Source organism: Mumia spirodelae (assembly GCF_050632745.1).
In the GTDB taxonomy this organism is placed as follows: domain Bacteria; phylum Actinomycetota; class Actinomycetes; order Propionibacteriales; family Nocardioidaceae; genus Mumia.
This window is the reverse complement of record NZ_JBODSD010000006.1, coordinates 1-112,541: the sequence shown is the minus strand read 5'-3', so window position 1 is coordinate 112,541 and position 112,541 is coordinate 1. Positions and strand designations below refer to the sequence as shown.

100 protein-coding genes and 1 riboswitch (1 of these 101 running past the window's edge) are annotated in these 112,541 nt (G+C 72.2%); of the genes, 46 read left to right on the top strand and 54 right to left on the bottom strand.

What is annotated here, in order from left to right; translation table 11 throughout:
- Positions 1-2,579, bottom strand: the 5' portion of a protein-coding gene (gene uvrA / locus ACQSSQ_RS22895) for an excinuclease ABC subunit UvrA (protein WP_431329464.1). The gene continues 520 nt to the left of window position 1, outside the view; only the first 2,579 of its 3,099 coding nucleotides appear in the window; it begins with the start codon at positions 2,577-2,579; its stop codon lies off the left edge, out of view.
- Between the two features lie 186 nt (positions 2,580-2,765).
- On the opposite strand from uvrA, the gene ACQSSQ_RS22890 reads away from it, so the two are divergent.
- Positions 2,766-3,464, top strand: a complete 699-nt coding sequence (locus ACQSSQ_RS22890; RefSeq protein ID WP_431329463.1) for a maleylpyruvate isomerase family mycothiol-dependent enzyme — start codon at positions 2,766-2,768, stop codon at positions 3,462-3,464.
- A gap of 31 nt (positions 3,465-3,495) precedes the next feature.
- Positions 3,496-4,155, top strand: coding sequence for an MBL fold metallo-hydrolase (locus ACQSSQ_RS22885; RefSeq protein ID WP_431329462.1), 660 nt, complete (start codon positions 3,496-3,498; stop codon positions 4,153-4,155).
- A 10-nt stretch (positions 4,156-4,165) separates the two neighbouring features.
- Here ACQSSQ_RS22885 and ACQSSQ_RS22880 read toward each other — a convergent pair whose 3' ends face one another.
- Together ACQSSQ_RS22880 and ACQSSQ_RS22875 are read right to left on the bottom strand one after the other, a co-directional pair.
- Positions 4,166-5,368: an NAD(P)-binding domain-containing protein gene (locus ACQSSQ_RS22880; protein ID WP_431329461.1), complete on the bottom strand. Its 1,203-nt coding sequence runs from the start codon at positions 5,366-5,368 to the stop codon at positions 4,166-4,168.
- A gap of 74 nt (positions 5,369-5,442) precedes the next feature.
- Entirely contained in the window at positions 5,443-5,916 is a 474-nt protein-coding gene (locus ACQSSQ_RS22875; protein ID WP_431329460.1) for a CBU_0592 family membrane protein, read from the bottom strand.
- 143 nt (positions 5,917-6,059) lie between these two features.
- Here ACQSSQ_RS22875 and ACQSSQ_RS22870 point away from each other — a divergent pair, with 143 nt between their 5' ends.
- Positions 6,060-6,968, top strand: a complete 909-nt coding sequence (locus ACQSSQ_RS22870; protein ID WP_431329459.1) for a LysR family transcriptional regulator — start codon at positions 6,060-6,062, stop codon at positions 6,966-6,968.
- 20 nt (positions 6,969-6,988) lie between these two features.
- On the opposite strand, the gene ACQSSQ_RS22865 is transcribed toward ACQSSQ_RS22870, so the two are convergent.
- Positions 6,989-7,264: a hypothetical protein gene (locus ACQSSQ_RS22865; RefSeq protein ID WP_431329458.1), complete on the bottom strand. Its 276-nt coding sequence runs from the start codon at positions 7,262-7,264 to the stop codon at positions 6,989-6,991.
- Positions 7,265-7,386: 122 nt separating this feature from the next.
- Between ACQSSQ_RS22865 and ACQSSQ_RS22860 the strand changes: the two genes are divergently transcribed.
- Positions 7,387-8,808 carry an APC family permease gene (locus ACQSSQ_RS22860; protein ID WP_431329457.1) on the top strand — a complete coding sequence of 474 codons (1,422 nt, stop codon included), beginning with the start codon at positions 7,387-7,389 and terminating at the stop codon, positions 8,806-8,808.
- Between the two features lie 36 nt (positions 8,809-8,844).
- Here ACQSSQ_RS22860 and ACQSSQ_RS22855 read toward each other — a convergent pair whose 3' ends face one another.
- Positions 8,845-9,306 (bottom strand): transglycosylase family protein, encoded by a 462-nt coding sequence (locus ACQSSQ_RS22855; protein WP_431329456.1) that lies wholly within the window; start codon positions 9,304-9,306, stop codon positions 8,845-8,847.
- A 1-nt stretch (position 9,307) separates the two neighbouring features.
- Positions 9,308-9,456, bottom strand: a riboswitch (cyclic di-AMP (ydaO/yuaA leader).
- Positions 9,457-9,847: 391 nt separating this feature from the next.
- Here ACQSSQ_RS22855 and ACQSSQ_RS22850 point away from each other — a divergent pair.
- Positions 9,848-10,642 (top strand): hypothetical protein, encoded by a 795-nt coding sequence (locus tag ACQSSQ_RS22850; RefSeq protein ID WP_431329455.1) that lies wholly within the window; start codon positions 9,848-9,850, stop codon positions 10,640-10,642.
- 73 nt (positions 10,643-10,715) lie between these two features.
- Here ACQSSQ_RS22850 and ACQSSQ_RS22845 read toward each other — a convergent pair whose 3' ends face one another.
- Entirely contained in the window at positions 10,716-11,729 is a 1,014-nt protein-coding gene (locus ACQSSQ_RS22845; RefSeq protein ID WP_431329454.1) for a TerC family protein, read from the bottom strand.
- A 201-nt stretch (positions 11,730-11,930) separates the two neighbouring features.
- On the opposite strand from ACQSSQ_RS22845, the gene ACQSSQ_RS22840 reads away from it, so the two are divergent.
- Entirely contained in the window at positions 11,931-13,037 is a 1,107-nt protein-coding gene (locus ACQSSQ_RS22840; RefSeq protein WP_431329453.1) for a hypothetical protein, read from the top strand.
- Between the two features lie 86 nt (positions 13,038-13,123).
- Here ACQSSQ_RS22840 and uvrB read toward each other — a convergent pair whose 3' ends face one another.
- A complete protein-coding gene (uvrB, locus tag ACQSSQ_RS22835; RefSeq protein WP_431329452.1) occupies positions 13,124-15,232 on the bottom strand; it encodes an excinuclease ABC subunit UvrB in 2,109 nt (702 codons plus the stop codon).
- A 9-nt stretch (positions 15,233-15,241) separates the two neighbouring features.
- Positions 15,242-15,877 carry a hypothetical protein gene (locus tag ACQSSQ_RS22830; protein ID WP_431329451.1) on the bottom strand — a complete coding sequence of 212 codons (636 nt, stop codon included), beginning with the start codon at positions 15,875-15,877 and terminating at the stop codon, positions 15,242-15,244.
- A 162-nt stretch (positions 15,878-16,039) separates the two neighbouring features.
- On the opposite strand from ACQSSQ_RS22830, the gene ACQSSQ_RS22825 reads away from it, so the two are divergent.
- Positions 16,040-16,753: a TetR/AcrR family transcriptional regulator gene (locus ACQSSQ_RS22825; RefSeq protein WP_431329450.1), complete on the top strand. Its 714-nt coding sequence runs from the start codon at positions 16,040-16,042 to the stop codon at positions 16,751-16,753.
- Between the two features lie 67 nt (positions 16,754-16,820).
- Here the strand turns inward: ACQSSQ_RS22825 and ACQSSQ_RS22820 are convergent, their stop codons facing one another.
- Positions 16,821-18,146 (bottom strand): acetyl-CoA C-acetyltransferase, encoded by a 1,326-nt coding sequence (locus tag ACQSSQ_RS22820; RefSeq protein WP_431329449.1) that lies wholly within the window; start codon positions 18,144-18,146, stop codon positions 16,821-16,823.
- Positions 18,147-18,287: 141 nt separating this feature from the next.
- Between ACQSSQ_RS22820 and ACQSSQ_RS22815 the strand changes: the two genes are divergently transcribed.
- Positions 18,288-19,631, top strand: a complete 1,344-nt coding sequence (locus ACQSSQ_RS22815; RefSeq protein WP_431329448.1) for a 3-oxoacyl-ACP reductase — start codon at positions 18,288-18,290, stop codon at positions 19,629-19,631.
- 1 nt (position 19,632) lies between these two features.
- Entirely contained in the window at positions 19,633-20,523 is an 891-nt protein-coding gene (locus tag ACQSSQ_RS22810) for a MaoC family dehydratase (RefSeq protein WP_431329447.1), read from the top strand.
- Between the two features lie 123 nt (positions 20,524-20,646).
- Here the strand turns inward: ACQSSQ_RS22810 and ACQSSQ_RS22805 are convergent, their stop codons facing one another.
- The 6 genes from ACQSSQ_RS22805 to ACQSSQ_RS22780 all read right to left on the bottom strand — a co-directional run bounded on the left by ACQSSQ_RS22805 (position 20,647) and on the right by ACQSSQ_RS22780 (position 29,804).
- Positions 20,647-21,525: an acyl-CoA thioesterase gene (locus tag ACQSSQ_RS22805; protein ID WP_431329446.1), complete on the bottom strand. Its 879-nt coding sequence runs from the start codon at positions 21,523-21,525 to the stop codon at positions 20,647-20,649.
- A gap of 72 nt (positions 21,526-21,597) precedes the next feature.
- A complete protein-coding gene (locus ACQSSQ_RS22800; RefSeq protein ID WP_431329445.1) occupies positions 21,598-22,530 on the bottom strand; it encodes a PAC2 family protein in 933 nt (310 codons plus the stop codon).
- A gap of 93 nt (positions 22,531-22,623) precedes the next feature.
- A complete protein-coding gene (locus tag ACQSSQ_RS22795) occupies positions 22,624-24,147 on the bottom strand; it encodes an amino acid permease (protein ID WP_431329444.1) in 1,524 nt (507 codons plus the stop codon).
- Positions 24,148-24,225: 78 nt separating this feature from the next.
- Positions 24,226-26,088 carry a 1-deoxy-D-xylulose-5-phosphate synthase gene (dxs, locus tag ACQSSQ_RS22790; RefSeq protein WP_431329443.1) on the bottom strand — a complete coding sequence of 621 codons (1,863 nt, stop codon included), beginning with the start codon at positions 26,086-26,088 and terminating at the stop codon, positions 24,226-24,228.
- A 90-nt stretch (positions 26,089-26,178) separates the two neighbouring features.
- Entirely contained in the window at positions 26,179-28,551 is a 2,373-nt protein-coding gene (locus ACQSSQ_RS22785; RefSeq protein ID WP_431329442.1) for an esterase-like activity of phytase family protein, read from the bottom strand.
- Between the two features lie 110 nt (positions 28,552-28,661).
- Positions 28,662-29,804 (bottom strand): DNA glycosylase AlkZ-like family protein, encoded by a 1,143-nt coding sequence (locus ACQSSQ_RS22780; protein ID WP_431329441.1) that lies wholly within the window; start codon positions 29,802-29,804, stop codon positions 28,662-28,664.
- Between the two features lie 14 nt (positions 29,805-29,818).
- On the opposite strand from ACQSSQ_RS22780, the gene ACQSSQ_RS22775 reads away from it, so the two are divergent.
- Together ACQSSQ_RS22775 and ACQSSQ_RS22770 are read left to right on the top strand one after the other, a co-directional pair.
- Positions 29,819-30,271, top strand: a complete 453-nt coding sequence (locus ACQSSQ_RS22775; protein ID WP_431329440.1) for an HIT family protein — start codon at positions 29,819-29,821, stop codon at positions 30,269-30,271.
- A gap of 60 nt (positions 30,272-30,331) precedes the next feature.
- Positions 30,332-31,570 carry a Fic family protein gene (locus tag ACQSSQ_RS22770; RefSeq protein WP_431329439.1) on the top strand — a complete coding sequence of 413 codons (1,239 nt, stop codon included), beginning with the start codon at positions 30,332-30,334 and terminating at the stop codon, positions 31,568-31,570.
- On the opposite strand, the gene ACQSSQ_RS22765 is transcribed toward ACQSSQ_RS22770, so the two are convergent.
- The 3 genes from ACQSSQ_RS22765 to ACQSSQ_RS22755 are packed head-to-tail and all read right to left on the bottom strand — an operon-like array spanning position 31,512 to position 33,844.
- The gene (locus tag ACQSSQ_RS22765) at positions 31,512-32,801 is read right to left on the bottom strand and encodes an MFS transporter (RefSeq protein WP_431329438.1); all 1,290 of its coding nucleotides are present in this window, start codon (positions 32,799-32,801) and stop codon (positions 31,512-31,514) included. The two genes, ACQSSQ_RS22770 and ACQSSQ_RS22765, sit on opposite strands and share 59 nt — an antisense overlap.
- Positions 32,798-33,283: a MarR family winged helix-turn-helix transcriptional regulator gene (locus ACQSSQ_RS22760; RefSeq protein WP_431329437.1), complete on the bottom strand. Its 486-nt coding sequence runs from the start codon at positions 33,281-33,283 to the stop codon at positions 32,798-32,800. Before ACQSSQ_RS22760 ends, ACQSSQ_RS22765 begins: the two co-directional genes overlap by 4 nt.
- Positions 33,284-33,328: 45 nt before the next feature.
- Positions 33,329-33,844, bottom strand: a complete 516-nt coding sequence (locus tag ACQSSQ_RS22755; protein ID WP_431329436.1) for a flavin reductase family protein — start codon at positions 33,842-33,844, stop codon at positions 33,329-33,331.
- 71 nt (positions 33,845-33,915) lie between these two features.
- On the opposite strand from ACQSSQ_RS22755, the gene ACQSSQ_RS22750 reads away from it, so the two are divergent.
- Positions 33,916-35,100 carry a winged helix DNA-binding domain-containing protein gene (locus ACQSSQ_RS22750; protein ID WP_431329435.1) on the top strand — a complete coding sequence of 395 codons (1,185 nt, stop codon included), beginning with the start codon at positions 33,916-33,918 and terminating at the stop codon, positions 35,098-35,100.
- Between the two features lie 3 nt (positions 35,101-35,103).
- Here ACQSSQ_RS22750 and ACQSSQ_RS22745 read toward each other — a convergent pair whose 3' ends face one another.
- The 6 genes from ACQSSQ_RS22745 to ACQSSQ_RS22720 form a co-directional block, all read right to left on the bottom strand.
- The gene (locus tag ACQSSQ_RS22745) at positions 35,104-36,345 is read right to left on the bottom strand and encodes an ROK family protein (protein ID WP_431329434.1); all 1,242 of its coding nucleotides are present in this window, start codon (positions 36,343-36,345) and stop codon (positions 35,104-35,106) included.
- A 181-nt stretch (positions 36,346-36,526) separates the two neighbouring features.
- Positions 36,527-39,376: an aconitate hydratase gene (locus ACQSSQ_RS22740; RefSeq protein ID WP_431329433.1), complete on the bottom strand. Its 2,850-nt coding sequence runs from the start codon at positions 39,374-39,376 to the stop codon at positions 36,527-36,529.
- Positions 39,377-39,603: 227 nt separating this feature from the next.
- Positions 39,604-40,062 carry a GNAT family N-acetyltransferase gene (locus ACQSSQ_RS22735; protein WP_431329432.1) on the bottom strand — a complete coding sequence of 153 codons (459 nt, stop codon included), beginning with the start codon at positions 40,060-40,062 and terminating at the stop codon, positions 39,604-39,606.
- A gap of 193 nt (positions 40,063-40,255) precedes the next feature.
- A complete protein-coding gene (locus ACQSSQ_RS22730; RefSeq protein WP_431329431.1) occupies positions 40,256-42,877 on the bottom strand; it encodes an SCO7613 C-terminal domain-containing membrane protein in 2,622 nt (873 codons plus the stop codon).
- Between the two features lie 77 nt (positions 42,878-42,954).
- Positions 42,955-44,217, bottom strand: coding sequence for a class I SAM-dependent RNA methyltransferase (locus tag ACQSSQ_RS22725; RefSeq protein WP_431329430.1), 1,263 nt, complete (start codon positions 44,215-44,217; stop codon positions 42,955-42,957).
- 28 nt (positions 44,218-44,245) lie between these two features.
- Positions 44,246-46,264, bottom strand: a complete 2,019-nt coding sequence (locus ACQSSQ_RS22720; protein WP_431329429.1) for an APC family permease — start codon at positions 46,262-46,264, stop codon at positions 44,246-44,248.
- Between the two features lie 83 nt (positions 46,265-46,347).
- Between ACQSSQ_RS22720 and ACQSSQ_RS22715 the strand changes: the two genes are divergently transcribed.
- On the top strand, positions 46,348-47,001 hold the full coding sequence (locus ACQSSQ_RS22715) for a potassium channel family protein (RefSeq protein WP_431329545.1): 654 nt from the start codon (positions 46,348-46,350) through the stop codon (positions 46,999-47,001).
- A complete protein-coding gene (locus ACQSSQ_RS22710) occupies positions 46,998-47,684 on the top strand; it encodes a potassium channel family protein (RefSeq protein ID WP_431329428.1) in 687 nt (228 codons plus the stop codon). Before ACQSSQ_RS22715 ends, ACQSSQ_RS22710 begins: the two co-directional genes overlap by 4 nt.
- 4 nt (positions 47,685-47,688) lie before the next feature.
- On the opposite strand, the gene ACQSSQ_RS22705 is transcribed toward ACQSSQ_RS22710, so the two are convergent.
- From ACQSSQ_RS22705 to dut, 4 genes are read right to left on the bottom strand one after another with little or no spacing between them, the layout of a single operon-like run.
- Positions 47,689-48,456, bottom strand: coding sequence for a DUF3159 domain-containing protein (locus ACQSSQ_RS22705; RefSeq protein ID WP_431329427.1), 768 nt, complete (start codon positions 48,454-48,456; stop codon positions 47,689-47,691).
- Entirely contained in the window at positions 48,453-48,824 is a 372-nt protein-coding gene (locus ACQSSQ_RS22700; RefSeq protein WP_431329426.1) for an OB-fold nucleic acid binding domain-containing protein, read from the bottom strand. Before ACQSSQ_RS22700 ends, ACQSSQ_RS22705 begins: the two co-directional genes overlap by 4 nt.
- Positions 48,825-48,864: 40 nt before the next feature.
- Positions 48,865-49,578 (bottom strand): DUF3710 domain-containing protein, encoded by a 714-nt coding sequence (locus ACQSSQ_RS22695; RefSeq protein WP_431329425.1) that lies wholly within the window; start codon positions 49,576-49,578, stop codon positions 48,865-48,867.
- Positions 49,579-49,634: 56 nt separating this feature from the next.
- Complete coding sequence (gene dut / locus ACQSSQ_RS22690) at positions 49,635-50,090, bottom strand: dUTP diphosphatase (RefSeq protein ID WP_431329424.1); 456 nt, start codon at positions 50,088-50,090, stop codon at positions 49,635-49,637.
- A gap of 53 nt (positions 50,091-50,143) precedes the next feature.
- Between dut and ACQSSQ_RS22685 the strand changes: the two genes are divergently transcribed.
- Both ACQSSQ_RS22685 and ACQSSQ_RS22680 read left to right on the top strand, forming a co-directional pair.
- The gene (locus ACQSSQ_RS22685) at positions 50,144-50,614 is read left to right on the top strand and encodes a DUF3093 domain-containing protein (RefSeq protein ID WP_431329423.1); all 471 of its coding nucleotides are present in this window, start codon (positions 50,144-50,146) and stop codon (positions 50,612-50,614) included.
- Between the two features lie 57 nt (positions 50,615-50,671).
- Complete coding sequence (locus ACQSSQ_RS22680; RefSeq protein WP_431329422.1) at positions 50,672-51,016, top strand: DUF4235 domain-containing protein; 345 nt, start codon at positions 50,672-50,674, stop codon at positions 51,014-51,016.
- Between the two features lie 117 nt (positions 51,017-51,133).
- Here the strand turns inward: ACQSSQ_RS22680 and ACQSSQ_RS22675 are convergent, their stop codons facing one another.
- The 3 genes from ACQSSQ_RS22675 to ACQSSQ_RS22665 all read right to left on the bottom strand — a co-directional run bounded on the left by ACQSSQ_RS22675 (position 51,134) and on the right by ACQSSQ_RS22665 (position 53,489).
- A complete protein-coding gene (locus ACQSSQ_RS22675) occupies positions 51,134-51,430 on the bottom strand; it encodes a DUF4193 domain-containing protein (RefSeq protein ID WP_149771276.1) in 297 nt (98 codons plus the stop codon).
- A gap of 107 nt (positions 51,431-51,537) precedes the next feature.
- On the bottom strand, positions 51,538-52,359 hold the full coding sequence (locus ACQSSQ_RS22670) for an inositol monophosphatase family protein (RefSeq protein ID WP_431329421.1): 822 nt from the start codon (positions 52,357-52,359) through the stop codon (positions 51,538-51,540).
- A complete protein-coding gene (locus ACQSSQ_RS22665; RefSeq protein WP_431329420.1) occupies positions 52,356-53,489 on the bottom strand; it encodes a ferrochelatase in 1,134 nt (377 codons plus the stop codon). The genes ACQSSQ_RS22670 and ACQSSQ_RS22665 overlap by 4 nt, the downstream gene beginning before the upstream one ends.
- A 111-nt stretch (positions 53,490-53,600) precedes the next feature.
- On the opposite strand from ACQSSQ_RS22665, the gene ACQSSQ_RS22660 reads away from it, so the two are divergent.
- The gene (locus ACQSSQ_RS22660; RefSeq protein ID WP_431329419.1) at positions 53,601-54,824 is read left to right on the top strand and encodes an MFS transporter; all 1,224 of its coding nucleotides are present in this window, start codon (positions 53,601-53,603) and stop codon (positions 54,822-54,824) included.
- Between the two features lie 13 nt (positions 54,825-54,837).
- Here the strand turns inward: ACQSSQ_RS22660 and ACQSSQ_RS22655 are convergent, their stop codons facing one another.
- The gene (locus tag ACQSSQ_RS22655; RefSeq protein WP_431329418.1) at positions 54,838-55,458 is read right to left on the bottom strand and encodes a trimeric intracellular cation channel family protein; all 621 of its coding nucleotides are present in this window, start codon (positions 55,456-55,458) and stop codon (positions 54,838-54,840) included.
- 178 nt (positions 55,459-55,636) lie between these two features.
- On the opposite strand from ACQSSQ_RS22655, the gene sepH reads away from it, so the two are divergent.
- Complete coding sequence (gene sepH, locus ACQSSQ_RS22650) at positions 55,637-56,656, top strand: septation protein SepH (protein WP_431329417.1); 1,020 nt, start codon at positions 55,637-55,639, stop codon at positions 56,654-56,656.
- Positions 56,657-56,739: 83 nt separating this feature from the next.
- Here the strand turns inward: sepH and ACQSSQ_RS22645 are convergent, their stop codons facing one another.
- Together ACQSSQ_RS22645 and ACQSSQ_RS22640 are read right to left on the bottom strand one after the other, a co-directional pair.
- Positions 56,740-57,117, bottom strand: a complete 378-nt coding sequence (locus tag ACQSSQ_RS22645) for a hypothetical protein (protein WP_431329416.1) — start codon at positions 57,115-57,117, stop codon at positions 56,740-56,742.
- Positions 57,117-57,788 carry a TM2 domain-containing protein gene (locus tag ACQSSQ_RS22640; RefSeq protein ID WP_431329415.1) on the bottom strand — a complete coding sequence of 224 codons (672 nt, stop codon included), beginning with the start codon at positions 57,786-57,788 and terminating at the stop codon, positions 57,117-57,119. The genes ACQSSQ_RS22645 and ACQSSQ_RS22640 overlap by 1 nt, the downstream gene beginning before the upstream one ends.
- Before the next feature lie 97 nt (positions 57,789-57,885).
- Here ACQSSQ_RS22640 and ACQSSQ_RS22635 point away from each other — a divergent pair, with 97 nt between their 5' ends.
- Positions 57,886-58,134, top strand: coding sequence for a DUF2630 family protein (locus ACQSSQ_RS22635; RefSeq protein ID WP_431329414.1), 249 nt, complete (start codon positions 57,886-57,888; stop codon positions 58,132-58,134).
- Positions 58,135-58,173: 39 nt separating this feature from the next.
- Here the strand turns inward: ACQSSQ_RS22635 and ACQSSQ_RS22630 are convergent, their stop codons facing one another.
- Positions 58,174-59,298: a hypothetical protein gene (locus ACQSSQ_RS22630; protein WP_431329413.1), complete on the bottom strand. Its 1,125-nt coding sequence runs from the start codon at positions 59,296-59,298 to the stop codon at positions 58,174-58,176.
- Between the two features lie 101 nt (positions 59,299-59,399).
- On the opposite strand from ACQSSQ_RS22630, the gene ACQSSQ_RS22625 reads away from it, so the two are divergent.
- A complete protein-coding gene (locus tag ACQSSQ_RS22625) occupies positions 59,400-60,434 on the top strand; it encodes an NYN domain-containing protein (RefSeq protein WP_431329412.1) in 1,035 nt (344 codons plus the stop codon).
- A gap of 15 nt (positions 60,435-60,449) precedes the next feature.
- Here the strand turns inward: ACQSSQ_RS22625 and ACQSSQ_RS22620 are convergent, their stop codons facing one another.
- Positions 60,450-61,073 carry a TetR/AcrR family transcriptional regulator gene (locus ACQSSQ_RS22620; protein ID WP_431329411.1) on the bottom strand — a complete coding sequence of 208 codons (624 nt, stop codon included), beginning with the start codon at positions 61,071-61,073 and terminating at the stop codon, positions 60,450-60,452.
- Positions 61,074-61,157: 84 nt separating this feature from the next.
- On the opposite strand from ACQSSQ_RS22620, the gene ACQSSQ_RS22615 reads away from it, so the two are divergent.
- The gene (locus tag ACQSSQ_RS22615) at positions 61,158-61,880 is read left to right on the top strand and encodes a hypothetical protein (RefSeq protein ID WP_431329410.1); all 723 of its coding nucleotides are present in this window, start codon (positions 61,158-61,160) and stop codon (positions 61,878-61,880) included.
- A gap of 3 nt (positions 61,881-61,883) precedes the next feature.
- On the opposite strand, the gene ACQSSQ_RS22610 is transcribed toward ACQSSQ_RS22615, so the two are convergent.
- The 3 genes from ACQSSQ_RS22610 to ACQSSQ_RS22600 all read right to left on the bottom strand — a co-directional run bounded on the left by ACQSSQ_RS22610 (position 61,884) and on the right by ACQSSQ_RS22600 (position 64,578).
- Positions 61,884-62,030 (bottom strand): hypothetical protein, encoded by a 147-nt coding sequence (locus ACQSSQ_RS22610; RefSeq protein WP_431329409.1) that lies wholly within the window; start codon positions 62,028-62,030, stop codon positions 61,884-61,886.
- On the bottom strand, positions 62,027-62,692 hold the full coding sequence (locus tag ACQSSQ_RS22605) for a DsbA family oxidoreductase (protein ID WP_431329408.1): 666 nt from the start codon (positions 62,690-62,692) through the stop codon (positions 62,027-62,029). The genes ACQSSQ_RS22610 and ACQSSQ_RS22605 overlap by 4 nt, the downstream gene beginning before the upstream one ends.
- Positions 62,693-62,775: 83 nt before the next feature.
- Complete coding sequence (locus ACQSSQ_RS22600) at positions 62,776-64,578, bottom strand: BCCT family transporter (protein ID WP_431329407.1); 1,803 nt, start codon at positions 64,576-64,578, stop codon at positions 62,776-62,778.
- A gap of 334 nt (positions 64,579-64,912) precedes the next feature.
- Between ACQSSQ_RS22600 and ACQSSQ_RS22595 the strand changes: the two genes are divergently transcribed.
- The 3 genes from ACQSSQ_RS22595 (at position 64,913) to ACQSSQ_RS22585 (ending at position 67,992) form a co-directional block, all read left to right on the top strand.
- Complete coding sequence (locus ACQSSQ_RS22595) at positions 64,913-65,116, top strand: cold-shock protein (protein ID WP_262852810.1); 204 nt, start codon at positions 64,913-64,915, stop codon at positions 65,114-65,116.
- Between the two features lie 111 nt (positions 65,117-65,227).
- Complete coding sequence (locus tag ACQSSQ_RS22590; RefSeq protein ID WP_431329406.1) at positions 65,228-66,343, top strand: VanZ family protein; 1,116 nt, start codon at positions 65,228-65,230, stop codon at positions 66,341-66,343.
- Positions 66,344-66,684: 341 nt separating this feature from the next.
- The gene (locus ACQSSQ_RS22585; protein ID WP_431329405.1) at positions 66,685-67,992 is read left to right on the top strand and encodes a helix-turn-helix domain-containing protein; all 1,308 of its coding nucleotides are present in this window, start codon (positions 66,685-66,687) and stop codon (positions 67,990-67,992) included.
- A 70-nt stretch (positions 67,993-68,062) separates the two neighbouring features.
- On the opposite strand, the gene ACQSSQ_RS22580 is transcribed toward ACQSSQ_RS22585, so the two are convergent.
- The 9 genes from ACQSSQ_RS22580 to ACQSSQ_RS22540 form a co-directional block, all read right to left on the bottom strand.
- On the bottom strand, positions 68,063-69,511 hold the full coding sequence (locus ACQSSQ_RS22580) for a pyridoxal phosphate-dependent decarboxylase family protein (protein WP_431329404.1): 1,449 nt from the start codon (positions 69,509-69,511) through the stop codon (positions 68,063-68,065).
- Positions 69,508-70,902, bottom strand: coding sequence for an MFS transporter (locus ACQSSQ_RS22575; RefSeq protein WP_431329403.1), 1,395 nt, complete (start codon positions 70,900-70,902; stop codon positions 69,508-69,510). The genes ACQSSQ_RS22580 and ACQSSQ_RS22575 overlap by 4 nt, the downstream gene beginning before the upstream one ends.
- Before the next feature lie 9 nt (positions 70,903-70,911).
- Positions 70,912-71,445: a hypothetical protein gene (locus tag ACQSSQ_RS22570; RefSeq protein WP_431329402.1), complete on the bottom strand. Its 534-nt coding sequence runs from the start codon at positions 71,443-71,445 to the stop codon at positions 70,912-70,914.
- 103 nt (positions 71,446-71,548) lie between these two features.
- A complete protein-coding gene (locus ACQSSQ_RS22565) occupies positions 71,549-73,012 on the bottom strand; it encodes an aminobutyraldehyde dehydrogenase (RefSeq protein WP_431329401.1) in 1,464 nt (487 codons plus the stop codon).
- A gap of 11 nt (positions 73,013-73,023) precedes the next feature.
- A complete protein-coding gene (locus ACQSSQ_RS22560) occupies positions 73,024-74,418 on the bottom strand; it encodes an NAD(P)/FAD-dependent oxidoreductase (RefSeq protein ID WP_431329400.1) in 1,395 nt (464 codons plus the stop codon).
- Positions 74,415-75,527 carry an ABC transporter ATP-binding protein gene (locus tag ACQSSQ_RS22555; RefSeq protein ID WP_431329399.1) on the bottom strand — a complete coding sequence of 371 codons (1,113 nt, stop codon included), beginning with the start codon at positions 75,525-75,527 and terminating at the stop codon, positions 74,415-74,417. Before ACQSSQ_RS22555 ends, ACQSSQ_RS22560 begins: the two co-directional genes overlap by 4 nt.
- Positions 75,520-76,296: an ABC transporter permease gene (locus ACQSSQ_RS22550; protein WP_431329398.1), complete on the bottom strand. Its 777-nt coding sequence runs from the start codon at positions 76,294-76,296 to the stop codon at positions 75,520-75,522. Before ACQSSQ_RS22550 ends, ACQSSQ_RS22555 begins: the two co-directional genes overlap by 8 nt.
- Positions 76,293-77,192: an ABC transporter permease gene (locus ACQSSQ_RS22545; RefSeq protein WP_431329397.1), complete on the bottom strand. Its 900-nt coding sequence runs from the start codon at positions 77,190-77,192 to the stop codon at positions 76,293-76,295. Before ACQSSQ_RS22545 ends, ACQSSQ_RS22550 begins: the two co-directional genes overlap by 4 nt.
- Positions 77,189-78,307: a polyamine ABC transporter substrate-binding protein gene (locus ACQSSQ_RS22540; RefSeq protein WP_431329396.1), complete on the bottom strand. Its 1,119-nt coding sequence runs from the start codon at positions 78,305-78,307 to the stop codon at positions 77,189-77,191. The genes ACQSSQ_RS22545 and ACQSSQ_RS22540 overlap by 4 nt, the downstream gene beginning before the upstream one ends.
- Before the next feature lie 200 nt (positions 78,308-78,507).
- On the opposite strand from ACQSSQ_RS22540, the gene ACQSSQ_RS22535 reads away from it, so the two are divergent.
- The 6 genes from ACQSSQ_RS22535 to ACQSSQ_RS22510 all read left to right on the top strand — a co-directional run bounded on the left by ACQSSQ_RS22535 (position 78,508) and on the right by ACQSSQ_RS22510 (position 84,470).
- Positions 78,508-79,149 carry a TetR/AcrR family transcriptional regulator gene (locus ACQSSQ_RS22535; protein ID WP_431329395.1) on the top strand — a complete coding sequence of 214 codons (642 nt, stop codon included), beginning with the start codon at positions 78,508-78,510 and terminating at the stop codon, positions 79,147-79,149.
- Positions 79,142-80,506, top strand: a complete 1,365-nt coding sequence (locus ACQSSQ_RS22530; protein ID WP_431329394.1) for a glycosyltransferase — start codon at positions 79,142-79,144, stop codon at positions 80,504-80,506. The genes ACQSSQ_RS22535 and ACQSSQ_RS22530 overlap by 8 nt, the downstream gene beginning before the upstream one ends.
- Positions 80,507-80,687: 181 nt before the next feature.
- The gene (locus tag ACQSSQ_RS22525; protein WP_431329393.1) at positions 80,688-81,815 is read left to right on the top strand and encodes a hypothetical protein; all 1,128 of its coding nucleotides are present in this window, start codon (positions 80,688-80,690) and stop codon (positions 81,813-81,815) included.
- Complete coding sequence (locus tag ACQSSQ_RS22520; protein WP_431329392.1) at positions 81,812-82,783, top strand: SIS domain-containing protein; 972 nt, start codon at positions 81,812-81,814, stop codon at positions 82,781-82,783. The genes ACQSSQ_RS22525 and ACQSSQ_RS22520 overlap by 4 nt, the downstream gene beginning before the upstream one ends.
- Positions 82,784-82,905: 122 nt before the next feature.
- Positions 82,906-83,841: a S66 peptidase family protein gene (locus tag ACQSSQ_RS22515; protein WP_431329391.1), complete on the top strand. Its 936-nt coding sequence runs from the start codon at positions 82,906-82,908 to the stop codon at positions 83,839-83,841.
- Between the two features lie 20 nt (positions 83,842-83,861).
- On the top strand, positions 83,862-84,470 hold the full coding sequence (locus ACQSSQ_RS22510; RefSeq protein WP_431329390.1) for a MurR/RpiR family transcriptional regulator: 609 nt from the start codon (positions 83,862-83,864) through the stop codon (positions 84,468-84,470).
- A gap of 185 nt (positions 84,471-84,655) precedes the next feature.
- Here the strand turns inward: ACQSSQ_RS22510 and ACQSSQ_RS22505 are convergent, their stop codons facing one another.
- Positions 84,656-86,122 carry an MFS transporter gene (locus tag ACQSSQ_RS22505; protein WP_431329389.1) on the bottom strand — a complete coding sequence of 489 codons (1,467 nt, stop codon included), beginning with the start codon at positions 86,120-86,122 and terminating at the stop codon, positions 84,656-84,658.
- A gap of 184 nt (positions 86,123-86,306) precedes the next feature.
- On the opposite strand from ACQSSQ_RS22505, the gene ACQSSQ_RS22500 reads away from it, so the two are divergent.
- From ACQSSQ_RS22500 to ACQSSQ_RS22490, 3 genes are read left to right on the top strand one after another with little or no spacing between them, the layout of a single operon-like run.
- Positions 86,307-86,636 carry a hypothetical protein gene (locus tag ACQSSQ_RS22500; RefSeq protein WP_431329388.1) on the top strand — a complete coding sequence of 110 codons (330 nt, stop codon included), beginning with the start codon at positions 86,307-86,309 and terminating at the stop codon, positions 86,634-86,636.
- 37 nt (positions 86,637-86,673) lie between these two features.
- Complete coding sequence (locus tag ACQSSQ_RS22495; protein WP_431329387.1) at positions 86,674-87,105, top strand: NfeD family protein; 432 nt, start codon at positions 86,674-86,676, stop codon at positions 87,103-87,105.
- Positions 87,105-88,166, top strand: a complete 1,062-nt coding sequence (locus ACQSSQ_RS22490; protein WP_431329386.1) for an SPFH domain-containing protein — start codon at positions 87,105-87,107, stop codon at positions 88,164-88,166. Before ACQSSQ_RS22495 ends, ACQSSQ_RS22490 begins: the two co-directional genes overlap by 1 nt.
- An 11-nt stretch (positions 88,167-88,177) precedes the next feature.
- Here ACQSSQ_RS22490 and ACQSSQ_RS22485 read toward each other — a convergent pair whose 3' ends face one another.
- Positions 88,178-88,618, bottom strand: a complete 441-nt coding sequence (locus tag ACQSSQ_RS22485) for a MarR family winged helix-turn-helix transcriptional regulator (protein WP_431329385.1) — start codon at positions 88,616-88,618, stop codon at positions 88,178-88,180.
- Between the two features lie 100 nt (positions 88,619-88,718).
- Here ACQSSQ_RS22485 and ACQSSQ_RS22480 point away from each other — a divergent pair, with 100 nt between their 5' ends.
- From ACQSSQ_RS22480 to ACQSSQ_RS22465, 4 genes are all read left to right on the top strand, one after another.
- Positions 88,719-90,644 (top strand): ABC transporter ATP-binding protein, encoded by a 1,926-nt coding sequence (locus ACQSSQ_RS22480; RefSeq protein ID WP_431329384.1) that lies wholly within the window; start codon positions 88,719-88,721, stop codon positions 90,642-90,644.
- A gap of 94 nt (positions 90,645-90,738) precedes the next feature.
- Positions 90,739-92,871 carry an elongation factor G-like protein EF-G2 gene (locus ACQSSQ_RS22475; RefSeq protein ID WP_431329383.1) on the top strand — a complete coding sequence of 711 codons (2,133 nt, stop codon included), beginning with the start codon at positions 90,739-90,741 and terminating at the stop codon, positions 92,869-92,871.
- 40 nt (positions 92,872-92,911) lie between these two features.
- On the top strand, positions 92,912-93,604 hold the full coding sequence (locus tag ACQSSQ_RS22470; RefSeq protein ID WP_431329382.1) for a hypothetical protein: 693 nt from the start codon (positions 92,912-92,914) through the stop codon (positions 93,602-93,604).
- 272 nt (positions 93,605-93,876) lie between these two features.
- On the top strand, positions 93,877-94,278 hold the full coding sequence (locus ACQSSQ_RS22465; protein ID WP_431329381.1) for a hypothetical protein: 402 nt from the start codon (positions 93,877-93,879) through the stop codon (positions 94,276-94,278).
- Between the two features lie 19 nt (positions 94,279-94,297).
- Here ACQSSQ_RS22465 and ACQSSQ_RS22460 read toward each other — a convergent pair whose 3' ends face one another.
- On the bottom strand, positions 94,298-99,067 hold the full coding sequence (locus ACQSSQ_RS22460; protein ID WP_431329380.1) for a family 78 glycoside hydrolase catalytic domain: 4,770 nt from the start codon (positions 99,065-99,067) through the stop codon (positions 94,298-94,300).
- Positions 99,068-99,277: 210 nt separating this feature from the next.
- Between ACQSSQ_RS22460 and ACQSSQ_RS22455 the strand changes: the two genes are divergently transcribed.
- Positions 99,278-100,696, top strand: coding sequence for a glycerophosphodiester phosphodiesterase family protein (locus ACQSSQ_RS22455; protein WP_431329379.1), 1,419 nt, complete (start codon positions 99,278-99,280; stop codon positions 100,694-100,696).
- A gap of 91 nt (positions 100,697-100,787) precedes the next feature.
- Here the strand turns inward: ACQSSQ_RS22455 and ACQSSQ_RS22450 are convergent, their stop codons facing one another.
- From ACQSSQ_RS22450 to ACQSSQ_RS22440, 3 genes are all read right to left on the bottom strand, one after another.
- Positions 100,788-102,707 carry a CocE/NonD family hydrolase gene (locus ACQSSQ_RS22450; protein WP_431329378.1) on the bottom strand — a complete coding sequence of 640 codons (1,920 nt, stop codon included), beginning with the start codon at positions 102,705-102,707 and terminating at the stop codon, positions 100,788-100,790.
- A 136-nt stretch (positions 102,708-102,843) separates the two neighbouring features.
- Entirely contained in the window at positions 102,844-104,208 is a 1,365-nt protein-coding gene (locus ACQSSQ_RS22445) for a collagen-binding domain-containing protein (protein WP_431329377.1), read from the bottom strand.
- A 102-nt stretch (positions 104,209-104,310) separates the two neighbouring features.
- Positions 104,311-104,826 carry an NADPH-dependent FMN reductase gene (locus ACQSSQ_RS22440; protein WP_431329376.1) on the bottom strand — a complete coding sequence of 172 codons (516 nt, stop codon included), beginning with the start codon at positions 104,824-104,826 and terminating at the stop codon, positions 104,311-104,313.
- A 128-nt stretch (positions 104,827-104,954) separates the two neighbouring features.
- On the opposite strand from ACQSSQ_RS22440, the gene ACQSSQ_RS22435 reads away from it, so the two are divergent.
- The 8 genes from ACQSSQ_RS22435 (at position 104,955) to ACQSSQ_RS22400 (ending at position 112,492) form a co-directional block, all read left to right on the top strand.
- A complete protein-coding gene (locus tag ACQSSQ_RS22435; protein ID WP_431329375.1) occupies positions 104,955-105,446 on the top strand; it encodes a MarR family winged helix-turn-helix transcriptional regulator in 492 nt (163 codons plus the stop codon).
- Between the two features lie 167 nt (positions 105,447-105,613).
- Entirely contained in the window at positions 105,614-106,642 is a 1,029-nt protein-coding gene (locus tag ACQSSQ_RS22430) for an ABC transporter substrate-binding protein (RefSeq protein WP_431329374.1), read from the top strand.
- Positions 106,639-107,502 carry an ABC transporter permease gene (locus ACQSSQ_RS22425; protein ID WP_431329373.1) on the top strand — a complete coding sequence of 288 codons (864 nt, stop codon included), beginning with the start codon at positions 106,639-106,641 and terminating at the stop codon, positions 107,500-107,502. The genes ACQSSQ_RS22430 and ACQSSQ_RS22425 overlap by 4 nt, the downstream gene beginning before the upstream one ends.
- A complete protein-coding gene (locus ACQSSQ_RS22420) occupies positions 107,499-108,272 on the top strand; it encodes an ABC transporter ATP-binding protein (protein ID WP_431329372.1) in 774 nt (257 codons plus the stop codon). Before ACQSSQ_RS22425 ends, ACQSSQ_RS22420 begins: the two co-directional genes overlap by 4 nt.
- Positions 108,269-109,315, top strand: coding sequence for an ABC transporter substrate-binding protein (locus tag ACQSSQ_RS22415; protein ID WP_431329371.1), 1,047 nt, complete (start codon positions 108,269-108,271; stop codon positions 109,313-109,315). Before ACQSSQ_RS22420 ends, ACQSSQ_RS22415 begins: the two co-directional genes overlap by 4 nt.
- Positions 109,312-110,337, top strand: coding sequence for an LLM class flavin-dependent oxidoreductase (locus ACQSSQ_RS22410; RefSeq protein WP_431329370.1), 1,026 nt, complete (start codon positions 109,312-109,314; stop codon positions 110,335-110,337). Before ACQSSQ_RS22415 ends, ACQSSQ_RS22410 begins: the two co-directional genes overlap by 4 nt.
- Positions 110,337-111,548 (top strand): LLM class flavin-dependent oxidoreductase, encoded by a 1,212-nt coding sequence (locus tag ACQSSQ_RS22405; protein WP_431329369.1) that lies wholly within the window; start codon positions 110,337-110,339, stop codon positions 111,546-111,548. The genes ACQSSQ_RS22410 and ACQSSQ_RS22405 overlap by 1 nt, the downstream gene beginning before the upstream one ends.
- Positions 111,545-112,492, top strand: coding sequence for an ABC transporter substrate-binding protein (locus ACQSSQ_RS22400; RefSeq protein ID WP_431329368.1), 948 nt, complete (start codon positions 111,545-111,547; stop codon positions 112,490-112,492). The genes ACQSSQ_RS22405 and ACQSSQ_RS22400 overlap by 4 nt, the downstream gene beginning before the upstream one ends.
- Positions 112,493-112,541 lie beyond the last annotated feature (49 nt).

Genomic DNA, 112,541 nt, shown 5'->3' with positions numbered 1-112,541 from the left:
GTCTGCCGCTTCTGCAGCTCGGCCGCGAGCTTCACGCGCTGGGCCTCGCCGCCGGACAGCGTCGGAGCCGGCTGCCCGAGGCGGACGTAGCCCAGACCGACGTCGACCAGCGTGTTGAGGTGGCGCGCGATCGCCGGGATCGCCTCGAAGAACGTCTTGGCCTCCTCGATCGGCATGTCGAGCACGTCGGCGACCGTCTTGCCCTTGTAGTGCACCTCGAGCGTCTCGCGGTTGTAGCGCGCCCCGTGGCACACCTCGCACGGCACGTACACGTCCGGGAGGAAGTTCATCTCGATCTTGATCGTGCCGTCGCCCGAGCACGCCTCGCAGCGCCCACCCTTGACGTTGAACGAGAAGCGGCCCTGCTGGTAGCCGCGCACCTTCGCCTCCGGGGTGGCCGCGAACAGCTTGCGCACGTGGTCCCAGACCCCGGTGTAGGTGGCCGGGTTGGAGCGCGGGGTGCGCCCGATCGGCGACTGGTCGACGTGGATGATCTTGTCGACCAGGTCGATGCCGGTGATGTCCTTGTGCCGGCCCGGGAGGGCCCGCGCGTTGTGGATCGTGCGCGCGAGGGAGGTGTAGAGGATGTCGTTGACCAGCGTCGACTTGCCCGACCCCGACACGCCGGTCACCGCGACCAGCTGTCCGAGCGGGAACGCGACGTCGATGCCCTTGAGGTTGTGCTCGCGGGCTCCGCGCACGACCAGCTCGTGCCCCTCGCGACGCGGACGCCGCTCCGCCGGCACCGCGATCTCCTTGCGGCCGGACAGGTAAGCGCCGGTGATCGAGTCCTCCGACGCGAACAGCTCCTCCACGGTGCCGGAGACGATGACCTGACCGCCGTGCTCGCCGGCGCCCGGGCCGATGTCCACCGCCCAGTCCGACGCGCGGATCGTGTCCTCGTCGTGCTCCACGACGATCAGCGTGTTGCCGAGGTCGCGGAGGCGGACCAGCGTCTCGATGAGCCGGTGGTTGTCGCGCTGGTGGAGACCGATCGACGGCTCGTCGAGGACGTAGAGCACGCCGACGAGCCCCGCCCCGATCTGCGTCGCCAGCCGGATGCGCTGCGCCTCGCCACCCGACAGCGACCCCGCCGCGCGGTCGAGGCTCAGGTAGTCGAGCCCGACGTCGAGCAGGAACCGCAGCCGCTCGTGGATCTCCTTGAGCACGTGCTGGCCGATCTGGCTCTCGCGCTCGGACATCTCGAGGTCGCTGAGGTAGCGCGCCGCCTCCTCGATGGAGAGCGCGGAGACCTCGGCGATGTTCTTCTCGCCGTGGGTGGCCGAGCGCACCGTCACCCCGAGGATGACCGGCTTGAGGCGGGTGCCGCCGCAGGTCGGGCACGGCACCTCGCGCATGTAGTCCTCGAAGCGCTCGCGGGTCGTGTCCGACTCGGCCTCGGCGTGGCGGCGTACGACGTAGGGGATGACGCCCTCGAACGAGCTCCAGTAGGAGCGCTCGCGCCCGTAGCGGTTGCGGTAGTGCACGTGAACCTGCGTCGGGTGGCCCTCGAGCAGCGCCTTGCGCGCCGACGACGGCAGGTCCTCGAACGGCGTCGCGGTGGTGAAGCCGAGCTCCTCGGCGAGCGCGTCGATCAGGCGACCGAAGTAGTCCGCGACGTGCGCCGCCGACCACGGGGCGATCGCGCCGTCGTCGAGGGACAGCGACGGGTCCGGCACGACCAGCTCGGGATCGACCTCCATCCGGGTGCCCAGGCCCGAGCAGTCCGGGCAGGCGCCGAACGGCGCGTTGAACGAGAACGACCGCGGCTCCAGCTCGTCCACGGCTAGCGGGTGGTCGTTGGGGCAGGCGAGCTTCTCGGAGAAGCGGCGCACCCGGTGGGCGTCGTCCTCGGGCAGGTCCACGAAGTCGAGGAGCACGAGCCCGTCGGCGAGGTTGAGCGCGGTCTCGACCGAGTCGGTGATGCGCTGCTGGGCCGTCGGCTTGACCGCGAGCCGGTCCACGACGACCTCGATGTCGTGCTTCTTCTGCTTGGCGAGCGTCGGCGGCTCGTCGGCGAGGTTGTGGGTCTGCCCGTCGACCCGGACACGGCTGTAGCCCTGCGACTGCAGCTGGCGGAAGAGGTCGAGGTATTCGCCCTTGCGCCCGCGGATGACCGGCGCGAGGACCTGGAAGCGGGTGCCCTCCTCGAGCTCCATGATCCGGTCGACGATCTGCTGCGGGGTCTGCTTGGTGATCGCCTCGCCGCAGACCGGGCAGTGCGGGTGCCCGATGCGCGCGTAGAGGAGCCGCAGGTAGTCGTAGACCTCGGTGATCGTCCCGACGGTCGAGCGCGGGTTGCGCGAGGTCGACTTCTGGTCGATCGACACCGCCGGCGACAGGCCCTCGATGAAGTCGACGTCGGGCTTGTCCATCTGGCCGAGGAACTGCCGCGCGTATGCGGAGAGGCTCTCGACGTAGCGGCGCTGCCCCTCGGCGAAGATCGTGTCGAACGCGAGCGAGGACTTGCCGGAGCCCGACAGTCCCGTGAAGACGATCATCGCGTCCCGCGGGAGCTCGAGGGAGACGTCCTTCAGATTGTGCTCGCGAGCGCCGCGGATGAGCAGTTGATCTGCCACGTGAACAGCCTTCCTGGGGGTCGCGCCGGTCGGGAGAAAAAGGGCGTGGATCAACGCCCGGGCAGGACTCGACCCACCTTGTCAAGGGTACCGAGGGGGCCTGACAAAACCGGTCGGCGGAACCCGGCGCCTCGGCGACGGCATCCCCGATGACCCGTGCGGCCCCGCGCCTGGCAGGGTGGCCCCATGGCGACCCCCTACGACGTGATCGACCTCGTGGACTCGCGGACGCGCGATCTCCTGCTCGCCCTCGACGCTCTGGACGACGCCGACATGCGGGCGCCGAGCCTCCTGCCGGGCTGGACCCGCGGACATGTCGTGACCCACCTCGCACGCAACGCCGACGCGCTCGTGAACCTCTTCACGTGGGCCGAGACGGGCGAGAAGAAGCCGATGTACGCCTCCCCCGAGGCGCGCGACGCCGACATCGAGGCCGGGGCGCACCGCAGCGCGGACGCACTCCTGGACGACCTCACGGAGTCCTCGGTCCGCTGGATCGTCACCGCCCGCCGGCTCCCGGACGACGCGTGGGGCCGCACGGTCGTCGCCCGCGGGGGCAAGGAGGTCCCCGGCTCGTGGATCCCGATGCTGAGGGCGGGCGAGGTCATCGTGCACCACTACGACCTCGACCTCGGCTACACGCCGGACCAGTGGCCGCAGGGCTGGGTGTCGCTCGCCCTGCACGACGCCACCGCCAACCTGAGCGAGCGCGCCGGTGAGCCCGTGGCGCTGCGGGCCACCGACTCCGGCTTCGGCGTGGGCGACGGCGGAGGGCGTACGGTGTCGGGCACGCAGGCCGACCTGCTGGCCTGGGTGACCCGAGGCGTCGTCGGTCCGTCCCTGACCACCACCGGCGACCTGCCCGAGCTCGGACCGTGGCGCTGAGCCGGCGCCGTACCCGACCCCAGGAGGAACGATGACCAGGACCTACACCGGCAAGGTGACCGTCGGGGGCACGCCGGACTTCCGTGAGCTCCCCCACCTGATCATCACCAAGGTCGCGGTCGGGCCGATGAGCAACAACGCGTACGTCCTGCGCTGCCGCCACACCGACGAGCAGGTCCTGGTCGACGCCGCGAACGACGCCGCGACGCTGATCGAGGTGGTCGGGGCCGCGGGCCTCGCCGCCGTCGTCACGACCCACCGCCACGGCGACCACTGGCAGGCGCTGGCCGACGTCGTCGCCGCGACCGGCGCCCGGACGATCGCGGGCGCCGAGGACGCCGAGGAGATCGGGGTCCCGATCGACACCGTGGTCACCGACGGCGAGGAGATCGCGGTCGGACGGTCGCGGCTCCAGGTCATCCACCTCGTCGGCCACACGCCGGGCTCGATCGCCCTCCTGTACGACGATCCCGACGGCATGCCGCACCTCTTCACGGGCGACTCGCTGTTCCCCGGCGGCGTCGGCAAGACCTGGTCGCACGACGACTTCGCGTCGCTCATCGACGACGTGGAGCGCAAGATCTTCGACCGCCTCCCGGACGAGACCTGGTTCTACCCCGGTCACGGGGACGACTCCACGCTCGGCGACGAGCGCCCGCACCTCGCGGAGTGGCGCGCGCGGGGCTGGTGAAGTCCGCGGGTCACGCGGCGGACTGCTCCTCGGCGAGCGTGCGCGCCACGACGTGCGCGTCGTCGCCGACGCCCCACTGGAGCGACGACCGGCGGTTGCGGAGGAAGTGGACCCCGCAGAAGTAGAGCCCCGGTACGGCGGTGGACAGGTCGTCGGCGACCAGCGGGAAACCGTCGGCGTCGAACACCGGGAACTGCACCCATCGGGCGTAGTCCGGCCGGAACCCGGCCGTGAGCACGACGGCACCGATCCCGGCGACGTCCGCGCGCAGCGGCGGGTCGGCGACGAAGGGCTTCGGCTCGGGCACGTCCGGCGCCTCGTCACCGAAGCGGCCGTCGAGAAGCCCGCGCATGTCGGCGAGCCGGGCGTCCCCGAAGGCGACCGACTCCGCGAGGTCGTCGGCGAACGCGACCGTCCCGTCCGCGACACCCAGGAGACGTCCGGTCAGCACCACACCCAGCTCCTGGAGCACCCGGTAGTGCAGGTCGTGGCCGCCCCGGGCGCCGGTCGCCTGAGGATTCGCCAGGAGCCTCGCCGCCGGTCCAGGCAGCGCGGACCGCGGCTGGTCGAAGTAGCCGGCCCGCTCCAGCCACGTCACGACGTCGACGCCGTCGAGCCGTCGTGGGGTCCACGGCGCACGTCCGCAGGCGAGCAGCACGTCCCGTCCTGCGAGGTGGAGCTCCTCGGCGAGCTGCACGCCCGTCTGGCCCGACCCCACCACGAGCACCCGCCCGTCGGGGAGGTCGGACGGGCGGCGGTACGCCGTCACGTCGAGGACCGCGACCGACGACGGGAAGGCCGTCGCCGCGGGCGGAAGGTGCGGCCGCTGGTAGGCGCCCGTGCAGACGACCACGGCGTCGGCGTCGATGTCCCCCTGGTCGGTACGGAGGAGGAAGCGCGCCCCGCGGCCCGTCTCCACGCTCGCCACCGTCGTACCCTCCTCGACCGGGCCGGCCTGGCGTTCGGCGTAGTCCTGCAGGAACGCCACGATCGCGTCCCTCGGGACGTGCCCCTCCGGCTCGTCGCCGTCGTACGCGCTGCCGGGGAGTCGCAGGCTCCAGTTGGGCGTCACGAGGGTGAAGCTGTCCCACCGGCCGCGCCAGGTCTGCGCCACGCGTCCGCGCTCGAGGACCCGGTGCTCGACGCCCAGCGCGGCCAGCTCATGGCTGACGGCCAGACCGGCCTGCCCTCCGCCCACGACGATCGTCGACATCGCGACCTCCTCCCCTCACGACGATGCCCTCTCCCGGACCGATCCGGGAGAGGGCATGCAACGTCGTACGACGATCAGGCGGCGGCCGCGACCCCCCGACCGGTGAGCGCCTTGAGCTCGTCCACGCTCATCCGCAGCGTCGGGTCGCGCTCCTCGAGCAGCAGGTCGTACGAGGCCTCGGCACGCTCGACCGCGGGCGACGTCGCCGCGACGAGCGGGGTCGCCTCGACGAGGGGGTTCTCGCGCGGCTCGAGGTCGGCGGCCGAGACCGACGCCGCGGCAGCCTGACGGTCCGCGTGCTTCTTGGCGACGATGGCCCACAGGGCCTGGCCGCCGATCACGATCCAGATGAGGTTCGCCGCGGCGGACGGCCAGACGCCGTTGAACGCCGCGACCCCACCCATGAGGCCGGCGCCGAGGAGGTTGGCGGACTGGTAGCGCGCCGAGGCGGCCTTCCAGCGTCCGCGGCTGACGAGAAGGTACGCGGCTGCGCCCGCGACAGCGCCGACCCACCCGAGGGTGGTGACGAAGTCGGCGACCGAGAACATGTGCGGCTCCGAGAAGGTCGTGCGTGGATGAGGGGGAAGTGCCGGCGTCCGGAGGGCCTCACGGGCGGCGACCAGTCCAGTGTGCGCCGCACTCGGGTTAAGCACAATCGAGCCTTTCTTGATGAGCCGTTTAGCATTGCTGAATGGCATCGATCGACCCGCGCCGACTCGCGTATCTGCTGGCCGTATACCGGACGGGCGGCATCCTCGCGGCCGCGGATGAGTTGAACGTCACACCCTCGGCGGTCTCCCAGCAGATAGCGCGCCTGGAGTCCGAGGAGGGTCTCGACGTGCTCGCGCGAGGTCCGCGCGGCGTCACGCTCACCCCGGCCGGACGCGTCCTGGCCGAGACGGCCGAGCGCATCGAGGCGGAGCTGGTGGAGGCACGCAAGACCCTGGCGACGATGGGCGACGAGGTCTCCGGCCGGGTGGCCGTCGGGGCGTTCCAGACGTCGATCCAGGCGATCGTCGGTCCGTCGCTCGGTCAGGTGCGCGAGGACTACCCCGGCATCGAGGTCACCGTCGCCGAGCACGAGCCGGACGAGGCTGTCCGCCTCCTCCGCGCCGGCGAGCTCGACCTCGTCCTCGTCGAGCAGGACGAGGACGCCGTCACCAGCGCCCCGCGCGGCATGCACGACGTGATCCTGCTCGACGAGCCGTGGCGGGTCGTCATCCCGTCGACGTTCCCGACGCCCACCCAGGTCGCCGACCTGACGGACGCGCCCTGGCTCGCCGCCGAGCGGCAGACCGCCGCCGCCCGCGCGCTCGAGCGTCTCGCCGGCACGCTCGGAGGGCGCCTGCGCGTCGTCCACCAGTTCACGAGCTTCGAGGCCGCGTACGCCCTGGTGGCCGCCGGCGAGGGCGTGGCCATGGTCGCCGCCCTCGCGCTGCAGCAGGAGCTGCCTGCAGGGGTGGAGGTGGTCCCGCTGCCCGGCCTCGGCTCCCGCCGGGTCATCGCACGGCACCGGCAGAACCGGCGCGAGCCCGGCCCGGCCGTCACCGCGGTCCTGGACGCCCTGCTCGCGGCGGCGGGGCGGGTGGAGCTGGGGTGAGCCTGCAGCCTCCTGGCCGGTCAGCCGGCAGAACCGGCGGGGGCGTCCGGACTGGCGGGACGGAGGCGCTTGGCGGGGACCCACTGCTCGACCAGCGTCCCCTCCCCCTCCTTGCCGGGGACGAACGCGACCCGCGCGACCCAGCCCTGCGACTCGCGGCGCCACTCGATCACCAGACCGGGATAGGCGTCCGACTCGTACCGGCTGAGCGAGACCCAGACGTGACGGACTCCGCGGCCCTCGCGAGGCGGGGCGACGGAACGCTCCTCCTGGCCGTACCGCCTGTTGGTTCCCACGCGGAAAGGATACGCCTGCTTCGAACACGTGTTCGATCAACCTCCACCCTCTGCCGGATTGCGGCCAGCGCGGCCCGGCACGACAGTGAGGGGTGCGCGACCGGCGTACGAGGAGGGGTGCCATGAGCGACGCAAGGCCTGGTTCCACGACATCGGAGCAGGACCGCCCACCGGAGCTGAGGCGCTTCCTGACACCGAAGCTGCTCCTGCTCTTCATCGTCGGAGACATCCTCGGCACCGGCGTCTACGCCCTCACGGGCCAGGTCGCCGCCGAGGTCGGCGGTGCAGCATGGCTGCCGTTCATCATCGCCTTCGTCATCGCGACGCTGACCGCGTTCTCCTACCTCGAGCTCGTCACGAAGTATCCGCAGGCCGCCGGCGCCGCCCTCTACACGCACAAGGCCTTCGGGATCCACTTCCTGACGTTCCTGGTCGCGTTCGCCGTCCTGTCCTCGGGCATCACGTCGGCCTCGACCGCCTCGCGCGTCTTCGCGCGCAGCCTGGACCAGGGCTTCGGGCTGGACCTCGGCAACTCCGGGATCCTCGTGGTGGCCCTGCTCTTCATGATCGTCCTCGCGCTGGTGAACCTGCGCGGTGTGGCGCACGGGATCATGACGAACGTCGTCCTCACCCTCGTCGAGCTGACCGGTCTCCTGCTCGTCCTCCTCGTCGGGGTGTGGGCGATCGTGCAGGGCGACGCCGACTTCTCCCGGGTGGTGGCCTTCGACACCCCGGAGGACAAGAACGTCTTCCTGGCGGTGACGACGGCGACCTCGCTGGCGTTCTTCGCGATGGTCGGCTTCGAGGACTCCGTCAACATGGCCGAGGAGACGAAGGACCCGGTCTCGACGTTCCCGCGGATCATGCTGACCGGCCTGTCGATCACCGGCCTGATCTACGTCCTCGTCTCGATCACCGCGGTCGCGCTGGTCCCCATCGGCAAGCTCGCCGCGACCGAGACGCCGCTCCTCACCGTCGTGGAGACCGGGGCGCCCAACCTCCCGATCGACGAGATCTATCCGTTCATCACGATGTTCGCGGTCGCCAACACCGCGCTGATCAACATGCTGATGGCCAGCCGGCTGCTGTACGGGATGGCCAGGCAGCACGTCCTTCCGCCACCGCTGGCCCACGTCGGACGCAAGCGGCAGACGCCATGGGTCGCGATCCTCTTCACGACGCTGCTGGCCCTCGGGCTCATCACCTACGTCTTCAACGCCAGCGAGGACGCCGTCGCCACGCTGGGCGGCACGACGGCGCTGCTGCTGCTCGCGGTCTTCACGGTCGTCAACGTCGCCGTCCTGGTCCTGCGTCGCGACCACGTCGACAGCCGGCACTTCGTCGCCCCCACGATCCTGCCGGTGATCGGCGCCGTCACGTGCCTCTACCTCGTGACGCCGCTGTCGGGCCGGGACGGGGAGCAGTACGTCGTCGCGGGGATCATGATCGGCGTCGGCGTCGTCCTGTGGGTGATCACGTGGTTCATCAACCGCGCCTTCTACGCCGAGCGCACCTACGTGAAGGACCCCGCCGAGCTCGAGTGAGCCGACGGGGTCCGTCACGGTGCCCTCAGCGAGGGATCACCAGAACCGCTTGCGCCACCAACGCGGGAAGTGCCCGATGGCGCCCTTCTTGGCGTAGCGATCGCTCTTCGCGAAGCCCTGCCACTTCTCGCGCTTGTGCTTGGTCGTCAGCCCGAGCTTGCGGGTGCAGCCGGGCCACGCGCCCCAGCCCTGACTCTTGAGGACCTTCTCCGCGACCGCGATCTGCTCGCGGCGCTTGGCCTTGTAGGCGGTCGACGCATACTTCTTGCCGCCGTACGCGCGCCACGTGCCGGGATTGAACTGCAGACCACCGTGGTAGCCGTTACCGGTGTTGATGTGCCACCGACCCCCGGCCTCGCACCGAGCGAGGCGTTCCCAGGTCTTGTCCTTGGCTGCGTTGGCGGGGGTGCTGGTGAAGACCAGCAGACCCGCCACCAGGCCGACGAGAGCGAGCGTGGTGGCGGCGCCGCGCTTGGCGACGCTCAGGGCGTTGTTCATGTTGTTCCTTCACAACGCCTGTGGGGTTAGCTGTCGGGTTCGGGCCGAAGGTGCCCGGCCGTCACGGACGGTGTCCGTGTGCGGCTTCACCCCAAGGAGCCGAGGCTCCAGAATTGGGTTCCCCACTCCCGCCCGTGGTGCTCGTGGTTCGCCGGCCCCCGTGACCGACCTTCCGGGGTAGGCCTTGCTCGTGGGCGGGACTCGGCGTCGAGCAAGACCTCCGACAGACTAACCCAGAGAATCAAGACATCAAGGACACCGCGGCCGGGATCGGACGTTTCGGGACGCCTCTCCCCTGCAACGACGGGGATGCGCCCCCGCCGAAAAGCCCCGGCGGTGAGCCTGGTCCCACCGCGGGGTGCACGGGTGGGACCCAGCTCACCGCTCCCGAGTGCGGAACGCGGGGCGACCGTCGATCGTCCACAGGCGCGGCCGGGTCACCCGCGAGCGGGCCAAGAGCGTGGGCCTCCCGCCGAAGGCGCTGCTCGGCCGGCGGTTCACCCGAATTCACCCCCGCGTGTGGGTCCACGTCGACCACCCGATGTCGGACCTTGACCACATCCGCGCCGCCGCTCTCGCTGCACCGGCGTACGCGAAGGTCACCGACTCCTCGAGGCTCCGGATGCTGGGGTACGACGACCTACCCTTGCGACCGATCTGCTTCGTGGTCCCTGACGATCACCACGCGTCGCTCGAGGGAATCCTGGTCCACCGGACCAAGATCGTGCCTCCCTTGGACGCGGTCGGGGTCACGCCGGCGGCGGCGTTCGTCGGATGCTGCGCCGAGGAGCGGTCGATCGACCTCATCGCTGCCGGCGACTGGCTCGTCCGCCACGATCACGCTACGGTCACCGAGATCGTCGACCTCGCCGAGCGAGACGACTGGCGTCCGGGTGCGACACGGGCACTCGAGATCGTCCCTCATCTGAACCCGCGATCGCGTTCGCCCCGCGAGTCGAAGGTCCGCGCCTATCTCGTGGCAGCCGGACTTCCCGTTCCGGAGGTCAACGTCGACCTCGAGGTCGGCGGGAAGATGCTCGGCTGCGTCGACCTCCTCTACCGTCGCTGGCTGCTCGTCATCGAGTACGAAGGGCGACAACATTCCGAGGACGACCACCAGTTCAACGTCGACATCGGCCGGTACGAGCGCTTTCGGGACCATCACGTGGCCTACGTCCAGATCACCAACGCTCGGTTCGCGAGCCCACGAGCGCTCGTGATGCTCGTCCACCAGAAGCTCGTGGCTCGCGGCTACGACGGGCCAGCGCCGGTGTTCGGTCGGCGATGGCGCGACCTCATCGCGCCTGTGGAGGGGGCACATGCACGACGGCGGTGAGCCTGGTCCCACCGCGGAGTTCACGGGTGGGACCCAGCTCACCGCCGGGCCGTGAGAGCGGTACGCCGCCGCGTCAGGTCTGCGGGATGTCCTCACGCTCGTCCGGGCGCTGCGGCGGCGGCTGGTTGCGCGTCTTCCACAGGCTCGCCACCGCCGTGACCGCGAGGACGACGATGATGACGCCGAGGCTGGCCAGCGTCGGGATCTCCGGCACGTCGAGGTGCTCACCGTTGTTGATGAACGGCAGCTCGTTGGTGTGCAGGGCGTGCAGGACCAGCTTGACGCCGATGAACGCGAGGATCACCGACAGACCGAGCGACAGGTAGACCAGGCGCTGCAGCAGGCCGCCGAGCAGGAAGTAGAGCTGGCGCAGACCCATGAGGGCGAAGATGTTCGCGGTCAGGACCAGGTACGGCTCCTTCGTGATGCCGTAGATCGCGGGGATCGAGTCCAGCGCGAACAGCAGGTCGGTCGTGCCCAGCGCCAGGATCACGAGGAACATCGGCGTCAGGAACCGCTTGCCGTCGATCCGGATCGCCATCTTCATGCCGTGGAACTCGTCGGTGACGCTGAAGTGGCGCTCGGCGAAGCGGACCACGGCGTTGTCGCCGGCCTCCTCGTCGTCGTGGTTGCGGTAGCTCTTGACCAGGCCGTACGCCGTGTAGACGAGGAACAGGCCGAAGATGTAGAAGACCCAGCTGAAGTTGTTGATCGCAGCGGCGCCGAGCCCGATGAAGATCGCACGGAAGATCAGCGCCAGGATGATGCCGATCATCAGCGCCTCTTGCTGATAGACCCTCGGCACCTTGAAGCTCGCCATGATGATGATGAAGATGAACAGGTTGTCCACCGAGAGGCTGTACTCGGTGAGCCATCCGGTGAAGAACTCCAGGCCGTACTGGCCGCCGTGGAAGCTCGACACCCAGATGCCGAACGCGACGGCGAGGCCGACGTACACCGAGAGCGCGAGCCCGGCTTCCTTCATCGACGGCTCGTGGGGTCGGCGAGCGATCACGACGACGTCGAAGAGGAGCACGGCGACGGTGACGCCGATCGTGATCCACCACTCGAGGGGGGTGACGTTCATGCGGTTAGGTTCCTCCGGTCGGATACGTGTCTGGCCGGAGGTCTCTTCCGCCGCGCCGGCGCGCTGGGCACCTGACACGACTCGACCCGCCGGGCCAGAAGAACGGCCGTGATGACGACGGGTCGACGAAAGGAATACTCCCCTCCCTGCGCCATTGTGCCAGAGGGTGCACGAGAGCCCGACTCGCGAGATGCTCGCGACGTGGCGGTGAGACACGTGGGGCTGGTCGGAGCGCTGACGAGTCCCGGTGCGCACCGGGCCCTCCTGCGCCACGGGACCCGGACCAGCGTGCCTGCGATGCTGGACGCCGCCGACCAGCAGGCGCGTGAGGTCGACGTGCCCGGGCGCGCCGCGGCGTACGGGTTCGCCTGGGAGCCCGACGACGTGGACACCGAGCTCTGGTATCCCCAGGGCATCACCACCTCCGCGGACGCCGACGCGGGCACGACCCCCGGGGGCACCGGTGGTCGGGACGTCGTCGTCGTCAGCTGGTACGCCCACCACGACGCTCGGCGCAACGGCTCCCGCCTCACGTTCGTCGACCTCGCGACGCTGCGCTACCGCCACGTGCTCCTGGTCCGGCCGCGCAGGATGCCGTGGGGGGTCCGGGCGCACCCGCTCCCGATCCACGCGGGCGGCATCGCCTGGTACGGGCCGTACCTGTACGTCGCCGCGACCCGCGCGGGCATCTACCTGGTCCGCATCGACGACCTGCTCCGTCTGGACCCGGACGCGCGGCGGGGGCCGTCGGAGCGGCTCGGGTACGACCTCGTGCTCCCCGTCTTCGCCCGGCTGCGCGCCTGGAGCCGCGACGACGGCAGCCGACTTCGCTACTCGTTCCTGTCGGTCGAGCACGGCAGCCCCGCCGACGGGGACCCCGCCTCCCTCGTCGTCGGGGAGTACGGCGGGGTGGGCAAGACGCAGCGGCTCTGGCGGTTCCCTCTCGATCCGCGGACCCACCTGCCGGTGCGCGACGAGCACACCGGGCGCGTCACGCCCGCCGAGCTGCACGCCGACGTGTCCCCTCGGATGCAGGGCGCGACGGCGCTCGACGGCACCTGGTACCTGACGACGAGCCAGGGCCGCGGCAACAACGGCGATCTGCTCGTCGGGAGGCCGGGGGCGTTTCGACGGCACAAGAAGGTCCTCCCGACCGGCTGCGAGGACATCGCCGCGTGGCCGCAGCAGCGCCGGCTCTGGTCCGTGACGGAGTGGCCGGGGATGCGGTGGGTGTACGCCGTCGACGCGGACGCGTGGGAGGGGCCTGCCGAGGTGGCGGGCGACGGTCTCGATACGCCCCTCGCGTAGCGGCTCGGAGCTACTCGACCACCTGGTGAGGGCTGCTCGACCACCGGGTGAGGCCTACTCGACCACCTGGCGGGGCCGGCTGGGGCTCAGCCGGCGCCGGCGGCCTGCATCTGGCGGAGCTCCTTCTTGAGCTCGCCGATCTCGTCGCGCAGCCGCGCCGCCACCTCGAACTGCAGCTCCTCGGCCGCCGCGTGCATCTGCGTGTTGAGGCCCTGGATCAGCTCGGCGAGCTCCGAGGCCGCCATCGACGACGGATCCACGTGGGTCCCGTCGCCGGACGCGCCCACCAGCGGCACCGGGGACTTGCCGCGCGACTGCGCCCGGCCGGAGCCGACGAGCTGCTCGATGTCGGCGTCCTCGCGGGCCAGCATGTCGGTGATGTCGGCGATCTTCTTGCGCAGCGGGGTCGGGTTGATGCCGTGCTCAGTGTTGTACGCGATCTGGATCGCGCGGCGCCGGTTGGTCTCGTCGATCGCCTGCTCCATCGACGGCGTCACCGAGTCGGCGTACATCACGACCTGGCCCGACACGTTGCGCGCCGCGCGACCGATCGTCTGGATCAGCGAGCGACCCGAGCGCAGGAAGCCCTCCTTGTCGGCGTCGAGGATCGCGACCAGGCTCACCTCAGGCAGGTCGAGACCCTCACGCAGCAGGTTGATGCCGACGAGGACGTCGTACTCCCCCATCCGCAGCTCGCTGAGCAGCTCGACGCGCCGCAGCGTGTCGACCTCGCTGTGCAGGTAGCGCGTCCGGATGCCGGCCTCGAGCAGGTAGTCGGTCAGGTCCTCGGCCATCTTCTTGGTGAGGGTGGTGACGAGGACGCGCTCGTTGCGCTCGACGCGGCCGCGGATCAGGTCGATGAGGTCGTCGATCTGGCCCTTGGTCGGCTTGACGATGACCTCGGGGTCGACCAGGCCGGTCGGCCGGATGATCTGCTCGACGACGTCGTCCTCATCCTTGACCTTGGACATCTCGTAGGGGCCGGGCGTCGCCGAGAGGTAGACCGTCTGACCGATCCGCTCGAGGAACTCCTCCCACTTGAGCGGACGGTTGTCCATCGCGCTCGGCAGACGGAACCCGTGCTCGACCAGCGTGCGCTTGCGGGACATGTCTCCCTCGTACATCCCGCCGATCTGTGGGACCGTCACGTGCGACTCGTCCACGACCAGCACGAAGTCCTCGGGAAAGTAGTCGAGGAGGCAGTTGGGCGCGGAGCCCGGGAGCCGGCCGTCCATGTGCAGCGAGTAGTTCTCGATGCCGGAGCAGGTGCCGACCTGGCGGATCATCTCCACGTCGTACGTCGTGCGCATCCGCAGCCGCTGCGCCTCCAGGAGCTTGCCCTGGCTCTCGAGCTCGGCGAGCCGGTGCTCGAGCTCGTTCTCGATCCCGCGCACCGCGGTCTCGAGGCGCTCCGGCCCGACCGTGTAGTGCGTGGCGGCACCGACGTACAGCTCGCGCTCGTCGCTGAGCACCTCGCCCGTCAGCGGGTGCAGCGTCATCAGCCGCTCGATCTCGTCGCCGAAGAACTCGACCCGGACGGCGAGCTCCTGGTAGACCGGGAAGATCTCGAGCGTGTCGCCGCGCACGCGGAAGGTGCCGCGCGTCGCCGCCAGGTCGTTGCGGGAGTACTGGGCCGTCACGAGCGTCCGCAGGAGCTTGTCGCGGTCCATCTCCGAGCCGACCTGGAGATGGATCATGCGGTTCATGTACTCCTCGGCGGAACCGAGGCCGTAGATGCACGAGACGGTCGCGACCACGATCACGTCACGTCGGGTCAGGAGGTTCCACGTCGCCGAGTGCCGCAGCCTCTCGACCTCCTCGTTGATCGAGGAGTCCTTCTCGATGTAGGTGTCGGTCTGCGGGACGTACGCCTCGGGCTGGTAGTAGTCGTAGTACGAGACGAAGTACTCGATGGCGTTGTCGGGGAACAGCTGACGCAGCTCGTTGGCGAACTGCGCCGCGAGGGTCTTGTTGGGCTGCATCACGAGCATCGGGCGCTGCAGCTGCTCGGCCAGCCACGCCACGGTCGCCGTCTTGCCGGTGCCGGTCGCACCGAGCAGGATCGTGTCGCTGTCGCCGCGCTCGACGCGCTCGGTGAGCTCCTTGATCGCCTGGGGCTGGTCGCCGCTCGGCTCGTAGTCGGACACCACGCGCAGGGGCGCGACCTGCCGCTGGAGGTCCTTGACGGAACGCATGCGTCGAGCCTACGTCGTGGGACCGACACCTTCGCGACGCGAGCGACGGCGGACGTAGAGCGGTCCCACCACGACCACGAGGACGACCGCCGCGACGATCAGCCCCACCACGACGGGCGACGGGGAGTCGACCTGCTGGGACTCGGCGTCGATGCTCGCGGCGTCGGTGCCGCCGGTGCCCTCGCCGGCCGCGCTCGCCGTCGGCGCCGCCGGCTCCGGCGCGGCCGCCGAGGGCGTCGGAGCGACCGGCGCAGGCCGGTACGCCGCGCGGTCGGAGGTCGCGGCCTCCAGGTCCGAGAGCACGGCGTCGTCCACAGGCCCGGTGCCGCTGCAGACCCCGGACACCAGCGCGCCGTCCTCGTCCTGGACGAAGAACACGTACTGCTGGTCGCTCGCGAACACCTGCGGCTGACCCATGTCCGGCTCGGCCACCACGGGCGCCGTCCGCGGGACGTCCCCCTTGTAGACGTCGCTGACCTCCACGAGCACGGCGTCCTCGTCGGCCCCGCTCGGGCTGGTCGTGCCGACGAACACGGCGTCCGCGCGGCCGACCTGCTCCGCCACGGTGCTCTGCGCGCAGCTCGTCGCTCCGGCGGGGGCGACACCCACCACGGCCGCCAGCACCACGCCGACGCCCACGAGCACCGCTGATCCTCGCCGCATCCCGTACCTCCGAGCCGTCTCGGACGACGGTTGCACGCCGTCGTACGACGGAAACCGCCGCCGTACGACCACGCTACCGCGCGGAAGGCGCATCGCCAGGTGTCGCTCGCCCCTGAAACCGTGCTTCACCACTAGACTTCCGGTGTGGGAGAAGAGAACGCCGAAGCACCTGAGCCGAGGACGCTGCGTGGGGCACGGGCGACCGCGGCGCGGCGCCGGGCGCGCGAGGACGACATCATCCGGGCGACGCGCAACCTGTTCGACACGGTCGGAGTGCGCGACGCGCAGATCGAGGACATCGCCCAGGCCGTCGGGATCAACCGCGCGATCATCTACCGGCACTTCTCCGGCAAGGAGGAGCTCTTCGCGCTGACGCTCATCGGCTATCTCGACGAGCTCGCCGAGGTGATGCGCGAGGCCGACGACGATAACCTCGCGCCGTCCGAGCGCCTGGAGGCCGTCGCGAGCGCCTTCCTCGACCGCGGCCACGACTACCCGGCGTTCGTCGACTGCGCCCTGGACCTGCTCAGCAAGTCGGGCGAGGAGCTGTTCGAGAGCGTCTCCGAGGGCGCGATGATCCGCCTCGGCCGCGGCATGCTCGGCCCTCTCGGCGCCCTGGCCGAGGTCCTGGAGGCCGGCAACAAGACCGGCGACTTCCACGTCGACGACCCGTTCATGCTGGCCAACATGCTCTACACCCAGTCGCTCGGCGCGCTGCAGTTCGCCCGCAACCAGCTGCTGGTGAGCGAGGGCGCTCCGGGCGTCCCGACGGTACGCCGGGTGGCGTGGGAGTCCGTCAAGCGCCACACCATCCGCGCCGCGCACGCGATGGCGGTCGCCGACGACCCGGTCGGCTGAGCCGCGGCGCACCTTCATGACTGCGAGAGCCCCCCGCGCACCAGCGCGGGGGGCTCTCGCGTACGGGTCAGCGCTCCAGGATCGCGGTGACGCCCTGGCCGCCCGCGGCGCAGATCGAGATCACGCCACGCCCCGACCCCTTCTCGGCGAGCAGCTTGGCCAGCGTCGCCACGATGCGCCCGCCGGTCGCCGCGAACGGGTGCCCGGCCGCCAGCGAGGACCCGACCACGTTGAGCTTGCTGCGGTCGATCGAGCCCAGCGGTGCGTCGAGGCCGAGACGCTCCTTGCAGAAGATCGGGTCCTCCCACGCCTTGAGCGTGCTGAGCACCTGCGACGCGAACGCCTCGTGGATCTCGTAGAAGTCGAAGTCCTGCAGCGTCAGGCCAGCGCGCGCGAGCATCCGCGGCATCGCGTACGCCGGAGCCATCAGCAGGCCCTCGCCGCCGTCGACGTAGTCGACCGCCGCGGTCTCGTACTCCGTGAGGTACGCGAGCGGCTCCCACCCCTTCTTCTTCGCGTAGTCCTCCGACGCGAGGAGGACGGTGGACGCCCCGTCGGTCAGCGGGGTCGAGTTGGCCGCCGTCATGGTGGCGGCCTCCCCCTTGCCGAAGACCGGCTTGAGCTTCGCGAGCTTCTCCAGCGACGAGTCGGCGCGGAGGTTCTGGTCGCGCTCGAGCCCGAGGTAGGGGGTCAGGAGGTCGTCGAGGAACCCCCGGTTGTACGCCGCGGCGAGCTTGTGGTGCGACTCGACGGCGAGCTGGTCCTGGTCCTCGCGGCTGATGCCCCACTCGAGGGTCGTCAGCGCCTGGCTCTCCCCCATCGACAGACCCGTGCGGGGCTCGGAGTTCTGCGGGATCGACGGGGCGAGGTCGGAGGGCCGGACCTTGGCGAGGGCGGCGACGCGACCCTTGAGGGTCTTGGCGCGGTTGGCCTCGAGCAGCGCCTTGCGCAGACCCTCGCCGACGGCGATCGGGGCGTCGGAGGTCGTGTCGGAGCCTCCGGCGATGCCGACGTCGATCTTGCCGAGCGCGATCTTGTTGGCGACGAGGATCGCGGCCTGGATGCCGGTGTCGCAGGCCTGCTGGACGTCGTACGCCGGTGTCGACGGGTCGAGCTTCGAGCCGAGGACCGTCTCGCGTGCGAGGTTGAAGTCGCGGCTGTGCTTGAGGACGGCTCCCGCGGCGAACTCGCCGACGCGTTCCCCCGCCAGGTCGTAGCGCTCCACCAGGCCGTCGAGCGCTGCGGTGAGCATGTCCTGGTTGGACGCGTGAGAGTAGACGGTGTTGGAGCGGGCGAACGGGATCCGGTTGCCGCCGATGACGGCGACCCGCCGCGGACCGGTCGAGCCGCGTCCTGCGGACGTCGATGCCGAGCGCTTGGAGGTGGGTGCCATGAGGTCTCCTTGGGAGGACGTGGTTGCGTTGGCCACACTCGTACGAGGAACCGGCGAGAGCCTGGTCCAGCCTGTAACTCTAGGTTACAGTAGGACTCCAGTTCCAGATACCAAGGGTATTCGAGAGGCAGGACACACGACATGAGCGACCGCTACCAAGACCTCGTCCACACCACGGTCGGGAAGTTCTTGGTGAAGAACCTGGGTCTGCCCAACCCGCCCCGGCTGGAGCGCTACCGCGCAGGGGACCCGCTCGTGTCCGGCACCGTCCTCGTCGGAGCCGCTCCCGGCAGCACCCTCGGGACCGCCGTGCCCGACGCGTTCTCCGCCCTGGGGATCGCCTCCACCGACACGCTCGCCGAGGGCGAGAAGATCAAGGGCATCGTGTTCGACGCCACCGGGCTCGCGACGGCCGCCGATCTCGACCTCCTGCAGGAGTTCCTGACGCCGGTGCTCCGCAACCTCGCGGGCTGCGGACGCGTGGTCCTTGTCGGCACCCCGCCCGAGGACGCCGAGACGCCGGGCCGTGCGATCGCGCAGCGCGCGCTCGAGGGCGTCTCCCGCTCGCTCGGCAAGGAGCTGGGCAAGGGCTCGACCGCCCAGACCGTGTACGTCGGTGCCGGTGCCGAGCGCGCGATCGCCTCGACGCTCGGGTTCCTCCTCTCCCCCAAGTCCGCGTACGTCAGCGGCCAGGTCGTGCGGATCGGCACCGCCGGCACCACCGAGGCGCCCGCCTTCGACGTCGCCGCACCGCTCGCCGGCAAGGTCGCCCTGGTCACCGGCGCCTCGCGCGGCCTCGGCCTCGCGATGGCCCAGACCCTGCACCGCGACGGCGCGACCGTGGTCGGGCTCGACGTCGCCCCGCTCGCCGACGACCTCCAGCGCGAGATGGCGGCGATCGACGGCGAGTCCCTCGTCCTCGACATCACCGCCCCCGACGCGGCGCAGCGGATCGCGTCGTACCTCTCCGAGCGCCACGGCGGGGTCGACGTGGTCGTCCACAACGCCGGCATCACGCGCGACAAGCGCCTGCGCAACATGAAGACGGAGAACTGGCACAAGGTCGTCGAGATCAACGTCGACGCGCCGCAGCGGATCACCTCCGAGCTGCTCGACCAGAAGCTGGTCCGGCCCGGCGGCACGATCCTCGGGGTGTCGTCGATCGCCGGGATCGCGGGCAACAACGGCCAGACCAACTACGCCGCATCCAAGGCCGGCGTGATCGGCTGGGTGAACGAGCTCGCGCCGCGGATCGCGCCGTACGGGCTCACCATCAACGCCGTGGCGCCGGGGTTCATCGAGACCGACATGGTCAAGACGATCCCGCTCACGATCCGCGAGGCGGGCCGGCGGATGAACTCGATGTCGCAGGGCGGCCTGCCGATCGACGTCGCCGAGACCATCGCGTGGTACGCGAACCCCGGCTCTGCCGCCCTCTCCGGCAACGTGGTCCGGGTCTGCGGCCAGAGCCTGCTGGGAGCCTGAGGTGACGGTCCGCCACTTCGAGGACGCGCCGGCGATCCTCCCGCTCTACCTGCGCGCGGCGCTCCCGGCGCTCCCGGTGGTCGGGGGGCTCCCCGGCGTCCGCCACACCCCCGGGTCGGTCCCTGAGGTGACGCTCGAGCGCACCGGCGTCTCGACCGACCTCGACCACCTCGCCGCGTACGCCGACGTGTGCGGCTTCGCGCTCCGCGACACGCTTCCGGTGACGTACCCGCACATGGCGGCGTTCGGGCTCCAGATGTCGCTCATGGTCGACACGACGTTCCCGTTCGCGCCCATGGGCCTGGTCCACCTGCGCAACCGGATCACCCAGCACCGCCCCATCACGGTCACGGAGGCGTACGACGTCTCCGTGACCGCGTCCGACCTGCGCGAGCACCCCAAGGGCCGGCTCGTGGACGTCGTCAGCACGGTCCGCGTGGCCGGCGAGGTGGTGTGGGAGGAGACGATGACGCTCTTCCGGCGCGGCGGCGGGGGCGGTGAGGAGACGCAGCGCGCTCCGCTCGACGGCGTGGAGCCCCCGGCCGGTGCGGCCACCTGGCGGCTGGACGCGGGGCTCGGCCGCCGGTACGCCGCGGTGTCGGGCGACCGCAACCCGATCCACATGTCCAAGCTGTCCGCGAAGGCGTTCGGGTTCCCGCGCCAGATCGCGCACGGCATGTGGAGCAAGGCCCGCGCGCTCGCCGCGGTCGAGAACCGCCTGCCCGACGCGTACGCGGTCGACGCCGAGTTCCGGCGGCCGATCCTGCTCCCGGCGACGGTGTCGTTCGGCACCGCGGCCGACGGCGACCGGCTCCTGCTGGGGATCACCGGGCGCGCGAAGGACGGCAAGCCCGCTCCGACGCACCTGGTCGCCCGCGTCGAGCCACGCTGACGCACCACACCGCACCGCCCGCGCGCGTTGGTGCGCCCGTGGTCACCCGTACGACGCAGGTGACCACTGGCGCACCAACGCGCCGACGGCGGGGCGGCGTACGCGCGGGCGCGAGGCGGCTTCTCAGGCCTTCGGACGGGGCTTGACCGGACGGATCAGGCCCTCCTGCGCCACCGACGCCACGAGGGCGCCGTCCTCGGCGAAGATGTTGGCGGTCGCGAAGCCGCGCGCACCGATCGCCGACGGGGACACCTGGTCGTACAGCATCCAGTGGTCCGCGCGCACCGGCCGGTGGAACCATACCGCGTGGTCGAGCGAGGCCGGCTGGATCCGCGGTGACCCGATCGTGAGCCCGTGGACGACCAGCGAGCTGCCCAGCAGCGTCAGGTCGCTCATGTACGTCAGCACGCACGCATTGAGGACCGGGTCGTCCGGCAGGTCGCCGGCGCCGCGCAGCCACAGGCGCTGGATCGACGGCACGAGCTTGCGAGCCGGGTCGTCGGCGTCGCGGTTGTCGCCCACGTAGCGGACGTCGAGCGCGGACCACTCCGTGCGCCAGTGCTCCGCCGCCCGCTCGTCGACGAAGCCGAGCACCTCCGACAGCGCGGGGGTCGACTCGACCGGCGGCACCTCGGGGATCGCGTTCTGGTGCTCGTAGCCGTCCTCGTGGCGGTGGAACGACGCCGTCATGTAGAAGATGACCTTGCCGTGCTGACGCGCCGACACCCGCCGGGTGGAGAACGAGCCGCCGTCGCGGATGCGCTCCACGTCGTAGATGATCGGGACGCTCGGGTCGCCGCCGAGCAGGAAGTAGACGTGGAGCGAGTGGACCGCGCGGTCCTCTGGCACGCTGTGCGAGGCCGCCATCAGCGCCTGGGCGGCCACCTGGCCGCCGAAGACCCGGGTCAACGTGCTCCCGGCGGGGTGGGTCCCCCGGTAGAGGTCCTCCTCCAGCCTCTCGAGGTCGAGGAGGTCCACGAGCTGTTCGATGGTTGCGGGCACGGAGGTCATCGTCTCACGACGGCCTCCCGTGCACCGCGACGCCGGGCGGCGGGGGTGACGAAGTGTGAGCGACTACTCGCCGGCGTTGGGCTCGCGCCGGTCGAGGTTGGCGAGGAACTCCTCGAACTGCTCCCCCAGCTCGTCGCCGGTAGGCAGGTCGGCCTCGTCGGTGACGATCGGCTCGACGGCCGACCGCGTCATCTGGTCGTACTGGCGCTCCAGGCCGGCCAGCACGTCGCCGCCGTCCTGCTCCTCCACCTGCTTGTGGATGTCGGCGACGGCCTCGGCCTGCTGCAGCCGGAGCTCCTCGAGGTCGAACTGCAGCCCCGTACGGCCGGCGACGGCCTCGAGCAGCGCGACCGAGGCGCTCGGGTACTCCACCTGGGCGACGTACTGGGGCACGTGCGCGACGTAGCCCAGAGCATCGTGGCCCCACTCGCCGAGCCGCAGCTCCAGCACCGACTGGATGCTTGCCGGGACGACCACCTGGGCGCGGAACATGTTGGTCCGGTCGAGGAGGTCGCGGCGGCTCGCGTGGTTCGTGATCACCGACGGCCGGGTGTGCGGGACGCCCATCGGGACCGCACCGAGGCCGACGACGAGCTCCACGCCGTACTCCTCGACGAGCTCGTGCACCTCCTCGGTGAACTGCTCCCACCGGAAGTCGGGCTCGGGCCCGGTCAGGACGAGGAAGGCCGCCCCGTGGTCGTCGTGGTGGAGCCGCAGCTCGATCGACGGACGCTCGTAGTCGGCGTAGCGGTCGCGGTCGAACACCATGGGAGGACGCCGCGCCCGGTAGTCGAAGTAGTCGTCGAGGTCGAACTCGTGCAGGACCTCGCCCTCGTCGCGCGACTCCAGGTGCTCGAGCGCGATCCTCGGGGCCGAGCCCGCGTTGAGGAACCCGTCGAACGCGTAGATCATGGTCGGCTTGACGCCGTCAGGCAGGCCGTCGAACACGTCCGAGCCCGGGCTGGTCCGCCTCCACCCGCTGAAGAACCTCCGCATCACGACACCTCCCAACGTCGACCGGACGTGCCGCATTCCCCGGGTCGGGGCCGACCGACCTCGCCTGCGGGGGTCGGGGGCACGCCCTCAAGCCTACGTCGGAGGCGTCTGCGCTCCTTCGGCGGCCGTCCGGCCCGCGGGCCTCCCGATCCGGCTGTGCCGGCGCCCGTAGGCGAAGTAGACGACGAACCCGAGCGCCATCCACACCAGGAACCGGACCCAGGTCTCGCCGACGAGGTTCAGCATCAGGTAGACGCAGGCGATGACGGCCAGCACCGCGACCAGCGTCGCCGCCGGGACCCGGAAGCCGCGTGGCAGGTCGGGCCGGGTCCGGCGCAGGATCACGATCCCGACGCTGACCAGGACGAACGCGAAGAGGGTCCCGATGTTGACCAGGTCCGCGAGCGTCGAGAGGTCCACGAAGCCCGAGATCGCCGCCACCGCGATGCCGGTGATGTAGGTGATCCGGTACGGCGTCCGGTGGGTCGGGTGCGTCCGCGCCAGCCAGCGCGGGAGCAGGCCGTCGCGGGCCATCGCGAACGCGACCCGGGTCTGCCCGAGCATCAGGATCATCACCACGACGACGAGCCCGATGCAGGCACCGACGGAGATCACGTCGCCCATCCACGTGACGCCGACCGCGTCGAAGGCGGTCGCGAGCGGCGCGCCGTCGTTCGGGTCGATGTCGCGGAAGTTCTGCATGCCGGTGATCACGAGGCTGACGGCCATGTAGAGCACCGTCACGATCGCGAGCGAGCCGAAGATGCCGATGGGGACGTTGCGCTGAGGGTTCTCGGTCTCCTCGGCCGTGGTGGCGACCACGTCGAAGCCGATGAAGGCGAAGAAGACGATCGCGGCACCGGCGAAGATCCCGGCGACGCCGAAGACCGCGGGCTCCAGCCCGAGGAGCGTCTGGATCAGCGGCACCTTCAGCCAACCGCCCTCGCCGCCGGCGGGCGGCTCGGCCGGCGGCACGAACGGCGACCAGTTCTGCGCGTCGATGTACTTGATGCCCGCGATGATCACGAGCAGCACCACGGCGAGCTTGATGGCGACGACGACCTGGTTGATCCGGCTGGAGAACTTGATGCCGACGACCAGCACCCACATCACGAGCAGCGAGATCACGATCGCCGGGATGTCCACGACGCCCGTGCCCGCGGCGGAGCGCAGCTGCTCCGGCAGCTCCAGGAACGTGCCTTCGACGAGGTTGTTCCAGTACGACGAGAACCCGGACGCGAGCGCGGCCGAGCCGACGGTGAACTCGAGGACGAGGTCCCAGCCGATCGTCCACGCGATCAGCTCGCCGAACGTCGCGTACGAGAACGTGTACGCGCTCCCGGCCACCGGCACCGTGGACGCGAACTCGGCGTAGCACAGCGCCGCGAGGCCGCACGCCAGCGCGGCCACCAGGAACGAGATCGCGATCGCAGGACCGGCGGTCGTCGCCGCCGCCTGCCCGGTCAGGACGAAGATGCCGGCGCCGATGATGACGCCGACCCCGAACACGATCAGGTCGATCGCGCCCAGGTTGCGGTTGAGCTTGGTGTCGGGATCGTCGGTGTCCTGGATGGACTGCTCGACGGACTTCGTGCGGAACAGCTCGCTCTTGGCCATCGTGGTCCCCCTCCCTCGGGGCCACTATGCCGCGTGACGACGGAGGCGGCAGTTCGGAGAGCCGGCCCCGCCGTCAGCTCAGAGCCGCGCCAGCGCGTCGGCTGCGATCGCCTCGCCGGTCAGGCCCATCCGCTCGAGGAGGACGTCCCGCTTGGCGTGGTCGAAGAACTCCTGGGTCACGCCGTGGACCCGCACCGGGGTGCGGACGTCGGCGTCGGCGAGCATCTGCGTGAGGACCGAGCCCATCCCGCCGACGCGGCCGCTGTCCTCGACGGTCACGAGGAGCCGGTGGCGCGCCGCGAGGTCGACGAGCGCAGGGTCGAGCGGCTTGACCCACCGCGGGTCGACGACGGTGACACCGATCCCCTGTGCGCGCAGCAGCGCGGCGGCGTCGAGCGCCTGGCGGACCATCGGGCCGGCAGCGACCACGAGGACGTCCTCGGCACCGTCGCGCAGCAGCACGTCGCAGCGGCCGACCTGGCCGATCGCGTCGACGTCGGCGGTGACGCCGCCCTTGGGGAAGCGGACGACGGTCGGGGCGTCCTCGACGGTGACGGCCTCGCGGAGCAGCTCCCTCAGCCGGGAGCCGTCGCGCGGTGCGGCCAGCCGCAGCGTCGGCACGACCTGGAGGATCGACATGTCCCACATGCCGTTGTGGCTCGGGCCGTCGTCGCCGGTCACGCCGGCGCGGTCGAGCACGAAGGTGACACCGCACTTGTGCAGGGCGACGTCGAGCAGCACCTGGTCGAAGGCGCGGTTGAGGAAGGTCGAGTAGACCGCCACGACGGGGTGGAGCCCGCCGAGCGCGAGACCCGCGGCGCTGGTGACCGCGTGCTGCTCGGCGATGCCGACGTCGTAGGTGCGCTCGGGGAACTTGTCGGCGAACGCGTCCAGGCCGGTCGGCGAGAGCATCGCCGCGGTGATCGCGACGACGTCGTGGCGCTCGTCGCCGATGCGGACCAGCTCGTCGCGGAAGACCGACGTCCACGAGGTCGGCTCGACGGCCAGCGCCTCCCCGGTCAGGCGGTCGAACGCCTTGGCCTGGTGCATCTGGTCCTCTTCGTTGGCCACGGCGATGTCGTAGCCCTGGCCCTTGGTCGTGATGACGTGCACGATCGCGGGGCCGCCGAAGGTCCGGGCCTGGGTGAGGGCCTTCTCGACCGCGGGACGGTCGTGGCCGTCGATGGGCCCGATGTACTTGAGGCCGAGGTCCTCGAACATCCCCTGCGGGTAGAGGGCGTCCTTGAGGCCCTTCTTGATCGCGTGCAGGGCCTCGTACGTCGCCTGGCCGACGGCGTTGTTGGTGTTGGTGAGGCGCTCGCGCACCGCCCGGAGCGCCGGCTCGTAGCGGGGGTTGGTGCGCAGCCGCGCGAGGTGGTTGGCGAGGCCGCCGACCGTCGGCCGGTAGGAGCGGCCGTTGTCGTTGACGACGATCACGAGGCGCCGGTCGGCGTCGGCCGCGATGTTGTTGAGCGCCTCCCACGCCATGCCGCCGGTGAGGGCGCCGTCGCCGATCACCGCGACCACGTGGTCCGGACGTCCGGTGACCATGTTGGCCTTCGCGAGGCCGTCGGCGTACGAGAGGCTGGTCGACGCGTGGGAGTTCTCCACGACGTCGTGGTCGGACTCGGCCTGGCTCGGGTAGCCCGAGAGGCCACCCTCCATCCGGAGCTGGTCGAAGGCGGAGGCCCGCCCCGTCAGCATCTTGTGCACGTAGGCCTGGTGGCCGGTGTCGAACACGACCCGGTCGCGCGGGGAGTCGAACACGCGGTGGATCGCCATCGTCAGCTCGACGACCCCCAGGTTGGGGCCGAGGTGGCCCCCGTGGGCGGCGACGGCGACGATCAGGCGCTCGCGGATCTCCTCGGCGAGCTCGTCCAGCTCGGCGTCGCTGAGATCCCTCAGATCGCTCGGCTGGCTGATCCGATCGAGCGTGCTCATGGTCCTCCGCGGGTGTGGGTGGGCGTCATTGAATCTTAGGCCATGACACCCACCCACCCACGGAGCCTCAAGAGGCAGGGCGCTGGAGGCTCACCGCCCGCCGCGACCCGCGCCGGCCCCGCGGAAGACCGCCTGGGACTTCCCGAGCCGCAGGAACACCGTCTCGCCCGTGGCGTCCGCGAGCCCGTCGTTGTCGGTGACGGCGTAGACCTGCCCGTCGCCGCCGATCGTCAGACCCTCGAGCTTCTCCTGCGTCCAGCCGCGGGTCGCGCGGAGGTCGGGCAGGACGTCGTACGCCAGCCGCTTGCGCAGCATCGTGATCCCGTCGCGGGACTCCCGCGCGGGGATGTCGACGGTGTAGACGCGCTTGACCTTCGCCGCGGGACCGTTGAGCTTGTCGCGCTCGATCACGGCGAGCGTGTCTCCGTCGACCGCGGTGATCTCCGACAGGCCGATCCAGTCGGCCGCGGATCTGGGAGCCTCGAGGCGGTAGCCGTACCAGTGCCAGGACCGGTCGCGGACGTCGTACCGTCCGATCCGGGCCACGTCGGCGCCGTCGACCGTGCTCGCGGTGCTGGCCGGATCGGTCCAGAGCGGACGCTGGAGCGCGACCCACACGTGCTCGCCGCCGCGGTCGTTGGTCGCCGTGACGCCTTCGAGACCCCACTTGCCGACGTGTGCGGAGACGTCGGCCGGGAGCGCCACGCGCTCCTGGACGGCGCCCGCTCCGTCGGTCCTCACCAGGGCGTTCTGCGGTCCGGTCGCACCCTCGGCGGCCAGCCAGAAGCCACCTTGCGGGCGGGCGAACACGCCTTCGACGTCGAGCGCCGCGGGCTTGCCGCCGTCGGTCACCGTGAGCGCGCGGGTGATGCGGGCCTGCGTGGCGGACGTGTCGACGGAGTAGAGCCGCGCCGTCTTCAGGGCGGCGTCGGAGGCGGTCCAGAGCCGCTTCGGGCTCGCGGGGTCGGCGGACAGCGCGCCGAGTGCCGTCCAGCCGATCGGCGCTCCGTCGGCGTCCCCGGAGACGATCGACGGGAACTCCGCCGCGCCCTTGCCCAGTCGGTAGAGGCCCACCGAGGCGCGGACCCCGACGCTCGCGTCGTCGGTCTCGCTGGAGACGGCGAGCAGTCCGCGCTCGGGGACGGGGAGCAGGCCCTCGGGGCCGTTCGTGGTCGGGATCATCTGGCGCAGCACCGGGTGGGCCGGGTCGGCGACGTCGTACGCGGCGACGACGTTGCTGCGCTCCGAGCCGACGAACGCGTAGCGCGTCCCGCCGATCGTCGCGACCGCGATGCCCTCCGGCTCGGTGCCCTTCTTGGCGGCGCGGTCCTCGTTGTGCAGGCCGTGGCGGACCACCGCCCGCTCGAGGGTGTTGCCGGCGTCCCAGACGACCTCGCCGTCGATGTCGAACACCGTCCAGCCGCGCGACCCGCCCTTCCAGTCGCCCTCGTTGGCGGTGGCCAGGTGGTCGTCGTCGACCCACGCGATCGCGTCGGGCTCACGGCGTACGCCGGTGAGGCTGTCGTCGGGAGCGATCACGCCGTCCTTGGTGGCGTCGATCCCGTCGAGGTCGACCGTCCCCGCGGAGAAGACGGAGGTGAGCCGGCGGCTGCGCAGGTCGATCAGAGCGACGCCGTTGTTCTCCTGCAGCGTGACGGCCAGCTCGTCGCGGCCGTTGATCGCGACGTACTCCGGCTCGGGGTCGGTCGGCTCGGCGAGCCCGGCCTCCACCAGCTCCGGCAGCGCGCTGCCGTCCGGGGCGACGAGGTCGACACGGTCGGCGGACCACGTCGCCGGCGCGCCGTCGAGGTCGAGGACCTGGACGAAGCCGGCCGGCGCCTGGGGCAGGTCGCCCTCCTTCCCACCGGGCGGGGTGGCCTCTTCGTCGCGCTGGTTCTCGATCGCGACCGCCGCAAGGGTCTCGTCGGCGTTGACCGCGATCGAGTCGGGCTGACCCTCGAGGTCGATGCTGCGCACGCGCGAGCGGTCCGACAGGCGGATGACGTCGAGCCGGCCGGAGGGGTCGGTGAACGACGTGCTCGTGTCGACCACGACGAGGACGTACCGGCCGACGACCGCGACGGAGGTGGGCTGGTCGTCGGCATCGCCGAGCTCGACGAGCGAGAGCGTCCCGAGGCCGCGGGGTCGCGACGCGTCGGAGATGTCGAGGAAGCCGATCCGCTTCCCCGGCGCGTCGGTGTAGACGAGGGTCCGCCCGTCCGGGGAGACGTCGGAGATCTCGGCGACGGTCTCGTCGGTGCTCGCGACGTCGGCGGGGAGGTTGCGGTAGACCGGGTACGTCGCCGTGCGGTGGAAGGCCGTGGCCTTCGCGGCGGACTTCCCGGGGCCGTGACGGTCGTGGTCGGCACGGGTGCCGGGTTCGGCGAAGGCGGCGGGGACGAACGCCGCGATCAGCGCGACGGCGGCGACGCCTCCGGCACTGCGGCGGAGCAGGCGGGACACAGGGGCTCCTCGGTCGGGGGGATGGTCGCCTCACCCTCTCCGAGCGCGGGCAACGCCTGAGGAACGCAGGATGAACGGCGCGGGACCGGTCTCCGAACGCTCGCCGCGGCTCACGCGGTCGTCCGCAGGTCCGCCACCGTCGTCGCCAGGACCGCCTCCACCGCAGGCAGGGCCTTCGCGACCGCCGCCTCGTCGGGGGCCCGCTCCCCGGGCAGCGGGATCACCTCGACGTCGACGCGGCTCCCCCGCGGGACGATCCGCCACTGCGCGACGATGCGGGTCCCGTCGAGGACCATCGGCGTCGTCGTGCCGTTGACCCGGTTGAAGATCCGCTCGTGGTTGTCGGGCGTGGTGAACCGGGCCCGCTCCGGCCCCGTGCCCTCGAAGCCGAGCAGCAGCCCGTCGAACTCCGGCAGCAGCCGGAGCCCTCCGTCGTACGTGCTCCCGTCGGGGGCGTCGGCGAGGTCCAGGTAGACCCGGCCGTCGGGCCCCTCGAAGCGCACGACCTCGTCGCCGAGCGCGTCGATCGCGGCGTCCACGGGGCGAAGGGTGTCGCCGAGCCACCACGCGACGTCGCGCCGGGTCACCGGGCCGTACGACGCGAGGTGGACGCGCACCAGCTCCCGCCGCGCCACCTCCGGGTCGTGGTCGGCGGCGTCGACGGCGTAGACCTCGGTGGCGAGCCGGTGCTGCGTGTCCGTGCGGGTGTGCCAGCGACGGTCGGGGGGTCGTCGGACCAGCTGCGGGGAGCCCCAGAGCAGGTTGCGCGCGTGCGAGTCCGCCACGACGCCGTGGCCGTCGGACTCCCGCTCGGCGAGCCAGCGCGCCACGTGCTCGACGAGCGCGTCGCGGTCGCGCCAGTCGTCGCGGGCGTACGACGCCGTCTCCGCGCGGACGTCGTCGGTCGTGAGGCGGTCGAGCCGCAGCGCCTTCGGGAGCGCCATCCCCAGGCGCGGGCCGGCCACAGCGGCCGACCAGGCGTGGTGGCGCGCCGTCGAGCTGTGGACGGTGCCGCGCAGCGTCGTGCCCTTGACCAGCGCGTACGACTCGAACGCCTCGACGACGGTCTCGTGGGTGATGCCGGGCAGGCGCGAGGAGGCGAAGAGGAACGCCGCGCGCGGGACCTGGGTCTGCACCGGCCCGAGCGCGGCGTACAGCGCGACGAGGTCGGCGACGCCCGTGCCGCTCGGCTCGGGCAGCTGACGCGCCAGCGTGCGACGCGCCAGGTCGTCGGGTGACAGCCGTGCCGTCATGGTTCGATGCCTCCATGTCTGCGTGGACCGGACCGGTGAAGGACCCGTCGTACGACCCGTCGTGCACGTTCTGCCGGGTGGTGGCAGGCGAGCTCGACGCCCCCATCGTGTACGACGACGCCGACACGATCGGGTTCCTCGACCATCGTCCCGTGTTCAAGGGCCACGTCCTCGTCGTCCCGCGCGCCCACGTGGTGACGCTGCCCGATCTCGCGTCCGACCGGCTCGGGCCGTACTTCGCGGTCGTCCAGCGTGTCGCCCGGGCGCTGCCCGAGGTCCTCGGCGCGCAGGGGACGTGGGTCGCGGAGAACAACGTGGTCTCGCAGTCGGTGCCGCACCTGCACGTCCACGTCGTCCCCCGGACCAAGGGGGACGGGTTGCGCGGGTTCTTCTGGCCGCGCACGAAGTACGCCGCGGGCGAGGCGGACGCGTACGCCGGGCGCATCCGGGCCGCGCTCGCGTCGTGAGCGAGCGGGCGCACGTCAGCTACCGAAGGTAAAATGCGAAACCTTCGGTAAGATGCCCCCATGGAGAAGGTTCCGTGGCCGGCTCTGGGGTGGGAGGACCACCCGTGGACCCGCCTGCCCGACTCCGGCATCTCGCGCACGCAGCGGCGCCGGCACGCCGGTCCGTACCAGGCGGCCGTGGTCCCGCCCATCGCCGCTCTCGCGGTCGACCTCGACTCCTCCCTGGTCGCGGAGGCGGAGGAGGCCGCGGTCGAGGTCGCCCGCTTCGACGCGTCGGTGTCGCGCGCGTTCAGCGACGTCCACGAGCCCGAGTCCGCGGGCGACGTCACCGAGCTCGGGCCGATGAGCACGATCCTGCTCCGCAGCGAGTCCGCCTCGTCGTCCCAGATCGAGAACCTCACCGCGGGCGCCCGCCAGCTGGCCCTGGCCGAGATCGGGGCCACCGCCGGCCCGAACGCACGCCTGGTCGCACGCAACGTGGCGACGATGCGCGCCGCTCTCGCCCTGGCCGACCATCTCGACCTGGACTCCGTCCTGGCCCTGCACCGCACGCTGCTCGCCGACAGCGACCCCGGGCACGCCGGACGCTGGCGCGAGGAGCAGGTGTGGGTCGGCGGCACCTCGTACGGGCCGCACGCCGCCGAGTTCGTGCCGCCTCACCACAGCCGGGTCCCGGAGGCGATGGCGGACCTGCTCGCCTTCGTCGCCCGCGACGACCTGCCGGTGCTGGTCCAGGCCGCGCTCGCGCACGCGCAGTTCGAGACGATCCACCCGTTCACCGACGGCAACGGCCGCACCGGACGGGCGCTCGTGCACGCCATGCTGCGCGGGAAGGGCGTCTCCCAGCGGGTCACGGTGCCGATCTCGGCGGGGCTGCTGACCGACACGTCGCGCTACTTCTCCGCACTGGGTGCCTACCGGGCCGGCGACCCGGGTCCGATCGTGTCCGAGATGGCCGGCGCGACGCTGCGCGCGATCGCCAACGGCAACCTGCTGGTCGCCGAGCTCCTCGCCCTGCGCGACGACTGGACGGCCCGCGTCGTCGCCCGCCGGCATGCCGCCGTGCACCGGATGCCGGCGCTGCTGGTCCGCCACCCGGCGGTCGACAACCCGCTGGTCGCGCGCGAGCTCGGCATCAGCGACGTCGCCGCCCAGGGTGCGATCGACCGTCTCGTCGAGGCGGGCATCCTGGTCCAGGTCGGCACCGGCGCCCGCAACCGCGTGTGGCAGTGCCCCGAGGTCATCGACGCGCTGGACGCCTTCGCGGCGCGTGCGGGACGGCGGGCGACGCGCGGCTGAAGGCGCGCAGCGCGGGGTGCGTCGCCGCCACCGCGAGCACGCCGGCCGCACCGACGAGGCCGCCGGAGACCAGGGCGACCTCGGGCGAGGTGAGACCGGAGACCACTCCCCCGCGGGCGTTGCCCAGGTCCGGTCCGGCGACCCCGACGACGTGCTCCACCGACGAGACGCGGCCGCGGTAGCCGTCGGTCGCGGCGAGCTGCGTCACCACGCCGCGCGCGATCACCGCCAGGGTGTCGGCCGCTCCCGCGACGGCGAGGGCCGCCAGCGCCGGCAGGAGCCACGGTGAGGCGCCGAACGCGGCGACCCCGGCGCACCAGGTCGTCGCCGCCACGACCATCACGCGGCCCGGGTGCTCGGCCCGCGACGCGACGCCGGACGCGAGCCCGCCGAGGATGCCCCCTGCCCCGACCGCGGACAGGAGCAGACCGGTGACCGCCGGGTCGCCGCCGAAGCGCGCGTCCACGACCACGGGGAAGAGCGACACCGGCATCACGAGCACGGTCGCGAGCACGTCGGTGAGCACGGCACCGCGCAGCGCGGGCGACCGCACCACGTACGCGAGGCCGCGCCGGACGGCGGCGCGCTGCCGCGGCACCCGATCCTGCACCCCTCCCCCGTCCCCTCGAGCAGGGACGGCCGGGAGCCCGCGGGTCGTCCCCCACGCCACGACCAGGAGCACGGCCTGGCCGGCGAAGCAGGAGGCGGTCCCGCCGACGGCGACCAGCACGCCGCCCAGCGCGGGTCCGACCAGCATCGCCACCTGGAACCCGACGTGGGTGACCGCGACGCCGGCGGCCACCTGGTCCCCGGGCAGCAGCCGGGCGATCAGGGCACGGCGCGCCGGCGCCCCGAGCGCCCCGCACCCGGCCTGGACGGCGACCAGGGCGAGCACGACGGCGAGAGCCTCGACCCGGGCCGCGGCCTGCAGGGCGAGCGCCACCGCGACCACGGAGGCGCCTCCGGTGGTCGCGAGCACGACGCGACGGCGGTCGTAGGAGTCGGCCAGCGCACCGCCGTACAGGCCGAGCACGACCATCGGCACGGCGTGGGCGAGCCCGAGCGTGCCCATGAGTGCGGCACTGCCCGTCAGGTCCCACACCTGCTGGAGGAGGGCGACCATGCTCATCTGCCCGCCCAGCGCCGCCAGCAAGCTTCCTAGCCAGAGCCGGCGGAACGCCCGCCCGGTGCGCAGCGGCGCGACGTCGATCAGGCGGCCTCGCGCACTCACTCCGCGCCCGCGCCCGGGAGCAGGTCCGCGACCCGCTCCTTGAACGAGCGTCGCCGCAGCGCCCGCTCGAAGTCGGCGACCACGGCGAGCAACGAGTACGGGACCTCCCCGTCCAGCTCGGCGATCGCCCGCTCGGTCGCACGCCACTCGGCCTCGAGCAGCGGCACCAGGTCGTGCCCCCGCTCCGTGAGGCTCACGACCCGCGTCCGGGCGTCACGGCCCGCCGACGACGCGACGAGGCCGTCCTCGCGCAGCACGGCCACCGTCTGGCTCGCCGCCGAGTGGGTGACACCCAGGGCGTCGGCGAGCTCCCGGATGGTCATCGGACCACCGCGGGCGAGCTTGATCAGCGGCTTCGTCAGCCGCGGGCGTACGGCGAGGCCCCGGTCTCGGTAGAGCGCGGCGAGATCCGCGTCCATGGCGTCCTGCAGGTCGCGCAGGGGGCGCCAGAAGTTCTCGTCGGTCGGGTCGGGCGTGGTCATCGCGACAATCTAACAGCACTTGTACAAGCACTGTTAGATCCCGCGTCAGCCGAGGTCCACGTACCGCCCGCGCAGGTGCGTGAGCGCCGCCGCGTCGTCCCCGATCTCGACGTGCTCGACCGCGGCGTCGACGAGCAGCGGCCAGCCGACCTGGCGCGGCTCCGAGGCGACCCGAGCGCCCAGCCACGCGGTCGCCGTCTCGAGCACCGGGCCGTACGCCGTCGCGCGCCAGCGACCCAGGGTGAAGGGCCCGCCGGGTGCGGGCGCCGTCCCGGCGAACGGGTCCGCGAGGGCCCGGTCACGCGCTCCCAGCACGTTGACCACGAGCGGCTCCCCTGGCGCCAGCCCGTCGGCGAGGTCGCTGTCCTCGTCGACCAGCAGCAGCACGTGCGCCGGGTCCCCGTCGGCCAGGACCAGCGACGAGACGGTCAGTCCGACGCGGCCCTCCCCCGTGCCTGCGGTGCACACCGTGACCGCCTGTGCGAGCCGGCCGCGGAAGCGGCGTACGGGGTCGCGCTCGCCCTCGGGCGGCAGGAACGGGTGCTCGGAGTGGATGGTCACGCCGTCAGCGTACGAGTCGTACCGAGCTGCGGCCGACCGGAACCGTCGGCGCCGTACGCCAGGATGGGCAGGTGCGCATCACCGACGAGCAACGCCGCCACCGCCTGGTCGTCCGGCACCGGGTCGGGGCCTCCCCCGGCGACACGCCGCCGACGGTCGAGGACGTGGTGCGCGGCGTGCTCGTCCTGCACGCCACCGACCCGGCGACCGTCTACCTGTCGGCGCTCGCGCGGTCCGCGGCCCTGACGCTCGAGGACGTGCGCGCGGCGATGTACGAGCGCAGGACGCTGGTCCGCGTCCTCGCGATGCGGCGCACCCTCTTCGTCGCCGACCGCGACGACGTGCCGATCATCCACAGCGGCGCGAGCCTGGGCGTCGCCCGGACGCTGCGCACGCGTCTGCTCAAACAGCTCGTCACGCTTCCCACGGATCCCCCCGTCCCCGACCCGGACGCCTGGCTGGCGGAGGTGGAGAAGGGCGTGGACGCGGCGCTGCGCGACGCGGGCACGGCGACAGGGGCGCAGCTCGGCGAGGCCGTGCCGGGGCTCCGGACGGCGATCCTCCCCACGACCGACAAGGCCTGGGACGTCCGGCGGACGGTGACCTCTCCGACGTTGGCCCTGCTCTCCGCCGAGGGCCGGATGGTCCGGACCGAGCCGCGCGGGTCGTGGACGTCGCGCCACCACACCTGGGCCCCGATCGAGGCATGGTTCCCGGGCGGCATACCCGAGATCGCCGAGCCCGAGGCGCGGACGCGGCTGGCCGAGCGCTGGCTCGACGCCTTCGGCCCGGCGACCGCCGACGACCTCCAGTGGTGGACCGGATGGAACAAGTCGCAGACCCGGGCCGCCCTCGCGGGCCTCGACCTCGTCGACGTCACCCTCGACGACGGTCCGGGCCTCGCGCTCGCCGGCACCGAGATCCCGCCGGCACCCGAGCCCGGCGCGGCGCTCCTGCCGGCGCTCGACCCGACGCCGATGGGCTGGAAGCACCGTTCCTGGTATCTCGGAGAGCACCGCGAGCGGCTGTTCGACCGGATGGGCAACATCGGGCCGACCGTGTGGTGGGACGGACGGATCGTCGGCGGCTGGGCGGTCCGCCCCGACGGCGAGGTCGTGCACCGGCTCCTCGAGGACGTCGGGTCTGCGGCACGGACGGCGATCGAGCACCAGGCGGAGCGGCTCCATGCGCGGCTCGGCGGCGCCACGATCAGCGCGAGCTTCCCCACACCGCTCGAGAAGGAGCTGCGGGCATGAGCGTCAGGCCGTCGTCGCGACGCGGACCCGCTGCAGGGCCCGCTCAGCCTCGGCGACCACGAGCAGCGGGTCCGCCATCATCGCGGTGAATGCGAGCTCTCCCGCACCGACCAGCACCGAGTCACGGCCGAGCCCGGGGAGCAGGACCTCGGTGCGCCGGTCGGCGGAGTCGAGCGTGCCCTGACGCACCTCCGCGTCGACGTCGGGCCGCACGGCGGGATACAGCGCGCTGAGGAGGCCGCCGAGGATGACGACCTGCGGGTCGAAGATGTTGATGAGGTTGGTGATCCCGACGCCGAGCTTGTAGCCGACCTCGCGCAGCGGCAGCGAGGGCGTCCGGACCTCCTCAAGAAGTGACACGAGGTGCGCGATGTCGTGCGACGGCGTCCCGAGGGCGTCCGCCACCGCGACCGCGCCGATCTCCGTCTCCCAGCACCCTCGGTTGCCGCAGCGGCAGCGCCGTCCCTCCGACGAGATGCGCATGTGGCCGACCTCGCCGGCGTAGCCGACCGTGCCGAGCAGGCTGCGCCCCCGCGTGATGAGGCCGCCGCCGACCCCGACGTCGCCGGACAGGTAGACGACGTCGGACATCCCGCGGGCGACGCCCCGCGCATGCTCGGCGAGGACACCGAGGTTGGCGTCGTTCCCGATCACGACGGGCACCTGCCCCCCGACGCGCTCCTGGAGCAGGTCGCTGAACGCCACGTCGGTCCACGACAGGTTGGGGGCGTAGTGGATCCGGCCGTCCTCGGTCGACACGATGCCCGGCATGCCGACACCGATGCCGACGAGCAGCGCGTCGTCCGGCACGTCGACGAGGAGCTCGGAGGCGGTCCGCGCCACCTGGTCGGCCACGACTTCCGGCGTCGCTCCGGATGCGACCGGCGACGACGCGCGCCCGAGCACCTCACCGCCGAGACCGACCCGCGCGAGCTCGACGCTCTCGACCCGCAGCTCGACCGCGATCACGCAGACCTGGCGCTCGCCCGGGCGTACGTGCAGGGACGGCCGGCCCGCACCCTGGCGGTCACCTCGAGGTGCCGCCTGGGCGACGACGCCGAGCCGCTCGAGCTCGCCGACGAGCGCGGCGATCGTCGAGCGGTTGAGGCCCATGCGGGTGGTGAGGTCGGCTCGCGAGACGTCGCCGTCGCGGTGGACGTGACCGAGGAGGGTGCCCAGGTTGTGACGGCGTACCGCCTCCTGGTTCGCACCCTTGCCTGTCGGTCGCTGCTGCTGCAGTGGCACGCGTCCGCTCCCTTGCGCTCTCGTGCGGGCGACGCGAACGTAGCACGCCCGGACCCGATTTTGTCACTGACGCAACAAAATCGAGACCCGGGCGTGAGAAGCGCCTTCGGCGGTGAGCCGGGTCCCTCCGTCGTACGGACGGGTGGGACCGGACTCACCGCCGAAGCGGGGTGGCGTGCGCTCAGCCGATGAGCGAGCGCAGCACGTACGGCATGATGCCGCCGTTGCGGTAGTAGTTCGCCTCCCCCGGCGTGTCGATGCGCACGACCGCGTCGAACTCGACGGCCTGCCCGTCGGTGCCGGTCGCCGTGACCTTCACCGTCCGGGGCGTACGGCCCTCGTTGAGCTCGGTGACGCCGGTGAAGGAGAAGGTCTCCTCGCCGGTGAGACCGAGCGACTCGGCGTTCTGGCCCTCCGGGAACTGCAGCGGCAGGACGCCCATGCCGATGAGGTTCGAACGGTGGATGCGCTCGTACGACTCGGCGATGACGGCCTTGACGCCGAGGAGCGCGGTGCCCTTCGCCGCCCAGTCGCGCGAGCTGCCCGAGCCGTACTCCTTGCCGGCCAGCACGACCAGCGGGATGCCCGCCGCGATGTACTTCTCCGACGCCTCGAAGACGGTCGTGACAGCCGCTTGTCCTGAGCCTGTCGAAGGGTCCTCGTTGAGCTGACGGGTGAAGCCGCCCTCCGTGCCCGGCGCGAGCTGGTTGCGCAGGCGGATGTTGGCGAACGTGCCGCGGATCATCACCTCGTGGTTGCCGCGACGCGAGCCGTACGAGTTGAAGTCGCGCGGCTGGACACCGTGGTCGGCGAGGTACTTGCCGGCCGGGCTGTCCTTCTTGATCGCACCGGCGGGCGAGATGTGGTCGGTCGTGACCGAGTCGCCGAGCTTGAGCAGGACGCGAGCACCCTCGATGTCGGTGACCGGCGACGGCTCGTGCTGCATGCCGTCGAAGTACGGCGCCTTGCGGACGTAGGTCGAGTCCTGGTCCCACTCGAAGACGTCGCCCTCGGGCGTCGGCAGCGACTGCCAGCGCTCGTCGCCGGCGAAGACGTCGGCGTACTCGCTCTTGAAGGTGTCGGCCGACATCGCACCGGCGACGACCTCCTCGACCTCCGACGGCGACGGCCAGATGTCCTTGAGGAAGACGTCGTTGCCGTCCTGGTCCTTGCCCAGCGAGTCGTTGAACAGGTCGGTGTCCATCGTGCCGGCCAGCGCGTACGCGACGACCAGCGGCGGGGACGCCAGGTAGTTCATCTTCACGTCGGGGTTGATGCGGCCTTCGAAGTTGCGGTTGCCCGACAGGACCGAGGTGACGGCGAGGTCGCCGTCGTTGACCGCCTGCGAGACCTCGGGGATGAGCGGGCCCGAGTTGCCGATGCAGGTGGTGCAGCCGTAGCCGACGAGGTTGAAGCCGAGCTTGTCGAGGTACGGCGTGAGGCCGGCACGCTCGTAGTAGTCGGAGACGACCTTCGACCCGGGGGCGAGGGTGGTCTTGACCCACGGCCTGCGGGACAGGCCCTTCTCGACGGCGTTCTTCGCCAGCAGCGCGGCGCCGATCATGACCGACGGGTTCGACGTGTTGGTGCACGACGTGATCGCCGCGATCGTGACCGCGCCGTGGTCGAGCTCGTACGTCGTGCCGTCCTCGGTCGTGACGCGCTGCGGGTTGCTGGCGCGCCCGTTGTCCTTCGGAGCGAGCGACAGGTAGTCCGTCGCCGGCGTCTGGCCGTGGACGTCCTCGTGGGCCGCAGGTGCGTCGGACGCGGGGAAGGACTCCTCGAGCGCCTCGTCGTACGCGCCGATCGGCGGCTCCTCCGCGTGCTCGACGTAGTTGCGCAGCGCGCCGCGGAAGGCCTGCTTGGCGTCGGAGACGACGATGCGGTCCTGGGGACGCTTCGGGCCGGCGATCGACGGGACGATCGTGGCGAGGTCGAGCTCGAGGTACTCGGAGTAGCGCGGCTCGTGGTCGGGGTCGTGCCAGAGGCCCTGGGCCTTCGCGTACGCCTCGACGAGCGCGATCTGCTCCTCGGAACGGCCGGTCAGGCGGAGGTACTTGGTGGTCTCGTCGTCGATCGGGAAGACCGCGATGGTCGAGCCGTACTCGGGGCTCATGTTGCCGATCGTGGCGCGGTTGGCCAGCGGGACGGCGCCGACGCCCGAGCCGTAGAACTCGACGAACTTGCCGACGACGCCGTGCTCGCGCAGCATCTCGGTGATCGTGAGCACGAGGTCGGTCGCGGTCGAGCCCTCCGGGAGCTCGCCCGACAGCTTGAAGCCGACGACGCGCGGGATGAGCATCGAGACGGGCTGGCCGAGCATGGCGGCCTCGGCCTCGATGCCGCCGACGCCCCAGCCCACGACGCCGAGGCCGTTGACCATGGTGGTGTGGGAGTCGGTGCCGACGCAGGTGTCCGGGTAGGCCTGGAGCACGCCGTCGACGGTGCGGGTGAAGACCGTGCGGGCGAGGTGCTCGATGTTGACCTGGTGCACGATGCCGGTGCCCGGCGGGACGACCTTGAAGTCGTCGAACGCCGTCTGGCCCCACCGCAGGAACTGGTAGCGCTCGCGGTTGCGCTCGTACTCGATCTCGACGTTGCGCTCGAACGCGTCCGGCGTGCCGAAGACGTCGGCGATGACCGAGTGGTCGATGACCATCTCGGCGGGCGCGAGCGGGTTGATCTTGCTCGGGTCACCACCGAGGTCGGCCATCGCCTCGCGCATCGTGGCGAGATCGACGACGCACGGGACGCCGGTGAAGTCCTGCATGATCACGCGGGCGGGCGTGAACTGGATCTCCTTGCTCGGGTCCGCGTCCGCGTCCCAGCCGGCGAGCGCCTTGATGTCGTCGGCCGTGATGTCGGCGCCGTCCTCGGTGCGGAGCAGGTTCTCCAGGAGCACCTTGAGGCTGAACGGCAGCGAGTCGACGTCCAGGCCCTCGCCGGTCACCGCCCCCAGCCGGTAGATCTCGTACGCGGCGTCCCCGACGTTCAGGGTTTCCTTCGCGTTGAAGCTGTTGACGCTGGCCATCGCCTCTCCTCGTTCGTCCTGCCGGAGCCCGCGGTCAGGAAGCGGGCCCTCGAGCGGCATCGCCTTCTATCGTCGCGCGCGCAACGGACTGCTGCGCGATCAGGCTGGCCTTAGTGGGCCGCTCGTGATTTATCTCGATGTCAAGATACACGCTATCAAACTTTCCCAGGCGCGCGCGAGCGAGCGCGGGACCCCGGCGTGTCCGGCCCGGGCCGGACCCCGGCCTGTCAGGCCGGGCGGACCAGCACGACGTAGGTGCGGGCATCGCTCGGCGACTCGAACTTCTCGACCGCCACGAAGCCGAGCGCGTCCACGACCTTGAGCGCGCGCACGTTGAAGTCGGCGACCGTCACCCGGAAGGCCTGCGGCTCGAACCGGTCGCGAGCGAAGTCGAGGCCGGTCGAGATCGCCACCTGGCCCAGCCCCTGGCCCGTCAGCTCGGGCCGAAGGCCGCCGGCGATGTCCAGCGCGCCGTCGTCGTAGGCGAAGCCCGGGACCCGCGCCTGCCGCCCGTAGCAGCGGTAGCCGACGAGGCGGCCCTCGTCGAGGAGAGCCCAGAAGCCGTGGGAGAGATCGGTGAAGTGCCGGGGGTCCATGCCGGTGAGGTCGTAGCAGCCGTTCGGCTCCGGATAGCTCCAGGTCACGATGTCGTCGGCATGCTCACGCGTCAGCTCGACGATCTCCATACGTGCTCCCCTGCTCGTCGTCACCATCGTCGGCCCCCGTGCCCGTGCCGTCCCCGGCGCAGGTGCCGGTATCCAAGCACGTGACGAGGGTCACGAGCAACGGCCGCCCGGCGGCTGCTGCCGTCTTCCGCTCCCATGGTGAGCCTCGCCGACCGGCGTGGTGACGAGCTTTCACGGCTGGTTCGACGGTCGCTCAGCGCAACCGCTGGACGTACGCCACGACCGTGCGCGCGTCGCGCACCCGGGCCTCCCAGGTGGCGCCGACCAGCACCAGCGCGACCCCGACGACGCCGAGCGGGATCCACCGCGGGAGGTCGCCGACGAACGGGCCGGCCCAGCGCACGACGAGCACGCCGGTCAGGACGGCACCCACGACGAACGGAGCCCGCCACCGCGCGACCGCCCCCACTGCCAGGACCGCGACCGCGGCCAGCGCCAGGAGAAGGCCGCGCACGGACGTGGGGTCGCCGAGCGCCTGCGGGAGGCTCGGCAGCAGCACCAGCGTGAGACCGGGCCAGAGGACGTCGGTGGAGCGCGCGCGGTCCTTCAGGACGAGGGCGGTCCCGATGCCGAGGAGGATCAGACCGAACGGCAGGGTGTAGGCCTCCACCACCCCGACGTCGGCGGCGGCCAGGCGAAGGACGTACGCCAGGCCGAGCAGTGCTGCGCCGGTCCACGCGTACGCCCGTCGGTCCGCACGCAGCAGGCCGACCGCCGCGGCCGCGACGCCGAGCACGGTGAGGACGAGGCTGAACCACGCCGTGCCGACCGACGCGGCGAACCCCAGCGCCACGACGCCCGTCGTGGGCGCGACCACCTCGAGCGGCAGACGGACCGGCCAGGGCAGCCCCGGGACGGCGCTGGCGAGGAGCAGCACGGCCGCGAGGGCCGCCGCGACCACCGCGATGGTCCGGGCCCCGGCCCCTGCCACGTCGGTCCATCCGACGACAGCCGCGACCGCGAGCGCCGCCGCCGCGGCGGTCGCGAGCATCAGGCCGTCGTCGCGGTCCCTGCCCGCCGGCCGGGTGGCGTACGTCGTGGCGGCCACGAGCACGGCGACCGCCGCGCCGCCCGACCAGACCAGCGTCGCCGCGCCCGCCGAACCGATCGGCACGAGCGCGGACAGCACTCCGCACACGACCGCCAGCACCGCGGCGCCGGGTGCCGCCGCCGACGCGCGCGGGAGCAGGATCCAGGCGGTCGCGGCGGCGCCCGCCGCGACGAGCAGGCCGAGCGCGAGCAGGACGACCGGGGCGTCGAGGAGCACGATCAGGACGCCGAGCCCGCCGACGACGAGCACCGCCGCGGACGTCAGGAGCAGCCGTCGCAACGGTGGCGTCCTGGACGGCACCGGCCACCACGCCGCCACCGCGAGGACGACCGCCGCTCCGACCCACAGCGCGCACGCCGATCCTGCGGGCAGCGACGGGTCGGACGAGAGACGCAGCCCGACCTCGGACACCCACCCGGGCGACCACGACTCCAGCACCGCCACGAGGGACTCGATGCCGGACACCAGCACGCCGCCGACCAGCGGCGCGGCGGCGACGGCCGCGGCGGAGCGGACGCCGGTCTCCCACCCGCGAGACCAGCGCGCGTGCACCAGTCCGGCCAGGGTCAGCGCGAGCGGGACCGCGATCCAGGTGACGGACGCCGCCTCGACGTGGAGGGTGTCGCCCCTCAGGAGGAGCACCGCGGCGAGGCACACCGCCGCGTCGAAGGCGCCGATCCCACGGATCAGGTCCACGGCCAGGTGCGCCACGTGCCCGGCGAACGCGTGCGCGACGACCGCGGCGAGCGCCACGACGATCGCGCCGTGCAGCAGGGCCGCGGGCGCCTCCCCGCCGGACCACCGGTCGGCGAAGGTCGGGGCGATGGCGACGGCCGTGACGATCCAGAGCGCCGCGAGGCCGAGCATCGACGCGCCCGCCAGACCGGTCACCCAGGCCGCCACCAGCAGCGAGCCGCGCCAGCAGAGCAGGGCGAGGAGGACCACGGCGGCCGCGACCGGCGTCAGGGTCCAGCGCAGGTCGACGTCGACGAGCAGGACGAGCGCGATCGCGGCGGCCACGTTGCCGACCGCCACCCCGAGCTGGGCGGAGACGAGGGTCGACATCCACCGGCGCGACCAGAGCGCGACCGCCGCACCCGCCCCGGCGAGGAGGACCGAGAACCCGAGGACGACGACCTCGCCGTCCACCTCGTCAAGTCCCAGGAGGCCTGCGGACATCGCGGCGCCGGTGTCGAAGGCGGCGAGGAAGCCGGTGACCGTCCACAGGGCCTCGGCGGAGGCGCGCAGACGACGCGTCGTCAGCCAGGCCGCGGCGGCGCAGGCCGCACTGGTGACCGCGAGGAGGATGAGGGTGCGGCCCGTGAGCCCGATCCGCCCCCACGTGACGGCGACGAAGACGAACGCCGCGACCACGAGGCACAGCGCGCCGAGCGCCAGGAGCGTGCCGCCGACCGTCCAGGTGTGGCGCGGCTGCTGCGGAGCGCCGTACGACGGGTGGCGCGGCGACCAGGGCGGTGGCGCCCCGTACGTCGGTGGCTGCGGCGCGGCAGGGGCGGTGACCGGCGGGGCCGCGGCGGGCGGCGCGGCGGGCGGCGCGGCTGCCGCCGCGGCACCACCCTGCTCCCGGCGCCACGACGCCGCCTCGGTCTCCATCTGGGCCAGGACGCTGTCGGCCTCGCCCAGCAGGCGCAGGAGCGCGAGAGGGCGCTCGCCGCGCAGCTCGATACCGCAACGAGCACAGCGCCAGGAGCCGCTCGCGGGGGCGCCGCAGCTGGGGCAGCGGGACGGGTCGGCGTAGGTCACGCGTGAAGTGTCTCGCGCCCGGGAGTCACGACCGCCCGATCGACACGCGCAAGCGTCGACGACCTTCGGGCGAGGGATCAGACGCGGCGGTCGAGCACGGCGACGCACTCGACGTGGTGGGTCATCGGGAAGAGCGCGTACGCCTCCACGTCGCCCAGCTCGTAGCCCTCCGAGGAGAAGGTCGCGACGTCACGGGCGAGCGCGGCGGGGTCGCACGCCACGTACACGACGCGGCGCGGCCGCAGCGCCGCCACCCGGCGGACGACCTTGGCCCGCGCGCCGGTCCGCGGCGGGTCGAGCACCACGAGGTCGCACCGGTCCCCCGCCTGACCGTGCCGGAGCGCCCGCTCGACGTCGCCGTTGACGACCCGCGCCTGAGGAAGGTCGTGCAGGTTGCGCCGGGCGTCCCGCGACGCCCGTGGATCGCCCTCGACGCTCAGCACGGACCCGTCGCTGCCGACCGCCTCGGCGAGGAAGGCGGTGAACAGCCCCACCCCGGCGTACAGGTCGGCGACCCGCTCCCCCGGGCGCGGTTGCGCGGCGCGCATCACCGCGTCGACCAGCGTGGCGGCCGCGCGCGGGTGCACCTGCCAGAAACCCGCACCACCGACCCGGAACTCCCGGTGGCCGACCCGCTCGCGGACCCACGCGCGTCCGGTGACGCGGCGACCGTCGGCGACGATCCCGTCGGCCTCGACCTCCGGCAGCGGACCGGTGACGTCGTACGCCGCCGCGAGCCGGTCGCCGTCCGTCCCGGCCACCGCGGTCACGCGCGCCGCCGGCCACGGCTCGGTGAGCACCGGCGGCAGCGACGCCGACGCGATCGGGCAGTCGTCGAGCGGGATCACCTCGTGCGAGCGGTGCTTGCGCAGCCCGAGGCGCCCCTCGGGGTCCGCGGCGAACGTCACCCGGGTCCGCCAGCCGAGCCCGTCGGGGGCGGTGTCGTCGAGCGGGGGACGTACGACGATCTCCCGGTCGATCTTCGCGAGACGGCTGAGCTGCTCGCGGACGACCGCCCCGAGCAGCTCCCGCTGGACGCCCAGGTCGACGTGCTGGAAGTCGCACCCTCCGCAGCCGCCGGGTCCCGACACCGGGCACCGCGGCTCGACCCGTCCCGGCGCCGCGTCGAGGACCTCGACCGCGTCGGCGCGCAGGAACCGGTCACCCGGACCCCCCTCGGTGATCTCCGCGACCACGCGCTCGCCAGGGAGGGTGTGCCGGACGAAGACGACGCGCCCGTCCCACCGCGCGACGCAGTGGCCGCCGTGGGCGACGGGACCGACGTCGAGCTCGACCCTCGTGCCGGTCAGGTCCTCGGTCTCGTCCGTCGGTGCGCTCACCTCTCCAGGGTGACGCATGGACACCAGGTCAGGGCTTCCGGCGCTCGTTGAACGTCCGGCCCTGACGCACCTCGCCCGGCACCGGGCGCACGCGCTCGGGCCCGCGACGCTTCGCCGACTGCAGCTGGTAGGGCACGCTCGTCACCAGGACGCCGGGCGTGAACAGCAGCCGTCCCTTGAGCCGGAGCGCGGTCTGGTTGTGCAGGAGCTGCTCGTACCAGCGCCCGACGACGTACTCCGGGACGTAGACCATCACGATGTCGCGCGGGCTCGCCCGGCGGAGCTCCTTGACGTACTTGATGACCGGCCGGACCAGCTCGCGGTACGGGGAGCCGACGACGACCAGCGGCACCGGCAGGTCGAGGGCGTCCCACTGCTCGGTCAGCCGTGCCGTCGCCTCCGGGTCGAGGTCCACGGTGAGCGCCTCCAGCGAGTCCGGACGCGAGACCCGCGCGTACGCCAGCGCCCGCATGACCGGCTTGTGCAGGCGCCCGACGAGCACGATCGCGTGCACCCGCGACGGCAGCGTGACGTCGGAGTCCTCGATCGCGAGCTCCTCGGCCACCTCGTCGTAGTGACGGCGGATGGCCCGCATGAGGAGGTAGAGCGCGACCATCGCGGTGATCGCGATCCACGCGCCCGCGAGGAACTTGGTGATGAGGACGATGACGAGGACGGTCGCGGTCATCGCGAGACCGAACCGGTTGACCCAGCGCGACCGGATCATCCGGCCGCGCTCCGCAGGATCGGTCTCGGTGCGCAGGTGGCGGCCCCAGTGCCGGATCATGCCGAGCTGGCTGAGCGTGAACGACACGAAGACACCGACGATGTAGAGCTGGATCAGGCGTGTGACCTGAGCGTCGAACGCCACGATGAGCACGATCGCCGCGAGGCCCAGGAGCACGATGCCGTTGCTGAACGAGAGCCGGTCGCCGCGGGTGTCGAGCTGCCGAGGAAGGTGGCCGTCGCGGGCGAGGACCGAGCCGAGCACCGGGAACCCGTTGAACGCGGTGTTCGCGGCGAGCACGAGGATGATGCCGGTCACGGCGACCGTCAGGTAGAACATCGGCTGGGCGTTGTCGTACACGGCAGCGGCGAGCTGGCCGATGACCGTGTCCTGGACGTAGGAGTCCCCGACCGGCACGCCGTCGCGCAACAGCTGGGTCGCCGGGTCCTCGACGAACCGCAGGTGCGTCAGGTCGGCCAGCAGGATGATGCTCATCAGCATGGTGACCGCGATGAGGCCGAGGAGGGCGAGCGTCGTCGCGGCGTTCTTGCTCTTGGGGCGCCGGAAGGCCGGGACACCGTTGCTGATCGCCTCGACGCCGGTCAGGGCGGCGCAGCCCGAGGAGAAGGCCCGCGCGACCAGGAACGTCATCGCGACCGCCGAGATGGCACCCGTGTAAGGCTCCTCCGCCACGAGCTCGAGGTCGGCGCTCGCCACCTCGGGCAGGTCGCCGAAGGAGTACCGGACGAATCCCCAGACGGCCATCCCCACGATGCAGACCATGAAGAGGTACGACGGGATCGCGAACGCGGCACCGGACTCGCGCAGCCCGCGAAGGTTGACCGCGACCAGGAGCACGACGAGCAGCGACGCCGCGGCCGCCTCGTGCCCGTTGAGCCACGGCAGCGCCGCGGTCGCGTTCTGGACGCCGGACGAGATCGACACCGCGACGGTCAGCACGTAGTCGACCATCAGCGCCGAGGCCACCGTCACCCCGGCACGAGGCCCGAGGTTGACCGTCGCCACCTCGTAGTCACCGCCGCCGCTGGGATAGGCTCGCACGTTCTGCCGGTACGACGCGACGACCGTGATCATCACGACGGCGACCGCGATACCGATCTTCCAGTTGAACGCGTACGCCGACAGCCCGCCCATCGAGAGGACGAGGAAGATCTCGTCCGGTGCGTACGCCACCGACGACAGTGCGTCGCTCGCGAAGACGGGCAACGCGATGCGCTTCGGCAGCAGCGTCTCGTCGAGCTGCGTGCTGCGCAGCTTGCGCCCGAGGACCATGCGCTTGCCCAGCTCGGCCATTCCCACCCGAGGATCGTAGACCCGGCAGACCCAGCCCGCGCTCGCCACCGCCCTGTCCGGTGTAGCGTCATCGCGTGCACATCGTGATCATGGGGTGCGGTCGCGTCGGATCGACGCTCGCGCACCGCCTCGAGGAGCGCGGTCACTCGCTCGCCGTCATCGACAGCGACGCCGACGCGTTCCGCCGCCTCGGGCCCTCGTTCTCGGGGATGACCGTGACCGGGCTCGGCTTCGACCGCGACGTCCAGCGCCGCGCGGGGATCGAGCGCGCCGACGCGTTCGCGGCGGTCTCGTCCGGCGACAACTCCAACATCATCTCCGCGCGGGTCGCGCGCGAGCAGTTCGGTGTGGACACCGTCGTGGCGCGGATCTACGACCCCGGCCGCGCCGAGGTCTACGAACGGCTGGGCGTCCCCACGGTCGCCACGGTCACGTGGGCCGCCGACCAGGTCCTCCGCAAGCTCCTGCCGGCCGGCCACGACCCGGTCTACCGCGACCCCAGCGGCGAGGTGCGCGCCGACCAGGTGCTCGTCCCCGCCCAGTGGGTCGGCTCGACCGTCGCCGCGCTGGAGGCGGCGACCGGAGGACGTGTCGCCTGCCTCACCCGCTTCGGCTCGGGACTCATCCCGGCCGACGACACGGTGCTCCAGGACGGTGACGTGCTCCAGCTCTTCTCGGCGATCCCCGACTCCGCCGACGTCTTCAGCTCGCTCGAGCAGGGCCCGCGGGAGGAGCAGTCATGAAGGTCGCCATCGCCGGTGCCGGCGCTGTCGGGCGCTCGGTCGCCGCGGAGCTCCTCGAGAACGGGCACCAGGTCCTGCTCATCGACCGCAGCCCGCGCGCGATCCGCTCCGACACCATCCCGGAGGCCGACTGGCTCCTGGCCGACGCCTGCGAGATGTCGGCCCTCGAGACGGCACGCCTGGAGCAGTGCGACGTCGTCATCGCCGCGACGGGAGACGACAAGGCCAACCTGGTCGTCTCCCTGCTCGCCAAGACCGAGTTCGGGATCGGTCGCACCGTCGCGCGGGTCAACCACCCCGACAACGAGTGGCTGTTCAGCGGCGCGTGGGGCGTCGACGTGTCCGTCTCCACGCCACGGATGATGTCGGCGCTCGTCGAGGAGGCCGTCACCGTCGGCGACCTCGTCCGCCTCTTCTCGCTGCGCGGCTCGAACGCCAGCCTGGTGGAGCTCACGCTGCCCGAGGACTCCCCGTACGTCGGCGTGCGCGTCGGCGACGTGCAGTGGCCGCGCGACGTGGTGCTGGTCGCGATCCTGCGCAGCAACGGGATCCAGGCGCCCGAGCCCGACCGCAGCCTGGAGTCCGGCGACGAGCTCCTGTTCGTGGCCGCGATGGACTCCGAGCACGCCCTCGAGCACCTGCTCGCGCCGACCGAGCACCAGGCCGTGGACGGCGAGGACTGACGCGTCAGTCCCGCGGCTGCAGCTTGGGCTGGATCTCCAGCGCCTCGCGGGAGAGCAGCTTGCCGGCCGCCTCCGGGTCGCTGACCGGCGTGTGGTTGCGGCCGAGCAGATAGACCATCGCGGCCAGCGTGGCGATCTGGAGCGGCCACCCCATCACGATCTTGGCGGTGCCGAGCAGCGCCACGTGGTCGCCGGCCCACAGCGGGTACTGCACCGCGACGCGCAGCGCGCACGGCAGCGCGAGGATCAGGGTGAGCCGCGAGCAGAGACGCACGAGCGCGCGGTCCCGGTGCCACGCGGTGGGGTCGCCGGTCACGCTGCCGACGATGAACCCGACCAGCGGCCAGCCGATCACGACCGTGAGCACGAGGACGACGGCGTACGCCCCGTTGTAGATGAGACCGGGCAGGAACGCGTCGCGCGCCTCGCCCGAGCGGAGTGCGAAGATCGCCGCGATGCCGATGCCGAACAGCGAGTTGAGGACGAACTGCGCGGTGCTCCGCTGGACGACCCGGACGACGAGCAGGACGACGGCGAGGCCGACGCTGATCCCCAGGGCCAGCTTGAGGTCGCGGGTGACCAGCCAGCTGACGGTGAAGCCGACGGTCGGCACGGCTGCCTCGAGCATCCCGCGCACGCCGCCGAGCGCCTTCGCCAGCTGGGCACGCACGACCTGCTCGACGGTCACCGGGGTGGCCGCCGGCTCCCCGTGCGGATGATCGGCGTCGGTGCGCCCGTCGGAGTCGAGGGGATCGCCGGCGTGTGAGGTCATCGACTCAGCTCGTATCGGGGGTTGTAGATGACGCGGGTGCCGTCGCGCAGGCCGAGGCGTCCCGTCGCGGTCAGCGCCCGCCCGGCCTCGATGCCCGGGATCCGGTTGCGCCCGAGCCACACGAGGGTCAGCGAGCCCGACCCGTCGTACAGCGCGGCCTCGAGGGCGCGCGCTCCCGAGCGCGGCTTGAACGTCACCGTGCGCAGCTCGCCGTGCACCGTGACGACGTCGCCGACGCGCTGGTCGCACACGGGCAGGCAGCCGGCCTCGACCGCCTCCTCGCGCAGCACGGCGTCGTCGGCGCGGTCGGTGAAGCCGCTCATGCGCTCACGCGCACGGCTCCACAGCTTGCCGGTGGTGCTGGTCATGGTTCCAGGGTAGGTCGCGGACGGGCCTCGTGGCGTCGCCTCACGCCTCTCGGGTCGGCGACTCGGCGCGGACGGCCCCGGCGGGGACGACGACGGGGATCTGCTCGCGCGGCGGCATCGGCGAGTCTCCCCGCACGACGACGAGGTCGCGCACGGCCTGCTCCAGCAGGCTCTCGGGGTCGGACGTCTCGCCGAGCTTGCCCATGAAGGTCGCCCGCAGCAGCCAGCGGGGGCCGTCGACGCCGATGATGCGGCTGGCCTGGACGCCCTGGCGGCCGTCAGGAGCCTGGACGGGGACCTGGACGCGCAGCTCGCGGCCGAACGACGCGTCGACCTCCTCGACCTTGCCGCCGACGCGCTCGACCTCCGCGACGATCTCGGGGCGGATGTCGTCCCACAGCCCGGCGTTGCGCGGCGCCGCGAAGGCCCGCAGCTCGACCGCGCTCTCCTCGCCGATCGCGACGACAGAGGTCGCAGCACCGGTCTCGGGGTCGGTGGGGATCTGCAGGTCGAGCCCGACCCGGCCGTGGACGATCATGGCGCCCACGTCGACGTAGGTCGGGTCGTCCTCAGGGATGTCGCGCTCCGAGGCGTCCCACGGGCCGGACGACCGGTCGTACGCGGGAGCGGCGGGCACCGACTCCGCCGGCGCGGTCTCCTCGGCGGAGGTCTCCTCCGCCTCGACGGTGCCGTCGGGGGCGCTGGTGGCCTCCGGTGCGGCGTCGTCGTGCGCCTTCTTGCGACGACCGAACATCACCGCACTCCTCTCGTCTGGTTGGCGGGCCCGCGCGCGGCGGGCCGGACGGGTCTTCAGGTGGTCGACGTCACGGCGAACCCACCGGTCGAACCGTACCCCCCGTCACCACGCGCGGACTCCGGGAGGGCGTCGACGACGCGGAACTCCGCCTGCTCGACCTTCTGGAGGACCAGCTGGGCGATCCGGTCGCCGCGCGCGAGGACGATCGACTCGCTCCGGTCGAGGTTGACCAGGCACACCTTGATCTCGCCACGGTACCCCGCGTCGACGGTGCCGGGCGCGTTCACGATCGACAGACCCGCCCGCGCCGCAAGGCCCGAGCGCGGGTGGACGAGCGCCACGTAGCCGACGGGCAGGGCGATCGCGATCCCGGTCGGGACGAGGGCCCGCTCCCCCGGGTGGAGCGTCAGGTCCACCGTCGTGCACAGGTCCGCCCCGGCGTCCCCGGGGTGGGCGTACGACGGGAGCGGGATCGACGGGTCCAGACGGCTCAGCATCACCTCGACCATGGACGACGACCCTACCGGTCAGGCCACCCTTACCGGCATGGCAACCTTGTCGCATGACCCGTGAGGCCGACGCGCCGTCGTACCGCGAGCACCTCAGCGTCCCGGCGTCGTGGTGGCTGGCGGGTGCGGGCCTCGCCCTCATCGTCTGGTGGATCTTCGTGCTCGCGACGCCGATGTGGGTCGCGGTCCTCGCCGGCGTGGTCGCCGCGGGCGCCGTGGCGGCCGGGCTCGTCCAGTACGGCGGTGCGGCCGTGGAGGTCTCCAACGTGCACCTCCGCGCCGGCGCCGCGCGCCTCCCGCTGGTCTACTGCGGCGAGGTCACCGTCCTCGACGCCGCGCAGACCCGGGCCCTGCACGGGCCCGAGGCCGACGCCCGCGCGTTCTTCCTCGTCCGGCCCTATATCGCCACCGCCGTCCGCGTCGAGGTCACCGACCCGCGCGACCCCACGCCGTACTGGCTGATCGGGAGCCGCCACCCGTACGAGCTCGCCGACGCCCTCGGCGCCCGTCGCGCGCGCGGCTGACCGGATAACGTTCGGAGCAGACGGTTCCGTACGACGGTGACGAAGGGAAGGACGAGCGTGGCGCGCAGCACGAAGAAGGCCCCGACCGCCCAGGGCGGCAAGCGCAAGAAGGGGCCGAGCAAGGCGGCGTGGAAGCTGATGGACCGCACCGCGACGATCGCCGCCGGCGTCATCGCCACCCAGGCGGCCACCCTCGTGTGGCGGGCTGCGACCGGACGCAAGCCCCCGACGGAGGACGCGTCCCGCGATCCCGCGATGGCGACCCGCGAGGCCGTGGCGTGGGCAGTGCTGGCGGGCGCGAGCGCGGGACTGATCAAGGTCGTCCTCAACCGGCAGGCGGTCAGCTACTGGGTGCGCTCGACCGGTGAGCTGCCGCCGGGCGTCAAGCGGCCGAAGGCCTGACACCACCCGGACACGGCGACGCCCCCGGACCGCGATGCGGTGCGGGGGCGTTGTCCGTTCGCGCCTGGTCGAGCGCCGTCGGCACGGCCTGTCATGCGCGGCCGACGGGCGCCGAGGTCAGGCGCAGTCGACGCAGATCAGCTGGTTGCCCTTCTCACGGGCCAGCTGGCTGCGGTGGTGCACCAAGAAGCACGAGGTGCACGTGAACTCGTCGGACTGGCGCGGAAGCACCTGGACCGAGAGCTCCTCGTGCGACAGGTCGGCACCGGGGAGCTCGAACGACTCCGCCGCCTCGACCTCGTCCTCGTCCACCTTGCCCGAGTTCTTCTCGTGCCGGCGAGCCTTGAGCTCCTCGATGCTGTCTTCCGACTGCTCTTCTTCGGTCTTCCGAGGAGCGTCGTAATCGGTCGCCATGAACCCTCCTCTGACGTCTCACACCCGACCTCCGAGGGTCGGGTTCATCCCAATTCCGTAACCTTCAGGCGCGCAGATTGTGCCACACGGATCGGCGCGACCCAACTTCAGAAGCCACAAGCGCGGACGAGCCGCAGAAATTCCTCCGCGAAGGCTTCTGGGGCCGCGACGACGAGCCGTCCGTCCGGCGGCCCGTCGAGTCCGGTCAGCAGGACCCCGGCTTCCCGGGCGACGAGGCCTCCCGCGGCGATGTCCCACGGCGCGAGGCCCTGCTCGACGTAGGCGTCGAACCGCCCCGCGGCGAGCGCGCAGAGGTCCAGGGCGGCCGACCCCATGCGACGGATGTCACGTACCTCGAGCAGCATCCGCGCCACCGCGGCCGCCTGGCGCGCCCGGACCTCCGGGACGTAGTTGAAGCCCGTCGCGACCAGCGCCTGCGCCGCCGACGACGGGGCGACCGCGCGCAGGCGGACGGCCTCGCGGGCCGGGCTCTCCCGCAGGTACGCCCCCGCCCCGCGGACGGCGGTGTACTCGTGGCCGGTCGTGATGTCGACCACCACCGCCGCCTCCACCTCGCCGTCGACCTCGGCCGCGATCGCGACCGCCGACTGCGGCAGGCCGTAGACGAAGTTCACGGTGCCGTCGATCGGGTCGACCACCCAGCGCACGCCGGTCGCACCGGACCCACCGTGGCTCTCCCCGCCCTCCTCGCCCAGGAACGCGTCGTCGGGCCGCTCCGCGGCGATGTGCTCGCGGATCAGCTGCTCGGTCGCCCGGTCGATCTCGGTGACGGGGTCGGTGGGGCTCGACTTGGTCGCCGCAACCTCCACGCGGCCTTCCGGACGACTGGCCCGGACCGCTGCCGCCGCGGCGCGTGCCGTGGTGAGCGCCAGGGCGACGAGAGCCTCGCCCGTCGGACGCGGCGTCACCCGTCGGCTCCCAGCAGCGCCGGCCGCTGCGGGTCGCGGAGGTTGGCGCAGCAGCCGACGGGGCAGACCGTCCAGCTCGGCGGGAGGTCCCCGACCACCTGCTGCTCGGGGTCCTCGCCGCGCGCCTGCGCCGCCCGCTCGACGATCAGGTCGCGGATCGCCCCGACGAAGCGGGCGTCCACGCCCGGCGTCGGGACCCGCCGGAAGCCGAGGCCGGCCTCCTCCGCGGTCGCCTTCGCCTCAGTGTCCAGGTCGTACACGACCTCCATGTGGTCGGAGACGAAGCCGATCGGCACGACGACGACCGACGCGACGCCATCGGCGGCGATCTCCCGCAGGTGGTCGTTGACGTCGGGCTCCAGCCACGGCACGTGCGGGGAGCCGGACCGCGAGCAGTAGACGAGGTCGTGGTCCCGGTCGACGCCGGTGCGCTCGGCGACCTGGGCGGCCACCTGCGCGGCCACGTCGCGGTGCTCGCGCACGTACGCCTCTCCCCCGGTCGTCTCGCCGTCGCGCACACCGCGGCCGCTCGCCTCGTTCATGGCGTCCGGGATCGAGTGGGTGACGAACACCAGGCGCGTCGTCGCGGTGTCGAAGCCCTCGCGGGCGAGCTGGTCGAGCGCGCCGACGGTGCCGTCGACGAACGGCGCCACGAAGCCCGGGTGGTTGAAGTAGTGGCGGACGCGGTCCAGCCGCGGCGCACCCTCGCCGACGGCGGCCGTGGCGTCGTACAGGTTCTCGCGGTACTGGCGGCAGCCGGAGTACGACGTGTACGCGCTGGTGAACAGGCACACCGCCCGCTCGACCCCTTCCTCGCGCATCGCGGCGAGCGTGTCGGTGAGGTACGGGTCCCAGTTGCGGTTGCCCCAGTAGATCGGGAGGTCGATGCCGTGCGAGCGCAGCTCGAGCTGGAGCACGGCGATCAGGTCGCGGTTCTGGTCGTTGATCGGCGACCGGCCGCCGAAGGAGAAGTAGTGCTCCCCCACCTCGACGAGACGCTCCCGCGGGATCCCTCGGCCCCGGGTCACGTTCTCGAGGAAGGGCACGACGTCGTCGGGCTTCTCCGGGCCTCCGAACGAGACCAGGAGGAAGGCGTCGTAAGGGCGGGTGTCGGCAGCGGGTCCATCCATGGCGCCATCCTTCCAAGGCACGGGCTAGGCTGCAGGAGCGACCCCGCCAGGGCGCCCGGGGGCTGTCTCCTCCGCCACACCGTCTTCTCGACGCCGTCTCCGAAGGAAGCCGTGCTCGACTCGTACCGCCGGATTCTCGCGGTCCCTGGTGCCCCCGCCTTCACCTCCGCCGCGCTGGTCGCCCGCCTCCCGATCTCCATGCTGGGTCTCGGCCTCGTGCTGCTGGTCTCGGAGCAGACCGGCTCCTACGGCAAGGCCGGCACGATCTCCGCGGCCGCCGTGATCGCGAACGCCGTCGGCGCCCCGCTGCAGGGCCGCCTGACCGACCGCTTCGGGCAGCACCGCGTCCTCCCGGGGACCGCCGCGCTGTTCGGGCTCGGGCTGGCGCTCGGGCTCCTCGCGGTCCACGCCGAGGCGCCCGCGCCCGTCCCGCACCTGTGCGCCGCGCTCGCCGGGCTGGCACTCCCCCAGGCCGGGTCGATGGTCCGCGCCCGGTGGACGCACAACGCGGAGCCGTCGATGATCCCGACCGCGTTCGCCCTCGAGGCGGTGCTCGACGAGGTCGTCTTCATCGTCGGGCCGGTCGTGGTCACGTTCCTCGCCACGATGATCAACCCGTACGTCGGGCTGGTCGTCGCCGGCGTCGCGGGCGTGTCCGGGTCGATCGCGCTCGCGGTGCAGCGCCGTACGGAGCCGCCGTCAGGCCGCCGGAGCGACGACTCGGGTCCGCAGCGGGGCCGTCTCCCGCTCGCCCTGCTGGTGCCGCTCGTCGGCGCCGGCGTCGGGTTCGGCATCCTCTTCGGTGCCGCCGAGGTCGTGACCGTCGCCGTCGCCGAGCACGGCGGCCACAAGGAGCTCGCCGGGGTCCTGCTGGCGATCTGGGCGGCCGGCAGCCTGATCGCGGGCTTCCTCGTCGGTGCCCGCCCGCCGCGCATCTCCTCCCTCACCCAGCTGCGCATCACGACGGCGGTGCTGACGCTCAGCATCGTGCCGCTGCTGCTGACGTCCGCGCTCCCGCTCGTGGCGGTCGCGCTGTTCGTCTCCGGCTTCGCGATCGCGCCGAGCATGGTCGCCTGTACGCGCCTGGTCGAGCAGGGCGTGCCCCGCGCGCGCCTCACGGAGGGCATCGCGTGGTTCACGACCGGCCTGGCCACCGGCGTCGCGCCGGGGGCCGCCGTGTCGGGGTGGGTCGTCGACCACGGGGCGCCGTCCTGGGGCTACCTGGTCTGCCTGGGCGCCGGCTTCCTCGCGATCGCCGGAGCGTGGGTCGTCCGCGTCGCACCGCCGGTCGCTGCGCCCGGTGTCCCGTCCGACGCCGAGGCGACGCGGAGCTGACGGCCGGCTCGGCTCAGTAGCCGTCCATCCCCGGCGGCAGGGGCGCCTGCCAGCCCCGGCGCAGCGCGACCATCCGGTAGGTGAACGCGAAGACCGCTCCCGGGATCAGCACCCACCCGCCGTGCAGCCCGGCCTCGTCGGCGGTGACCGCGAGGATCGCGCCCAGCAGGGCGGGGAACGCGTACAGCTCCTCGCGCAGCACGACGGGGACCCGGCCGGCCAGCACGTCCCGGATCACGCCGCCGCCGATCGCGGTGACCATCCCCATCAGCGCCGCGGCCGGCGGCTCGAGGCCGTACTCGAGGGACTTCACGGCACCCGTGACGCAGAACAGGCCCATCCCCGCGGCGTCGAAGACGGCGATCTCCCGCTCGACCCGACCGAGCGCCGGGTGGAACCGGAACGCGACCAGCCCCGCGACGAACGGGACGAGCAGGTAGCGCCAGTCCTGGAGCGCCGCCGGTGGTGTGGCGCCGATGAGGACGTCGCGGAGGAACCCACCGCCGAGCCCGGTCGCACCCGCGAGGACGAGCACCCCGAAGACGTCGAGCGGCTTGCGCACCGCGACCAGCGCCCCCGACAGCGCGAACGCGGCGATCCCGACCAGGTCGAGGACGACGAGCGCGGTGGACACGTCCTGACGGTAGCGTGATCCCGCAGCGGCGTACGGGACCGACCGAGCGCCGCGCGAGCGTCGTGGCGTCTGCGACAAGGTCCCGAACGACGGGTGCCCCGGCGCGCTTGCTTGGATTGACCGGGCAAGCAGTCGAGACTGGGGCTGGTACGAGGCGCGAAGGGCGGAGGCGGACAGCATGCGAGACCTCACCGTGGTGGGGCTGAGCGAGGACCAGCGCTACCTGGTCCTGCGAGGCCCGGTCGGTGAGCTGTTCCGCGTCCCGGCCGACGACCGGCTGCGCGCCACCCTCAGGAACGACCGGGCACGACTCGGCCAGTTGGAGATAGCGATGGACAGTGCACTGCGTCCGCGAGACATCCAGGCTCGGATCCGCCGTGGGGAGTCACCGGAGGAGGTGGCGGCCGCGGCGGAGCTGTCGGTGGACAGGATCATGGGCTACGCCTACCCGGTGCTCGCCGAGCGCGAGCACATGGCGGAGCGTGCCCGCGGGGCGACCGTACGCCGCAAGCACGCGCAGTCGAACGCGCTGACGCTGGGCGAGTCGGTCGACGCGACCCTGCGCGGCCGCGGTCTCGACCCCGAGTCCGCCTCGTGGGACTCCTACCGCCGCGACGACGCCCGCTGGACGGTCACGGTGCGCGCCGGTGCGGTGACCGCGGACTACGTCTTCGACCCTGCGGGGCGCTACACGTTCGCCGAGGACGCCGGTGCGCGCGAGCTGGTCGGCGACGTGCCTGATGCGACCGAGACGGCGATCGCCGACGCGGTCTCGCGTCCGGTCGACGTCGTGGAGCTCGAGTCCGACCCGCGAGTCACGTCGCTCCGGCACGCGCGGGCACGCCGGGCCGCCGCGGCGAGCGAACGCGCCGACGAGCAGCTGAGCCTCAACGACATCCCCGGTGTGGTCGACGGCGGTGAGCCCACCCTCGAGCTCGACGAGGCCGACGAGCGCGAGGCCGCCTCCGCCTCGGCCGGCGCCCCGGTCGCGCGACGCGACGAGCCGCGCCCCGAGGAGCCTGCCCGCGATCGCCAGAGCACCTCCCCCGCTGCGCCTGCCGCCGAGGAGCCCGCGACGCAGACCGCCGCGGACGACACGGAGACCGCGGACGACCAGCCGCGCAAGCGGGCCCCGCGACGCCGCGAGCGCCGTCGGGTCCCGTCGTGGGACGAGATCATGTTCGGCGACAAGGGCTGACTGGGCCCTCCCCCGAACGACGTCGAGCCCCGCCTTCGGACGAAGGCGGGGCTCGGTCGTCTGCGGGTGAGGTGCCGGCCGCGTCAGGTGGCGGTGTCGACGGTCACGGAGCCGCGGCAGATCTGCGTCACCGCCAGCTTCTGGCCGGCGGCGTCGAACGCCGTCCCGACGGTCACCGGGACGGAGCGCACTCCTGCCGGATCGGCGCCGGTGGTGATGGTGAGGATCGCGGTCGCCTCGTCGGGGTCGACGTCGATCGAGCCAACCCCCGCGCTCACGCCGTCGGCCAGCGGGGTGTTGCTGCCCTGGACGACGACCGTGCCACCGTCGGCCGTGCCGAGGCAGCCGCTGGGGCCGTCGTCGTCGGAACCGCCGCAGGCGCTCAGCGCGCCGACGGAGACCAGGACCGCGAACGCCCCGGCGGCCCGGCGGGCGAACGGCCGGGAGCCTGCCGGCGCCATCACTCCTTCAGCGGACGTCCCGAGGCGTCCGCCGTCCAGCCGTTGGCGCCGACGAGGTAGAGGATGCCCTCGACGAAGCCCCAGATCGCGCCGATGCCGCAGGTCAGGATCGTGACGACGATCTGGACCACGCCGATCGTCGTGTAGCCGAGGTAGAAGCGGTGGATGCCGAGCCCACCGAGGAAGATGCCCAGCAGTCCGGCGACCAGCTTGCTCTTGGCCTGCGGGTCGTAGCCGTACGGGGCGCCGTACGCGCCGTAGGGCTGCTGGCCGTACGGCGGCTGCTGGCCGTAGGTGGGCTGCTGGCCGTAGGTGGGCTGCTGGCCGTAGCCGTACTGCTGTCCGTACGGCGGCTGCTGGCCATAACCGGGCTGCTGGCCGTACGGCGGCTGCTCGCCATAACCGGGCTGCTGACCGTACGGCGGCTGCTCGCCATAACCCGGCTGCTCGCCGTAACCCGGCTGTTGTCCGTACGAGGGCTGCTGCTCTCCGTACGACGGGGTGGTCGGCGGCTCCTCGGCGGGTGGCCACCCCCAGCCTCCGTCGGCCGGCTGCTGCGGCGTCGGCTCCGGGCTCTCCGCCGGGGTCGCGTGCTCGCTCGCCTCGGGCGGCGTCTGGTCCGGAGTCCTGTCGTCGTCCGGCTGCTGCCCTGAGGTGGGTCCCTCGGTCACGTGGCGCACTCCTTCGTCGTCTGCTCCTCACACCCTATCGGTCGCCGGCCCGCTCCCCGGCGGACTACCGTGGGCCACGACGACACAGGAGGCGCCCATGACGACCGACCAGGACATCCTCAGCACCATCTCCTCGCTCGTGGCCGAGGAGAAGGAGCTGCGCGAGCGACGCGAGCGCGGTGAGACCGACGCCGAGACGGAGCTGTCGCGGCTCCGCGACGTCGAGACGCAGCTCGACCAGTGCTGGGACCTGCTGCGGCAGCGGCGGGCCAAGGCGGAGTTCGGCGAGGACCCGGCCTCCGCGCAGGTGCGTCCGCCGGACGAGGTCGAGGGCTATCTGAGCTGACCGGGGTCGCGCGCGCTCCCCGCGGGGAGCGCGCGCTGCTCACCGGCCGTCGTCGCTGCCGTCGATCCCGTAGACGCGCATCGCGTTGTCGCGGCTCGTCGCCCGGATGATCCGGTCGGACGTGGCGCGGTCGACCTCGTCGCGCACCACGAGCTCGTGGAGGACTCCGCCGAGCGCCCGCCGGAAGAGCACGGCCGCGAGGTAATGGTGCTCGGCGATGCCGAAGCCGTCGGACGCGTAGAGCAGCCGCGAGAACGGCGCGACGGTGATCACGTCCGCGACGACGCGGGCCGAGAGGTCGCCACCCGCCCGGGTGATCCGGCCGAGGTCGAGGTGCACGTGCGGGTACGCGCGGGCGAGCACCGCGGCGACCTGGTGGTGCGGGTACGGGTTGACCAGGACCACCGCCGCACCACGGTCGGCGCTCGCCCGCAGGAACGGAACGATGGCCCGCGGGTCGCCGAGCACCGGACCCCCGTGCGCGAGCACGTGACCGAGCGGCACCTGGAGCGGGAGCCCCGCGTCGAGCGCGGCGAACGCGAGCCAGGTGTGCCAGCGCGGGTCCTCGCGTCGCTCGGCCGGCTCTGCACCCGCAGCGAGCTCGGCGAACGTCGCGTCGAGCGGCGGGTGGGTGCCGAGCATCGGCCCCGCGGTGAGCCCCGGGACGGCGGCTGCCTGCACCCCGGCGAGCGTCGTCGCGGCCACCGCGCCGTCCTCGTCGAGAGCGACGCGGACGGCGTCGGCGAGCGCGCCGGGCTCCGTCCCGTCGGCGAGCAGCCGCTCCGCCAGGTCCTCCAGGCGGACGACGTGGTGGCTGCGCGCGTCCGCGGCGGCCACGGTGGCCGCGACGTCGGTGCCGGTCGGCTCGTCGACCACGAGGTCACTGACGCCGGCGCGCGACAGCAGGCGACGGTTCACCTCGTCGGCGCCGAGTGCGCGCCGGCGCTCTAGGTACGCCTCGAGGCTCGCGTGCGGCTCGAGGTCGATCACCGGGGAGCACCAGCGCCGCAGCGCGACACCGGACATGGCGTCGACCGCCGCGTGCCCGCCGAGGTAGCCGACGAACGCCTCGTCGGGGAGGTCCTCGGACGAGACCGGATGACAGTGGCCGTCGACCAGCCGCGGCCAGTCGTCGGGGACCGCGCTGCGCCACCGATCGGGCATCGGTCCACCTCCCCGCGCGTCGGCTGACCCCGAGCGTACGCGTCCGACGGCGGCTCCGCCGAGGTCGGCGCCCACCCCCAGCGGCGTACTAGCCTGGCCAGATGAGTCGGCTCGCGCGATCAGACCGGCACGCCATCCTCGTCGACGCCGGATACCTCCTCGCCTCCTCGGCGCAGGTGCTCGTCGGCACCTCGCTGCGACGTGCGGTCGCCGTGAGCTGGGAGCGGCTCGTCACCGGCATCAAGACCTCGGTCGCCGAGACCACGGACACGCGGCTGCTCCGGGTGTTCTGGTACGACGCCGCCAACGCGCAGGCCGCGCGGGCGCTCTCGGAGGAGCACAACCTCGTGTCGCTCCTGCCCGACGTCAAGCTGCGCCTGGGGCGGGTCAACAACGAGGGCGCCCAGAAGGGGGTCGACACCCGGATCGCGCTGGACCTCGTGAACCTCGCCCTGCAGGGTGCCGTGTCCGAGATCTTCCTCGTCTCCGGCGACGACGACCTCACCGAGGCCGTCGACATGGCGCAGGACTACGGGGTCCGGGTGACCCTCTTCAACGTCCCCAACGACGAGTCGCGCATCGGCGTCCACGCGACCGCGATGAACCTGGCGCGGGTCGTCGACGCGCGCCAGCGCATCCCGATCGAGCTGCTGCGCAGCGCGGTGACGCCGTCACCACGGCCGCGCGAGAACCCCGCGGAGGCGCCGGTCGTGGAGGAGCCGGTCGCGGAACCCGCGACCACGGCCCCGCGCCTGCGGATCCCCACACCGTCCGACGTCGCGCGCCTGCACCCGGCTCCCCCGGTCGGGCAGCCGACCGCGATCGAGCCGGCGGTCGCTCTCGCGTACAGCAGCACGACCGGGCAGGGCGGCCGCGCGGGCGGCGATCCCGACGCCGACCTCCGCGAGGCGATCCCCGACGTGGTCCGGACCGTCGTGCGCAACTGGCTCGACTCCGCGACGCAGGCCGATCTCCGTGCCCTCGTCGCGACGCGCCCGACGATCCCCGGCGACGTCGACTCCACGCTGCTGAACGACCTCGTCGCCACGAGCGACGACCGCTACCGCGTGCTCCAGACGGAGACCCGGTGGCAGCTCCGCGAGGCGTTCTGGGCCGAGGTCGACCAGCACGTGTAGCGGCGCCTCACGGCGTCAGGGCGTCAGGAAGCGGTCGAGCTGCAGCCTCAGCTCGGCGTCGAGCGCGTCGAGGTGGTCCTCGCCGACGAACACCGGGCCGGTGAGCACGAACGCCCACGCGTCCAGGAGCACCGCCGAGGCCATGACCGCGGCGTCTCCTGCCCGGATGGACCCGTCGGTCTGACCGTCGCGGATCAGGTCCTCCAACAGCTGCATCTGGTCGTCGGTGCTGGCGCCGCGACGGTGCAGGAGGTAGGGCGCGATGAAGCCGGGGTCGAGCTCGATCACGCGCTGCAGGACCGGCAGGCGTCGGGCGAGACGCACCACGGCGACCGACAGCGCGACGAGCATGGAGCGCGCGTCGTCACCCGAGACCGAGCGCATCGCCGTCTGCAGCAGCGTCCGGAACTCCCGCGTGAAGAGGTCGGCCACGACCCCGTCGGCGTTGGGCCACGTGCGGTAGAGCGTCGCCCGAGAGACGTCGGCGCGGCGCGCGAGGTCGGCCATCGTGAGACCGCGAAGACCCACGTCGACCACGATGTCCCGTGCGGCGTCGAGCACGCGGTCGCGCGGGATCGCGTTGTGGGCCCTCAGCGGTGCCGACGAGCGCTCGCGGTCCGGACTGGGCTGAGACACCATACGGTCAACCGTATCGGCACGAAGGCCCACGCCGTGTGCTCTCGATCGGCTGGCCGTGCCCCCGAGTTCGCGTAGGGTCGGACGGTGGCTGTCCGTCGTCTGCTCGCACCGCTCACCGTCGCCCTGACCACCGGCCTGGTCGTGGCCGGCCTCGGCTCCCCCGCCCACGCCGCTTCCGGCCGGGTCACGAGCAGCAGCGCGACCCTCTACCGCAACTGCTTCAGCCACCCCTTCTCGTACGCCCTCAGCGACGTGGGGTCCGGGTGGTCGCTCACCGTCGACCTCGTCGCCTCGAGCGGGCGTGTCGTCGACCGCGCGGTCGTGCCGTCGAGCGAGGGCACCTCGGGGCGGGGCGCCTTCCGCGTCTGCGCCGGGACGGTGAGGGCGGGGACGTTCACGGTCCGGCCCCGGGTCACGTGGCCCGCGACCGGTCGAGCCCCGCTGCCGCTGGCGACGAGCAGGCTCGCTCTCCGGCTGCCGCGCACGACCACGTCGGTCGCGGTGCGTCCGAGGCGTCCCCGCGTCGGCGCCGTCCTCCGCGTGCGCTCCACGGTGCAGGTCGCCCGGCCGTACGGCTTCTTCCCCCAGGCGGGCGTGCGCGTCAAGGCCTACGTGCGCCACCACGGTGCGTGGCGCCGCGTCGGCGGCATCCGGACGACGCGGGCCGACGGCTCGGTGACGTTCCGGGTGCGCTGGCGGTGGGACGCACCGCGCAAGCTCCGCGTGAAGGCGGTGCGCTCGGCGTACCACGCAGCCTCGCGTTCGCGGGCCGTCACGATCCGGAGCCGGCCCGCCAAGACCAACTGACGGTCAGGCCCGCTCGCTCGGAGCGTCCTCGGTCGTCGCCTCGGTGGACGCGGTCTCCTCGACCGCTCCAGGAATCACGCAGACGCCGTCGACGCAGACCGGCGCGTCGTCGCCGACGATCTCGAACGGCGTGAGGCCACCCGCGGTCACGGAGCCACCGCCTCCTCGGCCACCTGGTTGAGCACCTGCGCGAAGGTGGCCGGCTCCTGGGCACCGGAGATGCCGTAGCGCCCCTCGACCACGAAGAAGGGGACGCCGTTGATGCCGTACGCCTGGGCCTGTGCGATGTCGGCCTGGACGTCGTCGGCGTACGTGCCCTCCTTCAGGACCCGGAGGACCTCGTCGCGGTCGAGTCCCGCCTCGGCCGCCAGGTCGGCGAGGTCGGCGTCGTGACCGACGTGGCCGCCCTGCTCGAAGTAGGCCTTGAAGAGCCGCTCCACGACCTCGAGCTGGAGACCCTTGCTCTTGGCCAGGTGCAGGACCTGATGGGCCTTGAGGGTCTTCGTGTGCTTCAGCGCGTCGAAGTCGTACGAGAGCCCGACGCTCGAGGCGATCGCCGTGACCTGGGCGAGCATCTGGGTGACGCGCTCCTCGGGCATGCCCTTGTGGCCCGCGAGGAACTCCACCTCGGATCCCTCGAAGTCGACGGGAGTGTCGGGGGCGAGCTCGAAGGAGTGGTACTCGACCTCGATCTCGCGGTCGCCGCCGGTGGCGCGGTACTGCTCGACGCCCGCCTCGAAACGGCGCTTGCCGATGTAGCACCAGGGGCAGGCGATGTCCGACCAGACGTCGATCTTCAGGGGGTTGCTCATGATCGCGGCAACGCCCTCCACCGTCAGCTCATTCCCCAGACGATGAAGGGCGTGACCGGGTTCACCGCCGCCGCGCGGCAGCCCTACGGCGTGGGGCGGTCGCCGTCGTCGGAGCGCCCGTCGCCAGGCTTCGCCTCGGGTTCGAGCGTCTCGCGCTCGACCGGCTCGGTGGCGATCGAGAAGTGGGCACCGTGCTCCTCGATGCCGGTCTCGACCGCTTCCTGGACGAGCTCGACGGCGATGTCGCGGCGCACGGTCAGCGCGTCGCTGCGCAGGTCGACCCACAGCGCGTAGGTGATCAGCACCATGATCACGGCGAACGGCAGGGACGTCACCACCGTGATGCTCTGCAGGCCGTCCAACGCGTCGTTGCCGCCGAGCACCAGCATGATCGCGGCCACCGCGCCGGTGGCCGCGCCCCAGAAGACGACGACGCCCTTGCTCGGCTCGACCGCGCCGTGCTGCGACAGGCTCCCCATCACGATCGAGGCCGCGTCGGCTCCCGACACGAAGAAGATGGCGACGAGCACCATCACCAGGACCGAGGTGACCGTGGCGAGCGGGTACTGCTCGAGGAGCTGGAACAGCGCGAAGTCGCTCTCGACCGCGCCCTCGCTGTTGGTCAGGGCACCGGTCACGTCCTGCTCGTGGATCGCCGAGCCGCCGAAGATCGCGAACCAGACCAGGCTCACCATCGTCGGGACCAGGAGCACGCCGGTGACGAACTGCCGGATCGTACGACCGCGGCTGATGCGGGCGATGAAGAGCCCGACGAAGGGGGTCCAGGAGATCCACCACGCCCAGTAGAAGATCGTCCAGCCCGCCAGCCACTCCTGCATCTCCGCACCGCCGGTGGAGTTGGTGCGCGAGGCCATCTCGGTCATGTCGCCGACGTAGGCCCCGATCGTCTCCGGGATGAGGTTGAGGATGAGCAGCGTCGGGCCGACCACGAACACGAAGACGGCCAGCACCACGGCGAGGACCATGTTGGTGTTCGCGAGCCACTGGATGCCGCGGGCGACTCCCGACACCGCCGACGCGACGAACGCCACGGTGAGCACCGCGATGATGCCGACGAGGACGGGCTCTCCGACCGGCCCGGTCCAGTCGAGGAACTCCAGGCCGGCGCCGATCTGCAGCGCGCCCAGGCCGAGCGAGACCGCTGAGCCGAACAGCGTGGCGAAGATCGCGAGGATGTCGATGACCTTGCCGGCCGGCCCCTCGGTCCGCTCCCCCAGCAAGGGGCGGAAGACGGAGGACACGAGCTGCGAGCGGCCCCGGCGGAAGGTGCCGTACGCGATGGCGAGCCCGACGACGGCGTAGATGGCCCACGGGTGCAGGCCCCAGTGGAACATCGTCGTCGCCATCGCGGTCCGCATCGCCGCCGCCGTCTCGGGCTCCACCGTGTCCGGCGGGGGCGAGACGTAGTGCGACAGCGGCTCGGCCACGCCGAAGAACATGAGGCCGATCCCCATGCCCGCGCTGAACATCATCGCGATCCAGGAGACGGTCTTGAACTCCGGCACCGAGTCGTCGGCGCCCAGCGGGATCCGGCCGTAGCGTGACGCGGCGAGCCAGATGACGTACACGACGAAATAGCTGGCGACGAGGACGTAGAACCAGCCGGCGTTACGGATCACCCACGACTGCGACTCGTCGGCGACCTTCCCGAGCGAGTCCGTCCCGACCGCTCCCCAGATCACGAAGGCGACCGAGATCGCCGCGGTGACACCGAAGACGACCTTGTCGAGCGGCCGCTCCTGCCCGGTGCCGAGCGGTCGGGTGAGCCGCCCCTTCAGCGCGTCGTCCGACCACGAGCTGAGCCCCGGACGCCGGTTCCGCCGCGACGGTCTCGGCTCTCGTCGGTGCTGCTGCCGGGTGGTCATGCATCCTCCGTCGTGTCCTGGGTACTGGTGCGATTTGGGCGGGTTCGTCTGGCGAAGGCCCCTCGACACCTTACGGACCTCGGGCGCTTTCCACCGATCGCCGAAGTTGCCCGAAGGGCGTGTCGCACTACTCGGGGAACACCCTCGGACCTGCTAGGGTTCTGGAAGTAGTTGTTCGGTTCAGCGCAGGTGGGAACGTCCGCGCCAACGGTTCGACCGTTGGCGCGTTTGTCTTATCTGGGTCGGGCGCATCCTCGCGACCATCGTGCGGGTGGAGCAACGCTGCACGGGGGTCGACAACGGTCGGCTCCACAGTTCGACGAAAGAGCAAGAAATGTCGCAAGGCACCGTGAAGTGGTTCAACGACGAGAAGGGCTTCGGCTTCATCGCGCAGGACGGTGGCGGTGACGACGTGTTCGTCCACTACACCGCGATCGCCGGGAACGGCTTCCGCACGCTGGCCGAGAACCAGCGCGTCGAGTTCGACGTCACCCAGGGCCAGAAGGGCCCCCAGGCGGAGAACGTTCGCGCCATCTGAGAAGGCGTCTCGTCCCGAGACTTCTGACGAGGGCCCCGACACCGGAGACGGTGCCGGGGCCCTCGTGCGTCCCGTCGGTGGTCGGCGACCGCGCTCGATAGCGTTCGGGTCATGGGAGCGTGGGAGTGGCCGGCGGTGGTCGGGATCGTCGGCGGCGTGGCGCTGTTCTTCGCGCTCCTCGCTCCGGTGCTGGTCTTCCAGCAGCGTCGCTACGGTGCGCTCGACGGTCGCCGGATCCTCGGAGCCGCCGCCGTCTCGGTCTACCTCGTCGCGCTCGTCGCGTACACGTTGCTGCCGCTCCCGTCCGGCGACCTGCAGGCGTGGTGCTCTGCGCACGGCGTGGCTCGGCCCAATCTCGACCCGTTCGGCTTCGTCGACGACGTCCGCCGGGAGACGGCCGGCCTGTCCTGGGCGCAGACCCTGCGGAGCTTCGCCGTCCTGCAGGTGGTCTTCAACGTCGTGCTGTTCGTGCCTTGGGGGATCTTCGCGCGCAGCTTCTTCGGCCGCGGCATCGTCGTCTCGACCGTGTCCGGGCTCGCGGCCTCGACGCTGATCGAGGCGACGCAGTACACGGGGGTCTTCGGTCTGATCCCGTGCTCCTACCGGGTCGGCGACGTCGACGACGTCATCATGAACACGTCCGGTGCGCTGATCGGGGCGGCCCTCGCGCCCGTCGTGCTGCGTTGGATGCCGCGAGCCCGCGACCTGGAGCAGCATCGGCAGCTCGTGCGTCCGGTGACCGTCTGGCGACGGTGGACCGGGATGTTCCTCGACGCCGCCCTCGTGGTCGGCGGCGGCTTCGTGGTCCTCGTCGTCTACCGGACCGCCCTGCTCGCCAGCGGGCGAGCCGTCCCCCTGGAGCCCACGTGGACCGAGTGGTGGCTCGGCTCGCTCGTGCCGTGGGTGGCCGTGTTCCTCGTCCCGGTCGTCCTGGGCAGCGGAGCGTCGTGGGGCCAGCGCATCGTGTGGCTGGCGCCGCTGTGGGCGCGGCCCGGCGAGACACGACGAGGGTCGGCGGTCCGCCGAGCCACGCGGGCCGCCTGCGGTGGTGCGGGCTGGTGCGCGCTGACCGTGGTCGCGGACCTCCCCGTCGACCACGTGACGTGGGCCGGGTCGCTGGCCACGGCCTGGGCGGTCGTCTCGATCCTCGCGGTGCTCGCGACGCGCGACCACCGCGGCGCCTCGTACGCGTTGACGGGCGCGGAGATCGTCGACGTCCGGGCGTGAGCCTCGTCCGTCCACGTCTTGCGTGCTCCGTACCCCCGCAGCGGAGCCCGCAAGACGTGGACGAGGGACCGGATCGAGTCCGGTCCGTCGCCAGCCGGACCGAAGTCCTCGCTGGCGTGGCTCTATCTCATCGCTGCGCAGGACGGCCCTGCAAGGGTTGCAGAAGGGTTGCAACGCAGCGTTACCCCAGGCATCGCGGGGGCGATCTGCTTGTGAATTCAATGACCGACGATCCGCATCAAACCCTGGGCGGATCGCGATCGACCCTCTACGGTAGGGCGCAGCGAACGACATTCCGCCGAGCGTGACGGGGGTGAGGCATGGCGGTGCCACGATCGGCGGTGACGTCGTCCACGACCACGATGGACCTGCGCAGCCTCTACCGGGTGCGTTCCGACGTCCTCGCCGGGCGGTCCCCTGAGAAGCAGCCCCGCGCACTCGTCCGTGCCTCCTGGGACCGGTCGCAGACGCTGGGCCTCACCCCCGACGGCGCACCTCCGACCCCGCCCGCCGAGCCGCGCGAGGTCGAGGCCGAGCGCTCCGCCAGTGCGCTGCGTCCGCTGGTCGACCAGCTCGCCGAGCTGCTGCGGGGCGCGCTCGACTCGGCCGGGATGCTCCTCGCCATCAGCTCGCCCGATGCCAAGATCCTCTGGCGCGCCGGCAACGGCACGATGCGTCGCTATGCCGACGAGCTCGGCATGGTGCCGGGCGCGACGTGGGCCGAGGGCAACGTCGGCACCAACGCGATCGGCACCGCGGTCGTCGAGGGCGCTCCCGTCGGCATCCACGCCGCCGAGCACTTCTCCGAGGACCACCTCCCGTGGTCGTGCGCCGCGTCACCGGTGCGCGACCCGCTGACCGGCGACCAGGTCGGCGTGGTCGACCTGAGCTATCGCAACCCTGCGGTCAACCCGCTCGCTCTCCCCCACGTGGTCATGGCGGCGCAGCTCGCCGAGGCCCAGCTGCGCCAGCGCTACCACGACAGCGCCGACCGGCTCCGGACGCAGGCGGCCCCGATGCTCGCCCGTCTCGGCGGTCCGGCGATCGCGGTGACCCGGGACGGCATCTGCGCCGCCGCGGTCGGCACCGAGCCGCCGCCGCGGCTCACGCTCCCGCACGACATCGCGCCCGGCGCGCTGTGGGTGCCCCAGCTCGGCAACGTCGTCGCCGAGCCCGTGCCCGACGGCTGGCTGCTCCGACTGTCCGGCGACGGTTCCGACGGGGAGCCGATGACGCTGGTGCGGCTCGACCTGACCTCGACGCCCGCGATCGTGGAGGTCACCGGATCGAGCGGGTCGTGGACCCACGCGCTCTCGCCCCGCCACTCCGAGATCCTCCTGTCGCTCGCCCGTCACCCCGAGGGCCGTTCGGCCTCCGAGCTCGCCGACGACCTCTTCTCGGACCCGTTGCGCACGGTCACCGTCCGCGCCGAGATGTCACGCCTGAGGCGGACGCTCGGCGGCGTGCTCGGCGCGATGCCCTACCGGATCAGCGAGTCGGTCACCACCGACGTCGTCCTGCCCGAGGATGCGGCGGCGCTGCTCCCCGGGTCGGCGGCGCCGGTCGTCGTCCGCACCCGGGAGGATCTCGCGAGCGAGATGGTCGGCCGCGACGGCGGCACACGAGCGGGGCGGCACCGGGCCTACTGACGCGCGCCGCGCCGCACCGGCTCGTCCGCCCCGGCTCGTACGCGCCGGGCTCCGCGTCAGTCCGTCCGCGTCATTCCGTCCGCGTCAGCCGGTCGAGGAACGCCACCAGCAGGGCCTCCCGCAGCGCAGGCGGCGCGACGTCGAGCAGGGCGTTGACCGGCGCCATCCGCTCCGGCGGCGCGACTCCCCCACCCTCGCCGGCGAGCCCGGCGAGCGCCAACAGCCCGTCGAACGCGGCGTCGTCGAGCGTGCTCGGGTCGAGGGCCGCGGCCGCGGCGCGCAGCGGGGCGTCGACCGCGATCGGACCCGACGCGACCGCCGCGTCCACCGACTCCTCGAGCGCTGCGAGGAACTCGTCGACGTGCGCCGCCGTCGCCGCCGAGACCGTGAGATGGAGGGTGGCGGGAAGGTCGGCGTACGCCATCTGCGGCTGGACGAACCATCCGCGCGCGAGCATCGCGTCGCTGATCGTGAAGACGTCGCACGCCCCGTCGGTCGTCACGGCGACCAGCGTCGAGTCCGGCTCGGACGCCAGCGCGAGGTGCTCGATCCGCGCGATGCCGTCGACCAGGGCCTGGGTCCCGGCGTACGCCGTCCGAGTGAGCTCGCGGTAGCCCTCGTCCCCGAAGTACGAGACGACCGCCCAGGCGGCGGCGAGCGGGCCACCCGACTTCGTCGACTGGAGCGTCGCGTTGAGCATCGTGTAGCCCGGCCAGTCGGCGCTGGCGAAGAACTGTGGTCGGCGCAGCTCGGGCGTGCGGTGCAGGAGGAGCGAGACTCCCTTGGGGGTGTAGGCGTACTTGTGGAGGTCGGCCGAGATGCTCGTGACGCCCTCGACGGCGAAGTCCCAGGGGTGGCGGACCAGACCGTCGCGCTCGAGCCACGGGAGCACCCATCCGCCGATGCAGGCGTCGACGTGGAAGCGCACGCCGTGGCGCAGCGCCAGCTCGGCCAGCTCCGGGACCGGGTCGAGGACGCCGTGCGCGTACGACGGCGCGCTGGCGGCGAGCAGGACGACCCGGTCCGCGTGCTCGGCGAGGGCCGCCGCGGTCGCGTCGACGTCGGCACGCTTGGTCCGCGGGTCGACCGGCACGGTGACGCGCTCGACGCCGAAGTAGTGCTCCGCCTTGTGGAACGCGGCGTGCACCGTGCTGGGCACCACCATCACCGGGCGGTCGACCTCGGGCCGGCCGTCGCGTGCGGTCTGCACGGCCAGGAGGACGGACTCCGTGCCGCCCGAGGTCACCGTGCCGACCGCGCCCACTGGCGCGTGGAAGAGCGGCTTGGCGAACGCGACCAGGTCGCGCTCCATCGTGAGCAGGCTCGGGAAGGCCGTCGGGTCGAGCCCGTTGGTGGCGCCGTAGGCGGCAAGGGCCTCGCGGCCGAGCGCGTCCGCCTCGGCGATCCCGGAGTCGTACACGTAGGCGAGCGTGCGTCCGCCATGGGTCGGGAGGTCGCCCTCGCGGAGCGCCTGGAGGCGCGCGCGGATCTCGTCGGCGTCGTGGTGCGGGACGGTCATGCGGTGGGCTCCTGCGGAGTGGTGGTGGGGTCGGGGACGCCGGTAGGAGCAGCGTGGAGGCGCTCGTCCAGGCGGTAGCGGCGCAGCCACAGCAGGCTCGCCGCGATCAGGACGGCGGGGACGACTGAGAAGCCGAGTGCGATGGCGTCGAGCGCGGAGTCCGGCTGGGTCACCGACTCGTCGCTGCTGGACGAGACGTAGCCGCCGAGGGCGAGCACCAGTGCGAAGAGCCCCGGCCCCAGCGCCAGGCCGAGCGTCTCTCCGGCGGTCCAGACGCCGGTGAAGACGCCGATCCTGTTCTCCCCCGTACGCGCCGCGTGGTCGGCGGCCACGTCCGGGATCATCGCCATGGGAAAGACCTGGGCGCCCGCGTAGCCGATGCCGACCACGGCGGCGGCGGCGTACGCGGCAGTGGCCGAGCCTGTCGCCGTCACCAGCAGCCCGAGCGCTCCCACGACGAGGAAGCAGGTCGCGACCACATAGCCGTAGCGCTTGCCCCGCCGCGCGGCCACCCGCTCCCACAGCGGCGTCACCAGGAGCGCCGGCCCGACGAACGCCACGAACAGGAACGTCGCCGCGCCCCCGCTGTCGAGCAGGTTGTCGGAGACGTAGGCGACGCCGGCGAGCATCGCCCCGACACCGAGCGCCTGGATGACGAAGGTGATGAGCAGGGTGCGGAAGTCGGGCGACTGGGCGACCAGACGCAGCTGGTCCCCGAGCGAGCCGCCGGCGGTCGCGACGCCGTGGTCGGGGGCGTTGCGGGTCCCGTAGTAGGCGCCCAGGACGCCCACGAGAAGCACCACGCCGATGTAGACGCCCATCACGCGGTAGCCGGTCGCCTCCGAGGTCGCGTCGCCCACCACGTCCACCACCAGGGGCGCCGTCGCCCCCGCGAGCAGGATCGCGAGCGCGAGGACGACGACGCGCCAGGTCATCAGCCGGGTGCGCTCGTCGTAGTCGAGCGTCATCTCCGCCGGCATCGCGACGTACGGCACCTGGAAGAATGCGTACGCGCTCGCGCAGGCGAGGAACAGCAGGACGACCCAGCCGCCCGCGAGCCACGTCGGCTCCTGAGGCCCCGCGAACATCAGCGCGAAGGTGAGCGCCAGCAGGAGCCCGGCTCGCAGGAGGAACGGCCGTCGTCGGCCGCGCGGGTTGGTGGAGCGGTCGCTGATGCGCCCGGCGATCGGGTTGAGCACGACGTCCCACGCCTTGGGCGCGAGCACCATGACGCCCGCGATCCCGGCCGCGACACCGAGGGTGTCGGTCAGGTACGGGAGGAGGAGCAGGCCGGGGACGGTGCCGAAGGTGCCGGTGGCGACCGAGCCGAGGGCGTAGCCTCGCCGGACCGAGGGCGCCAGCGGCTCCGCCGGGGGTGACGCGGATGACATGCGACGTTTCTACCGCACGATCGTGGGCGGGTGTCCAGGACTCGTGAACGAATCGCGGCCGGGGCCGGACCGGCGCAGGTCGACGCCCCACGCCGCCAGCTCGTCGACCCGCGCGAGAGCCCACCCGTTGCGGTCGAGGCGCAGGTCGACCGGCCGGTCGACGCCCAGCCACGCGACCGGATCTGCCCGGAAGCCCAGGACGAGACCCGTCTCGACCGCGCTGGCCGCGAGGTAGGCCGAGGCCGCCACCTCGTCGGCCGGCTCGCCCGACCAGCAGGAGACGACCTCCACCGCCTCCTCCTGCGACGCGACCTCGACCCGGAGCACGTCGCGCGCCTCGACCAGCCACGTGAGGCGCGCCCCGCTCGACCACGACTCGAGCAGCAGGACCCGGGCACCGTCGTCGAGCGCCGCCCACGGGAAGTGGCGCTGCCGCCACAGGCTCCAGTAGGCGGCGGCACGCACGTCGGGCTCGGACTCCGGGCCGTCGGGGACGTCGGCGCGGCGAGCGCGACGGCGGTGCTGGACGAGGACGGTCTCCATGGTGCCTCCACAGGTCAGGTCGGAGGCACGACCGTACGGCGCACGGCGGCCCGCGGAGCCCGTCGTCCACAGGTCTCGCGGGCCGCCGCCGTGATCCCCAGCGCTACGCGGGACGGAACGAGTCGTGCGCCTCGACGACCGCGTGCTTGACCATCACGTGCTGCGTCACCGTGTACTCGAGGAGCGCCTCGTGACTCATGTCCTTGCCGAAGCCGCTCCCCTTCACGCCACCGTGCGGCGCCTCCGACGCGATCGGGAGGTGGTCGTTGACCCAGGTGACCCCTGCCTCGAGGGCGTGGGTGACACGCAGCGCCCGCGCGACGTCGGAGGTCCACACCGAGGACGCGAGACCGTACGCGCTGTCGTTCGCGAGCGCGATCGCGTCCTCCTCGGTGTCGAACGGCAGCACGACGAGCACCGGACCGAAGACCTCGTCCTGGACGATCTCGGACTTCTGCTCGGCGTCGGCGACCAACGTCGGCGGGTACAGCGCACCAGATCCCTCCGGCACCTCTCCCCCGCACACCACCGTCGCCCCGGCCTCGACGGCGCGCGTGACGAAGCCGTGGACGCGGTCGCGGTGCTCGCGCGACACGAGCGGCCCGATGTCGGTGGCGCTGTCGCGCGGGTCGCCGAACCGGATCGCCCCCATCCGCTGCGCAACCGCCTCGACCACCGCGTCGTACGCCGGTCGCTCGACGTAGAGCCTCGTCGCCGCTGTGCAGTCCTGACCGGAGTTGTACGTCGCGGCCATCGCGATGCCCTGTGCCACGGCGGCGACGTCGGCGTCGGCGAACACCAGCGCCGGCGCCTTCCCGCCGAGCTCGAGGTGGACGCGCTTGGTCTGCGGTGCCGCGGCGCCCATCACGGCGCGTCCCGCGCGGCTGGATCCGGTGATCGAGACCATCGCGACGTCGGGGTGCGCGACCAGCGCCTCACCGACGTCGGTGGCTCCGGTCACGACGTTGAGGACGCCGGCGGGGATCCCGGCCTCGACGGCGAGCCGCGCGAGCAGGAGGGTGCTGCGCGGCGTCGTCGGCGCCGGCTTGAGCACCATCGTGTTGCCGGCCGCGAGGGCGGGGCCGAGCTTCCAGATGGCCATCACGAGCGGGAAGTTCCACGGCGCCACCGCGCCGACCACGCCCACCGGGCGCCGGATGAGCATCGACGTGTAGCCGTCGCTCAGCACCCCGGCGCCGCTGCCCTCCAGCGATCGCGCCGACCCCGCGAAGAAGCGCAGGTTGTCGGCGGCGAACGGGAGCTCGCCGTCGGCGAAGACCGCGGTCGGCTTGCCGGAGTCGGCGACCTCGAGGTCGGTCAGGGCGGACGCGTGCTCCTCCAGGAGGTCCGCGAGCCGCAGGAGGACGCGCGCCCGGTCGCCGGGCGTACGACGCGACCACGGGCCGAACGCCGCCCGAGCCGCGGCCACCGCGAGGTCCACGTCCTCGCGCGAGGCCTGCCGGAGCCGCGCGGTGACCTCCCCCGTCGCGGGGTCCTCCAGCGTGGCCTCGTCTCCGGTCCCCTCGCGGGCGACCCCGTCGACGAACACTCCGTGCAGTGACTCCATCGTCTCCTCCATCAGCTGTTGAACCCCACTCCGAACCGGTCGAGCACCCGCAGGAACGCCGGCCGGCGGCCGGTCTCGTCCTCGCGGGCGAGCTGGTGCCGCGTGAGCTGGACGGCCGGGTAGCGCAGCGGCTCGGGCGGGAACGGCACCGGCCGTCCGGTCACCGCCGCCAGCCGCGTCCGCTCCGTGCGCCGGCGTGCCAGGAGGTCCAGCGCGACCTGGGCGCCGAACCGCGACGACGCCACACCGAGCCCGGTGTAGCCCACGGCGTACGCGAGCCGCCCGGCGTACGCGGTGCCGAACACCGGCGTGAACCGCGTGGACGTGTCGATGATCCCGGCCCAGCGGTGCGAGACCCCGATCCCGGCGAGCGTCGGGAAGGTCTCGTAGAGGTGCTCCACCAGCAGCCGGTGGGACGAGTCGCGCTGCGCCAGCGCGGCCGCCGTACGCCCGCCGTAGTAGTAGATGGCGTCGTACCCGCCGAACAGGATCCGGTCGTCGGGCGTCCGCCGGTAGTAGTGGAACTGGTTGCCCGAGTCGGTGAGGCCCTGGTTCTCCGACCACCCGATCTCCGCCAGCTGCGCGGACGACAGCGGCTCCGTCGCGATGACGTGGTCCCACACGGGGACCGTGTAGGCGCGGATGCGGCGCAGCAGCGGCGGGAACGCGTTCGTGGCGACGACGACGTGTCCGGCCACGAGCTCCCCGACACCAGTGGTCACCGTGACACCGTCGGCGTGACGGGCCAGCCCGGTGACCGCCGAGCGCTCGTGGACCCGCACGCCGCGGCGTCGCGCCGCCGCGAGGAGTCCGCGCAGCAGCTGCCCCGGGTCGACCAGCCCACCGCCGCTGCGGACGCGCATCCCGGCGAGGTAGGTCGGCGAGTCGACGTCGCGGCGCACCTCGTCGGCATCGAGCAGAGTCACGTCCTCGCCGTGTCGCAGGTGCGTCTCGTACGAGGACTCGAGCGCGGCCACCTCGTGCGGCCGCGTCGCGACGACCGTCTTGCCGCACAGCCGGAGGTCGGCCTCGATCCCCTCGCGCGTCACGAAGGAGGCGATCGCGGCCACGTTCTCTCGGCCGAGGCGGACGAGGTCCTCGAGCTCCTCGGGCCACATCGCGGTCCCGTGGGCCAGGCCGTGCGTGAGGGAGTCGGAGACGAACCCGCCGTTGCGGCCCGAGGCCCCGGCACCGACGCGCCCGGCCTCGAGCACGACCACGTCGCGCGACGGCTCCTCCTCCTTGGCGAGGATCGCGGCCCACAGCCCGGTGAACCCGCCGCCCACGACGGCGAGGTCCGCGCGGTCGCGACCGACCAGAGGCTCGGGCTCGCCCGACGGCGGGGTCCGCTCGGTCCAGTACGGCGTGGGGCTGGCGTCGGCGAGGATCCGGTCGATCCGCGTCACAGCTCTCCCCCGACCATCACGGCCGCGTCCGCGGTCCAGGTCAGGGAGACGGTGGATCCGCGCGCGACGTCGGCGACACCGCTGACCGCGCAGAGCACAGGGGCGGCGTGGCCCGCGACGTCCACCGCGACGGTCGAGACGCCACCGTAGAACTGCGTCTCGACCACGACACCGTCCATCAGGCCTGCGCCGGGCGCGCCGAGACGCGTCTCCTCCGGGCGCACCACGAGGTGCGCGGCGCCGGCGACGTCCCCGACCGGGTGGCCCGGAAGGAGGCCGACGGCGTCGACGCGGAGGCCACCGTCGGCGACGGTGCCGGCGAAGCGGTTGCTGTCGCCGATGAAGTCCGCGACGAAGAGGTTGGCCGGGCGGCGGTAGGTCTCCACCGGCGTCGCGACCTGCTGGACGCGACCGTGCGCGAGCACGGCGAGGCGGTCGGCCATCGACATCGCCTCCTCCTGGTCGTGGGTGACGACCACGAAGGTGATGCCGACCTCCTGCTGGAGGCGCTTGAGCTCGAGCTGCATCTGCGAGCGCACCTTGCGGTCGAGCGCGGACAGCGGCTCGTCGAGCAGCAGGAGCTTCGGGCGCTTGACGACCGCGCGAGCCAGCGCGACCCGCTGGCGCTGCCCGCCGGACAGCTGGTGGGGCTTGCGTCGCGCCTGCGCGGACAGGCCGACCGTCTCCAGGACCTCGCCGACGCGACGCCTGATCTCGTCCTTCGACAACTTCTCCTGCTCCAGGCCGTAGGCGACGTTGCGCTCGACCGACATGTGCGGGAACAGGGCGTACGACTGGAACATCAGGTTGAGCGGCCGCTTGTGCGGCGGCAGGGCGACCAGGTCGTCGCCGCCGAGCAGGATCTCGCCCCCGTCGGGGCTCTCGAACCCGGCGATCGCCCGCAGCAGGGTGGTCTTGCCGCAGCCGGACGGGCCGAGCAGCGCGAAGAACTCGTTCTCGGCGATCGTGAGGCTGACGTCGTCGAGCGCGGTGACGCTGCCGAAGCTGCGGGTGACGTGGCGCAGCTCGACCAGCGGTGCTCGGGTCGCCGCCGGTCGCTCCTCGCCGGGTCGTTCCGCGCTGGGCGCGGTCACGTGGGTGTCACTCATCGGTGGCCTCCGTACGTCGGCTCAGTCGGGCGGACGCGATCACGACGGTGAAGCTGACCAGCAGCAGCACGGTGGCGAGCGCGTTGATCTCGGGGGTCACGCCGAAGCGGACCATCGAGTAGATGGAGATCGGCAGGGTCGGCGTCGTGGGGCCGTTGGTGAAGAACGCGATCACGAACTCGTCGAGCGAGAGCGTGAAGGTCAGCAGCGCGCCCGCGACCACCGCAGGAGCGATGTTCGGCAGGGTGACGCGGCGGAAGGTGGTGAACGCCCCCGCACCGAGGTCGCGCGACGCCTCCTCCAGCGCGGGGTCGACCTGCACCAGCCGCGCCCGGACCACCGCGACCACGAACGCCATCCCGAAGACGGCGTGGGCGAGCATCACCGAGACCAGGCCGAGCGTCATCGAGATCAGCGAGTAGAACGCGAGCAGCCCGATCGCCAGCACGAGGTCGGGCATGATCGCGGGTGCCATCGCGTACGCGTCGAGGCTCGACGACCGGGTGTAGCGGGTGAGACCGACGGCCAGCGTCGTCCCGAGCACCACGGCGAGGACGGTCGCCCCCGCCGCCACGACCAGGCTGTTGCCCAGCGCGGTCAGCAGCTCGGAGTCGCCGGCGAGCTCGGCGTACCAGCGCAGGCTGATCCCGTCCATCGCGAACGCCGAGCGCCCGCCGTTGAACGACATCACCACCAGCACGGCGATCGGGAGGTACAGGAACAGCAGGCACAGCGCCAGCGGCAGGCGCAGCCACCCCAGGGACCTCACGACGGTCCTCCTGTCGAGTAGCGGCGGCTCACGCGCGACTGCACGAAGAACAGCACGGCGAGCACGAAGATGAGGACGAGCGCGAGCGTCGCCCCGAACGGCCAGTCGCGCGCCTTGAGGAACTGGTCGCGGACGACGTTGCCGACCATGACGAACTTGCCTCCGCCGAGCAGCTCGGGGACGACGAAGTTGCCCAGGCTCGGCACGAACACGAAGATGCAGCCGGTCAGCACACCGGGCAGCGTCAGCGGCCAGGTCACGTCGCGGAAGACGCGGAACCGGCTCGCGCCGAGGTTCGTCGCCGCCTCGCGAAGCTCCGGGTCGAGCCGTGAGACCGACGCGTACAGCGGGAGGATCATCAGCGGCAGGTAGGCGTAGACGAGTCCCACCACGACGGCGCCGCGCGTGTAGAGCAGGGTGACCGGATCCTCGATCACGCCGAGGCGCTCGAGCCCGCGGTTCACGACACCCTCCGAGCTGAGCAGCACGATCCACGCGTAGGTGCGGACGAGGAAGTTGGTCCAGAACGGGATCACGACCAGGACCAGCGCGATGGTGCGCCAGCGGTCGGGCAGCTGCGCGATCGCGTAGGCGACCGGGTAGCCGATCAGCAGCGCGAGCAGCGTCGCCGCGCCGGCGATCACCACCGAGTCGACGAGGACCGTCCGGTAGGTCTCGGAGAAGGCACGGCTGAAGTTGTCCCACGTGAACTCGTACACGACGCCGCCGAAGCGTCCGCGCTGGAAGAACACATAGCTGAGCACGAGCAGGACCGGCACGGCCATGAACGCCGTGACGTACCCGAGCCCGGGGACGAGCAGCGCAGCACGCTCCCACCGGGAGGAGCGCTCGGTGGCGCCCCTCCCGGTGGGCGTGCTGCTGATCAGGTCGGTCACTTGCTCGACGTGATCTCGGTGACGAGCTGGGTGTACATAGTCGCGGCCTCGCCGAGGTCGGTGAGCGACTCACCCTCGAGCAGCTCCTCGGCCGTGACCTGCAGCGGCGGGTACTGCGCCTTGAGCTCGGCAGGCAGCATGTCCATCGCCTTCTGGTTCGGGACGTTGTAGAGGATGTTCTCCGCCGCCCACGCGCCGTTCTCCGGCTCCAGGAGGTAGTTGATGAAGGCGTGCGCGGCCTCCTTGTTCTTCGAGGTCTTGAGGACGACCATCGTGTCGACCCAGAGGTCGCTGCCCTCCTCGGGGACGGTGAAGACGATGTCCTTGTTCTCGGCCGTGCCGTAGTTGCACCAGCCGTCCCACGCCTCGACCATCACGGCCTCGCCGGAGATGAGGCGCTCGTAGAAGGTCGTGTCGTCGTACGCGAGGAGGTTCTTCTTCGCGGCGACGAGCTTGTCCTTGACCTCGGCCATCTCGTCCTCGTCGGTCGTGTTCGCCGAGTAGCCGAGGGCCTTCTGCGCCGGCAGCATCAGCCACCGGTCCGTGGCCATCATCGTGACCTTGCCCTTGTACGGGTCGGCGGGCTCGAGGATGTCGTTCCAGCTGGTCGGCGGGGCGTCGACGAGGTCGGCGCGGTAGCAGATGCCGGTGGTGCCCCAGGTGTACGGGACGGAGTACTCGTTGCCCTCGTCGTACGACAGCTTGGTCGCGGGCTCGGCGAGGTTCTCGAGGTTCGGGACCAGGTCCGCGTGGATCGGCTCGACGAGACCCTGCTCCGCCAGCGCCTGCGCGAACTGGCCGGACACGAAGGCGACGTCGATGCCCGAGTCCGACCCCGCGGTCAGCTTGGCCATGATCTCTTCGTTGGTGGCGTGGTTGGTCACCTCCATCGAGGCACCGGTCGCCTCCTCGAACTTCGTGGCGATGTCCTCGGGCATGTAGTCCGCCCAGTTGGACACGACGATCGACTGCTTGGTGAGGTCCGCGTCGGGATCGAGGTCGGCGGCTGCCGTGTCGTCGCCGTCGGACCCGCCGCAGGCCGCGAGCGCGGCAGCGAGGACGAGCGACGCCGCGGCGACCATCGAGCGGCGGCCGGTGAGCGCGAGTGCCTTCATGGTGGCTCCAGGTGTGCGAGAAGCGAGGTTGAGCGAGCGGGTGGAGGCCACATTTGCACTTCCGTTGAGTCCTTGACAACCCCTGAAACACAAGAGAAACCGTTGAAACAGATTCGTCACTGAAGAACTCTTCAAATTCTGGCGGCGGGATGGGAGGCTGTCGGACAATCACCTCGCGCACCACGACAGAAGGGGGTCCGGTGGCAAAGACACAGGGCCAGAAGGACCGCCGCGCCGCGCTCATCCGTGCGACGCAGCAGGCGGTCATCGAGCACGGTGCCGACGTGAAGCTGACCGAGATCGCCAAGCAGGCGGGGCTCACGTCGGGGGCGGTGCTCTACCACTACCCGGACGTCCAGACGCTCATCCTCGAGGCGAACCGCGCCGGCACCGAGCGCTTCTACGACGAGCGCATGCGCGCGATCGCCGCGATCGAGGACCCGGCCGAGAAGCTCGTGAGCACGATCCGCTCCGGGCTCCCCAGCGACAACGACGACGACGCGGTCCGTCTCTTCTGCGAGCTCGGCGGCGCGGCACGACGCCACCCGGTCTACGGCGCGCTCCTCACGTCGCTGTACGACCGCCAGGTCGCGATGTACCAGGTGATCCTCGAGACCGGTGCCGCCAAGGGCGCCTTCGTGCTCCGCCAGGACTCGCTGACGGTCGGACGGAACCTGGTCGCCCTCGAGGACGCGTACGGCTACCGCATGATGGCCGGCCACCCCACGATCGACCACGAGGTCGCCTGCGAGCTGCTCCTCGACTACGCCCGGCTCGCCACCGGGAACCCGCTCATCACCAAGGCTCAGCCCGACGACGAAGGGACTCCCTCCGATGACTGACCGACCCCTGACGATCCTCTTCATGCCCGAGTCCGCGTACGGACCGACCAACCAGTGCGTCGGCCTCGGCGACATCCTGCTCAAGCGCGGGCACACCGTGGTCTTCGCGGCCGAGTCGTCGTGGAAGGGCAAGCTCGAGCCGCTCGGCTTCGTCGAGGCGCTCGTCGACCTGGCCGAGCCGGCGGAGGGAGCCGAGGAGGAGGACGCCGGCAAGTTCTGGACCGACTTCATCGCCGAGACCGCGCCGGAGTTCCGCAAGCCCACGATCGATCAGCTCGAGTCGTTCGTCGCGCCGACCTACCAGGCGCTCATCGACGGAGCGAGGTACTGCGAGCCGCAGCTGCGCGCGATCATCGCCGAGCACCGTCCCGACGTCATCGTCGAGGACAACGTCGTCACCTTCCCGGCGCTGATGACCTCCGGGGCGCCGTTCGTGCGGATCGTGTCCTGCAACCCGCTCGAGGTCCGCGGCAGCGACGACCTCCCGCCCCTGTTCGCCGGCTACCCGATCGCCGACCGCGACGGCTGGGACGCCTACGGCGAGCGGTTCGCCGAGACCCACCGGGAGATGTGGGAGGCGTTCGACGCGTGGGTCCAGGAGCAGGGCGCTCCCCCGCTCCCGGAGCTGGAGTTCCTCCACACCTCCGACACGCTCAACCTGTACGTCTACCCGGAGGAGGCCGACTACCACGAGGTCCGCCCCCTGGACGAGACGTGGGCGCGCGTCGACTCCAGCGTCCGCGAGACCGACGAGGACTACGTCCTGCCTCCCGAGGTCGCCGACCGGCCCGAGGACTCCGCGCTGATCTACCTCTCGCTCGGCTCTCTCGGCGGCGCCGACCTCGAGCTCATGCAGCGCCTCGTCGACGTGCTCGGCACCACGCGCCACCGCTTCGTCGTGAGCAAGGGGCCGCGCGCCGACGAGCTGACGTTGCCCGAGACGATGGTCGGCGCCCAGATGGTGCCGCAGACCAAGGTCATCCCGCAGGTCGACCTGGTCATCACCCATGGCGGCAACAACACCACGACCGAGTCGCTGCACTTCGGCAAGCCGATGATCGTCCTCCCGCTGTTCTGGGACCAGTACGACAACGCGCAGCGCGTGCACGAGCTCGGGTTCGGTATCCGCCTCGACACCTACGGCTTCGCCGACGCCGAGCTCACCGACGCTGTGGAGACGCTGCTCGCGGACACCGACCTGCGGACGCGGCTCGACGAGATCGGCCAGCGCATCCGCGCGCGCGACGGCCTGCGCAAGGCCGCCGAGCTGATCGAGGAGGTCGGGCTCGCGCACGCACGCCGTACGACCGACCCGGCGCTCGCCGACGCGCTCGAGTCGTCGGCCGTGGAGGTCTGACATCGACCCGCTGTCCGACGTCGTCGCCCGTCTCGTCCCGGCGGCGCTCCTGCCCGAGCGCCACCGGGACGAGGCGCTGCGCATCCCCGGCCCGCTCCGGCTGGTCGCCTCCACCCCGCTCGCCGACGGCCTCGCCCTCGTCGTGGTCGCGGACGCCGCGGGAGCGCGGTACGCCGCGCCCGTGGTCGTCGCCGGCGACGAGGTCCGACGCGCCCGTCCCAGTGACGGCGCCGCGCTGGCGCTGGTCGAGGCGCTGTCGCGACCGGGCGTCGTCGACGGCTTCACCGTCACCGGGTGGCACCACCGCCCGGTCGACACCGAGCGCGCGATCGACGTCGACCAGTCCAACGAGTCCGTCGTCGTCTCGGGGCCCGACGGCGGCGCGGTCGTGAAGTGGGTCGTCCGCTCCGGCGACGGCCACGACCCCGCGCCCGACCGGGTCTCGCGGCTCGTCGACGCCGGCTTCGACGCGATGCCCCGCCCGTGGGGACTCGTGCAGTGGCAGGGCGAGGCGCGAGCCGAGCTCGTCGCGATGGTGACCGAGCTCGTCCCCGGCGCGCGCGACGGGTGGGAGTGGGCGGTCGAGGACGCACGGGCGTACCCCGCCGGCTCGGCCGGTCTCGAGCAGTCCGCGACGGAGCCGGCGCGAGCGCTCGGAGAGATCGTTGCCCGGATGCACCTGGGTCTGGCCGACGACGTCCCACCCCGGGCCGACGCCGCTCGTGCGGCCATGTGGCGTGACGACGCGCTGGCCGGGCTGGCGGAGGCGCGCGCGCTGATCGACGGCGCCGAGGGCGAGCGGCTCGAGCGTCATGCGGACTCGGTGCGGGCGACGCTCGCGTCGCTGGGCGGCGCCGCGGGCACCCCTCTCGTCCCGGTCCACGGCGACCTGCACGTGGGACAGGTGCTCCGCGGGGACGACGGCGCCTACCGCGTCACCGACTTCGACGGCAATCCCGTCGTCCCCGGCCCCGAACGGACCGCGCTCCAGCCCGCCGCGACCGACGTCGCCGGCATGGTGCAGAGCCTCGACCACGTGGCGTACGTCGTGCTCCACCGCACCCCCGGCGTGGACGCCGCTGCGGTCGAGCGGTGGCGGCAGGAGGCGACGACCATCTTCCTGGCGGCGTACCGTCGCACGCTGGCGGCAGCCGGACGCTCGGCCCTGCTGGACGAGAGCCTGCTGGAGCCTCTGCGGCTCCGTCAGGTGTGCCGCGAGTACGTCTACGCCGGACGTCACCTCCCGCACTGGCGCTACGTCCCCGACCGGGCGCTCCGTGCCCGCTACGAAGTGGAGACCGATCGATGAACCCCGACCTCTTCGCCGCCGATCTCGCGGAGAAGCCCGAGCGCCTCGCCGCTCTCGCGACGCTCGTGGAGCGGGACGACCCGTGGGCGCCCGCTGGTCTCGACGCCTCCGCGGACCTCGTGTTCCTGGGGATGGGGTCCTCCCACTACGCGGGCAGCGTAGCCGCGGCGCGGCTGCGGGCCGGCGGGATCCGCGCCGTCGCCGAGCTGGCGAGCAGCGACCTGCTCCCGCGGACCTCCGCACGCACCACCGTGGTCGCGGTGTCGGCGTCCGGGACGTCGCGCGAGACGCTCGACGCGCTCGACCGGCTCGAGGCTGTCGAGGGACCGCGGCCACGGGTCGTCGCCCTCACCAACACCGACTCCTCCCCTCTGGCCGGCCGAGCCGACGTCGTCGTGCCGATGGCGGCCGGACCCGAGCGGGGCGGCGTCGCGTGCCGCTCGTTCCAGCACACGCTCGCGCTGCTGCTCGCGCTCGAGCACCGCCTGCTCGGCGGCCGGCCGACGCCTGCGCTCGTCCGCGCGACGGCGGACGCCACCGCCGACCTGCTCGACCGCGAGGACGCGTGGCGACCGGCGACGGCGGAGGCGGCGCTCGGACCTGACGGCACGCACCTCGCCGCCCCGGCGCGACGCCTGAGCTCGGCCCAGCAGGCGGCGCTCATGCTGCGCGAGGGACCACGACTGGCTGCCGTCGGCTGCGAGACGGGCGACTGGGCCCACGTCGACGTGTACCTCACCAAGAACACCGACTACCGCCTGGTCCTCTTCGGCGGCTCCCGCTGGCTCGACGGCGTCCGGGAGTGGACCGATCCTCGGGGTACGACGCTGGTCTCGGTCGGCGAGGACGTCCCCACCGCCGCGGTCACGGTCCGCTACCGCGGCGACACCGACGACGACGTCCGGCTCCTCACGGAGGCGCTCGTCCTCGAGCTGGTCGCCGCGCGCCGATGGCAGGAGAACGCGTAGGTCGGATCGCTTATGCTCCGTATCATCGAGATCACACGCAGTAAACCCTTGCCAGAGTCAGTTTTGCTGGCGATGATACGCAACACATAAGTGCTCCCCGACCGGCAGAACGGACGCTGACCGTGCCCCGTCCCGACCACCCGCTCGGCCCGCTCGACGAGGGCGCCCACGTCCGCCTGGTCGCCCCTGCCGGCCCCGTGGTGCCCGAGCTCGTCGACCGCGCGGTCGCGCTGCTGCGCTCGTGGGGCCTCGACCCCGTCGAGGGCAAGCACCTGCGCGACGCCCACCCGCGGGCGTCGTACCTCGCCGGTGACGACGTCGACCGCGCGGCCGACCTCGCGGACGCGTGGTGCGACCCGGCCGTCGACGCCGTCTTCTGCGTCCGCGGAGGCTACGGGTCGGTGCGGCTCCTCGACCACCTGGACGCCGAGGCGCTCCGGTCGGCACGTCCGAAGCCGCTGTACGGGAGCTCCGACGTGACGGCGATCCACGAGTACTGGCACGAGGTCGTCGGCGTACCGACCTGGTTCACGCCGATGATCGGGACGCTCGCCCTGCTCGACGACGCCCAGGCCACCGAGAGCCTGCGGCAGGCGGTCCGCGAGCCGTGGCAGGGACGGACGTACACCCGCGCGGGGGCGCAGACGATCGTCGCGGGCACGGCCTCCGGCACCCTGGTCGGCGGCAACCTCGCGGTGCTCGCGATGACCGTCGGCGCGCGGAGCCGGCCGCTGCGGCGCCCGGGCCCGTACGTCGCCCTGCTCGAGGACGTGAACGAGGAGCCCTACCGGATCGACGGCTTCCTCACCTCCCTGCTGCGCTCCGGATGGTTCGACGGCGTCACCGGCGTCGTCCTGGGCAGCTGGCTCGACTGCGGCGACCCGGACGAGGTGCGCGCGGTGTGCACCGAGCTGCTCGCGCCGCTCGGCGTCCCGGTCGCGTGGGAGCTCGGCTTCGGGCACGGGCCGGGTGCCCCGAGCATCCCTCTCGGCACGGCCGTCTCGCTCGATGCGTCGATTCCCGCGCTACGCCTCGACGGCCCGACTACGATCCACTGACACCCACCTCAGGAGTACGGATGAGCGACGACGCGCCTGCCCGTCCGCAACGGCGATCGGCAGCGCTGCTCAAGCGGCGGCTCGTGGACGAGCAGCGCAGGCAGCTCGACGCGATGCTGGACTGGGCCCTCACCGATCCCACGCTCGAGGAGATGGCCGCGCAGATCGTCGGCGCGCGCCGCCGGTTCATCATCGGCGCGACGAAGTCCTTCGCGTACGCGTCCCTGCTCGCCCTCGACCTCAGCGCGAGCCTCGCCAACGTGCACCTCGTCGACGGCACGATCATCCGTCCCATCGATGTCCTGAGCGACGTCCGCAGCTCCGACGTGATGGTCGCCTTCTCGGTCCAGCGCTACCGCAAGTACACGATCGACATCGCGTCCGCCTTCCGGGACGCCGGAGGTCGCCTCCTGGCGATCACCGACTCGCCCGACGCGCCCCTCGCCCAGCTCGGCGCGGACGTCGTCCTCGTCCCGCCGCCCGGGGTGTCGTTCGACGAGTCGCCGTCGAGCCTGAGCCTCATGATCAACGTGATCGCGTCCCTGACGGCGGCCAGCGCCAAGGGGGCCGGCCGCCGCAGCGCCCAGCGCGACCACCTCGGCGAGGTGCTCGACCTCTACCTCGAGTGAGGGCCGCCCGGGACGGGCATCTTGGGCACGTGACCTAGATAACATCCCTTTCCGCGTCATTTCGGACATGCCCGCACGTCTCATGGGTGTCACGGGGTCGGGAGATCAACCCCCTGCCCGATCCCGTGACCCGCAAAGGGCCGCTCACGTCTCCCCCGGCGAGAGCGGCCCGACTGCGTCTGCGGTCAGTCCAGGTCGTCCTCGGCCGTGAGGGGTCGGGCGACGTTCTCGAGCGACTCCTTCTCGGCGTTCACGCCCAGGAAGATCGCCACCACGCCACCGGCGACCATCAGCAGCGCCCCGAGGTAGTAGCCGGGCGCGATCCCCGTGATGTCTCCCGCCTGGCTCGCACTCTCGATCAGGCGACCGAACAGCAGCGGCCCGCTGATCCCGCCGGCCGCGGTGCCGACGGCGTAGAAGAACGCGATGCACAGCGCCCGCGTCTCCATCGGGAACACCTCGCTCGCCGTCAGGTACGCGGCGCTCGCCCCGGCGGACGCGATGAAGAAGATGACGATCCCGAACAGCGTCAGCGTCATCGCCGTGAGGTCCCCGAGCAGGAAGCCGGCGACCGCGAGCAGCACCCCGGACGCGATGTAGGTCGCCGAGATCATCGGCACCCGACCGACCCGGTCGAAGAGCGGGCCGAGGACCACGGCGCCGACGAAGTTGCTGAGCGCGAAGACCGCGAGATAGGCACCCGTCCGGTCCACGCCGAGGAACGTCTGGAGCGTGTCACCGTAGGTGAAGAAGAACGCGTTGTAGAGGAACGCCTGGCCGATGAACATCGCGAGGCACAGGATCGTACGGCGCGGGTAGCGCGCGAACACCGTGTGAGCGATGGTCGGCAGCCCGATGGTGCGGCGCTGCTGGACGGTGATCGTCTCGTCGACCGCGTCGAGCTCCTTGCCGCTCTCCTCGGCGACCTCGCGCTCGATCCCCTCCACGATCCTCTCGGCGTCGTTCTCCCGCCCGTGGATGAAGAGCCAGCGAGGGCTCTCCGGCACGTTCCTGCGGACGAAGAGGATCGCGAGACCGAGGATCGCGCCGAGCCCGAAGCACAGCCGCCACCCGACCTCGGGATCGAGCAGCGCCGGGTTCAGGAGCGGGATCGTGAGGAGCGAGCCGAGGGCGGCACCCATCCAGTACGAGCCGTTGATCGTGATGTCGATCCGCCCGCGGTACGCCGCCGGGATGAGCTCGTCGATCGCGGAGTTGATCGCCGCGTACTCGCCGCCGATGCCGAGGCCGGTGACGAACCGGCACGCGAAGTACCACGCCGGGTTCATCGAGAACGCGGTCAGCACCGTGCCGACCAGATAGACCAGCAGCGTGATGATGAACAGCCGCTTGCGGCCGAAGCGGTCGGTGAGCTGACCGAAGAAGAGGGCGCCGACGCACGCGCCCGCGACGTAGATCGCGCCGGCCAGACCGATCTGGCTGCTGGAGAGCCCGAGGCCGTCGGTCGACGACTTCAGCACCTCGGACAGGTTGCCGACGAGGGTCACCTCGAGCCCGTCGAGGATCCAGACGGTGCCGAGGCCGATCACGATCATCCAGTGCCACCCCGCCCACGGGAGGCGGTCGAGCCGGGCCGGGATGTCGGTGGTGATCCGGCCGAGCTCGGGGTGCGCGGCGTCACGGGTCGTCATACCGCGCCTTGTACCCCGCACCCTCGTCCTATACACCTGCCGGCGGCGTTCGGTGAACGGGGCGAGAACCGTCGGCAGCGACCAGCGGAAATGTCGCGTGCGGCGGGCTCGTCGTGCAGACAGCGCCCGCGCGCGTGCGCTGTGCTGGGAGCGTCACCGTCCCACCGGAACCGAGGTGGTCCCCATGTCGTACGACGTCATCCCCTTCCCCGACCCGGCGACGGCTGTCCCGGACCGGGCCGAGCGGACCGAGCGCGACGAGCTCGCGACCCTGCGGGCGGCGCTCGCGGTCTGCAGCAACCAGCTCGCTCACGAGCGGGAGCGCCTGGCCGCCGCGCTGAGCGAGAGCCACGCGGTGCGGGCCCGGCTGGGCCGGCTCGAGCGCACGCTCTGGTTCCGCGCGACGCACACGATCTCGCGCGCGCTCGGCCGGGGCGCGGAGCCGCCGCCCGCACCGCGCCGGCACCTCCGGGTCGTCCCCGTGGACGGCCTCGAGTCCGCGGACTGGGAGTAGAATCGACGCGTCCCCCCGGTCGACCGGAGGGTGCGCGATGCCGTGGTTCGTGTGGCTGGTTCTCGCCGTCCTGCTCGGTGTCGCGGAGGCCGTCACCCTGACGTTCGCGCTCGGGCTGCTCGCCGTCGCCGCGCTGGTCGCGGCGGTGGTGGCCGGCATGGGCGGGTCGATGCTCGCCCAGCTCCTCGCGTTCGCCGTCACCGGCGCGGCGACGCTGCTCGTCGTCCGCCCGGTGGCCCGCCGCCACCTGCGACAGCCGCCGATCGTCCGCGACGGCAGCGACGCGCTCGTCGGGCGGGTCGCGGTGGTGACCGAGGAGGTCACCGCGCTGCGCGGGCTCGTGCGGGTGTCCGGTGAGGAGTGGTCCGCCAGAGCCTTCGAGGAGAACGAGGTGATCCCGGCGGGCGCGAAGGTCGACGTGATCCAGATCGACGGCGCGACCGCGGTCGTCCACTCCTGGGACTCGTGATGGAGCTCGTCGTCCCGATCGTCGTGCTCGCGGTGGTGGTGGCGTTCCTCGTGCTCTCGACCGTGCGGGTCGTGCCGCAGGCCCGCCGCTACAACGTCGAGCGCTTCGGCCGCTACCGCACCACGCTGCAGCCCGGGCTGAACTTCATCATCCCGCTGGTGGACCGGATCAACACCAAGCTCGACGTCCGCGAGCAGGTCGTGTCCTCGCGGCCGCAGCCGGTGATCACCGAGGACAACCTCGTGGTCAACATCGACACGGTGCTCTACTACCAGATCACCGACCCGCGCGCGGCAGCGTACGAGGTGGCCCACTACCTCCAGGCGATCGACCAGCTCACCGTCACCACGCTGCGCAACGTGATCGGCTCGATGGACCTCGAGCGCACCCTGACCTCGCGCGAGGAGATCAACACGCGGCTCCGCAACGTCCTCGACGACGCGACCGGCAAGTGGGGCATCCGCGTGAACCGCGTCGAGATCAAGGCGATCGACCCGCCCTCGACGATCAAGGAGGCGATGGAGAAGCAGATGCGCGCCGAGCGCGACAAGCGGGCCCTGATCCTGCACGCCGAGGGCGAGCGGCAGGCGAAGATCCTCACCGCGGAGGGCACGCGGCAGCAGGAGATCCTGGTGGCGCAGGGCGACCGGCAGGCCGCGATCCTGCGCGCGGACGGCGAGGCGACGGCGCTCGAGCGCGTCTTCCAGGCGGTGCACCGCAACGACGCCGATCCGAAGGTCCTCGCGTACAAGTACCTCGAGACGCTCCCCCACCTCGCCGGCGGCGAGCACAGCACGTTCTGGGTGATCCCCGGCGAGCTGACGCAGGCGGTGCGGGCGGTCTCGGAGGCGTTCGGCGGCACGACGCGCGAGGACGTCTCGACGGAGGGGGCCGACGTCTCGGGCGAGGCCGGCGCGACGACCGCGCCCGATCGTCCGGACGAGCTCGGCCCGTCCCCGACGGACCCGGTGGCCGCGGCCGAGCGGGTCGCGCGCCAGGCGCAGGACGCGGTCGCGGACGCCCGCGCGGAGGTCGCCGCGGCCGAGCGCGGGACGGACTAGCGGGACGACCGTCAGCAGCGGCGGTCGTCGCCCACGACCTTCTGCAGGAGCGCGACGAGCTGGCGCTGCTCGTCGACGGTGAGGTGCTCGAGCAGGCCGCCGGCACCGCTGGCGCGGAGACGTCCGAGCCGCTCGAGCGTCGCGCGCCCGCGCGGGGTGAGCTCGACGAGCGTCGCGCGACGGTCGCTCGGGTCGGGACGGCGTACGACGTCGCCGGCACGCTCGGCGGCGTCCACCTTGGACGTGACCGAGCGGGGGCTCACCCCGAGCATCTCCGCGAGCTCGCCCGGCCTGGTCGATCCGCCCGCACGCGCGAGGGCCCGCAGCATCCGCATCTGACCGGGCGCCACCGCCTCCGGACCCATCTGGGCGTCGGCCTCGCAGCGCACCGCGCGCATCGCGGCGTGCAGCACGGTGAGGAACTCGGCACCCGTCGGGCCATCGGTCACCATGGGCCACATCCTAACGTGAGCATTAATGATTTTGAGTGCCTGTGATAGTGAACTATACTCACTTCTGGTTCAGAGACCCGTACGGAACAGGAGGTCTCCCATGGCATTCAGCTCCCCCGGAGCCCGCGGCGGTGGTCGCCGCTCGTTCACCCAGGACTCGTCGGTCGCGAAGCACACGCTCCACCGCGACACGTTGCGACGCGTCCTCGCGTTCGCCAGGCCCTATCGCGGCCAGCTCACGGTCTTCCTCGCCATCATCGCGGTCAGCGCCGCGGCCGGTGCCCTCACCCCGCTCGCCATCGGCAACCTGATCGACCACGGGATCGCCGCCGGCGACCGTGGCCGCGTCATCAGCCTCGCGCTCGTGATCGCCGGACTCGCCGTCGTCGGTGCCGCGCTCACCGTCGCGCAGACCTGGATCTCCTCCCGGATCGGCGAGCGGTTGATCTGGGACCTGCGGACCGCCGTCTTCGACCACGTCCAGCGGATGCCGCTGGCGTTCTTCTCCCGGGCGCGGACCGGCGCCCTCGTGCAGCGCCTCAACGGCGACGTCCTCGGGGCGCAGCAGGCTTTCACCTCGACGCTCTCCAACGTGGTGAGCAACTCCCTCACGATCGTGTTCACGCTCGCGGCGATGCTCGCGATGTCGTGGCAGCTCACGCTCGTCTCGCTCGTGCTCCTGCCGGCCTTCGTGCTGCCGGCCCGCTGGGTCGGACGCAGACTCGCGGCGCTGACCCGTGAGCGCTACGGCCTCAACGCCGACGTCGCGCAGATGATGAACGAGCGGTTCAACGTCGCCGGCGCCCACCTCGTGAAGGTGTACGGCCGTCCGGCTGCGGAGTCCGAGGACTTCGCGCAGAAGGCCGGCCGCGTCCGCGACACCGGTGTCCAGACCGCGGTGCTCGGCACCTACTTCCGGGCCGGACTCACGACCGTCGCCGCCGTCGGGACCGCGATCGTCTACGGCGCAGGCGGTCTGATGGCGATCAGCGGGTCGCTCACGGTCGGCATGGTGGTCGCGCTCACCGCGTACCTCGGGCGGCTGTACGGCCCGATCACCGCCATGTCGAACGTCCAGGTGGACGTGATGACCGCGCTCGTCAGCTTCGAGCGGGTCCTCGAGGTGCTCGACCTCGAGCCGATGGTCGCCGACGCGCCGGACGCCCACGACCTCGCCGAGGACCTGCGGCGCAACGGTGCGACGCTCGAGCTCGACCGGGTCGCCTTCCGCTACCCGTCGGCCGCCGAGGTGTCGCTCGCCTCCCTCGAGGACGTCGCGACGCTCGGCAACGACCCGGTCGACGACACGCTCCGCGACGTCAGCTTCGCCGTCCCGGCGGGGGCGACCGTCGCGCTCGTCGGGCACTCCGGTGCCGGCAAGACCACCGTCTCCCAGCTGGCCACCCGGATGTACGACCCGACCGCGGGCGCCGTCCGCATCGCCGGCGCCGACCTCCGCGACGTGACGCAGCAGTCGCTCCACGACGCGGTCGGCGTCGTCACCCAGGAGGCCCACGTCTTCCACGACACGATCGCGGCCAACCTCCGCTACGCCAAGCCGGACGCTACCGACGCCGAGCTCGAGACGGCCCTGCGCCGAGCCCACGTGTGGGATCTCGTCGCGTCGCTCCCGAGCGGCCTCGAGACCGTGGTCGGGGACCGCGGCTACCGGCTGTCCGGCGGCGAGCGTCAGCGGCTCGCGATCGCCCGGATGCTGCTCAAGCAACCCGCCTTCGTGGTGCTCGACGAGGCGACCGCCCACCTCGACTCGGAGTCCGAGGCCGCGGTCCAGGCGGCGCTCGACGAGGCCCTGGCGAGCTGCACCTCGCTGGTCATCGCCCACCGGCTCTCGACCATCCGCAACGCCGACCTCATCCTCGTCCTGTCCGAGGGCCGCGTGGTCGAGAGCGGGACGCACGCCGAGCTCCTCGCCGCGGGCGGGACGTACGGCGACCTCTACCGCACCCAGTTCGCGGCCGACGCCGCCCGCAGGGACGAGGACGCGACGGCCAGCACGGCCGCCTGAGGCGGACCGGTCCTGCACACCGCTTGCCCTCTGCCCTCCGACGGAGTGTGATCGACCTAGGGCAACGACGACGAGGTCGAGCGGGGTGCGGGCGATGGGCGTGAAGGGTTCGGACGAGAGCCGCAGGAGCGGCCAGAGCGGCGCGGCGGTCGAGGTGCACGACCCGGCGGACCTCCGCAACATCGCCGTCGTCGGTCCGTCGGGTTCGGGGAAGACCACGCTGGTCGAGGCGCTCCTCGCCGCGTCGGGCACCATCCCCCGTGCGGGGTCGGTCGACGCGGGGACGACGGTCGGGGACCACGACCCCGCGGCCGTCCGCCAGCACCGCACGGTCGGCCTCTCGGTCGCCCCTCTCGTGCACGACGGGACGAAGGTCAACCTCGTCGACACCCCCGGCTACGCCGACTTCGTAGGCGAGCTGCGCGCCGGGCTCCGCGCCGCGGACTCGGCGCTCTTCGTCGTCTCCGCGACCGACGAGGTCGACGTGGCGACGCGCGCGGTGTGGGACGAGTGCGCGGCGGTCGGCATGCCCCGCGCCGTCGTCGTCGCCCGGATCGACCACCAGCGCGCGAACGTCGACGCGGCCGTGTCCGGGCTGCGCGCGGCGCTCGGCGACGGCGTTCACCCGGTGTACGAGCTCGCACCCGACGGCCTGATCGGGCTCATCAGCCTGCGGCGGTCGGTGTACGCCGACGGCGTCCGGACGCTTGTCGACCCCGACGACGGCGACCTCGCCACGGTGGGTCCCGACCGCGACACCCTGATCGAGGCGGTGATCGGCGAGAGCGAGGACGAGGACCTGATGGAGCGCTACCTCGCCGGAGAGCCGGTCGAGCCCGAGGTGCTCGTCCGCGACCTCGAGACCGCGGTCACGCGAGGCGCGCTGCACCCGGTCTTCCTCGTGTCGTCCCTCACCGGCGTCGGGGTGGCCGATCTCCTCGACGCGCTGCCCCGGGCGTTCCCCTCGCCCCTCGAGCGTCCGCTCCCGGTCGCGACCGACCCGCACGGCCGCCGCCACGCACCCTTGGCACCCGACCCCGACGGACCCTTCGCGGCGGAGGTCATCCACACCGAGGTCGACGCGTACGTCGGACGCGTGTCACTGCTGCGGACGTTCTCCGGCACGCTCCGGCCGGACGACACCGTGCACGTCTCGGGGCACGGCATGGCGGACCGCGGGCACGAGGACCACGACGCCGACGAGCGCGTCGCCCACGTCTACGCCGCGCTGGGCGGCACGCTGACCGAGCTGCCGTACGCCGTCGCCGGCGACATCTGCGCGATCACCAAGATCGGCTCGGCCGAGACGGGCGACACCCTCTCCTCCCCCGCCGATCCGCTGCTCATCGACCCCTGGCCGATGCCCGAGCCGCTCCTCCCGATCGCCGTCGTGGCCAAGACCCGGCGCGACGAGGACACCCTGTCGCGCAACCTGGCCCGCCTTGCCGCAGCCGATCCGACGCTGCGCCTCGAGCGCAACGCCGAGACGGGTCAGCTCGTGCTCTGGTGCATGGGCGAGTCCCACGCCGACGTCGTGCTGTCGCGCCTGCGCGAGGGGGGCGCGGACGTCGACACCGAGCCCGTGCGCGTCGCCCTGCGCGAGACGTTCGCCGGGCCCGCCTCCGGCGAGGGCCGGCACGTGAAGCAGTCGGGCGGGCACGGTCAGTACGCGGTGTGCCAGATCGACGTCGAGCCGCTCCCGCGCGGGAGCGGCTTCACCTTCGTCGACAAGGTCGTCGGCGGCGCTGTCCCACGCCAGTTCATCCCCAGCGTGGAGAAGGGCGTGCGGGCCCAGCTCGAGAAGGGGCTCGTCGAGGGCTGCCCGGTCGTCGACGTGAAGGTCACGCTCACCGGAGGCAAGGCGCACAGCGTGGACTCGTCCGACTCCGCGTTCCAGACCGCGGGTGCGCTCGCGCTGAAGGACGCCGCGTCGCGCGCCCAGGTGATCCTGCTCGAACCGGTCGACGAGGTCGCCGTCGAGGTTCCCGACGAGCACCTCGGCACGATCCTCGAAGACCTGTCGTCGCGCCGTGGACGGGTGCAGGGGACGGAGGCCGCCGAGGACAGCGGCCGCAGCGTCGTCCGCGCCGCCGTCCCCGCCACGGAGCTGCTCAGCTACTCCGTGGAGCTGCGTTCGCTCGCCTCCGGAGCGGCCTCGTTCACCCGCACGTTCGCGCAGTACGAGGTGCTGCCGGACGGCGTCGCGGGGCGATCGCGCCTACGCTGACCGCACCTGACGTTCACCGCCCGCGACGCAAGGAGGATCCGTGGCCAAGAAGAAGAGCAGCAAGGTCGAGGTCGAGCTGCGCCGGCGCATCGCCGAGCTCGAGAAGGCGCTCGACGATGCGACCGGCCGTCTGAAGCGTGCCCGCAAGGACGCCGACAAGGCACGCACCGACGCCGAGAAGGCGATCCGCAAGGCGTCGAAGTCGGCCCAGCGCAAGATCGCCGAGACCGTCGACGCGGCACGCGACGAGCTCGTCCGCCTGCGGACCTCGGCGGTCAAGAAGGCGTCGGGCGGTTCCGAGCAGCCGGTCGAGGTCTCGTCCCCGCCGTCGGAGGCGGTCGCGAACGCGAGGTCGACGGCGACGCCGGAGCCGACGCTGCGGAAGGTCGCTGCGCGGGACGTGCCGAAGGAGCGCACGCCGGTGAAGAAGTCGACGGCGACGACCAAGAAGGCCGCAGCGAAGAAGACGACGGCGAAGAAGTCGACCGCCAAGAAGAGCGCGGCGAAGAAGTCGGCCGCCAAGAAGACGACCGCCAAGAAGACGCCGGCCAAGAAGTCGACCGCCACGGAGCCGAGGTCCAGCACGGCACCCTCCGCCACGTCGGCAGCGGCGCCCGCCGGGTCGTACGCCTCCATGACCGTGGTCGACCTGCGCAAGGCGGCGCGCCAGAAGGGTGTGAAGGGCTACTCGTCCCTGTCGAAGACCCAGCTCGTCGCCCGCCTCGAGGGCTGACCTCGCGGGGGCCTTTCCTCCGGCGCGCTAGGCTCGACGACGGCGTTCGCGCCAGCTCGATCTCGGGAACGGAAAGGCCCCCCACGTGTCCTCACGCGCCTCGCGGCGTCGCCGCGCCCTCGTCTTCGTCGCCGCAGCCCTCGCGGGCTTCGGCGCGGTCTCCGTCGCCGTCCGCGCGGTGCGCACGTCGTCCTAGGCCTTGCGCCCGCGGAGCCGGCGCGTCTAGCGTGTCGCAGATCCGTGACCCGCCGGACGGTGCCAGGAGTGGACCGATGAGCCCCGACGACCCTCGATCCCTCGTCGCCGACCCGCCGTACGACCTGGGCGTCCGGGCACGCCCCGTCTCCCACGTGCACTGGATCCGCGACTTCGAAGCGTCCACCTGCACCGCTGTCTGCACCTGCGGGCTGCGGCTGCGCGACCTCCCGGACGACCTCCTGCGAGTCCCCGGCCACCTCGACCCCACCCTGTGGCAGCCGACGTCGCTCGTCCTGGGCTTCGCGCCGCCAGAAGCGGACTGGTGGTCCGACGAGGTGCTCCCGTCGGACGCGCCGTGGGTCCGCGCGCACTGCCAGACCTGCGACCAGGACGAGGGTCCGTACCCCGCGGAGACCGTCGAGCGCCCGAGCGACATCCACCTCTGCCGGCTCGACCCCGACGACTGGGTGTACTGACCCCCGTCCCGTCCCGACCTCAGGGGGCGTAGACCTCGAGCTCGGCCAGCTGCAGGCGGTGGTAGCCCGCCCCCGACTCGTCCGGCGAAGGGCGTCCCAACGTGTGCGTCCGCAGGCGCACGTACCGTCCGTTGCCCTGGACCTCGTACCCGAGCGGCCGGCTGCCGTCGGTGGCCTGACCGACGAGCGAGCGGAGCGTGCGCCAGGTGGTGCCGTCGTCGGACACCTCGAGGTCGAAGTCGAGCGGGAAGTTCGCCCCGCTGGTCCCCCGCCCGTCGCCCGGGACCTCCGTCCGCGGGTACACCCACACGCTCCCGAGGTCGCGTGCCGTCCCGAGGTCCACGGTCACCCACTCCTCGGAGTCGGGCGTGGTGCTCCACGGATCGCTCGTGTAGCCCTTCGACGCCGCGGTGCTCTCGCGGACGCCGTCGGTCAGGTTGGCCGCGGACCAGCCGCAGCAGCTGAGGGTACGACGTGCCGTCACCGGACGGCGTGCGGCGAGGTTCGCCGCCTGGTCCGGCACCTGCGGAGCGCGGTCCAGCGCGACCTGGTCGACCTGGAAGCGACCGCCCCAGGCTCCCGTGTTGCTCCCGCGGAACGCGATCTCGACACCCGTCACCGAGGTTGCCGACCAGCCGCGCAGGTCGACCTCCACCTTGTTCCACCGGTCCGGCGTGATGCGGACGACCTTCTCGTACGGGTCCGCGCCCTCGCCGGTGACGCGGAGCCGGACCTCCGACACGCTGCCGCCCCCTCCGTACGCGTTGACGTAGGCGAGCAGGCTCGTCGCGTCACCGACCGCGATCGGCGCGGACGGCGTCACCGCGACGGTGCGCCACGCGTTGGCGGGCTGCCCGGCGGCCGGGCTCGCCTCGAGCGCACCCGTGCCGAGGCGGGGTCCGCCCGGCCCGTTCGCGAACGAGCGCACCGACTCCACGGTCGCGGTGCCGGCCCCCGCGGTCCAGCCGTCGAGGCCGCCCTCGAAGTTGAAGAGCAGGTCCATCCCCGCCGGCAGGCAGGCCTCGCCGGAGGGGTCGGCGGAACACCCGGGTCCTCGGAGGTACGCCTCGCCGCGGACGCGACCGACGAAGGCTCCGTCGGCGTACACGTCGAGGACCACCCGTCCCGTCGCGCTGGCGCCGTCGGACGCGGTGAGCGAGAGCTGCGCGGTCGCGGTGCCGTCGGCCGGCACGGTGAAGACGCGCTCGTCGGAGAGCGTCCATCCGTCCGGCACCGTCACGGGACGAAGCTCGACCTCGGTCGCACGGGTGGGGCTCAGGTTGCGCAGCGGCACGCTCAGCGTGGCGGCCTCGCGCGCCGTCACGACGCGCGGCGCGACGGCCAGCGCGCCGACCTCGACCGGTGCCTCCACGACCGCCTCGACGGTGAACGGGTGGTCGACCGCGATCCCCTTGACCTCGTACGACACGGTGCCCGGGACGACGACCGGCCCGAGCTCCTGCGCCTTCGCGACGGTCACCTCGACGCGCGCGGTCGCGGACGCCTTCGGGCCGATCCGTGCGGGCAGCGCCCCGACGGTCTTGACGGTCCACCCCTCGGGCGGGTCGAACGCGAGCCCGTCGGTGGACAGCGCCGTACGGCCGGTGTTCTCGACCCGCACGTCGACCGTGGTCGTCTCCCCCGGTAGCAGCCTCCCCGCGGCGGTGGCCCTGACGGTGACACCGTGCGCCCTCGAGACCTCCGGGGCGAGCAGGCGCGCCACCCGGTCGACGAGCGGACGCAGCGACCCGTACCCGGCGTCGCTCAGGGAACCGCGGCGGTTCTCCCACGCGACCGCGGCGACCAGCAGGTTCGTGAGCCGCAGGGCGACCGCCGTCGCCTCGTCCGCGGGCTCGGCCTGCCCCTTGATCCGCAGCGCCGACGCGACCCGGACCGAGGCGTCGGCCGCGGTGGCGGCCGCGCGGATCCGCAGGCGCCCGGCGTTCGACACGTCGCCGCTGCGCTGGAGCCGGTCGACCTCGGCGCGCACGGCGGCCAGCCCGTCCTCGGCCCGGCGCAGTGCCCCGGCCGTGCGGTCGACGACCAGCTCGTACGAGCCGGAGCCGAGCGTCACCACGGCGTCCTTGCCCGACGCCTCGACCGTGCGGACGCCCGGGCGGTCGACGGCGTAGCCCAGGCCGCGACCGGTCCCCTCCAGCACGTCCTCGACCGCGGCGCCCGGCACGCGGACCTCCGCCGTCGCGCCCACCGGGACGGTGACCCGCTGGACGAGGCCGCCGTCACGGTGGAACCAGTGCGTCGACGCGTCGCCCCGCGGCGTACGGATCGTCGCGCGGGCCTCGTCGAGCGCGGCGTGCAGCTCGGGATCGACGCGCAGCGTCGCGTACCCCGTCGAGTCCGCGGTCTGGCCGAGGCCGGCCACCCGGTCGTACAACCAGGCGTCGATCGAGCTGAACATCGGGTGGTTGAGCGAAGAGGCCCCGCGCCAGTCCTCCCAGATCGTGCCCGGACCGTTGGCGAGCATGTAGCCCCAGCCCGGGTACTCCTCGTTGCGGACCACGTCGAGGACGAGGTCGGAGCGGCCGTACGCGGCGAGCGCCTCCGGGATGTACTTGATGCCGGGGAGGCCGCCGGTGAAGTGGCCGTCCTTCGCCTCGACCTGCGCGACGAGCGTCGCCAGCACGTCCTTCTCACGGCCTTGCGGGACGACGCCGAGCAGCAGCGGGAAGGCGTTGGAGAACTGGCTCGGGCCGTACGTCGCGTCGACGTCGTCGAAGTAGCGGGCGTTGATCGCGTCGCGCACCTGCGTGGCGCGGTCCCGGAAGCGGGTGGCGTCCTCGTCGTGACCGGTCTGCGTGGCCATCGCGGCCATCTCGCGCAGCACCCAGAAGTAGAAGGCGCTGCGGAAGAGCGTGCCGTCGGTGCTCTCGACCGCGACCCAGTCCTGACCCCACTGCTGCGACGGCCGCGTCACCAGACCGCCGGAGGTCGTCGTCTCGACGTAGGCGATCCAGCGCGCCATCGAGTCGTAGTGCGAGGCGACGACGCGGTCGTCCCCGTACGTGCGCTGGAGGTAGCCCGGGATCAGCACCGTCGCCGCCGCCCAGGCCGGGTCCGAGCGGTTCTGCCAGCCGGAGGTCGGCTCGACCGGCACGATGTCCGGCACCTGGCCGTCCGGCCGCTGCGCGTCGGACATGTCGGTGACGAACTTCTCGTAGAACGCCTGCATGTCGTGGTTGTTCACCAGCGCCTCGGCGGCGATGTGCGCGTCGGCCATCCAGCCGCGCTTCTCGCGCGTGGGCGTGTCCTCGGGGATGCCGTGCAGGCCGTTGAGCTGCGTCTGGACGTTGGCCACGTGGAGCTTGTTCAGCAGGGCGTCGGAGCTCGCGAAGGAGCCGCTGCGCGCGACGTCGTTGTGGATCTCCTGCGCGACGAGCGTCGACCCCGTCGGGGCCTCGGTGAGCCCGGTGACCTCGACCCAGCGGAAGCCCGCGTAGACGAACCGCGGCTCCCAGTCGACCGCGCCGGCATCCGCGGCGGTGTAGCGGCTGGTCTGCGCGGCACCGATGACGCCGTTGTCGACCCGGCCGCCGGTGAGGCGCTCGCCGTGCTTGATCGTGACGGTCGCACCGGCGGGCAGGGAGGCCCGCAGACGGGTCCACCCGGACATGTTGGTCCCGAAGTCGAAGACGTAGACGCCGCTCGCGGGGTTGGTGACCGCGACCGCCTCGTGGCTGCGGGTCACGCGCATCGGCTCGTACTGCGCCGAGGTCAGGGTACCGATCGCTCCCGGCACGACGGTCGCGGCGCTCCACGCGGAGGCGTCGTACGCCGGCGCGTCCCACCCGGCGACCTCGCGCCGCGCGTCGTACGTCTCGCCGTTGAAGCGGTTCGCGCGGACGACCGGGCCCGCGTGCGAGCTCCAGCCGTCGCCGGTGCGGAGCGTGGTGGTCGTGCCGTCGGCGGTGGTCACGCGCAGGAGCGCCAGCACGTCGGAGTCCTCGCCGATCTGCAGGCCGAGGACGTTCGCGCCGCCGGCGACCAGGTCGGTCACGTCGTAGGTGCGGTAGAGCGAGCGCACGCGGCTGTCGACCGGCTCCCCCTGCAGGCGATCGTCACCGATGCGCGTGCCGTTGAGGGTGGCCTCGTAGATGCCGCGGGCGAGGCCGAAGTTCTGCTCGCAGCAGATTCCTTGGCCGTCGGGTCCGCGCTCGAAGCTGCCCCGGCCCGCGACGTACAGGCGGGCGTTCGCGACCGTGCCCTCGACCTCGACGTCGCCGCGCAGGTAGCTGCCGCCCGCGGCCTTCGACGCCGGCGAGATCCACCGGGCGCCGTCCCAGTCCTGCGTCGCGAGCAGGCCGGTCTCGAACCGGGCGGGCTTGCTCCAGGCGCTCGCGCGACCCGCACGGTCCCAGACCCGCACGCGCCAGTGGTACGCCGTCGCGCTCGCGAGCGCGGTCCCGTCGTACGCGATGCCGAAGCTCTTCGCCGACGTCGTCTTGCCGCTGTCCCACAGGTCGGCGTCACCGGCGTCCAGTCGTGCCGCGGTGCTCGCGACCTCCACCTCGTACGCCGACTGCGCCTGGTCGCGCACGTCCGACGCCAGGACCCACGACAGCCGCGGGCTCGTGGCGTCGACCCCGAGCGGCGACACCTGGTTCTCGACCTCGAGATCGCCGACGCGCAGCGGCGACGGGTCCGTGCCCTGGGCCGACGGCGCGGCGACGGCTGCGGGCACACCGACCCCGGCGGCGGCCAGCGCGACCCCGACCGCGGCGACGACCGCCCGGCGGGAGACGGATGACAGGACGGATCTGGTCGCACTCACGGCGGCTCCCGGGGTCGTCACGGTTGAATCGATTCAACTCTCTGACCGCTGAAAATATGAGGCAGGTCACACCAGGTCAAGCGGTGTGCGGGTGCGTGACCGGTTCCGGCCACCGGACCGACCGGATGCCCAGCGCCGTTCAGGTCGGGTTCACCGCCCCGTCGACCGGGTCCACGAACGTGAGGGCGACTCCACGACGAAAGGACCCTCATGCCGCGGAACACCCCGTCCCGCAAGACCCTCGGCGTCGTCGCCGCCGCGCTCACCGTCGGCGCCCTCGCCGCCGGCAGCACGGCGTACGCGGCCGGCCAGGAGCGTGGTCACGACTCCCGCCCCGCGCTCCAGGCGATGCTCCTCGACCACGGCAAAAGCGCCCCGTTGATGGTCGCGGCCCACCGCGGGCAGTGGCGCGACGCCCCGGAGAACTCGCTCGAGGCGATCGAGCTCGCCATCCGTGACGGTGCCGAGGTCGTCGAGATCGACGTCCGCCCGACGAAGGACGGCCACCTCGTCCTCATGCACGACGACACCGTCGACCGGACGACCAACGGCAAGGGGAGACTTGCCGATCTGACCCTCGAGCAGGTGAAGTCGCTGCGCCTCAGGGAAGGGCTGGGCGGCGCGCAGGCAGCGGTCACGAGCCGCACCGTCCCGACGTTGGAGGAGGCGATGCGGGCGCTCGACGGTCGTGCCCTGGCGAACCTCGACAAGGGCTGGCCCGTGCGCGAGCAGATGTACGACGCGCTCGAGGCGACCGGCACGGTCGAGCTCGGCCTGTTCAAGGGCAGCCCCACGGTCGGGGAGGCCGCGAGCTTCATGGCCGAGCACCCGGACGCGCACTACGTCCACATCGTCGACGACGCCACCGCCGGCTCCATCGGCACGTTCCCGGGACGCCAGCCCGTGGCGTACGAGGTGGTCTTCGACAGCCTGGACGACCCGCAGGTCCAGCCCGAGGCGCTCGCAGCGATCGCGCGGACGAGCAGGATCTGGATCAACACGATGTGGGACGGCCTCGCCGCGACCTACACCGACGAGGCGAGCCTGCGCGACGAGGACCTCGGCTGGGAGCCGGTCGTCGACGACCTGCGGGCGAGCATGGTCCAGACCGACAACGTGAAGGCGCTCGACTACTGGCGCGACGGCGGCGACCTCGACCGCTACGGCGTGCAGCCGGGCAACCGCACGGTGCGGGTGCAGGCCGAGGACTACGCGCCCGGAGGCGAGGGTGTCGGCTACCACGACCTCGACCCCAACCGCTGCACCGTCATGCGACCCGACGAGGGCGTCGACATCTGCCTGCAGCGGGGCGCGGTCGGGGTGAACTGGATCCGCGGCGGCGAGTGGCTCAAGTACGAGGTCACGGTCAAGAAGTCCGGGACCTACCTCGTGTCGGGACGCGTCTCCTCGCCCTACTCCCCCGCCGGCACGGTCGTCCTCGACTGGGGCGCCGCGCAGAGCACCCCGATCGCGGTGCGCAACACCACGAACCACGGTGTCTTCGCGCTCCAGCCGTGGGAGCTGCGCCCGCTGGAGAAGGGGACGCACGAGGTCGTCGTCCGGATGCCGGAGGGGCCGTACCAGAACTGGAACCTCGACTACCTCCAGCTGGACCTCGTCCAGGGCTGAGGCCCCGTCCCCGATCTGTGCGGCTACGACAGGATCGCGTGGCGACTTCCTTGTCGGACCGCACAGATCGGGGACGAGGCGGGGGCGAGGGTCAGGCGGTCTCGTCGAGCAGCAGCGGGAGGCGCTGCGCCGGCTCCGGTGCGACCTCGCTGCGCTTCGGCAGCCAGCCCCAGCTCGCCGCCCACGTCGGGTGCGGCAGCGCGAGACCGGGCAGGACGAAGCTCGACTTCGCCAGGTCCAGCGTGTACGTCGACGCGGTCGTGTCGACGTTGCGGACCCGTCCGTTGGCCGCAGCCACGACGACCACGCCGAGGCGGTGGCCCTTCGCGACGACGGCGTCGTCCGGATCCAGGGTGACGGTGACGTCGTGCGTCCCTGCGCCGTCCAGGCGTGCCCAGCCGCGGCCCAGGACCTGCAGCGGCGTCGTCCCGATGTTGCGGCTCATCGTGAAGTAGCACGCGTCGTCGCTCGGGGTCGACGCGCCGACGCACGTCTCGGTGGTCGTGGTCGAGGCACCGTCACCGGTGGTGAGCACGCGGTCGTCCTCGCCGTAGTCGACCAGCATCACGCCGACCTGTCCGGTCGCGACCTCGGTCGTCACCCGCAGCTTCGCGACCATCGAGCCGCTCATCCGCGCGTCGGTGAGCAGCGGTGAGGTGGCGTAGAGGAGGCGGTTCGGGTTGACGCCCTCGGCGACAGCGGTGTTCTCGCGCTGGCTGGGTGCGTTCACCCAGCTCTGCGTGGTCTTCGCCACCGGTCGGCCGAGCGCGCCGTCGGCCTGGGGACGGAGCGTCGTGGTCGTCAGCTGGACCGGCCAGGTGTACGACTCGACCCAGCGGTTGGGCTCGGTTTCCACCTTGACGCGGGGCTCCAGAAGGATCGCGTTCTTGATCCCCATCAGCTCGTGGTCGAACCAGCGGTGCAGCGTCCGCACCCACTCGTCGCGGTCGATGTCGAACGGGTCGACGTGACCGACGCGGCTCAGCCACATCTTGCGCGTGACGCCGGCCTTGCCGAGCTCCTCCCACCACGTGGAGAAGTGCCGCGTCTTGACGTTGGTGTCCTGCAGGCCGTGGTAGATGAAGACGCTCGCCTTCACGTTCTGCGCGTTCAGCGCCACCGAGTCGCGGTAGTTGCGCTCGTCCCAGAACGCGTTGTGCTCACCGGTCTCGTCGGCGTCCTCGTCGTTCATCCGCTGCAGCGTCGCCGAGCAGTCCTGCGGCTGCGTACGGTTCGTGGCCACCCGGGCGGCCAGACCGCTGGAGTAGTTCCAGCTGTACGGCAGGCCCTGCGAGCGGCTGTAGTCGTACCAGGAGCTGATCGCGCTGATCGGCACGATGGTCTCGAGGCCCTCCACCCCGGTCGCGGCGACGCCGTTGGCGATCGTGCCGTCGTAGCTCTTGCCGATCATGCCGGTCTTGCCGTTGGTCCAGTCGGCCTCGACGGGGTTGCCGGCCGCGTCCACGGCTTCGGCGTTGCCGTTGAGCCACTCGATCACGGCCTTGATCGACCCGATGTCGGACTTGCCGCCGGTGTCGACGCAGCCGGTCGAGCGGGAGGTGCCCGCGACGTCGGCAGCGACGTACGCGTAGCCGCGCGGCACGAAGTAGTTGTCGTAGAACAGCGGGAACTTCTCGAGGTTGCCCGCCGCGTCGAAGGTCTTGCACTCGGCCTCGTTGCCGCGGCAGAGGCTGGTGTAGTAAGGGCTCGCGTCCATGACGACGGGCACGTCCACGCCCTTCGCGTCCAGCTCGCGGGGTCGCACGATGTCGGCGGCGATCTTGTCCTTCTGACCGTCGCCGTCGAAGTCGGGGGCGATCACCCACACCGTCTCGCGGATCGCGTCGGCGTAGCTGTAGACGGGCGAGGACACGCCTCCGGACAGGACGTACGGCTTCGGGGCGGGCGCGGCGGTCGCGGTGGCGGTGGTGCCCGCGACCAGCGCTGATCCGGTGAGGGTGAGGGTCAGCAGGACGCCGACGGCGGTTCGGGATCTGCGAGTCGGATGCATGGCCGGAGTCTGGCGCAGCGCACGTGGGTCGGCAATCCGTGAAGGCCCGTCCCCGTTGTGAAGGGTTTCGGTCGGTATTTCCCTCCCGGAATCAACCCGAACCCTTCACAACGGGGACGGGGGCGCGCGCGTGGGGTCACGCCCGGCGTCGCGCCCCCAGGCCGATGCCTGCTGCCCCTGCCGCGAGGAGCAGGGCTCCGGTGAAGAGCAACCAGCTCGGCGCACCGCCAGTGTCGGGGAGGACGCCGGAGCCGTCACCGTCCTGTGTGTCCGTCGCGCCGGAGATCCCCTGGGACGGGCTTGCCGTCGGCGTCGTCGGCGCATCGGTCGGCGACGTCGGCTGCGTGGGCGTGGTGGGCTCCGTCGGGGTGGTGGGCGCGGTCGGCGCGGTCGGCGCGGTCGGCTCGGTGGGCGCGGTCGGCTCCGTCGGGGTCGGCGTCGGCGTGGGCTCGGTCGACACGCAGTCGATCGTGCCGCGGAACGGGAAGTCGTGGATCTCGCTGCCGGTGCGTCCCTTGCCGTCCGCCGCCCCGTGCACGAAGCGCTGCGCGATCACGTTGCCCTCGATGTTCTGGGCGGCCGACCACGTGAGACCGGCGCGCGGCGCGTAGAGCGTGCCCTCGACCGAGTCGCCCCCGGTGAACGTCACCGCCGTCGCGGTCGGGAAGTTCCACAAGATCCACGGCGCGTTCGTCCCGCTGACGCCGGCCTGGTTCGGCATCCTGCCGTCGTACTCCTCGCCGGACACGTTGACCAGCAGCGTCGTGCCGGGCTGGGGCGTGGTCCCCCGGAAGCTGAGCTCGCCGATCCCGGCAAGCTCGTCCGCCGCGAGGTTCAGGACGTTGGTCCGCCCCTCGTCGAGCGTGAGGTAGACCTGCGCACCGGCCGGGATCGGCGACGGGAGGGCGGCCCCGTTCGCGTCGGTCGGACGGACGCTCTGCTCGCAGCGTCCCATCTGCGCAGAGAGGTCGCGGTACTGCGTGAAGGCGCCCGCGACGTCGACCAGGTCGCCGACCGGGGCACCGACGGACTCGGGCGCCTGGTGTGCGGTGCCCTCGATGCGCGGGGTGGTGTCGTACGCCGCGCCCCGCGGCACCACACGGTAGTTGACGGCCGCCCCGTTGCTGTCCCGGTCGAGCGCGGTGAAGTTCGAACCCCCGACCTTGGTGAAGCCTCCGTCGAGCACCCTCAGCAGGCTGCTGCCCGAGCGCGACCAGTCGACGTCGCCCCCGACGTACAGGGTGAAGGGCTTCGCGTCTCCCGCCGCGGTCGGCGTCGTGAAGCCGCCGGAGCCGGGCTTGAGCATGACGTTGTAGCCGTCGGCGAAGCGGAGGTCGCCGCCCAGCGCGACGGTGCCCTCCGACTCGCCGCCCGCGAGGACGACGTCGTCCTCGACGAACACGAGAAAGCTGCTGTTGGCCGGATCGGCGTCGTCGATCCGGACGGGGTTGATCCCCGCGTCCGCCGACGCGGGAGATGCCGTGAGTGCGGCGACGGCCACGCCCGCACCCGCAAGAAGGAGTCTGAATTGGGCAGGTGTCCGAGAAGTCACACAAGGCACTCTGCCATGAGTTCTTGGACAAATGTCCAGGTCCGGACCGCCTCAGGCCGTGAGGTCGGACACGTGGATGCCGGCCACCGCACGAACCGACGGCGCCCAGCGCTCGACGTACGCGTCGGACGCGGTCGGGTCGTCGTACTGGCTGTCGCGCAGGTAGAGGCCTGGCGCGACGACGGTGGCACCGAGCTCGACGAGGACCGGGCGTAGGAGCAGCTCGGGGGCGAGCGCGTGGGTGGGCCCCGCTCCGAGCATGAAGGGAACGGCCACCACGCCGGCCAGCCCCGTGCCGGTCGCGAACTGGTCGAGGAAGACCTTCAGCAGTCCGCTGTACGTGGCCTTGAACGTCGGGCTCGCCACCACGACGAGGTCGCTGGACGCCACGGCCTCGACGGCAGCGGTGACCGTCGAGTCGCCCCATCCGAGCACGCCTGGACCGAGCGTCGCGACGTCCACGACGTGGTCGGGCGCCTCTCCGGTGAGTCGCGTCGCGAGCGTGACCGCGGCCTCCAACGTGCGCGACGCGACCTTCGGGTTCCCGGTGACCACAGCGACCTGCATCGGCACAACCTCTCGTTCTCTGGCTCGAAGTCGACAAACCTGATCGTACTTGTCCAGAAAGAGTAGTCGTCACGTGCTCGTGATGGATCCGCCCGTCTCGGATGCCAAGAAGCGGCTACGGTCGGCCCATGGTGGTCAATCGCGCGGAGCGGCGTCCCACGATGACGGCCGAGGCGCGCTTCAGCAGTCCCGGTTTCCTCCTGGCCCACATCGGTCGCGTCGCTCAGGCGTGGATCACCGAGGCGCTCGAGCCGCTCGGGCTGCTCCCCCGCGAGGCGGCGGCGCTCCTCGTGCTGCGCGAGCACGGCGAGCTGTCCCAGCAGCGCCTCGGCGAGCTGCTGGACATGGACCCGAACTACCTGGTCTTCGTCGTCCGCAAGCTCGAGGGGGACGGCCTGGTCACCCGGACGACCGACGCACAGGACCGTCGTCGGCGCCTGATCGCGATCACCGCCGAGGGGCGTGCCCGCCGCGACGCCGCGGATGCCGCGGTGACGACCGTCGAGGAGCGACTGACCCGCGGGATCAGCACCGCCGACGCCGCACGCCTGCGGCGCCTCCTCATGACGGTCGACGCGAACACCGGCGCCCGTCGAGGGGTGACCGACCCGCGTTCGTGAGGCGCCCGGCCCGACGCCGCCGCGTCCAGACTTCCGTTCAGCAGGACCACAACGAGGGCGCGGACGTCTCGGAGAATGATCATGGGCTAATGACTATCTTTTCGATAGACATAGTGGGTCGACGACCCGGTCCGCACCAGCGGACCTCGCCCTCCGAGGAGATCCTCATGTCCCACCGCACCATCCGCCGGTCCCGCACCCGTCTGCGCAGCGCCGCGGTCGCGCTCGCCGCTGTCGTCGCCACCGCGACGCTGGCCGCGTGCGGGGGCGAGGACGCCAGCGCCGACTCCGACGCGACCACCGTCTTCAAGCTGGGCGACCCGGGCAACTCCGGCGTGCTGGCCTACGCCAAGAAGACCGGCGTGCTCGAGAAGAAGCTCGCCGAGGCCGACGCGACGATCGAGTGGGGCGGGTCCTACGCCTCGTTCACCGCGACGATCGACGCCGTCCGTGCCGGCGACGTGAACGTGCTCGAGGGCGCCATCTCGCCGGCGATCGGCTACCTCTCGACCAGCGACGACCTCAAGATCTTCACCGTCGCACCACGTCCGACCGACCCGAAGGCGCCGGTCGGCGACGGCCTCGTCGTCCCGAAGGACAGCGACGTGACCTCGATCGACGAGCTGGTCGGCAAGAAGGTCGCGGTCAACAAGGGCGGTCGCGGCGAGTACCTCCTCGACCTCGCCCTCGACGACGCCGGGATCGCGCACGACGCGGTCGAGAAGGTCTACCTCAACCCGGTCCAGGCCGCCGGCGCGTTCAGCTCCGGCAAGGTCGACGCGTGGTGGGCCATCGTCCGCGGCTACCCGACGGCGGTCGCGCAGGGCGCCAAGACGATCGTCACCAGCAACGAGGTCGGCGACAACGACCTCACGATCTTCGCCGCGCGCACCGAGGTCGTGAAGGAGAACCCCGAGGCCTTGAAGGTCTTCCTCGACACCGTCACCGAGCTGACCGAGGAGTCGACGAAGGAGCCGGAGAAGTTCCAGAACGTCTTCACCGACTCCGGCCCGACCGCGGTGGAGGGCGCCGCTCTCGAGCGCGACATCGAGGTGCAGCGCTACTCGACCCCGTTCGCTCCGGTCACCGACGCCGACATCGCCACCATCCAGGACGTCGCCGACTACTTCTTCGAGAACGGCCTCATCAGCCGACCCGTCGAGGCGACGTCCGCAGCCGTGAAGCTCGGGTCATGACGGCCGTCCGCACGGATGAGCTCAGCACGCCGGCCGCCACGACGCCGACCGACGAGGGACTGCGCGAGCCCCGGTTCCTCGGCAGCCGGGAGCGCAGCAGAGTGCTCTCGATCGGGATCCGGTTCGCCGTCCCCGTCCTGCTGGTCGCGGTCTGGCAGCTGGCCTCCAGCCGCGGATGGCTCGACCCGGAGATCCTCGCGTCGCCGTCCTCGGTGATCACCGCGGCCGAGGAGCTGTGGGAGAGCGGGCAGCTGACCGAGTTCCTGGCCGCCTCCGCCCGGCGAGCAGCGCTCGGTGTCTCGCTCGGGGTGACGATCGGTCTCGTCCTGGGCGTCCTGTCCGGGATCTCCGCGCTCGGCGAGGAGGTCATCGACCCGACGATGCAGATGTACCGCGCCGTCCCGTTCCTCGCGCTCGTCCCGCTGCTGCTGTCGTGGTTCGGCGTCGGCGAAGGGTTCAAGATCATCCTCATCGCCGTGTCGGCGGTCGCCCCGATGTACGCCTACACCTACCTCGGCGTGCGCGGCGTCGACCGCAAGGTGGTCGAGGCGGCACGTGGCTACGGGTTGTCCGGGATCCGGCTGGTGTGGTCGGTGATCCTGCCGTCGGCCCTGCCGAACATCCTGATGGCCCTGCGCATCTGCCTCTCGGTCAGCCTCACCGGCCTGATCGCCGCCGAGCAGATCGGTACGACCACCGGTATCGGCTACCTCGTCGCCCTGTCGCAGCAGTACTTCCGCAACGACTACATGGTCCTGTGCATCGTGCTGTACGCCGTGATCGGCGTCCTCATCGACCTCGGGATCCGGCTGCTCGAGCGCGTCTCGATGCCGTGGCGCTCGGGGGTGGCGAGCCGATGACCGCGACCACGGCCACCCCCGCGCCCCCGCGTGCCGCCACCGCCGCGGTACGCCTGCGCGGCGTCAGCAAGACCTACGGCGAGAAGGTCGTGCTCGACCGGCTCGACCTCACGATCGCTCCGAGCGAGTTCGTCGCGATCCTGGGCCCGAGCGGGACCGGCAAGACCACCCTCCTGCGGCTGCTGTCGGGATTCGAACGCCCCGACGACGGCGAGGTCCTCGTGCCGGCACGACGGACGACGGTCTACCAGGAGCCGCGCCTCGTCCCGGCGCACCGCGTGCTGCGCAACGTCATGCTCGGCCAGCGCCGTACCCGGTCGAACCGGGCAGCGGCGCGCGAGGCCCTCGGCGAGGTCGGGCTCGGATCCCACGAGCGGGCCTGGCCCGCGACCCTGTCCGGAGGCGAGGCACAGCGCGTCGCGCTCGCGCGAGCCCTCGTACGCGATCCCCAGCTGCTGATGCTCGACGAGCCGTTCGCCGCGCTGGACGCCCTGACCCGCCTGCGGATGCACGACCTGCTCGACCGGCTCCGTGCCCGCCACCGGCCCGCGGTGCTCCTGGTGACGCACGACATCGACGAGGCCATCCGGCTCGCCGACCGCATCGTGATGCTCCGCGAGGGCAAGGTCGCGATCGACCTGCGCGTCGACGTGCCGCACCCGCGTCCGCTCACCCACCCCCGAGTCGTCGAGTACCGCACGCGCCTGCTCGCCGAGCTCGGCATCACCGAACCGTCCGCCCCGACCACCCCCGCGAAGGAGACCGCATGACCACGCTGCAGGACAGCACCGCGCTCGACCGGATCTGGTACACGCGCTGCCCGGTCCCGACCGCCTCGGGCATCGCCTACAACCTCGGCTGGCTCGACGAGGAGTTCGTGCCCGAGGGCATCGGCGTCGGCGTGCTCCAGGACGCCGAGCCGGAGATCGCCGAGCGCCACTTCGACCACCGCCTCGTCGGGCTGTTCCGCGAGGGCGGCAACGTCCCCGCGATCGTCGCCCGCTCCGAGGGGGCACCGACGCGCCTGATCGGCCTCACGTGGATCGACGAGTGGCAGTCGATCCTCGTCCGCGAGGACTCTCCCGTGACCGGGCCCGCCGACCTGCGCGGGCTGCGGATCGCGATCCCGGCCTGGGCGCAGGACCGTGCCCGGAGCTTCCCGCGGGCGATGGCGCTGCACGGGTTCGCCTCCGCGCTGCGCCTGGGCGGGCTCGGCTTCGACGACGTGGAGCGCGTCGAGGTCGAGGGACGTGCCGGTCGCGCACCGGGCAACGACCCGGCTCGCGCCGCGCTCTGGCCGGGGCTCGCCGAGCTCGCGGCCGGCGACGTCGACGCGGTGTACGTCAAGGGAGCACGCTCGGCCGAGCAGGCCCGCGAGCTCGGCGCCCGGACAGCGGTGGAGCTCGATGCCACCGCCGACCGGTCGTGGCGGGTCAACAACGGAACGCCGCGCCCGATCACCGTGCACGAGCAGCTGCTGGCCGAGCGTCCCGACGTCGTCGTCCGCTTCCTCGTGCGCAGTCTCCGGGCCGCGACGTGGGCGTCGACGCACGTGGACGACGTCCGCGCGATCCTCGGTCGCGAGGTGGGCTCGGGCACGGACGGGGTCGTGACGGCGTACGGCGACGACTTCCACCGCTGGCTCGCACCGACCCTGGACGACGAGCGGCTCGCGCTCCTTGACCAGCAGCAGCACTTCCTCGGCGAGCACGGGTTCCTCGCCGAGCCTGTCGACGTCCACGCGTGGGCCGCGCACGAGCCCTTGCAGGAAGCCCTGCGCATCCTGGCCGAGGACGGGGGCGAGGCCCGATGAGCGCGCGCTTCCTGGTGACCCTCCCGACCCGTGACGAGCGCGGGTGGGCGCACCTTCCGCCGTACGAGGAGAGGGCGCAGGCGGTCCAGGCCGCGGAGGTGGCCGCGATCGACGGTGTCGTGGCGCCGTACGACCTCGAGGGCGAGGAGTCGACCGTCGTCGTCAGCGACGCCCTGCGGCACTCGCGCTGGCTGCACGGCGTGCTCGAGTTCCACGTGAGCGACCTCAACCCGGTGTACGCGGCGAAGATCGCGGCGTCTTCCCAGCGCTTCCACGGTGGTCGGCTCGCGTGGGCTCCGCTCGTCGAGGCGCCCACCACGTCCCAGCGGCTCCCGGCGAGCACCGGCCTCGACGCCTGGTACGCCCGTGCCGACGAGTTCCTCACGGTGGCACGCGGCGTGTGGGAGAACGCCGGGTACGACCACGACGGCACCTACTACCAGGTGCGTGGTGGCGGGTTCCCGCAGGTGCGCGCCCACGGCTTCCGTGACGCGCTGGCCGGGCTGCCCTTCCCGCGGGTGCACCTCACCGGTACGAGCGACCACACCCTGGGCCTGTCCGCGCGGCACGGTGACGTCCACCTCTTCACCTCGCCGCGCGAGCGCGAGGAGCACGGCCCGCGGCTCGACGCGCTCGCCGACGCCGCCGGACGCACGGTGGCGCACGGACTTCGCCTCTCCCTGCTCGCACGTGAGGACGACGCGGAGGCACGAGCCGTCGTCGCCGCGCTCGAGGGCGCCGGCCCGGACCTCGTACCGCTGGCCTCCGGCGCCTCGTGGTGGGACGGCTTCGCCCGCCTCGGCCACGCCGTCCCCGGGGGTCTGGTCGGGTCGTACGCCGACGTCGCCGCGGAGCTGCGCGCGCTGACCGCTCCTGCGGACGGCACCACCGGCGTGGACACGGTCGTCGTCGACCTCCGTCCGCGTGTCGAGGAGACCTACCGGCTCGGCGAGCACGTCCTCCCGCTCGTCCGCACACCCTCCGCAACGACGACTCCCCTCGAGACGACAGGAGCACTCTGATGGTCGACGTCTACTGGCGGATCGGCACCCACGGGGACCAGCCGTCGCTCCGGCGACAGGTGTCCACGCGCGGTGACTGGTCTCCGCACGAGGCGGGCAGCATCACCCCGGCTCGCCGCGCAGGACTCCACGACGGCTACAGCTACCTCGACCACATGGCCGACGTGGCGAAGGCGGCGGAGGCGTCGGGATTCGTCGGCGGCCTCCTGCCGAGCTTCCCGTTCACCGACGACCCCTTCGCGGCGACGGCGTCGCTGGTGCGCGAGACCCGGACGTTCCGGTTCATGGTCGCGTACCAGCCCGGCTTCCTCGATCCCGTCCACGCGGCTCGGCTCTCCGCCAGCCTGCAGCGCGCGAGCGACGGCCGGCTCGTCTACAACGTCATCACCGGCGGCGGCGGACCCCAGCAGCTCTGGTGGGGCGACACCGTCGGCCACGACGACCGGTACGCCCGTACGGCGGAGTTCCTCGACGCCCTGAAGGGATCGTGGAGCACGACGCCGTACGACCTGGCCGGCCGCTTCTTCGACGTGCAGGGCGCGCACCTCCCGCCAGAGCTCGCCGCGCAGCCCGTGCCTGAGATCTACTTCTCCGGCTCGTCGGCGGCGGCGATCGCGACCGCGGGCCGGCACGCCGACTACTACCTGTCGTGGCTGGAGCCGTTCAGCGCCCTGGAGCAGAAGTTCGCGCAGGTCCGCGAGGAGAGCGAGCGACGGGGTACGCGGCCCCGGTTCGCGCTGCGGATCGAGATCCTGGCCCGACCGACCGAGCGCGAGGCATGGGCCGAGATCGAGCGGGGCTGGGCCAACGTCGACCCGGCCGCGCTCGACTTCGAGGCCCAGGGCGACTCCGTGGGAGCCGCGCGGGCACGCGGGTTCGTCACCCACCCCGTGCGGGGTCCGCGAGACCTCGAGGTCGAGCCGCAGGTCTGGGCGGGCTTCCACCTGCTCCGGGGCGGGCCCGCGTTCGGCCTGGTCGGGAGCTACGACCAGGTGGCCGCCCGTCTCGACCAGCTCGTCGAGCTCGGCGCCGACGCGTTCATCCTCGCCGCCGTGCCACACCTCGAGGAGGCGTACCGCGTCGGCAGCGAGGTCCTCCCCCGCGTCTCGTTCACCCGTACCAACTCGATCACCGGGCGCGAACCCTCGCGTCCCGCCGCCTGGCCGGCGACCCCGTCGGCTCCGTCCACCACCGTCAGGAGTGCTTCATGACCACCCGCGTCGGGTTCTTCCCGCACAACAACTCGCTCTTCGTCCTGCGTCACCGCGGCCTGCTCGAGCAGAAGCTCGACGACGTCGCCTGGGTCGACCTCCGCGAGCTGCCGACCGGTCCGAAGGTCGGGGTTCGCGACGGGCTCCCGACCCAGCACGCCGACCACCTCTTCACCGAGGAGGGCTACGACGTGATCGGCACCGGCTTCACCCCGCCGATCACCGGCCTCGGCCAGGGCCACGACCTCGTGTACATCGGCGTGTCGGAACCCCGGGTGGAGAACGGGCGTCTGGTGACCCGCGCCGACTCCGGCATCACGTCGGTCGAGGGTCTACGCGGGAAGCGGGTCGGCATCGGCCACGGCTCCTGGCAGACGACGCTGCTCCTCTTCGCGCTGGACCAGGTCGGGCTCGGCTGGGACGACGTCGAGCCGGTGGACGTCGGCGGGGACGCGGCCGACCTCTTCCTCTCCGGGGAGATCGACGCATGGACCGGGTCGTACCCGGAGCTCGCCGCCGTCGAGCAGGAGACCGACGTCGTGACGCTGGTCGAGACCGCGGGTCTCTTCAGCCACCCGTCGCTGTGGTTCACGCGGCGCGACTTCGCCGTCGAGCGGACCGCCGAGCTGGCCGCCGTCGTCGAGGCGCTGCAGGAGTCCGACGCACGGATCGTCGCGGACCCGCGCGAGGCGGCGGCGTACTTCGTGGCCGACGCCCAGGCGCACGGCCGCCCGGCGAGCCTGGAGGCGTGGGAGCACGCGCTCGCGACGCGTCCGTTCGGCATCACCGCCGTCGACGAGACGTTCCTCGACGAGCAGCAGCGTGCCGCCGATCTCCTCTTCGCCAACGGGCTCCTGCCGCGGCAGGTCGACGTCCGCAGCGCCGTGCTGCCGGAGGTCAACGCCCTCGTCGAGGCCTCGCGCACCGCAGCCACCCGCGCCTGACCCAGGCTCCGCCCCCTCCCCCGTCCCCGCCCCGCCCCCCCCCCCCCCC

What these genes read in the sequence shown, in the direction of transcription:
- ACQSSQ_RS22890 (WP_431329463.1), top strand. Translation starts at nt 2,766, where the DNA reads ATGGCGACCCCCTACGACGTGATCGACCTCGTGGACTCGCGGACGCGC.
- ACQSSQ_RS22885 (WP_431329462.1), top strand. Translation starts at nt 3,496, where the DNA reads ATGACCAGGACCTACACCGGCAAGGTGACCGTCGGGGGCACGCCGGAC.
- ACQSSQ_RS22880 (WP_431329461.1), bottom strand. Translation starts at nt 5,368, where the DNA reads ATGTCGACGATCGTCGTGGGCGGAGGGCAGGCCGGTCTGGCCGTCAGC.
- ACQSSQ_RS22875 (WP_431329460.1), bottom strand. Translation starts at nt 5,916, where the DNA reads ATGTTCTCGGTCGCCGACTTCGTCACCACCCTCGGGTGGGTCGGCGCT.
- ACQSSQ_RS22870 (WP_431329459.1), top strand. Translation starts at nt 6,060, where the DNA reads ATGGCATCGATCGACCCGCGCCGACTCGCGTATCTGCTGGCCGTATAC.
- ACQSSQ_RS22860 (WP_431329457.1), top strand. Translation starts at nt 7,387, where the DNA reads ATGAGCGACGCAAGGCCTGGTTCCACGACATCGGAGCAGGACCGCCCA.
- ACQSSQ_RS22855 (WP_431329456.1), bottom strand. Translation starts at nt 9,306, where the DNA reads ATGAACAACGCCCTGAGCGTCGCCAAGCGCGGCGCCGCCACCACGCTC.
- ACQSSQ_RS22850 (WP_431329455.1), top strand. Translation starts at nt 9,848, where the DNA reads ATGTCGGACCTTGACCACATCCGCGCCGCCGCTCTCGCTGCACCGGCG.
- ACQSSQ_RS22845 (WP_431329454.1), bottom strand. Translation starts at nt 11,729, where the DNA reads ATGAACGTCACCCCCCTCGAGTGGTGGATCACGATCGGCGTCACCGTC.
- uvrB (WP_431329452.1), bottom strand. Translation starts at nt 15,232, where the DNA reads ATGCGTTCCGTCAAGGACCTCCAGCGGCAGGTCGCGCCCCTGCGCGTG.
- ACQSSQ_RS22820 (WP_431329449.1), bottom strand. Translation starts at nt 18,146, where the DNA reads ATGGCACCCACCTCCAAGCGCTCGGCATCGACGTCCGCAGGACGCGGC.
- ACQSSQ_RS22815 (WP_431329448.1), top strand. Translation starts at nt 18,288, where the DNA reads ATGAGCGACCGCTACCAAGACCTCGTCCACACCACGGTCGGGAAGTTC.
- ACQSSQ_RS22800 (WP_431329445.1), bottom strand. Translation starts at nt 22,530, where the DNA reads ATGCGGAGGTTCTTCAGCGGGTGGAGGCGGACCAGCCCGGGCTCGGAC.
- ACQSSQ_RS22795 (WP_431329444.1), bottom strand. Translation starts at nt 24,147, where the DNA reads ATGGCCAAGAGCGAGCTGTTCCGCACGAAGTCCGTCGAGCAGTCCATC.
- dxs (WP_431329443.1), bottom strand. Translation starts at nt 26,088, where the DNA reads ATGAGCACGCTCGATCGGATCAGCCAGCCGAGCGATCTGAGGGATCTC.
- ACQSSQ_RS22780 (WP_431329441.1), bottom strand. Translation starts at nt 29,804, where the DNA reads ATGACGGCACGGCTGTCACCCGACGACCTGGCGCGTCGCACGCTGGCG.
- ACQSSQ_RS22775 (WP_431329440.1), top strand. Translation starts at nt 29,819, where the DNA reads ATGTCTGCGTGGACCGGACCGGTGAAGGACCCGTCGTACGACCCGTCG.
- ACQSSQ_RS22770 (WP_431329439.1), top strand. Translation starts at nt 30,332, where the DNA reads ATGGAGAAGGTTCCGTGGCCGGCTCTGGGGTGGGAGGACCACCCGTGG.
- ACQSSQ_RS22760 (WP_431329437.1), bottom strand. Translation starts at nt 33,283, where the DNA reads ATGACCACGCCCGACCCGACCGACGAGAACTTCTGGCGCCCCCTGCGC.
- ACQSSQ_RS22740 (WP_431329433.1), bottom strand. Translation starts at nt 39,376, where the DNA reads ATGGCCAGCGTCAACAGCTTCAACGCGAAGGAAACCCTGAACGTCGGG.
- ACQSSQ_RS22735 (WP_431329432.1), bottom strand. Translation starts at nt 40,062, where the DNA reads ATGGAGATCGTCGAGCTGACGCGTGAGCATGCCGACGACATCGTGACC.
- ACQSSQ_RS22715 (WP_431329545.1), top strand. Translation starts at nt 46,348, where the DNA reads ATGGGGTGCGGTCGCGTCGGATCGACGCTCGCGCACCGCCTCGAGGAG.
- ACQSSQ_RS22710 (WP_431329428.1), top strand. Translation starts at nt 46,998, where the DNA reads ATGAAGGTCGCCATCGCCGGTGCCGGCGCTGTCGGGCGCTCGGTCGCC.
- ACQSSQ_RS22705 (WP_431329427.1), bottom strand. Translation starts at nt 48,456, where the DNA reads ATGACCTCACACGCCGGCGATCCCCTCGACTCCGACGGGCGCACCGAC.
- ACQSSQ_RS22700 (WP_431329426.1), bottom strand. Translation starts at nt 48,824, where the DNA reads ATGACCAGCACCACCGGCAAGCTGTGGAGCCGTGCGCGTGAGCGCATG.
- ACQSSQ_RS22695 (WP_431329425.1), bottom strand. Translation starts at nt 49,578, where the DNA reads ATGTTCGGTCGTCGCAAGAAGGCGCACGACGACGCCGCACCGGAGGCC.
- dut (WP_431329424.1), bottom strand. Translation starts at nt 50,090, where the DNA reads ATGGTCGAGGTGATGCTGAGCCGTCTGGACCCGTCGATCCCGCTCCCG.
- ACQSSQ_RS22685 (WP_431329423.1), top strand. Translation starts at nt 50,144, where the DNA reads ATGACCCGTGAGGCCGACGCGCCGTCGTACCGCGAGCACCTCAGCGTC.
- ACQSSQ_RS22675 (WP_149771276.1), bottom strand. Translation starts at nt 51,430, where the DNA reads ATGGCGACCGATTACGACGCTCCTCGGAAGACCGAAGAAGAGCAGTCG.
- ACQSSQ_RS22665 (WP_431329420.1), bottom strand. Translation starts at nt 53,489, where the DNA reads ATGGATGGACCCGCTGCCGACACCCGCCCTTACGACGCCTTCCTCCTG.
- sepH (WP_431329417.1), top strand. Translation starts at nt 55,637, where the DNA reads ATGCGAGACCTCACCGTGGTGGGGCTGAGCGAGGACCAGCGCTACCTG.
- ACQSSQ_RS22645 (WP_431329416.1), bottom strand. Translation starts at nt 57,117, where the DNA reads ATGGCGCCGGCAGGCTCCCGGCCGTTCGCCCGCCGGGCCGCCGGGGCG.
- ACQSSQ_RS22635 (WP_431329414.1), top strand. Translation starts at nt 57,886, where the DNA reads ATGACGACCGACCAGGACATCCTCAGCACCATCTCCTCGCTCGTGGCC.
- ACQSSQ_RS22630 (WP_431329413.1), bottom strand. Translation starts at nt 59,298, where the DNA reads ATGCCCGATCGGTGGCGCAGCGCGGTCCCCGACGACTGGCCGCGGCTG.
- ACQSSQ_RS22625 (WP_431329412.1), top strand. Translation starts at nt 59,400, where the DNA reads ATGAGTCGGCTCGCGCGATCAGACCGGCACGCCATCCTCGTCGACGCC.
- ACQSSQ_RS22620 (WP_431329411.1), bottom strand. Translation starts at nt 61,073, where the DNA reads ATGGTGTCTCAGCCCAGTCCGGACCGCGAGCGCTCGTCGGCACCGCTG.
- ACQSSQ_RS22605 (WP_431329408.1), bottom strand. Translation starts at nt 62,692, where the DNA reads ATGAGCAACCCCCTGAAGATCGACGTCTGGTCGGACATCGCCTGCCCC.
- ACQSSQ_RS22600 (WP_431329407.1), bottom strand. Translation starts at nt 64,578, where the DNA reads ATGACCACCCGGCAGCAGCACCGACGAGAGCCGAGACCGTCGCGGCGG.
- ACQSSQ_RS22595 (WP_262852810.1), top strand. Translation starts at nt 64,913, where the DNA reads ATGTCGCAAGGCACCGTGAAGTGGTTCAACGACGAGAAGGGCTTCGGC.
- ACQSSQ_RS22590 (WP_431329406.1), top strand. Translation starts at nt 65,228, where the DNA reads ATGGGAGCGTGGGAGTGGCCGGCGGTGGTCGGGATCGTCGGCGGCGTG.
- ACQSSQ_RS22580 (WP_431329404.1), bottom strand. Translation starts at nt 69,511, where the DNA reads ATGACCGTCCCGCACCACGACGCCGACGAGATCCGCGCGCGCCTCCAG.
- ACQSSQ_RS22575 (WP_431329403.1), bottom strand. Translation starts at nt 70,902, where the DNA reads ATGTCATCCGCGTCACCCCCGGCGGAGCCGCTGGCGCCCTCGGTCCGG.
- ACQSSQ_RS22570 (WP_431329402.1), bottom strand. Translation starts at nt 71,445, where the DNA reads ATGGAGACCGTCCTCGTCCAGCACCGCCGTCGCGCTCGCCGCGCCGAC.
- ACQSSQ_RS22565 (WP_431329401.1), bottom strand. Translation starts at nt 73,012, where the DNA reads ATGGAGTCACTGCACGGAGTGTTCGTCGACGGGGTCGCCCGCGAGGGG.
- ACQSSQ_RS22555 (WP_431329399.1), bottom strand. Translation starts at nt 75,527, where the DNA reads ATGAGTGACACCCACGTGACCGCGCCCAGCGCGGAACGACCCGGCGAG.
- ACQSSQ_RS22540 (WP_431329396.1), bottom strand. Translation starts at nt 78,307, where the DNA reads ATGAAGGCACTCGCGCTCACCGGCCGCCGCTCGATGGTCGCCGCGGCG.
- ACQSSQ_RS22530 (WP_431329394.1), top strand. Translation starts at nt 79,142, where the DNA reads ATGACTGACCGACCCCTGACGATCCTCTTCATGCCCGAGTCCGCGTAC.
- ACQSSQ_RS22520 (WP_431329392.1), top strand. Translation starts at nt 81,812, where the DNA reads ATGAACCCCGACCTCTTCGCCGCCGATCTCGCGGAGAAGCCCGAGCGC.
- ACQSSQ_RS22510 (WP_431329390.1), top strand. Translation starts at nt 83,862, where the DNA reads ATGAGCGACGACGCGCCTGCCCGTCCGCAACGGCGATCGGCAGCGCTG.
- ACQSSQ_RS22505 (WP_431329389.1), bottom strand. Translation starts at nt 86,122, where the DNA reads ATGACGACCCGTGACGCCGCGCACCCCGAGCTCGGCCGGATCACCACC.
- ACQSSQ_RS22500 (WP_431329388.1), top strand. Translation starts at nt 86,307, where the DNA reads ATGTCGTACGACGTCATCCCCTTCCCCGACCCGGCGACGGCTGTCCCG.
- ACQSSQ_RS22495 (WP_431329387.1), top strand. Translation starts at nt 86,674, where the DNA reads ATGCCGTGGTTCGTGTGGCTGGTTCTCGCCGTCCTGCTCGGTGTCGCG.
- ACQSSQ_RS22490 (WP_431329386.1), top strand. Translation starts at nt 87,105, where the DNA reads ATGGAGCTCGTCGTCCCGATCGTCGTGCTCGCGGTGGTGGTGGCGTTC.
- ACQSSQ_RS22485 (WP_431329385.1), bottom strand. Translation starts at nt 88,618, where the DNA reads ATGGTGACCGATGGCCCGACGGGTGCCGAGTTCCTCACCGTGCTGCAC.
- ACQSSQ_RS22480 (WP_431329384.1), top strand. Translation starts at nt 88,719, where the DNA reads ATGGCATTCAGCTCCCCCGGAGCCCGCGGCGGTGGTCGCCGCTCGTTC.
- ACQSSQ_RS22475 (WP_431329383.1), top strand. Translation starts at nt 90,739, where the DNA reads ATGGGCGTGAAGGGTTCGGACGAGAGCCGCAGGAGCGGCCAGAGCGGC.
- ACQSSQ_RS22465 (WP_431329381.1), top strand. Translation starts at nt 93,877, where the DNA reads ATGAGCCCCGACGACCCTCGATCCCTCGTCGCCGACCCGCCGTACGAC.
- ACQSSQ_RS22455 (WP_431329379.1), top strand. Translation starts at nt 99,278, where the DNA reads ATGCCGCGGAACACCCCGTCCCGCAAGACCCTCGGCGTCGTCGCCGCC.
- ACQSSQ_RS22450 (WP_431329378.1), bottom strand. Translation starts at nt 102,707, where the DNA reads ATGCATCCGACTCGCAGATCCCGAACCGCCGTCGGCGTCCTGCTGACC.
- ACQSSQ_RS22440 (WP_431329376.1), bottom strand. Translation starts at nt 104,826, where the DNA reads ATGCAGGTCGCTGTGGTCACCGGGAACCCGAAGGTCGCGTCGCGCACG.
- ACQSSQ_RS22435 (WP_431329375.1), top strand. Translation starts at nt 104,955, where the DNA reads ATGGTGGTCAATCGCGCGGAGCGGCGTCCCACGATGACGGCCGAGGCG.
- ACQSSQ_RS22430 (WP_431329374.1), top strand. Translation starts at nt 105,614, where the DNA reads ATGTCCCACCGCACCATCCGCCGGTCCCGCACCCGTCTGCGCAGCGCC.
- ACQSSQ_RS22425 (WP_431329373.1), top strand. Translation starts at nt 106,639, where the DNA reads ATGACGGCCGTCCGCACGGATGAGCTCAGCACGCCGGCCGCCACGACG.
- ACQSSQ_RS22420 (WP_431329372.1), top strand. Translation starts at nt 107,499, where the DNA reads ATGACCGCGACCACGGCCACCCCCGCGCCCCCGCGTGCCGCCACCGCC.
- ACQSSQ_RS22415 (WP_431329371.1), top strand. Translation starts at nt 108,269, where the DNA reads ATGACCACGCTGCAGGACAGCACCGCGCTCGACCGGATCTGGTACACG.
- ACQSSQ_RS22410 (WP_431329370.1), top strand. Translation starts at nt 109,312, where the DNA reads ATGAGCGCGCGCTTCCTGGTGACCCTCCCGACCCGTGACGAGCGCGGG.
- ACQSSQ_RS22405 (WP_431329369.1), top strand. Translation starts at nt 110,337, where the DNA reads ATGGTCGACGTCTACTGGCGGATCGGCACCCACGGGGACCAGCCGTCG.
- ACQSSQ_RS22400 (WP_431329368.1), top strand. Translation starts at nt 111,545, where the DNA reads ATGACCACCCGCGTCGGGTTCTTCCCGCACAACAACTCGCTCTTCGTC.